Genomic DNA, 91,469 nt, shown 5'->3' with positions numbered 1-91,469 from the left:
GGTCAGCGCGGTCAGCGCGGTCAGCGCGGTCAGCGCGGTCAGCGCGGTCAGCGCGGTCAGCGCGGTCAGCGCGGTCAGCGCGGTCAGCGCGGTCAGCGGCGGGAGTCGTACGTGGCGTCGATGTTCTCCGCCACCGAGACGATCAGCAGCCGGGTCTCCGGGACGGTGGCGCGCCAGCGGTGCCGGACACCGCCGGACAGGAACAGCGTGTCGCCGCGCTCCAGCCGGTACGCCTGTCCCTCGGCCTCCACCTCGGCGGCGCCCTCCACGACGTACATCACCTCGTCGTTGCGGTGCTGGAACTCGCGTCCCAGGTCCTGCTCACCGGTGAACTCCAGCGCGCAGAGCTGGTGGCGGCCGCGCACCACGCGGCGTACCCCGTCCCCCTCGCCCGCGCGCACCACGTCCACCGAGCGCGCCGAGTCGGCGGCGGCCCGCAGCCGGGCGGTCGTGGTCTCCAGCGCCTCGGCGACCCGGTCCAGCGACCTGGCGCTCGGGCGGGCGCGCTCGTTCTCGATCTGGCTCAGGAACGGCACGGACAGACCGCTGCGCGCGGCGACCGAGGCCAGCGTGAGCCCCAGGGTCCTGCGCCGTCGGCGGACCGCGGCACCGACCCGCAGTGCTTCCTTCTCGTCCATGTCCGGGCTCCCTCCCGCCTGGCCATCCTCCCGGTTGCGAGCACACTACGCACTTCGTTCGGGAGATGGAGCACGGGAGAAGAGGCGGGAAACCCGCCAGGGGCGTTCTTCGGCCATGGCGAAGGGGACGGCCCCGGTACTCCACCGGGTCCGTCCCCTTCCTGGTATGCGCCGGAATCAGCTGCCGACAGGCGTCAGCGCGGCGCCCACCTCGGGGTTGGCGTCCATCCAGCGGCGGGCGGATTCCTTCTCCTTGCCACCGCCCCCGTTCTGGATCTCCACTTCCAGCGAGGCCAGCTGCGCCTCGGTGAGCTTGAAGTCCTTCAGCCAGCGGGTGACCTCGGGGAAGTCCTTCGCGAAGTCCTTCTTCGCGACCGTGTGGATCTCCTCGCCCTTGCCCCAGGCACCCTTGGGGTCCTTGAGCTTCTTCAGGTCGTGCTTGCCGTAGGCCCAGTGCGGCGACCACAGGGTCACCACGACCGGCTCCTTCTTCTTGATCGAGCGGTTCAGCTCGGCCAGCATCGAGGACGTGCTGGAGGAGACGACCTTGTACTCACCCTCCAGGCCGTACTCCTTGAGCACCTTCTCGTTGAGCGTGCCCATCATCCCGGCGCTCGACTCGATGCCGATGATCTTGCCGTTGAACTTCTTGCCCTGACCCTTGAGGTCGTCGAGCGAGTCGATGCCCTTCACGTACGAGGGAACCGTCAGCTCCAGCGAGGTCGGCCCGTACCAGGAGCCGAGATCGGTGAGGTTGTCCTTGTACTTGTCCCAGTACGCCTTGTGCGTCGTCGGCAGCCAGGAGTCGAACTGGACGTCCATCTGTCCCTGCGCGAGACCCGTGTAGAGCGGACCGGGGTCGAGCTGCTTGACGGTCGTGCGGTAGCCGCGGTCCTCCAGCAGGTTCTGCCACAGGTAGGTGCTCGCGATGGCCTCGTCCCACGGGAAGTAGCCCATGTTGACCGTCTTGCCCGCGTCCTCGCCCTGCTGACCGCCACCGGCGCCCTCGGGCAGCGGGGCGAGCTGGTCGACGAGGCCCGGGGACTTCTTCAGCCAGGCGCGTACGCCCTCCTGCTCCTTGCCCTCACCGGCGGTCTGGATCTCGTTCTCCAGGCCGGTGAGCTGCTCCTCGGTGAGCTTGAAGTCCTTCAGCCACCCGGAGACCACCGGCGCCTTCTCGGCGAACCCCTTGTGGGCGACGGTGTGCACGTTCTCGCCCTTGCCCCAGGCGCCCCTGGGGTCCTTGAGCTTCTTCAGGTCGTGCTTGCCGTAGGCCCAGTGCGGCGACCACAGGGTCACCACGACCGGCTCCTTCTTCTTGATCGAGGCGTTCAGCTCGGCCAGCATCGAGGACGTGCTGGAGGAGACGACCTTGTACTCACCCTCCAGGCCGTACTCCTTGAGCACCTTCTCGTTGAGCGTGCCCATCATCCCGGCACTGGCCTCGATGCCGATGATCTTGCCGTTGAACTTCTTGCCCTGACCCTTGAGGTCGTCGAGCGAGTCGATGCCCTTCACGTACGAGGGAACCGTCAGCTCCAGCGAGGTCGGCCCGTACCAGGAGCCGAGGTCATCGATCTGGGAGCTGTACTTGTCCCAGTAGTCCTTGTGCGTGGTGGGCAGCCAGGAGTCCGTCTGGAAGTCGATGTCGCCGCGTGCGACGCCGGAGTAGAGCGGACCGGCGTCCAGCTGCTTGATGTCGGTCGTATAGCCGCGCTGCTCCAGGAGCTCCTTCCAGAGGAACGTGGAGGCGATGCCCTCGTCCCACGGGATGTAGCCCAGGTTGATCTTCTGGCCCTTGCCGACGTTCGCGCTGTCCCCGGCGACGCTCTTCCCGCCGTCGTCCGAGCCGGCGATGTTGAGCCCGCCCGCGATCAGCGCGAGGACGACCACACCGACCATCGCGACGGCGGTGCCCGGCTTGTAGTGGGTGATCCTCGGGCCACGCGCGCCGGAGGCGATCTTGGCGGCGGCCCGGCGGCCGAGCGGGGAGACCCGCTCGTTGAGCGCGCCGGTCATCCGGTCCAGGTACATGGCGAGGATGACGACGGCGATGCCGCTCTCGGCGGCGAGGCCGACCTGGAGCTGGGTGATCGCGGCGTAGACCTTCTCGCCGAGACCGCCGGCGCCCGCCATACCGCCGATGACCACCATCGACAGCGCCAGCATGATGACCTGGTTGATACCGGCCATGATCGTCGGCAGGGCGAGCGGCAGCTGCACCCGGGTCAGGGTGTCGCGGGGCGTCGTGCCGAACGCCTCGGCGGCCTCGACCAGCTCGCTGTCCACCTGACGGATGCCCAGCTCGGTCATCCGGACGCCGGGGGGCATCGCGAACACGATGGTGGCGATGACCCCGGGGGTGACACCGACGCCGAAGAACATGACGCCGGGGATCAGGTAGACGAAGGCGGGCATCGTCTGCATGACGTCGAGGACCGGCCGGAGCGCGGCACTGACCTTGTTGTTCCGTGCGGCCCAGATGCCCGTCGGTACCGCGATCACGATGGTGATGACGGCAGCCACGACGACCAGCGACAGCGTGGCCATCGCCTCGTCCCACAGGGCGAGGGAGTCGATCAGGGCGAAGCCCGCGAAGGTGAGCACGGCCGGAACCACGCCGCGCAGCCAGAACGCGATGACGGCGAAGATCGCGGCCATCAGCAGCGGCTCACCGCCGCCGAGGACGGCGTTGACCCCGTCGTACATTCCGCCGAGCACGGCCTTGATGGCGTCGAAGATCCAGGTGAGGTTCGACTGGAGCCAGTCGACCGCGTCCTCGACCCACTCGCCGAAGGTGAACCTAGGCACCGGCGCTCACCTTCCCGGCGTCGGAGGACAGGGCAGGCTGTACGTCGTCGACACGCGGCTCCTCACCGAGTGCGGCGAGCAGACGGCCGCGCGGCACGACACCGATCACACCGCCCCCGGCGTCGGTGACGGCCACGGCGACGCCGCTGGTCGAACAGGGCGTGAACAGCTCGGCGATCGGCGTCCCGGCGGTCACGGTAGCGGGCGCCTCGGCCAGCACGTCCTTGTCGGAGCGGCCCTTCTCGGGCCGCTCCATGATCGAACCGGCGGTGAGCACCCGGGAGCGGTCGACGTCCTGGATGAACGACGCGACATAGTCGTTGGCCGGACGGACGAGAATGTCCTCGGCGGTGCCCTGCTGGACGATCCTGCCGTCGCGCATCACGGCGATCCGGTCGCCGAGGCGCATGGCCTCGTTGAGGTCGTGGGTGATGAAGACGATCGTCTTCTTCAGCCGCTTCTGGAGTTCGAGCAGCTGGTCCTGCATGTCACGGCGGATCAGCGGATCCAGTGCGCTGAAGGACTCGTCCATCAGCAGCAGATCGGCGTCGGTGGCCAGGGCGCGGGCCAGGCCCACGCGCTGCTGCATACCGCCGGAAAGTTCGTCGGGCCAGGACTTCTCCCAGCCTGCCAGGCCGGTCAGTTCCAGCGCCTGGGCGGCGCGCTGCTCACGCTCGGCGCGCGGCACACCCTGCACTTCGAGACCGTACGCGGCGTTCTCCAGCACGCTCCTGTGGGGGAAGAGCGCGAAGTGCTGGAACACCATGCTGATCTTGGAGGACCGGACATGGCGCAGTTCACGGGGGCTCAGGGCGGTCAGGTCCTGGCCGTCGAACAGCACACGTCCGGCAGTGGCGTCGAGCAGTCCGTTGAGCATCCGCAGCAACGTGGACTTGCCGGACCCCGAGAGACCCATCACGACGAAGATCTGGCCCGGTTCCACGGTGAACGATGCGTCGATCACCGCTGCGGTCGTTCCGTCGGCGCGCAGCTCGTCGCGGCCGGTGCCGCTCTTGAGTTTCCGCACGGCTTGATCGGGTCGTCTGCCGAACACTTTGTACAAGTGGTCGGCTTGCAGCCTTGACACATACACCTCACGCGTTGAACCGAAAAACGGTCTGCCACCCCCTCCGGCAGACCGTGGAGCGGTGCGGATTCGGTCCGCACTGCACGCGCATTAGTTGAAAATGCGACGTGGTCCGCTCCGATGGCGCGCCTGCCCGCACTTACGCACACCAAACACAAGTGTGATTCAGCTCACCCGCGGGCCGGTGTCAGTGGCGTGGGGCATCATCGGGGTGTGACGCGACGCCTGATGCTCCTCGACACCGCCTCCCTCTACTACCGCGCCTATTTCGGGGTCCCCGATTCGGTGCGCGCGCCGGACGGCACCCCGGTCAACGCCGTGCGCGGACTGCTCGACTTCATCACCCGCCTGGTGCAGGACCACCGGCCGGACGACCTGGTCGCCTGCTGGGACAACGACTGGCGCCCGCACTGGCGCGTCGAGCTGATCCCCACGTACAAGGCGCACCGGGTGGCGGTGGAGACGGCCGAGGGGCTCGCCGACGAGGAGGACACGCCCGACACCCTGTCCCCCCAGGTCCCGATCATCGAGGACGTGCTGGACGCGCTCGGCATCGCCCGGGTGGGCGTCACGCCGTACGAGGCGGACGACGTGATCGGCACCCTCACCGGCCTGGCGTCCGGCCCCGTCGACATCGTCACGGGCGACCGCGATCTCTATCAGCTGGTCGACGACGCCCGGCGCGTGCGCGTGCTGTACCCGCTCAAGGGGGTCGGAACGCTCCAGGTGACGGACGAGGCGTGGCTGCGCGAGAAGTACGGCGTGGACGGTGCCGGCTATGTCGATCTGGCCCTGCTGCGCGGCGACCCGAGCGACGGTCTGCCCGGCGTTCCCGGCATCGGCGAGAAGACGGCGGCCAAGCTGCTGGACGCCTTCGGCGACCTGGCCGGGATCATGGCCGCCGTGGACGATCCGGGCGCCGGGCTGACACCCTCGCAGCGCAAGCGGCTGGACGAGGCACGGGACTATGTCGCCGTCGCGCCGAAGGTCGTCCGCGTCGCCGGTGACGTCCCGCTGCCCGCCTTCGACCCGGCGCTGCCCCACGAGCCGCGCGATCCGGCCGCCCTCGAAGCGCTGGCGGAGCAGTGGGGCCTGGGCGGAGCCGTGCGGAGACTGCTCTCCACTCTTCGGGCCTGAGATGCTAGGTTAGGTTTACCTAACCTAGCAGGGTCCCGTTCCGGGGCCCCGAACGTCCAGATCAGGGAGAACCTCGTGGCAGAGCGGCCCGCCCGGCAGGCACCCAAGGCTCAGGGCGCGCAGGTCGTGCGCACCGAGCAGATCACCCCGCACATGGTGCGGGTGGTCCTCGGCGGTGACGGGCTGGCCGGCTTCGAGCTCTCCGGCTTCACCGATCACTACGTCAAGCTGTGCTTCGCCCCCGAGGGCGCCGATTACGCGCACCCCTTCGACATGGCCGCGATCCGCGAGTCGCACCCCCGCGAGCTGTGGCCCACCACCCGTACCTACACGGTGCGTTCCTGGGACCCGGCCTCCCGCGAGCTGGCCATCGACTTCGTGGTGCACGGCGACGAGGGTCTCGCCGGACCGTGGGCGGCGAGCGTCCGGCCGGGCGAGCAGGTGACGTTCCTGGGCCCCGGCGGCGGCTACGGACCGCAGGCCTCGGCCGACTGGCATCTGCTGGCCGGCGACGAGAGCGCGCTGCCCGCGATCGCCGCGGCGCTGGAGCAGATGCCCGCGGGTGCGCTGGTGCACGCGTTCATCGAGGTGCCGGACGCCTCGGAGGAGCAGAAGATCGTGACGGCCGACGGGGTGGCGGTGACCTGGCTGCACCGCGGTGACCGCCCGGTCGGCGAGGCCCTGACCGCCGCCGTGAAGGGGCTGGACTTCCCGGCGGGCGAGGTGCAGGCGTTCGTGCACGGCGAGGCGGGCTTCGTGAAGGAGATCCGCAGCTATCTGCGGCTCGACCGGCAGATCCCCCTCCAGCAGTTGTCGATCTCCGGCTACTGGCGGCTCGGGAAGAACGACGACGCCTGGCGCGCCGTCAAGCGCGAGTGGAACGAGCAGGTGGAGCGCGAGCAGGAGGGCGCCGCGTAGCGCGTGGCGCCGCACCCGTAGGCACGCACAGGCGGCACCCGCGCGGCTTCAGAGCTTTTCGCGGCTTCACAGCTTTCGCGCCTTCGCCCGCCCGCCCGCATTCGCGCCCGCGCGCCGGCGCCCTCGCGCGCCGGCGCCCTCGCGCCCGACACGGACCCCGGTCGCCATGGTGACCGGGATCTCCGCACGTCAGACGCGTGCGCCGGGCTCCGGGGCCGCTGACGTCCCCGCTCCACCACCCGACGCGCCTTCAGCGCCGTCCGGTGCATCTTCCCCTGCGTCCGCGCCCTTCACGGTGCCCGGCTCCCCTGCGTCCGCGCCCTTCACGGTGCCCGGCTCCCCTGCGTCCGCGCCCTTCACGGCGCCCGGCTCCCCTGCGTCCGCGCCCTTCACGGTGCCCGGCTCCCCGCCCGCGCCCGACTCCTCGTAGAGACGGGCGGAGGCATCGACATGCGCGAGCCGCCGCAGCGCCCCGAACATCGCCTCTCCGAGCACCGTTCCCACGACCACGCTCTCCACCAGATCCTCGCGCGCCACCCGCCGCGCCACATAGTCGAGGTCTGCGCGGGCGACCGGCTCGGCGGCATCCGCGTACACATCCAGCAGTTCGGTGAATCCGCCGTGCCCGGCCCGCCGCAGGGCGACCAGCACCCCGGCCAGCGACTCACCGGCCGTACTCTCCTCCTCGACGTGCCAGCCCCGCCGCTCCAGCAGCTCGGCCACCTCGTCACGGGCCTCCTCCAGCTCGGGGCCCGTCTCCTCCTCGTCCGTCGGCGTGACACCCTCCGCCGCGGCCCCCAGCACCTTGTGCACCGGCTGCTCGGGGTCGTCGACGGCCTCCAGCACATCCCCGATGGCGGACAGCGAGAGCCCGCCGACATCCAGCAGCGCGCGGATCAGCCGCAGCCTGCGCTCGTGCCCGGCGTCGTAGCTCGCCTGGTTCGGGCTGGTCAGCTGCCCGGCGGGCAGCAGCCCCTCGCGTACGTAGTACTTGATCGTCGGCACCGGGACCCCGGACCTACGACTCAACTCACCGATGCGCACCGCGTGTCCGCCCTTTCATGACTTGCCAAATCCCTCGCACATCATAGATAGTCCCTCTATCGGATAGTAGGGAGTCCCGCTATCCATAATCATCTCGCTCCAGGGGGTTCTCCATGTCGACGTGGCGTTTATGGCACCGGCCGTTGGTCCTGTTCTCCGCCGCGATGGCCGTGATGGCGGTCGTCTCGGCGGTGGGTCTGGTGGTCGACGACCGGATGCTGGCGGGTGCGCCGATCTGGGCCAAGCCGTTCAAGTTCGCCGTCTCGTTCGTGCCCTACTGCCTGGCCCTGGCATGGATGCTGACGCTCCTCACCCACGGCCGGCGAACAGGCCGGTGGGCCGGCAATGTGGTCGTCCTGGCCAGCCTCGCCGAGATGGCGATCATCACCGGGCAGGTCATCCGGGGCAAGCGCAGCCACTTCAATCACGAGACACCGTTCGACACCCGCCTCTACGACGTGATGGCGTACACCGTCATCACCCTCTGGACCGCGACCCTGGTGATCGCCCTGCTGCTGCTGCGCGCACGGATCGCCGACCGGGCCTCGGCCTGGGCGATCCGCTCCGGTGTGGTGCTCGCCCTGGTGGGCGCGGGGATCGGTTTCCTGATGTCCCAGCCGAGCGCGCAACAGCGCGCCGCCGGCGACCTGGACACCGCCGACGTGGTGGGGGCGCACGCCGTGGGCGTACCGGACGGCGGCCCCTCCATGCCGATCACCGGCTGGTCGACAACCGGCGGCGATCTGCGAATACCCCACTTCGTCGGCATGCACGCGCTCCAGCTCATCCCCCTGTTCCTGCTCCTGCTGCTGGCGCTCGCGCCTCGTGTCGCGCGGCTGCGCGACCCGCGCGTCCGCTTCCGCCTGGTGCTCGTCGCCTCCGGCGCGTACGCGGCGCTCGTGGCCCTGATCACCTGGCAGGCCCTGCGCGGCCAGCCGCTGATTCACCCGGACGGGTCGACCCTGGCCGTCGCGGGCATGATCCTCGCCGCCGCCGCACTCGGCGCCTGGGTGGCGCTGCGGCAGACACCCGCGCGGCGGAACACCGATTCCTACGACAAGGAGCTCGTGGCATGACCGGTGCACTTTTCGAGATCACGTTCTATCTGACGGCCCCGTTCTGGCTGCTCATGATCTTCGCTCCCCGCTGGGCCACCACCACCCGGATCGTCTCCTCGCCCCTCACCGTCCTGCCGGTGCTGGCGGTCTATCTCGTGCTGGCCCTGCCCGTCTTCCCCGAACTCTGGACGGCGGTCAGCAACCCCGACATCGACGCCTTCCGCGATCTGGCGGCGCTCGGGAACGGTGCGGGAGCGCTCTGGGCGCAGGTCATCGCGTGGGATCTGCTGCTGGGTCAGTGGATGTTCCTCCAGGCACGGAAACTGGCGGTGTCCCCGCTGGTGATGGGCCCCCTGCTGGTGCTGACGATCCTTCTCTCGCCGTTCGGGCTGCTGATCTTCCTGATCATCCGCGCGGTGCGGCAGGCGAAGGGGACCGGGGCGACGCACGCCCCGTCCGATGACGGGATCCCCGGCCGGGCGGGCGAATCCGCGGTGCTCTGACGGCGGTACGCCCGCGGCGTGGCAGGATCACGCGCGCCCGATGACCGCCCGCGCCGGATTTCCCGCGCACCGGCCAATCCGCGCCGCCACCGGCTCCGAATCACTCCTGGAACCGATGAGCATCCCAGGAGGAACCCCGCGTGAAGGAAGCCGTACACATCAGCGGAGCACCCGTGCCGGGGCCCGATCTCCAGGAGCTCCTGGTCCTGGTCGCCACGGGTGACCAGGACGCCTTCGCCGAGGTGTACGACGCGGTCTGCGGACCGGTCCTCGGGCTGGTGCGCAGCGTGCTCCGTGATCCCGCCCAGTCCGAGGAGGTGGCCCAGGAAGTGCTGGTGGAGGTGTGGCGGACCGCGCCCCGCTTCCGGGCCTCCCGGGGCAGCGCGATGAACTGGGTACTGACCCTCGCCCACCGGCGGGCGGTGGACCGGGTCCGCTCGGCGGAGGCCTCGGCGGCCAGGGAACACCGGGCCGCGCTGCTGGACCGTACGCCCGCCTTCGACGAGGTCACCGAGCAGGTCGAGACACGGCTGGAGCGGGAACAGGTCCGGCGCTGTCTGCGCAACCTCTCCGAACTCCAGCGCCAGTCGGTGAACCTGGCCTACTACCGGGGCCTGACCTACCGTGAGGTCGCGGAACTCCTGCGCGTACCGCTGGGCACCATCAAGACACGGCTGCGGGACGGGCTGATCCGGCTGCGCGACTGCCTGGGGGTGAGCGCGTGAGCGCCGCCGACCTGCACACCCTGACCGGGGCCTATGCCCTGCACGCTCTGCCGGAGTCCGAGCGCCGTGAGTTCGAGCGGCATCTGCACGACTGCGCGGCCTGTGCCCAGGAGGTACGGGAGCTGTCGGCGACCGCCGCCCGGCTCGGTCTCGCCGCGGCACGGACACCGCCGGCCGAACTGCGCGCCCGCGTGCTGCGGGAGATCACGGCCGTCCGGCAGGAGCCGCCCGCCCGCGGCCACGGCGGCCCGGCCCGTACCGGCCGCGCCGATGCCGGTGCCCGCACCCGCCGCCGGCTGACGTTCGCGCTGGCCGCCTGTGCCGCGGCCGCCGCCGCCCTCGGCGGAATCGCCGTGTGGCAGGGCCGGCTGGCACAGGACGCCCGGCAGGAGGCCGACCTCTCGCGGCAGCGGGGCGAGCTGCTGGCCCAGGTGCTTTCCGCACCGGACGCGAGGAGCCGTTCGGGGGAGCTGGCCGGGGGCGCCCGGGGCACGGTCGTCGTCTCGGCGAGCCGCGATCACGCGGTGTTCCTGTCCTCCGGGATGACCCCGCCGCCCGGCGGCAAGGTGTACCAGCTGTGGTTCGACGACAACGGCACCATGCGGTCCGCCGGACTGATGGACCCCTCCGCCACCGACGGGGCGGTCCTGCTGGACGGGCCGGTCGGCCGGGCGTCCGGCATGGGCATCACCGTCGAACCGGCCGGCGGGTCCGAGGAACCGACGTCGGCTCCCCTGGCCGTGATGGCGTTCCCCACCTGAGGCGCTGCGGGTGATCCGCCGGGCCGGGCTGAGCCGTGCCGGGCCGCGCCGTGTTGTGTTGTGTCAGGCCGTGTAGGCCCGGGGCGTGTTGTGCCGTGTTGTGCCGTGCCGGGAGGCTGTGCACCCTGATCGGGTCCGGCCTCCGGGCGCCGCCCCGCACGGACGCGCCCTCGATTCCCCTCCGGGGACCACGCGGACCGGCGGCTCTTCGGCCGCCCCCCGAACGGGTGAATGACCAATCCGCAGCCGGTTCCGTGCCGAATGCATGGTGTGAGACCACATCAGAACGATCCGCCGCCGCGCGGTTCCACCGGATCCCGGAGGTCCCGCTGGACGCGCGCCGCGCTCGCCGCGCTCAGCGGTCTGATCGCCGGGTTCTGCGCCCTGGGCGTCGCCGAACTGGTCGCAGCCGCCGTACGCCCCGAGGCGGGTCCGGTCACGGCGGTGGGCGGAGCGGTCATCGACCGCACTCCCCCGGCGCTGAAGGACTTCGCCGTACGGAACTTCGGCACCGCCGACAAAGTGGTGCTCCAACTGGGCATCCTCACGCTGCTGGCGCTCTTCGCCCTGGCGGTGGGGGTGCTCGCGCTGCGGCACCGGCGGACCGGCTCGGCGGCGGTTCTGGTCTTCGGCGCGGTCGGGGCGGTGGCGGCGGCCGGACGACCGGAGGGCGGGCCCGGCGACGCGCTTCCTTCGGTGGTCGGTGCCGTGGTGGCCGCGGGAGTGCTGTATCTCCTGGTCGGACGGCTCGCCCCGGTACCGGGGCGGTCCCCCGCGGCAGGGGATCCGGACAAGGATGCGCGGGGCACCTTCGACCGTCGCGGTTTCGTGATCGCGGCGACCGCCGCGGCGGCGGCCTCGGCCGGTGCGGGCCTGGTGGGACGTCGGCTCACCGCGTCCGTGCAGGCCGGGGCCGCCGCTTCCCGCCGTGAGGTGGTCCTCCCCGTACCGGACTCGGCGGCGCCCGCCGTGCCGCGCGGCGCGGACCTGGGAATCCGGGGCGTGAGCTCGTTCATCACCCCGAACAAGAGCTTCTACCGGGTGGACACCGCCCTGGTGGTCCCACAGATCGACGCCGGCGGATGGCGGCTGCGGATCCACGGCAGGGGCGTCAGCCGTCCCCTCACCGTCGGATTCCACGATCTGCTGGAGCGGGAGATCGTCGAGCGCGACATCACGCTGGCCTGCGTGTCCAACGAGGTCGGTGGACCGTACATCGGCAATGCCCGCTGGATCGGCGTGCGGCTGGCCGACCTGCTGCGCGAGGCCGGGGTGAAGCCGCCGTCGCAGGGCGGACCCGCCGACCAGATCGTGGCGCGGTCGGTGGACGGCATGACGATCGGTACGCCGGTCGAGGACGTCATGGACGGGCGCGACGCGCTCCTCGCGCTCGGCATGAACGGCGAACCGCTGCCCTTCGCGCACGGCTTCCCCGTCCGGATGCTCGTCCCCGGCCTGTACGGCTATGTGTCCGCCTGCAAGTGGATCCAGGACATCGAGCTGACGACGTTCGACGACTACGACGCCTACTGGGTCAAGCGCAGCTGGTCGCGCCGGGCGCCCGTCAAGACCCAGTCACGCATCGACACCCCACGCCCGTTCGCCTCCCCGGGGCCGGGCACGGTGCCGGTCGCCGGAGTCGCCTGGGCCCAGCACCGGGGCATCGCCCGGGTGGAGGTCCGGGTGGACGGCGGCGCCTGGCACACCGCCCGGCTCGGTGCGCAGGACGGCCTGGACACCTGGCGCCAGTGGGTGTGGGAATGGCCGGCCACCTCCGGCCATCACACCCTTGAGGTCCGCGCGACGGACCGTACCGGCGTCACCCAGACCGGCGAACGGGCCGGCACCGTCCCCGACGGAGCGACCGGCTGGCATTCGGTGGTGGTCGACGTGCCCTGATCCCCCGTCACCCACCGCACAGGACCGGTACCGGTCCCCGAGCGATCACTCATATCCCGATCCAGGAGAACACCATGAACGCCCTGCACTTCCGCCGCGCCGCCCTCGCCGTGTCCGCCGCGGCCATTCTTCCGCTGGCCCTGACGGCCTGCTCCTCCGACGACTCCAAGGACTCCGCGTCCGGGTCCCGGCCGGGCGCCGCGTCGACTCCTGCCGCGCCCGACGGGGACTCCTTGAACAAGGACGAGCCGTTCGGCCCGGGATGCGCCTCGGTGCCGGAGGACGGCGCGGGCTCGTTCGCGGGCATGGCGAAGGACCCGGTCGCCACGGCCGCCTCGAACAACCCGGACCTCGCCACCCTGGTCACCGCCGTCGGGCAGGCGGGCCTGGCCGACACCCTGAACAACGCGCAGAACATCACGGTGTTCGCGCCGACCAACGAAGCCTTCGCCAAGATCCCGAAGGCGGACCTGGACAAGCTGCTGGCGGACAAGGCCGCGCTGACCAAGGTGCTCACCTACCACGTGGTGGGGCAGAAGCTGACGCCGGAGCAGCTGGAGAAGGGGACCTTCGACACGCTGGCGAAGAGCACGCTGACGGCATCCGGCTCGGGTGCGACGTACACCGTGAACGACTCCTCGAAGGTCGTCTGCGGCGGTGTTCCGACGGCCAACGCGACGGTCTACATCGTCGACACGGTCCTGATGCCCCCGAAGTAACCGGCGGGCCGGGACGGCGAGATACGTGGGGCGGGCGGCCGGGCGGTGAGGTGCCCGGCCGCCCAGCCCCCGGCCCGCCCGGCCGCCCAGCCGCGCAGCCCCCCGGCCGCGCAGCCTCCCGGCTCAAGCGTCGAAGCTCGCGAAGTATCCGGCGGCCATGTCCTCGGCTCCGTGGCCCTGTTCGGAGGCCCGGCGGAACCGCTCCGCGCCCGCCCGCACCGTGTCCATGCGGACACCGGCCCGCTCCGCCGCCTCCAGCACCAGCAACGCGTCCTTGCGCGCGTTGTCCACCGTGAAACTGGGGGTGAAGTCGCCGTCGAGGATCGCGGCCGACTTCGACCGGAAGTAGCCGTTGTCCATCGGGCCGCCCAGGACGACATCGCGGAAGTGCGCGGGGTCGACACCGAGCCCCTCGGCCAGCGCCAGGGCCTCACCGACCCCGTGGGTCAGGGCCAGCACCCAGGTGTTGAGGACGAGTTTCAGACGGCTGGCCGCCCCGGACGCACCGTCCTCACCGACCCAGACGGTACGGCTTCCGATGGTGTCGAAGACCGGCTGCACGACGGGGCGTACCGCGGGGTCGCCCGCAGCCAGCACCACCAACTGCCCCTGCTCGGCGGGCAGCCGGGTGCCCTGGACCGGCGCGTCGACAAGGACGAGTCCGCGTTCACGGGCGAGATCCGCCAGATCGTCGACGGCCGCGCCGACGGTGCTGAGCTGGATCCAGACCGTCCCCGGCGCCGGCGCGGCGGCCTCGATCGCCTCCCGGACGGCGGCGCCGTCCCTGAGCACGGTGAGCACGACACCGGCCCCCGCGACGGCCTCGGCCGGTGACGCGGCGACACGCACCCCGTCACCGGCCAGCGCCTCCGCCTTGCCCCGGGTGCGATTCCATACCCGCAGGACGAAGCCCCCACGGGCCAGGTTGCGGGCGATCGGCGCGCCCATGGTGCCGGTGCCCAGTACCGCGACGACGGCCGGTGACGGGGGGAGGGGATCGGTCATGGTGGCGGCTCCTCGGCGCGGAACGGTCGGACGGCGCGCAACACACTCCATCCTGCCCGGCCCGGCGGCCCGCGCATCCCGGAATCCGCGGAGCGGGCGCCGCACCGTCCTGACCGGACACCCCCGGGAAGGAGCCGTCGCACATGTCGCTGCCCGGGTACGGGGGCCGGTGGCGTGGGCCGGGTGCCGTGGGCCGCGGATCTCGTGTCGCCGGTCCGGCGGCCGGACGGGGCGGGGCCGCCGCAGTGCATCCGGAACAGTCATAGCCAAATAAATCTACACATAAGGGCTGGATAAGAGCATCATGGGAGAGCAGGCACATTCCGCGCACTCCATGCACAGCGGTCGGGCCTGCAGGACCGAAGGAGACGAAAACTCATGAGCAACGTCTCGCACACCGGGCATGACCTGGCTGGTCACCCCGATGTCTCCGAAATGCGCGACCGGTACGACCGCATGCTCGGCGGCCGTGATGTGGCGCTGGTGGACGGACCGGCATTCCTCGTCGGTCTGTACTGCGCCGTCTCGCCGTGGGTGCTCCACTTCACGGCGAGCCAGCCCGCACTCGTGACGCACAACCTCGTGATGGGTATCGCCATCGCCGTACTGGCCCTGGGATTCTCCGTCATGCCGGAGCGCATGTACGGCCTGAGCTGGGCCATGTGCGCCATGGGCGCCTGGATCATCGTGTCGACCTGGGTCGTGGGCAGCAGCCCGGACACCGGGGTCATCATCAACAACGTCGTCGTCGGTGGGCTGACCGTCCTGCTGGGACTGATCTGCGCGGGGACGGCGGCGAAGAGCCGCAGGACCTGACCGAGCGGTATCACGGGCGGGGACACATCGTGGCCGCGAGCCCGGCCGACGGGCCGCGGTCACCCCCCGTTCCGTCCCCTGTTCCGCCCCCGTCTTCCCTCCCCGCACCCCCTTTCCACTCTCCGGGTTCCGCCCCCGTCTCCCTCCCCCGCTCCGACCGTTCCGTACGGCAGGAGCTCCCGGCCCATGGTTGACGCGACGCCAACACGCCTGTTCCACTGGGCGGATGCGCCCTCAGCTGCGGCTGGTCACCCGTGACCACATCGACTTCGGTCGAGTGTGGTCCGCCTCGTGTCGTCCCTGACCGCTCCACGTCACGGCATTCCCCGACACGGCAGTTTCCAGCACAGCACGAGATGAGGCCTTGCCATGCCCGTCGAGTTCCTCGGCATCGCGGCGACCAACGAAGGTTCCGAAGTGACTTCCCGCTCCGGGGCGTCCTTCGACAAGGAGTACACCCTCAGACTGGCCCGCGCCCACCAGGACTACGGCTGGGACCGGGTGCTGTTCGCCTACGGCTCCGGCTCCCCCGACCCGTCCCCCGCCGCCGCCTACATCGCGGCCCGTACCGAGACCCTGCAGATCCTGGTGGCCCACCGCCCCAACGTCTCGTACCCCACCTTCGCGGCGAAGACCTTCGCGACCCTGGACCGGATCAGCGACGGACGTCTCGCCGTGCACTTCATCACCGGCGGGAACGACCACGAGCAGCGGCGCGAGGGCGACTTCCTCACGAAGGACGAGCGCTACGCCCGCACCCGCGAGGCCATCCAGATCATCAAGAAGGCATGGACCTCGCACGAACCCTTCGACCACGAAGGCACGCACTACCGGTTCAACGACTTCGTGAGCGACACCTTCCCCGTCCAACAGCCGCACCCGCGCGTCTCGTTCGGCGGATCATCACCCGCGGCCTACGCGGCCGGCGGCGCCGAGGCCGATATCTACTGCCTCTGGGGCGAACCGCTCGCCGAGACCGCCGAACAGATCGAGTCGGTGAAGGCGGCGGCCAGGGCCGCGGGCCGCACCGACACCCCCAGGATCCAGGTCGCGTTCCGCCCGGTCATCGCGCCGACCGAGGAACTGGCCTGGGAGAAGGCGCACCGCACGCTCGACCGCATCAAGGCCCGCAGGGCGGGCGCCCCGCCGGCCCGCCGCCACCCGCTGACGAACCCCGAGAACTCGGGTTCGCAGCGGCTGCTCCGGGTGGCCGCACGGAGCGAGCGCCACGACCGGGCCCTGTGGACCCCCACCGCCGCCGAGACAGGTGGCGCGGGCAACTCGACGGCTCTGGTGGGCACCCCGGAAACGGTGGCGCAGGCGCTGCTCGACTACTACGACCTGGGAGTGGAGATCCTCTCCGCCCGCGGCTACGACCTGCTGGACGACGCCATCGACTTCGGCCGGCAGGTCATCCCGATCGTCCGCGAGGAAGTGGCCAAGCGCGACGCGTCCCGGCAGGCGGACCGGCCCGCCCCGTGACCGCCCCCGAGGCGGCGAACGCGTAAGGGGGCGGGCGAGGAGGAGTCCTCCCCGCCCGCCCCCTTCTCACGCCTCATCCCACGGAGCTGTACGCCACCACGCCGCGCAGCACCGCGTCCACGGCCTTGCGCGCGTTCTTCGCCACCGAGCTCCCGTCCCGGGGAGCCGCTGCCGCCACCTGCCCCAGCACATCGATGACCTGCTTGCACCACCGTACGAAGTCCCCGGCCGGCATCTCCGCCTCGCGCAGCACCTCGTCCAGCGTGCGTCCGGAGGCCCACATGTAGACCGCCCAGGCGAACCCGAGGTCGGGCTCGCGCTGCCCGACCCCCTCGGTCTGGTTGATCTTGAAGTCCTCCTCCACGGCGTCGAGCCGGCCCCAGATACGGACCATCTCACCCATGGCGGTCTTCGCGGGACCGGACGGCAGCTTGGGCGCCACCGCATCGTCCGCCTGCCGCGCCTCGTACACCAACGCCGAGACGCACGCGGCGAGTTCGGCCGGGTTCAGGCCCTCCCAGACGCCCTCGCGCAGACATTCGCTGGCCAGCAGGTCCAGCTCGCCGTAGAGCCGGGCGAGCCGTCTGCCGTTGTCGGTGACCTCGTTGCCCCGGAGGTAGTCCAACTCTGTGAGGAGTGCGACGATCCGGTCGAAGGTCCGGGCGATGGTGTTCGTCCGCCCCTCGATCCGGTGCTCCAGCTGCCGGGTGTCACGCTGCAGGCGGTGATACCGCTCGGCCCACCGCGCGTGGTCCTCGCGCTCGTCGCACCCGTGGCAGGGGTGGGCGCGCAGTTCGGTGCGCAGCCGGGTGATCTCCCGGTCGTCGGCCGCCGCGGCCCGCTGCTTGCGGTGCCGCTCCGGCGCGATGTGCCCGGCCTTCGACCGCAGCGCGGACGCCAGGTCGCGACGCGACTGCGGCGAGCGCGGATTGAACGACTTCGGGACGCGCATCCGCTCCAGCGCCTCCACCGGCACCGGGAAGTCGATCGATGCCAGCCGCTTCACCTGCCGCTCGGCGGTCAGCACCAGCGGGCGCGGACCGTCGTGGTGGTCGAATCCCCGGTGCCCGTTGGCCCGGCCGGCCGGCAGCCCCGGGTCCAGCACCAGGGCGAGGCCCGCGAACTTGCCCGTCGGCACATGGATGACGTCACCGGGCTTCAGCTTCTCCAGGGACGACGCCGCGGCGGCACGCCGCTGCGCGGCCCCCTGCTTGGCCAGTTCCGTCTCCCGGTCCTTGAGGTCGCGCCGCATCCGCGCGTATTCCTCGAAGTCACCGAGGTGGCACGTCATGCCCTCCCGGTAGCCTTCCAGGCCCTCCTCGTTCCGCTGGACCTGCCGGGAGATCCCGACGACGGACCGGTCGGCCTGGAACTGGGCGAAGGAGGTCTCCAGCAACTCGCGCGAACGGTGCCGCCCGAACTGCTGCACCAGGTTCACCGCCATGTTGTACGAGGGGCGGAAGCTGGAGCGCAGCGGATACGTACGCGTGCCGGCCAGGCCCGCCAGCGCGGTCGGGTCCATGCCCCGCTGCCACAGGACCACCGCGTGGCCCTCGACGTCGATGCCCCGGCGCCCGGCGCGGCCGGTGAGCTGGGTGTACTCGCCGGGGGTGATGTCGGCGTGCTGCTCGCCGTTCCACTTGACGAGCTTCTCCAGCACCACCGAGCGCGCGGGCATGTTGATGCCGAGGGCCAGCGTCTCCGTGGCGAAGACCGCCTTGACGAGGCCGCGCACGAACAGCTCCTCGACGACCTCCTTGAAGGTCGGCAGCATGCCGGCGTGGTGCGCGGCGATGCCCCGCTCCAGCCCTTCGAGCCACTCGTAGTACCCGAGGACCTGGAGGTCCTCGCCGGGGATGGACGCGGTCCGCTCCTCGACGATCTCCCTGACCAGGCGGCGCTTGTCCTCGTCGTTGAGCCGGAGTCCGGCGTGCAGACACTGCTGCACGGCGGCCTCGCAGCCGGCCCTGCTGAAGATGAACGTGATCGCGGGCAGGAGCCCTTCGGCGTCCAGCCGGTCGATGACCTCGGGCCGTCCGGGTGTCCAGATCCGGCTGCGCTGGCGCCGCTCGCGCTCGCGGTCGGCCTCGCGCACCATCTTGCCGCGACGGCGCTCGCGCGGGTTGTACCCGCGCTGGTTCTCCATCCGGGCGAGCCGGACGAGGTCGGGGTTGACCTCGCGGCGTCCGGCGCCGCGACCGCCGTGGTCGGTCTCCTCCTCGAAGAGGTCGTACATCCTGCGCCCGGCCATGACGTGCTGCCAGAGCGGCACGGGCCGGTGCTCGGAGACGATCACCGCGGTGTCGCCCCGGACGGTGTCCAGCCAGTCGCCGAACTCCTCCGCGTTGGACACGGTCGCCGACAGGGAGACCAGGGTCACCGACTCCGGCAGGTGAATGATCACTTCCTCCCACACCGCGCCCCGGAAGCGGTCGGAGAGGTAGTGCACCTCGTCCATCACCACATAGCCGAGTCCGGTCAGGGACTGGGAGCCCGCGTACAGCATGTTCCGCAGGACCTCGGTGGTCATGACGACCACGGGTGCCTCGGAGTTGACGCTGTTGTCCCCGGTCAGCAGGCCGACCTTGTCCGCGCCGTAGCGCTTGACCAGGTCGGCGAACTTCTGGTTGGACAGCGCCTTGATGGGCGTGGTGTAGAAGCACTTGCGGCCCTGCTCCAGAGCCAGGTGCACGGCGAACTCGCCGACGATCGTCTTGCCCGACCCGGTGGGGGCCGCGACCAGCACCCCCTTGCCCGCCTCCAGGGCCTGGCAGGCCTCGATCTGGAACGGGTCCAGTCCGAATTCGTACATCTCGCGGAAGGGCCCGAGGGCCGTGGCCTGCTCGGCCGCACGGACCCGAGAAGCCTGGTATCGCTCAGCTGGTGAGAGGTCCTCTGTCATCTTGATACGAGCCTACCCGCCACCTCCGACAGTCGGCCCGATCTTTAATTCACCCCGTATCTCACCCGGTCAGCACCCTGACCGCACCCGGCACGCAGGTGGCCGTGAGCGGCAGCGCTCCCATCGGCTCACCGTCCGCGTACGCGGTGATACCGGCGGCGGCGAGCTCGATCGAGGAGACCCGGTGCACGGTGACCTTCGGGTGGCTGAGATGCGTTCCCCGGTAGACCTGTGGAAACACCTTCAGCAGGGTGGCCCGGCTGCAGTCCCCGACCACGGTCACGTCGAACAGCCCGTCGTCCATCACGGCGTCGGCACAGATCCGCATCCCGCCGCCGTAGGTGGTCCCGTTGCCCACCGCGATCAGCGTCGCCTCGATCTCCCGTACCTCGCCGCCGTCCAGCCGGATCCGGTACGGGATCGGGCGGAAGGCGGCCAGTTCGGCGAGGATCGCGAGGTCGTACTTGAACCGCCCGCCGACCCAGCGCATCCGGTTGCCCCGGTCGTTCACCCGTGAATCGAAGCCGGAGGCGAGCACCGAGCCGAACCACCGCCCGCCGGCCCGTCCGAGGTCCGTCTCGCGCACTCCCCCGGACTTGAGTGCCCCGGCGGCGAGCCGGCCGGCGGCCGCCGGGTCCCTCACCGGCAGGCCCAGTGCGCGGGCGAAGTCGTTGCCGGTGCCGACCGCGACGACACCGAGGGGTGTGGTGGTCCCGGCGACGGCCTGGAGGGCGAGGGACATCAGGCCGTCCCCGCCGACGGCTATCAGCGCCCCGGTCCCGGCGGCCACGGCCTCCCGTGCGCGGCCCAGGGCGTCGTCGGCGTCCTCGCCGAGAACCGTACGGACGGAGAATCCGGCGTCCCGCAACGCGGAAGCGGCCGGCTGCGCGGCGTGCGCGCCCCGGCCGCTTCCCGCGGTGGGATTGACGAAAAGGGTGATCTCGCTGGTCACCCGCCGGACCCTACAAGGTCAGGTGATGTCGTCGTAACCGTTCAGCCGATGTGTGTCCTTGCGGCCGGACTCCCCGGAAGCCTGCTCCGGCAGGGCCCTGCGCGAGGCGGACACGCTCTCCACTCCTCCGACGTCCTCGGGAGTGAGGTCGAGCTCGGAGGCCTCGTCGTCGTCGAGATCGGCGTCGGGGTTGTTGCGCCTTCTGCGCTTGTCGTTCAACAGGGAGAAGCCGACCGCGACGAAGTACAGCAGCGCGAGCGGCCCGGCGAGCAGCAGCATGGACACCGGCTCACCGCCGGGGGTCGCGATGGCGGCGAAGGCGGTGAGCCCCACGATCATGCCGCGCCACCAGGTGAGCATCCGCTTGCCGGAGACGACGCCCGTCATGTTCAGCGCGACGAGCAGCAGCGGCAGCTCGAAGGCCAGGCCGAAGACGACCACCATGCGGGTGATCAGGTCGAGGAAGTCGTCGAGGGGCAGCAGGTTCTTCACGTTGTCCGGTGTGAACCCGAGCATGATCTCGGCGGTCTGCGGAAGAATCGCGTACGCGAGGTAGGCCCCGCCGATGAACAGGGGCACACCTGCCACGACGAAGGCGACGGCGTACCGCTTCTCCTGGCTGTGCAGGCCCGGGGCGACGAAGGCCCACAGCTGGTAGAGCCACACCGGGGTCGCCACCAGCACACCCGCCATCAGCGCCACCTTCAGGGCGATGGTGAAGGGGGACAGCAGACCGTTGGTGGTCATTTCGGCGCATGGCCGGCCGTTGACCATGGTGACGGCGCCGTTCTTGCAGCCGACCGAGTCCAGGATCGGCTCCATCAGGAACTCGAAGATCTCCTTCTGGAAGAACGCTGCCACGATCACCGCGATCACGACGGCCAGTACCGACTTCAGCAGCCGGTTACGCAGCTCACGCAGGTGATCGAGGAGGGGCATCCGCCCCTCGTCGTCCTTCTCCTGCTTGCGGGCAGACTTGAGCAACCCACTTCCCTCGTCTCGTGCAGCGGCTGTCGCCGGAACGCGTCAGCTGTCAGCTCTGGGTGGTGGGCTTGGCCTCGCTGACCGGGCGGGAGCTGGTGACGTCTCCCGGAGCGGCCTGGATGGTGCGCGCGGTGGTGGACTGCGGCGGGGTCTGGTCCGCGACGGTCTCCGTCGTGGGGGCCGCGGGCTCCGCGTCGTCCTTCTTCATCGCCTTGGCCTCGCTCTTGAGGATGCGGGCCGACTTGCCGAGCGAGCGCGCCATGTCGGGAAGCTTCTTGGCACCGAAGAGCAGCAGGATGACAGCGATGATCAGAACGATCTCGAGGGGCTTCAGATTGCCGATCATGGGCGACTTCCTTCTCACTGAGGCGACTGGAGGTGGGCTCGCTACCCGTTCGGCAGGACATACGTCCGACCTGTGCGCTGGCAGCGATCGTAACCCGCAGGGGTAAACGTGAGGCAATGCCTGTGCATACTCCCGATTGCGGCCCGCACCTCCCTGCCTGGGCCGACTCCAGCAGCGTACCCCCCGAAGTGGAGAAACATCAGGCCGCGGCCCTGCTATCGCAGGGCATCCCCGGTGGCGGCGAGGTCGGTCGCCGCTCGTTCGAGGTCCTCGGCCGCTCGGTTGATGCGCTGTGTGGTGGCGGACACCTGACGCCCCAGCCGCTGCGCTTCGACGAAGACCTTGACGGCCAGGACGCCGAGCACGGCGATGCCCAGGAATCCCAGGGCGATGGCGAGCATGGGCCAGAACATGCGGCGGAGCCTCTTCTTCCTACAGGGCGGTGTGCAGGCGCAGCGTGGAAACGCCGCCGCCGGTGAGGAGTTCGATGATGCGTTCCCCGGCGGGCTTGCGGACGGCGGCGCCGCACTCCGGGCAGGTGAACGAATAGAACGTGGTACGGGGACCGGCGCCGATCACCAGGCGCAGGCCGCCCGCGGCCAGTTCGAAGCGCCCCTGGCAGTCCGGGCAGGAGGCACGGAAGCGCACGGCGGCGGGTACGGGTTCGGGGACCGGGCCGGGGACGTGCCCCTGCGCCCGCCCCTGTCCCGGTGTCCGTCCCGGCCCGGGGACCGGGTACGGCAGCACCGTGACGCGGGACATCACAGACATCTGGTCCATCGCTCCTCCGGCCGCCGCTCAGGCCACGCCGTCGTAGGCGGCGAGCGCCTCGCGGGCCGCCCGCCGCGCACTGTCCGCCAGCTCCGGCGGGGCGACGATGCGCCCCTCCCCGCCCAGGCGCAGGGCGAGTCTGCGCAGCGAGGCGGGGTCCGGGGTCCGGAGCGTGATGCGCATCCCGCCGTCGGGAAGTTCCTCCGCGCTGTCGTGCGGGTAGTACTCGGCGACCCACCGGCCGCCGGGGCCCACCTCGATGACGACCTCCGGGTCCTGTGCCGAGGGCTGCACCAGCCCCTCCGACAGATCGCGCAGTTCCAGCTCCGGCGGCGCGGCCGGTGCGTCGAGCAGCCTGATCTCGGCGACCCGGTCCAGCCGGAAGGTGCGCCGGGCCTCGGAGAGCCGGCACCAGCCCTCCATGTAGGTGTGCCCGACCGCGAACAGCCGGATCGGGTCCACCTCGCGCTCGGTCAGTTCGTCGCGGGCGGGCGAGTAGTAGCGCAGCCAGAGCCGGCGCCGCTCGGAGATGGCCCGGTCGACATCGGCGAAGACCCCGCCCTCCGCCTCGAAGGTCACCGAGAGCCGGGAGCTCGCGGCCCCCACCTCACCGGCGGCCGTCTCCAGCTTGGCGGTCGCCCGTACCAGCGCCAGCCGGTCGCTCTCGCGCAGTCCGGGCAGGGTCGCCACGGCGCGCGCCGCGACGAGCAGCGCGGTGGCCTCGTCGGCGGCGAGCCGCAGCGGCGCGGCCACGTCGTCGGGGTTGTGCCACCAGATGCGGTCACCGTCGGTGTCGATGTCCAGCAGGTCACCGCCCCGGAAGCTGGTCCCGCACATCGGGAGCACATCGAGGTCCGAGATCAGCTCGTCCTCGGTGATCCCGAAGGCCCGTGCCACGTCCTGCACGTGCGCGCCGGGGCGCTCGCGCAGATACGTCACCAGGGAGAGCATCCGGCGGGTCTGGTCGATCGCGTTCGTGGCCATCGGTACGGGTCCCCTAGTCCTTGGCCACGGCGCGCAGCCGGTCCACCACATCGGCCCGCAGATCGGCGGGCTCCTCCACGACGACGTCCGGGCCGAACTCGACGAGCCAGGCGTCCAGGCCGTGCCCGTACGGAATCTCCAGCTCGTCCCACCCGCCGCCCAGGTCCCGGACCGATATCGCGCGTGAGCGCAGCGGGTATCCGGAACCGGCGCGCAGCCTGATCCGGGCGGTCCTGGTCGCGGTCTCCCCCGCCCAGCTCTCGACGGTCTCGCGCACCGTCACGACATCGGGCACCTCGGCCGTGAAGGCGCCGGACCTGGAGCGGACCCGGCCGGTGATCCGGGAGAGCCGGAACACCCGCTCGGCCCCCCGGTCCCGGTCCCACCCGGCCAGGTACCAGTGCCCGCGCCAGCACTCCAGGGTCCAGGGCTCGACCTGTCGCTGTCCGGGGCGGGCGGAGTTCGCCTTGCGGTAGTCGAAGGTGACCGGGCGGCGGTCCCGGCAGGCCAGCATCAGCGGCTCGAAGGCCGCCTCATGGACCGGAATGCGGGGTTCGAGGGCGCTGTGCACCTCGTACGCGTCCTCCGCCTCGGGCATGCCCGCGGCCCGCAGCTTCTGCAGCGCGCCGCTCGCGGCCCCGGCGAGCCGGGCCTGCTGCCACACCTTGGCGGCGAGCCCCAGCGCCGCGGCCTCCTCGGCGTCCAGCGTGATGGGCGGGAGCCGGTTGCTGTCGCGGCGCGCGAGATATCCGGTGTCGCCGTCCAGGTTCTCCACGGTCTCGATGATCAGACCGAGTTCCCGCAGATCGTCCTTGTCGCGCTCGAACATCCGGTTGAAGGAGTCGTCGGAGCCGGCTTCCAGGTAGGCCTCGATGGAGCCGCGGAGCTCACGCTTGCTGAGCGGGCGCCTGGTTCCCAGCAGGCACAGCGCCAGGTTCATCAGCCGCTCGGCCTTGGCAATCGCCATCGACGCCCTTTCTCTACGTGCTATGACCGTCGACCGTACCGCCCCCGCGTGTCCGGACAAAAGCGAGGGCCTCCGGCTGGACAGAGCGAGGGCCCATGCCGTACGGCATGGGCCCTGTGCTCACGTCCGGTGGACGGATCAGACTCCGACCAGGTCGCAGACGAAGATCAGCGTCTCGCCGGGGGCGATGCGACCGCCGCCGGCGCCGCTGTTGCCGTAGGCGAGGGCGGCGGGGATGGTCAGCTGGCGACGGCCGCCGACCTTCATGCCCTGGACGCCCTGGTCCCAGCCGGAGATGACCTGTCCGGCGCCGAGCTGGAACCGCAGCGGGGTGCCGCGGTTCCAGGAGGCGTCGAACTCCTCGCCGGTGGAGAAGGCCACACCCACGTAGTGGACGGAGACAGTGTCGCCGGCCTTGGCGACGGCGCCGTCGCCCTCCCAGATGTCCTTGATCTCCAGGTCGACCGGCGGCTCGCCACCCGGGAAGTCGATCTCGGGCTTCTCGATGCTCACTGAACTGCTCCTCTAAATGATGAACTGGGCAACCGGGACAGTCTTACATCTTTGCCAGGAGGTCCACGGCGAAGACCAGCGTGGAGTTGGCGGGGATGCTCTGCTGCGCCTTGTCGCCGAACGCCTGGTCCGGCGGGATGACGAGCAGCACGCGGCTGCCGACCTTCTTGTCGATCAGACCGTCCTTCAGCCCCTTGAGGGTGATCTGGGCCAGCGGGAAGGTCTGGGTCTTGCCCTGGGTGTAGGTGCTGTCGAACTCCTTGCCACCCTTCCACAGGAGACCGACGTAGTTCACGACGACACTGTCGCTCTCCTTGATGACCGCGCCGTCGGACTCCAGGATGTAGTTGGAGACCAGCTTCTTCGGCGGATCGCTCTTGGGGATCGTGACGGTCGGTGCCTTGCCGTCGGTCTTGGTGCCGACCTTCGGCAGGTCGATGTTGTCCTGGGCGACCTCGCTGCCCTTGGCGGAGGCGGGGATCTGCGTCGCCTTCAGGACATCGACGACGAAGACGAGGGTGGCGTTGGGCTTGATGTCGCCCTGGCCCTGCTCGCCGTAACCGAGCTCGGGGGGGATGACCAGCTGGACGCGGCTGCCGACCTTCTGACCGACCAGGCCCTTGTCCCAGCCCTGGATGACCATTCCGGCGCCGAGCGTCAGGTCGAACGGCGTCTTGCGGTCGAAGCTGTTGTCGAACGGCTTGGTGGAGTCCCACGACTGACCGAGATAGTTGACCTGGATCGCGTCGCCGTTCTTGAGCTTCGCGCCGTCACCCTCACTGATGACCTCGGTCTTCAGTTCCTTGGGCGGATCACCCTTCCCCTTGGCGAGGGTGGGCTTCTCGCCGAACTTCGCACCCGCGGTGATCGCGGGCATTCCGTTCTTCGACGAGGCGGAGTCGGAGGCCTTGTCGTCACTGCCGCATGCCGCTGTCGACAGCAGCAGGAGGGGGACGACGAGAAGGCCGGCAAGTCGGCGCACTGGTTCCTCAGATCTCAGGGGGCACGGTAGTTGGGTCCCGGACACTCTAAGGGCTGCTCCGTAATCCCTGGCGGGCGCGCGAGAGATTCCGGGACAGCCTTTGGGCCGTGCGGAGGACCCCGTACGAGAAACGTACGGGGCCCTGGTCACGCGACGGGCCGGGGCGCGTCCTGGCCGTCGGCTCACATACCCGCGATCAGCTTCTCCACTCGGTCGTCCACGGAACGGAACGGGTCCTTGCACAACACCGTGCGCTGTGCCTGGTCGTTGAGCTTGAGGTGTACCCAGTCGACGGTGAAGTCCCGCCGCTGCTCCTGTGCCCTGCGGATGAAGTCACCGCGGAGCCGCGCCCGGGTGGTCTGCGGGGGCACCGATTTGCCCTCGAAGATCTTCAGGTCGTCGCAGATGCGGGCGACCTGCCCCTTGCGCTCCAGGAGGTAGTAGAGCCCGCGGCGCCGGTGGATGTCGTGATACGCGAGGTCTATCTGGGCGACCCGCGGATTCGACATGGTCATGTTGTGCTTGGCGCGGTACCGCTCGATGAGCTTGTACTTCATCACCCAGTCGATCTCGGTACCGATCCGGTCGAGGTCCTCGGCCTCGACGGCGTCGAGCGTACGGCCCCACAGTTCCAGGACCTGGTCGACGGTGCCGGTCCGGATGCCCCGGCGCTCGACGAAGTCGACGGCCTTCTCGTAGTACTCCCGCTGGATCTCGATGGCGGAGGCCTCACGGCCGCTGGCCAGGCGCACCTTGCGCCGCCCCGTGATGTCGTGGCTGACCTCGCGGATCGCCCGGATCGGGTTCTCCAGGGTCAGGTCCCGCATCACGGTGCCCGCCTCGATCATGCGGAGCACCAGGTCGGTCGCGCCGACCTTGAGCAGCATCGTCGTCTCGGACATGTTCGAGTCACCCACGATCACGTGGAGGCGGCGGTACCGCTCCGCGTCCGCGTGGGGTTCGTCCCGGGTGTTGATGATCGGGCGCGAGCGGGTCGTCGCGGAGCTGACGCCCTCCCAGATGTGTTCGGCGCGCTGGCTGACGCAGTAGACCGCTCCGCGCGGCGTCTGGAGCACCTTGCCGGCACCGCAGATCAGCTGCCTCGTGACGAGGAACGGAATGAGGATGTCCGCGAGCCGGGAGAATTCTCCGTGCCGGGCCACGAGGTAGTTCTCATGACATCCGTAGGAGTTTCCCGCCGAGTCGGTGTTGTTCTTGAAGAGATAGACGTCGCCCGCGATTCCCTCCTCGTGCAGGCGGCGTTCGGCGTCGACGAGCAGACCTTCCAGAATGCGCTCGCCGGCCTTGTCGTGCGTGACCAGTTCGGTCACATTGTCGCATTCGGGGGTTGCATATTCCGGATGCGATCCCACGTCGAGGTAGAGGCGGGCGCCGTTCCGCAGAAAGACATTGCTGCTGCGGCCCCATGACACAACACGGCGGAAGAGGTAGCGCGCCACTTCGTCAGGTGACAGTCGGCGCTGTCCCCTGAACGTGCACGTGACGCCGTACTCGTTCTCCAGCCCGAAAATGCGGCGGTCCATGACTGAACATTACGCCTTATGGCCTGAGCTGAAACCGGGTTCGACGGCACCGTTTCGATCATTTTCCGATCCCGCCACGACAGCGGGCGTACGCCCGGGAACTGCGAGGACCCTCCCGGTGGCCAGGAGCACCAGCAGCGCGGCCACCCCGCCGGCCCCCGCCACCGCGAAGCTCCACGCCGTTCCGCCGAGCTCGACGGCCGGGCCCGCCGCGGCGGTTCCGGCGGCGGCACCTACGCCGAACGTGGTGACGAGCCAGGAGAACGCCTCGGTCACCGTGCCGCGCGGCGCGTGCCGGTCCACGACGATGAACGAGCAGGCGATCGCCGGGGCCAGGAACACCCCGGCGAGGGCGGCCAGCGCCGTCATCACGGGCACCGAGGGGGTCAGCGTCAACGGCAGGTAGCCCAGCGCCAGCAGGGCGAGTATCACCCGCAGCCGCCGCTCCGGCGCGCCGGCCCACTGCCGCGCCCCGTACGCCGCGCCGCCGATCAGCGCGCCGAGGCCGAGGGCGGCCATCAGCCAGCCGTACACGGATTCGCTGCCGTGGTCGTCGGCGTAGGCCACTCCCGCCACGGTGATCGAGCCCATCGCCAGACCGACGAAGAAGAAGGAGCCGAGCAGCGCGAGCAGTCCGGGCGAGCGCAGGGCGCCCAGCCAGTGCGCCTCGCGCGGCGCCGAGCGCCAGGCCCGGGAGGGCTCCGAGAGGACCACGGACAGGGCCCCGACGACTCCTATCGCGTTGATGACGAGGAGCGCGGCGGCGGGCGACCACAGGGAGACGAGCACGGTCACCAGGAGCGGGCCCACGGTGAACATCACCTCCTGGGCCACGGCGTCCATGGCGTACGCCCGGTGCACCCGGTCCTCACGCCCCAGGACGGTGGGCCACAGGGCCCGCAGTCCGCCCTCCAGCGGCGGCGTGAAGACCCCGGCGACGACCACGGCGAGGTAGGCCAGCGGCAGTGTGCCGAGGCCGGTCAGCGCGAGCAGGGCCATGCCGAGCGCGGAGAGCACCGAGGCGGGGAACTGGATGCGCGGCTGCCCGTAGAGGTCGACGGCCCGGCCCAGCAGCGGCTGCCCGACGGCCGTCGCGAGACCGTACACGGCGGCGAGGACACCCGCCTGGGTGTAGCTGCCGCCCTCGGCGCGGGTGAACATGACGATCGCGATGTGGGCGGTGGCGTTCGGCAGCCGCCCCACCAGAGTGCCCGTCAGCAGCCGGGCGGCGTGCCGCGCCCGGAGGATTTCCAGATATCCCGCGGCCATGTCCGTCCCTCTCCCCCGGCCCGGCTTCCGCCGCGCGGGAGTTTTACGTATAACGTCGAGGCCCATACGTACCATGTCGGCAGTCGGCGGGTCCACCTCTCGGCACCCCGGGATCTCGCGGCACACCACCCCGATCACCCCCGCACCACCCCGCACGGAGGCCCCGAGTGACCAGCGCACAGCAGCCCGTCCCGCCACGGCCCACCAGCCGCGACGTGGCACGGGCCGCAGGGGTCTCCCAGGCCACCGTCTCCCTCGTCCTCGGCGACAAGTGGCGCGGCCGGGTGTCGCAGGCCACGGCCCAGCGCGTACGGGAGTGCGCCGGGGAGCTGGGCTACCGGCCCAACCTCGCCGCCCGCAGCCTCCGTCTCGGCCGCACCCGGACCGCCCTGCTCGTGGTCCCCGCGCTCACCAACGAGTTCTTCGCCCGCGTCTACACCGGCGCCGCCGCCGTGGCCGCCGAGCACGGCTTCGGCGTCGTGCTCTATCCCTCTCCCGACGGGACCGGCCCGGCGCGGGACCCCTTCGCCTCCGCGCAGGCGGCGCTCGACGGAGTGATCGCCTCCTCCATGGCGTCCGATGCCCTCGGTGCGCTGCACGGCGCGGAGCTGCCGCTGGTGATGCTGGACAGCGATCCGGCCGGCCCGGAGGCCGCCGCGCATGTGAACCTCGACATCGCCGACGGGATGCGCCAGGTGACGGAGCATCTGCTGGCCCTCGGACACCGCCGGTTCGTCCATGTCGCGTCCGCCGTCGACACCTGGACCTTCGCGGTCCGGGCCCGGGCGCTGCACGACGCGCTGCGGGACGTTCCGGACGCCGCCGTCCGCACCGTCCGGGCCTCCCTGGACGTACGGGCGGGGCACGAGGCCACCGCGCGGGCACTGGCCGCTCCGGGGCCCCGGCCCACCGCGGTCGTCTGCGACGACGACGTGCTGGCCGCCGGTGCCTGCAAGGCGGTCCGCCGGATCGGGCTGCGGGTACCGGACGACATCTCGGTCACCGGCTTCGACGACCTGGCACTGGCCACCGCCGTGGAACCGGAGCTCACCACCGTCCAGCTGCCCGCCGAGCAGGTCGGCGAGCGGGGCATGGCGGCACTGCTCGCCGTCCTGGACGGCCGCCCGGCCGAGCGGGGCAGCCTGCCCGTCCGGCTGGTGGAACGCGGCTCCACCGCACCGCCGTCCGCCGTCGCCGCCCTGTCATGACGGTGTCCCGGCCCACCGCGAGGACGGCGGACCGGGACACGGAGACGCACGGTGACGGAAGGGGCTATCCCTCCGAGGACCCCGACGCGTCCGAGGACCCCGAGGAATCCGGAGCGTCCGTGTCCGCGGCCGAACCGCCGGACTTCCCCGCGCCGGACTCCGTGGACCCCGACTCCGCGGAACCGGCCGACTCCGCCGGGGCGTCGGGGGAATCGGCGTCCTCGGTGTCGGACGGGGCGTCCGTCGGGGTGCTCCCCGCCGCGTCGTCCGCGCCCAGCAGACGCGTCAGCTGCCGCCCGACGATGCGCTTGAACTTGCGCTGCTGCGGCCTCGTACGGTCCAGGACCGCGACCTCCAGCCGCTCCGCGGGAATCTCCCGCTCGCCGCCGTTCGGCTCCCGGGACAGTGCCTGGACGGCCAGCTTCAGAGCCTCCGCGAGCGTCATGCCGTCACGGTGGCGCTGGTCCAGGAAGCCGCCGATCTGCTCCGCGTTGCCGCCGACCGCGACCGAGCCGTGCTCGTCCACGATCGAGCCGTCGTGCGGCAGCCGGTAGATCTGGTCGCCGTCGGGCGCGGAACCGACCTCGGCGACCACCAGCTCCACCTCGTACGGCTTCTCGGCCGCACTGGAGAAGATGGTGCCCAGCGTCTGCGCGTAGACGTTGGCCAGCCCACGGGCCGTCACATCGTCGCGGTCGTAGGTGTATCCGCGCAGATCGGCGTAGCGCACGCCGCCGATGCGGAGGTTCTCGTACTCGTTGTACTTGCCGGCCGCGGCGAAGCCGATCCGGTCGTAGATCTCGCTGAACTTGTGCAGCGCACGGGACGGGTTCTCGCCGACGAACACAATGCCGTCGGCGTACTGCAGCACAACCAGGCTGCGACCGCGTGCGATGCCCTTCCGGGCGTATTCCGCCCGGTCGGCCATGGCCTGCTGGGGTGAGACATAGAACGGCGTCGACACCGGCTATCCGTCCCTTTCTGTCAGTGACGAGTGCATCGGAGAGGTCTCAGGACCCGGTCAGAGCAGCGCGGCGCGCGGGCCGTCGGGCTGTTCCAGACGCCGCTCCAGGATCGAGCGCGCGATCTCGGCGGACTCCTGGTCCGTCAGCCTCCGGAAGCCTTCGTCGGTGATGACGGTGACGATCGGGTAGATCCGGCGGGCCACGTCCGGGCCTCCGGTCGCCGAGTCGTCGTCGGCGGCGTCGTACAGCGCCTGTACGACCAGGGTGAGAGCCTGCTCCTCCGTCAGGTCCTCGCGGTAGAGCTTCTTCATCGAGCCGCGGGCGAAGATCGAGCCGGAACCGGTCGCCGCGTAGCCGTGCTCCTCGGAGCGTCCGCCGGTGACGTCGTACGAGAAGATCCGGCCCCGCTCGCGGTCGACGTCGAAGCCGGCGAAGAGCGGCACGACGGCGAGGCCCTGCATGGCCATGGCCAGATTGCTGCGGATCATGGTGGAGAGCCGGTTGGCCTTGCCCTCCAGGGAGAGCTGGGCGCCCTCGACCTTCTCGAAGTGCTCCAGCTCCAGCTGGAAGAGCTTGACCATCTCCACGGCCAGGCCGGCCGTGCCGGCGATACCGACCGCCGAGTACTCGTCGGCGGGGAAGACCTTCTCGATGTCGCGCTGCGCGATCATGTTGCCCATGGTGGCGCGCCGGTCACCGGCCAGTACGACTCCGCCGGGGAACGACGCCGCGACGATGGTCGTGCCGTGCGGCGCCTCGATGGCTCCCTGCAGAGGCGGCAGATTCCGGTTGCCCGGGAGCATCTGGGGCGACTGGTCGGACAGGAAGTCCATGAACGAGGACGAACCCGGCGTCAGGAAGGCAGCTGGTAGACGCCCGGTGCTACGAGTGTTGGCTTCCACGCGTTTCCCTCCAGGTATGCGATGGCCCTGCGCAAGGTGTCAGGATCATCCCCCAACTTGCCGATGGCCGAATTGCAGTTGCAGCACATTACGCCACGGACCCTACCCGCCCCGTGACGGTGATCCACCTGTTCGGCGGGAGTAGCGGGATGTGACCGTGCGGCCGTGCACGGGGGAAAGGCCGGCCTTCGCGGCACGGGCGGCCGCCCCGTTCCCCCGGGCCGTTGCGCCGGACCGTGCCCCGGACCGTTTCCGGCCCGGGGCGCCCGGCTCACATCCGAGCGTTCACATCCGTGAACTACTGTCCGCCCTTTTGCACGAAGGACCTGACGAAGTCCTCGGCGTTCTCCTCCAGGACGTCGTCGATCTCGTCCAGTACCGAGTCGACGTCGTCGCTCAGCTTCTCCTGGCGCTCCTTGAGGTCCTCGGACGCCTGCGCGTCCTGCGCCTGCTCCTCGGCCTCCTCGGTGGAACGTGTCGCCTTCTGCTGTCCGCCGCCGGTGTCCTTGGTCGCCATGTAGCTCACCCCGCTCGGTTCGAAGCACTTGATCAGACCCTACCCATGGGGTCCGACATTGGCCCGGTACTTGTCTCAACGTCCGGAGGTCATCTGAATGATTCCCAGCCGGGAGAGCTTTCAGCCGCCCGACAGCACCCGGACCAGCTCTTCCGCCGTGCGGCAGCGGTCCAGGAGCTCCTTGACGTGCTCGCGCGTCCCGCGCAGCGGCTCCATCGTGGGAACCCGTTGCAGCGAGTCACGGTCCGGCAGATCGAAGATGACCGAGTCCCAGGAGGCTGCGGCGACGTCGTCCGCGTACTGCTCCAGGCACCGGCCGCGGAAATAGGCCCTGGTGTCCTCGGGGGGCTTCGTGCGCGCCCTGGCGACCTCGTTCTCGTCCAGCAGCCGCTTCATCCTGCCGCGGGCCACCAGACGGTTGTACAGCCCCTTCTCCGCCCGTACGTCGGCGTACTGGAGGTCCACCAGATGCAGACGGGGAGCGTCCCACTCCAGGCTGTCGCGGCGGCGGTAGCCCTCCATCAGCTCCCGCTTCGCGACCCAGTCCAGCTCCCCGGCCAGGCTCATCGGGTCGTTCTCCAGCCGGTTGAGGGTGTCCTCCCAGCGGAGCAGGATGTCCTTGGTCTGTTCGTCGGCGTCGGCGCCGTAGCGCTCCTCGACGTACTTGCGGCCCAGCTCGAAGTACTCCATCTGCAGCTGGACAGCGGTGAGTGTCCGGCCGCTGCGGAGCGTGATCAGCTGCTTCAGGGACGGGTCGTGCGAGACCTGGTGCAGGGTGCGTACGGGCTGGTCGACGGCGAGGTCGACGTTGATGAAGCCGTCCTCGATCATGGAGAGGACCAGGGCCGTGGTGCCGAGCTTCAGATAGGTCGAGATCTCCGAGAGGTTCGCGTCACCGATGATCACATGGAGGCGGCGGTACTTCTCCGCGTCCGAGTGCGGCTCGTCCCGGGTGTTGATGATGGGGCGCTTGAGTGTGGTCTCCAGCCCCACCTCGACCTCGAAGTAGTCCGACCGCTGGCTGATCTGGAAGCCGTGCTCATGGCCGTCCTGGCCGATGCCGACCCGGCCCGCGCCGGTGACGACCTGCCGGGAGACGAAGAACGGGGTCAGATGGCGCACGATGTCCGAGAACGGGGTCTCCCGGTGCATCAGGTAGTTCTCGTGCGTGCCGTAGGAGGCACCCTTGTTGTCGGTGTTGTTCTTGTAGAGGTGGATCGGCTGGGCACCGGGAATCGCCGCGGCCCGTTCGGCGGCCTCGGCCATGATGCGCTCGCCGGCCTTGTCCCACAGGACCGCGTCGCGGGGATTGGTGATCTCGGGTGAGCTGTATTCGGGGTGCGCGTGGTCGACGTACAGCCGGGCACCGTTGGTGAGGATCACATTGGCGAGGCCGATGTCCTCGTCGGTGAGCTGGCTGGAGTCGGCGGTTTCCCGGGCGAGGTCGAAGCCTCGCGCGTCGCGCAGCGGATTCTCCTCCTCGAAGTCCCAGCGGGCGCGCCGCGCCCGGTGCATCGCCGCCGCGTAGGCGTTGACGATCTGGGACGAGGTGAGCATGGCATTGGCGTTGGGATGGCCGGGGACGGAGATTCCGTACTCCGTCTCGATGCCCATTACTCGCCGTACGGTCATGCGGCCCTCCTTGCCCGGCGCCGTTCCCCTCCGGGACGACGCTCAAGTACCGCTGCTTGTCCGGTGTGCGTATGCGGTGCCCGTCCCCGCACTGCGCGTCTCGGCGGTACCGCAGAGCCTAGAGTGCCTCTGCGCCGGTGGGGAGATCAATTACGTCATTGTTCCGGCCGGGCCGACGTGTCGGAAAGCAACCGGCTGCGGACGCCCCGTTCGGGCATCCGCAGCCGGACCGCTTTTTACAGGTACTGCCCGGTGTTCGCCACCGTGTCGATGGAACGGCCGGTGTCCGCGCCCTGCTTTCCGGTGACGAGTGTGCGGATGAAGACGATCCGCTCACCCTTCTTGCCGGAAATCCTGGCCCAGTCGTCCGGGTTGGTGGTGTTCGGAAGGTCCTCGTTCTCCTTGAACTCATCCACGCATGCCTGGAGGAGATGGGAGACGCGAAGGCCCTTCTGCCGCTGTTCGAGGAATGCCTTGATGGCCATCTTCTTTGCCCGGTCGACGATGTTCTGAATCATCGCGCCGGAGTTGAAGTCCTTGAAGTACAGGACTTCCTTGTCGCCGTTGGCGTAAGTGACCTCGAGGAAGCGGTTCTCCTCGGACTCCGTGTACATCCGTTCCACGACGGACTGGATCATGGCGTGGGCGGCGGCCGGCTTGGAGCCGGAGTGCTCGGCCAGATCGTCGGCGTGCAGCGGGAGGGACGGGGTCAGGTACTTCGCGAAGATGTCCTTCGCGGCCTCGGCGTCCGGACGCTCGATCTTGATCTTCACATCGAGACGGCCCGGCCGCAGGATGGCGGGGTCGATCATGTCCTCGCGGTTGGAGGCGCCGATGACGATGACGTTCTCCAGGCCCTCCACCCCGTCGATCTCGGCGAGCAGCTGGGGGACGATGGTGTTCTCCACGTCCGAGCTGACGCCGCTGCCGCGGGTGCGGAAGAGGGATTCCATCTCGTCGAAGAAGACGATGACGGGCGTGCCCTCGCTCGCCTTCTCCCGGGCACGCTGGAAGACGAGGCGGATGTGCCGTTCGGTCTCACCGACGTACTTGTTGAGGAGCTCGGGGCCCTTGATATTGAGGAAGTAGCTCTTCCCCGCGGGCTGTCCGGTGACCTCGGCGACCTTCTTGGCCAGTGAGTTGGCGACCGCCTTGGCAATGAGTGTCTTGCCGCAGCCGGGCGGGCCGTAGAGCAGGATGCCCTTCGGTGGCCGCAGTTCGTGCTCCCGGAAGAGGTCGGGATGGAGGTACGGAAGCTCGACCGCGTCGCGGATCAGCTCGATCTGGTCGCCCAGTCCGCCGATCTTGTCGTAGTCGATGTCCGGGACCTCTTCGAGAACGAGCTCCTCGACCTCGCTCTTGGGCACCACCTCGTAGACGTAGCCGGACCTCGGCTCCAGCAGCAGGGCGTCGCCGGGGCGGATGGTGATGTCCAGCAACGGCTCGGCGAGCCGCACCACCCGCTCCTCGTCGGTGTGCCCGACCACCAGGGCCCGTTCGCCGTCCTCAAGGATCTCCTTGAGGGTGACGATGTCCCCCGCGCTCTCGTACGCCATGGCCTCGACCACGTTGAGCGCTTCGTTGAGCATGACCTCCTGGCCGCGCCGGAGGTCCTCCAGCTCGACGCTGGGGCTGACGTTCACCCGGAGCTTGCGGCCCCCGGTGAAGATGTCGGACGTACCGTCCTCGTTCGCTTGCAGGAAGACTCCGAAGCCCGCCGGCGGCTGTGCGAGCCGGTCGACCTCCTCCTTGAGGGCCACGATCTGGTCGCGGGCCTCGCGGAGCGTATTGGCGAGCCGCTCGTTCTGTGCGGAAACGCCTGCCAGGTTCGTCTGCAACTCGACGATCCGCTCTTCGAGAATCCTCGTATGACGCGGAGAGTCGGCGAGCTTACGTCGCAGGACGGCGATTTCCTGCTCGAGATAGGCAACCTGGCCGGCTGGGTCATCAGACCCCCGCCCGGGCCGGATGCCGCGGTTGATGTCGTCGTCGTGGGCTGCCACGGTCCTCACCTCCTCCATGGGGAGCTGGACGCTTCCTGACCCTACCTGGGTGGGTGATGATTGAAACCCCTAGATCACAAAGACTCCGGGACGTGTCCGATCTTCACCCTTGCGCTCTCCCTCACGACAAGGGAATACCCACCCTTCAACATCGGAAAGCGGCCGGTTGTATCGTCGAAGCGTTCAACACCCGTCAGGGCTGGCTCCAATTGGTTCAGATACGCAGGGAACGGCAGGACACATGACCGTGCAGCAGGACGCGTCGGACGACAGTGGCACGCAGAACCTGGAGGTCTGGATCGACCAGGACCTCTGCACGGGCGACGGCATCTGTGTGCAGTACGCGCCGGAGGTCTTCGAGCTGGACATCGACGGCCTGGCGTACGTGAAGAGCGGCGACGACGAGCTGTTGCAGGACAAGGGCGCCACAACGCCGGTGCCGCTGCCGCTTCTCCAGGACGTCGTGGACTCGGCCAAGGAGTGCCCCGGCGACTGCATTCACGTCCGTCGGGTTTCGGACAGCGTCGAGGTGTACGGACCGGACGCGGCGTAACCGCTCAGGCACTGCGGGTGAGGTCGCCGTCGGAGCGGACGAAGGCGCCGCCCTTCCACTGCCAGGTGGCCTTCTCCTGCCGGTCCGGGCAGCAACGCGGGACATCGGCCGAGGAGTAGCCGAGCAGGGTCGCCGAGACGACGCCTCCACGCACGGCGAGATCACCGACCGTCATCTTCTGAGCGGGGTCCACCAGGGTCGCCACGACCCGGGGTGCGGCCCCGTTCCCCTGTGTCAGGACGTAGACACCGCTGGGCGGGGTGCCGGAGCCCGCGGCGCAGTGGACGACCGCCACTGTCTCCGGCCTGCCGTCTCCGTCGAGGTCCCCGGGCGCCTGCCGGGCCACGACGCTCCCCACGGTGCCGCAGTCGAGCGGGAAGGTCACCGCCGCCGGATCGGGGGCCTCGGCGGGCGCGGTGCCGTGCCGCGCCGCGGTGCGGTGCTCGGAGGCCGAGGCGGTCGCGGTGGCGGAGTCCGGCTGGAGCAGACCCGCTCCGGCGACGACGGCGGCCATGGCCGCGGCCGTGGCGAGCCAGTGCACCGGCTTGGTGTCGGTGTGCGCGAGGTCCGGGAGCGCGGAGGTCTGCACGCGGTATGTCTCCTGTGATTCCTGTGGAGCCGGAAGGCGGTGCCGGACGGTGGGGGGGTGAGGGGTGGCCAGCATCGTGCCACACCTCACACCGCGGGGGAACGGCGGGGTGGGCGCCGGCTGCCCCCGGGGGACGGCCGTCCACCGGGACAACGAAAAGGCACCGCCGCGCAGTTCCCGGTTCGTCCCGGGGAACTGCGCGGCGGCGCCGGTGCGTTGTGCGGGGTCAGCCGCGGGCGGCCGAACCGCTCTGGCTGCCGGGTCCGTCGTAGTCGTCGCCGTAGGCGCCCTTGGACGGGCGGCGGCGGCGCAGCGGCGCCTCGACGCCGTCCGCGAGACGGCGTGCGGTGACCAGGAAGCCGGTGTGGCCGATCATCCGGTGGTCGGGCCGGACGGCCAGGCCCTCGACGTGCCAGTTGCGGATCATCGACTCCCAGGGCTGCGGCTCGGCGAAGCAGCCGATCTCGCGGATGGACTCGACGGTCCGCGAGAGCTGGGTGGTGGTCGCGACGTACGCGCAGAGGATGCCGCCGGGCACGAGTGCCTTGGACACGGCCTCCAGGCACTCCCAGGGCGCGAGCATGTCCAGGACGACGCGGTCGACCTCGGTGTCGGAGAGGTTGTCCTGGAGGTCGCCCACGGTGAGCTGCCAGGCGGGGTGCGGGGAGCCGAAGTAGCGCTCCACGTTCTGCTGGGCGATCTCGGCGAAGTCCTCGCGGCGCTCGTAGGAGTGCAGCATGCCCTGCTCGCCGATGGCGCGCAGCAGGAAGGTGCTCAGCGCGCCGGAGCCGACGCCTGCCTCCACGACGCGGGCGCCGGGGAAGATGTCGGCGAAGGCCAGGATCTGGCCCGCGTCCTTGGGGTAGACCACGGCGGCGCCGCGGGGCATGGACAGGACGAAGTCGGGGAGCAGGGGGCGCAGCGCGAGATAGGCGACGTTTCCCGTGGTTCGGACAACACTGCCCTCGGGAGCACCGATCAGCTCGTCGTGCGGGAAAGAACCCTTGTGGGTGTGGAAATTCTTTCCGGCTTCGAGCGTGAAGGTGTAGTGGCGTCCCTTGGGGTCGGTGAGCTGGACCTGGTCCCCGACCTTGAAGGGCCCACGTCGGCGGGCGGCACCGGTCGGTTCAGACATGTGACCAGCGTACCGGTGATTCCGGGGGTGCCGACCGCCTGCCGGGGCGGCTGGCGGCTGCCACGCCGGCGGACCGGGCGCCGGATCAGGCGCCGGGGCGGGCCATGGCTGCCACGAATGCCCGTTCGACGTCGGCGGTGGAGAGGACTCCGTAGATCTCGCCGGTCTCCTCGACCACCAGGTATTCGGTGGCCGGGGTCGCCTTGAGCCGGTCGAGGAGGGCTTCGCCGGCCAGTTCGGCGGGGACCTTCATACCGTCGGTGAGGTCCTGGGCGAGACCGCTGACGGGGACCCAGGGGCGGCGGTGCTCGGGGACACCCACGATGGCCGCCTCCCGGACGACGCCCTTGGGGTTGCCCTGTCCGTCGACGACGACGAGGGCGCGGGCGCCCGCCTCGTTGGCGCGGCGCAGGGCCTCGGAGAGCGGGGTGGCCGATTCCACCGGGACGGCGCGCCGGGTGAGGCTGCGGGCGCGGAGATCGGGGAGGTGTTCGCGCAGACGGGCCATGCGCAGGCTGTTGCCGGCGCCGGTCCAGATGATCCCGGCGAGGATCGCGGCGAGCAGGGCGTCCGTGACGGTCTCCACCCCGCCGATCTCGTCGGTGGCGTTGCCCAGGGCCCCGGTGTGGGTGAGGAGCGGCAGTCCGATGAGGACGGTGACGGCGAGGCCCCTGCCGACCCAGGCGGCGGCGATGGTGCCGCTCATGGGCTTGCCGGTGATCTTCCAGACGACGGCGCGCAGCATCCGGCCGCCGTCGAGCGGGAGGCCGGGGAGCAGGTTGAAGGCGGCCACGATGAGGTTGGAGATCATCAGTCCGGCGAGCAGGACGCCGGGTACGGTGCCGGGCTCGACGAACTGCATCGCGAGGTAGAAGACCCCGCCGAGGACGAGGGAGAGCAGCGGGCCGACGAAGGCGAGGACGAATTCGCGGCCGGGCGTCTCGGACTCCTTCTCGATCTCGGAGACACCGCCGAAGAACTGCAGCTGGATGCGGCGGACCGGCAGCTTGTAGCGCAGTGCGGCGACGGTGTGGGCGAGTTCGTGGACGAGCACGGAGGCGTAGAACGCGATCGCGAAGAAGAGGGCGACCAGGTAGCGGGCACCGCCGAGCTCGGGCAGGACCCGGTCGAGCTGGCCGCCGAAGACCCAGGTGATGAGGGCGGCCACGACGAACCAGCTGGGGGCGACGTACACGGGCACCCCGAAGGGGCGGCCCATGAGCAGGCCGCCGCCGGGTTCTTCGGGGCGTCGCGGTTTGCCGTTCTCGGGTGCGGCGCCGGGGTCCGTTCCCCCTGCGCCGGGCTGCGGCCGCCCGCTGTCGCCGCTCTCGTCCACGGGGTCCCTCCGGTCGGTGGCGTTTGCCACGATCATGCAGTGTGCGAGGCTCTGTGGTCGATGGTATGCCGCTCGCTGTCAGTGGCGGGCCGTAGGGTCTGAGTCATGACCTCCGTACCGCGGCCGCCCCAGCCGCCTTCGTCACTGTCGCCGTCGCGGGCGAGCGATTTCATGCAGTGTCCCTTGCTGTACCGCTTCCGGGTCATCGACAAGCTGCCGGAGAAGCCCAGTGAGGCGGCTACCCGGGGCACGCTGGTGCATGCGGTGCTGGAGCGGCTCTTCGACGCGCCTGCCGCGGACCGTACGGCACCGCGGGCGCGGGCGTTGGTCCCCGGGCAGTGGGACCGGCTGCTGGAGTCGAAGCCGGAGCTCTCCGAGCTGTTCGCGCAGGACGCGGAGGGCGAGCGGCTGGCCCGCTGGCTGGGCGAGGCGGAACAGCTGGTGGAGCGCTGGTTCTCGCTGGAGGACCCGACGCGTCTGGAGCCGGCCGAGCGGGAGCTGTTCGTCGAGACGGAGCTGGAGTCGGGGCTGCGGCTGCGCGGGGTGATCGACCGGATCGATGTGGCGCCGACCGGCGAGGTCCGGATCGTGGACTACAAGACGGGCAAGGCCCCGCGCCCGGAGTACGCGGAGGGCGCCCTCTTCCAGATGAAGTTCTACGCCCTGGTCATCTGGCGGCTGAAGGGTGTGGTGCCGCGGCGGCTGCAGCTGGTCTATCTGGGCAGCGGCGACGTGCTGACGTACGACCCGGTGATGGCGGACCTGGAGCGGGTGGAGCGCAAGCTGCTGGCCCTGTGGGACGCGATCTCGCTGGCGACGGAGACCGGCGAGTGGCGACCCCGCCCGACGAAGCTCTGCGGCTGGTGCGACCACCGCGCGGTCTGCCCCGAATTCGGCGGGACTCCCCCGGTCTATCCCCTGTCGGTACGCCCGGCGGAGTCGGACGAGGATGGCCAGGGCAGAATGGGACCGGTCCGGGCCGAGGCCGGCCAACCGGTGGCCCTTGAGGGCCCTTAAGGAGTTTTCGTGGCGATCCGCGTCCTACTGGTCGATGACCAGCCACTGCTGCGCACCGGCTTCCGGATGATCCTGGAGGCGGAGGGCGATCTGGCGGTGGTCGGGGAGGCCGGCGACGGTCTGCAGGCCATCGACCAGGTACGGGCGCTCCAGCCCGATGTGGTGCTGATGGACATCCGTATGCCCCGCATGGACGGTGTGGAGGCCACGCGTCAGATCACCGGTCCGGGCCGGGACGGTCCGGCCAAGGTGCTCGTCCTGACGACGTTCGACCTCGACGAGTACGTGGTGGAGGCGCTGCGCGCGGGCGCGAGCGGCTTCCTGCTGAAGGACGCTCCGGCCAATGAGCTGGTTCAGGCCATCCGGGTGGTCGCGGCGGGTGAGGCGATGCTGGCGCCGAGCATCACGCGCCGGCTGCTCGACAAGTACGCGGACCACCTGCCCTCGGGCGAGGACCCGGTCCCGGACGCCCTGCACACGCTGACGGAGCGCGAGGTGGAGGTCCTGAAGCTGGTGGCGCGCGGCCTGTCCAACGCGGAGATCGCCGCGGATCTGTTCGTCAGCGAGACGACGGTCAAGACGCATGTGGGCCATGTGCTGACGAAGCTGAGCCTGCGGGACCGGGTGCAGGCCGCCGTCTACGCGTACGAGAGCGGTCTGGTGCGCCCCGGCGCCCAGTGACGGTGCCGCCCCTCGCGGTGCCCCGGCTGTGCGGCGATCCGGTCCGGAGCCCTGCGGTTCCCGGACCGGATCCGTCCGTCCGGGCCCCGGCGGGGAATCCGGGTGCGGCTCAGCGCTGCCCCGTGACCAGCTCCCGGAGGAACGCGAGATCGACGTCCTCCAGGGAATTGACGACCACGCGTCCGGCCGCCGGAGCGATCGGCGCCACGGACGGTACGGCGACCACCCGGCACCCCGCGGCCTCGGCGGCGGCGACTCCCGTGGCGGTGTCCTCGATGACCGCGCAGCGCCAGGGATCCGCGCCGAAGCCCGCCGCCGCGGTGAGGTAGGGCTCGGGGTGGGGCTTCGTGCGGGTGACCTCGTCGCCCGCCACGGTCAGGGCGAAGTGGTGGTGGCCGACGGAGTCCAGGACCCGGTCGATGATCCGGCGGTGCGAGGCGGAGACCAGCGCGGTCGGCATGTCGCACGCGGCCAGCTCCGCCAGCAGGCGCCCGGCCCCCGGCATCAGCGGGACACCGCGGCCGATGCGCTTCTCGAACCGGTCGTTGAGCAGCACGGTGAGTTCGTCGAGCGTGATGTCGGCACCGGTGGAGTCGATGAGGTAACCGGCACTTCGGGTCATCGGCCCGCCGACGACCACGTCCCGCCATGTCTCGTCGAGCCGGTGACCCAGATCGGCGAAGACCTCCACCTCCACATCCCACCAGAAGCCCTCGGTGTCGACGAGGGTTCCGTCCATGTCGAGAAGGACCGCCTGCAGGGCGGCGCCTTCGGCCGTGCGGGTCAGGGACGCGGGAACCGTACTGGTCATCCGGGCACACCTTCCGTAGGGACGAGAAGGCCGGCCGCCGTCCCGGTGGGGAGGGCGACCGGCCTGCACTGGACCGACAAGTCTACGACTCGTCCGGCCACCGCGCGGGGAACCGCGGACGGCCGTACGGGGAACAGCGCCTCATCGGGCGTTGAAGTACTTCGCCTCCGGGTGGTGGATGATGATCGCGTCGGTCGACTGCTCGGGGTGCAGCTGGAACTCCTCGGAGAGCTTGACCCCGATCCGCTCCGGCTCCAGCAGTTCCGCGATCTTCGCCCGGTCCTCCAGGTCGGGGCAGGCGCCGTAGCCCAGGGAGAAGCGCGCGCCGCGGTACTTCAGCGCGAACATGTCCTCGACCTCGGCCGGGTCCTCCCCGGCGAAGCCCAGCTCGCTGCGGACCCGGGCGTGCCAGTACTCCGCCAGGGCCTCGGCGAGCTGTACGGACAGGCCGTGCAGCTCCAGGTAGTCGCGGTAGGAGTTGGCCTCGAAGAGCTCGGCGGTGGCCTCGCCGATCTTCGACCCGACGGTGACGACCTGGAGGCCGACGACGTCCACCTCGCCGGACTCCTCGGGCCGGAAGAAGTCCGCGAGGCACAGGCGCCGGCCGCGGCGCTGGCGCGGGAAGGTGAACCGGGTGCGCTCGGAGCCGTCCTCGTGGAGCAGGATCAGGTCGTCGCCCTTGGACACACAGGGGAAGTAGCCGTAGACCACGGCGGCTTCCAGCATGTTCTCGGTGTGGAGCTTGTCGAGCCAGCCGCGCAGGTGCGGGCGGCCCTCGGTCTCCACCAGCTCCTCGTACGTCGGTCCGTCGCCGGTACGGGCCTGCTTGAGGCCCCACTGGCCCTTGAAGAGCGCGCCCTCGTCCAGCCAGGAGGCGTACTCCTTGAGCTGGATGCCCTTGACGACCCGGGTGCCCCGGAAGGGCGGCTCCGGGATGGGGTTGTCGGTCGCGACGTCGGAGCGGACACCCTCCTCCGGCTCCGTGACCTCGACGGCGGCGGCCTCACGCTTGGGCACCCGGCGCTGCTTCAGCTCGGGCAGTACGGCGCCCGGCACTCCGCGCTTGACGGCGACGAGGGCGTCCATCAGCCGCAGGCCCTCGAAGGCGTCGCGGGCGTAGCGGACCTCGCCCTCGTAGATCTCGTGGAGGTCCTGCTCGACGTAGGCCCGGGTGAGGGCGGCGCCGCCGAGGATCACCGGATAGTCGGCGGCCAGCTTGCGCTGGTTCAGCTCCTGGAGGTTCTCCTTCATGATCACGGTGGACTTCACCAGGAGACCGGACATGCCGATGACGTCGGCGCGGTGCTCCTCGGCGGCTTCCAGGATCGCGGAGACGGGCTGCTTGATGCCCAGGTTGACGACGTTGTAGCCGTTGTTGGACAGGATGATGTCGACGAGGTTCTTGCCGATGTCGTGGACGTCGCCGCGGACGGTGGCCAGCACGATGGTGCCCTTGCCGTCGGCGTCCGTCTTCTCCATGTGCGGTTCCAGGTGGGCCACCGCGGTCTTCATGACCTCGGCGGACTGGAGCACGAACGGCAGCTGCATCTGGCCGGAGCCGAAGAGTTCGCCGACGACCTTCATGCCTTCGAGCAGGGTGTTGTTGACGATGTCGAGGGCGGGCGTGTCCTGGAGGGCCTCGTCGAGGTCCGCCTCCAGGCCGTTCTTCTCACCGTCGATGATGCGCCGCTGGAGGCGCTCGTCCAGCGGCAGGGAGAGGAGCTCCTCGGCCTTGCCCGCCTTCATCGACTTCATGTTGACGCCCTCGAAGAGCTCCATGAGCTTCTGCAGGGGGTCGTACCCCTCGGCGCGGCGGTCGTAGATCAGGTCGAGGGCGACCTTGACCTGCTCCTCCTCCAGGCGCGCGATCGGGAGGATCTTGGAGGCGTGCACGATCGCGGAGTCGAGGCCCGCCTTGACGCACTCGTCGAGGAAGACGGAGTTCAGCACGACGCGGGCGGCCGGGTTGAGGCCGAAGGAGATGTTCGACAGGCCGAGCGTGGTCTGGACGTCGGGGTGGCGCTCCTTCAGCTCGCGGATGGCGCCGATGGTGGCGATCCCGTCGCCCCGGGACTCCTCCTGACCGGTGCAGATGGTGAAGGTCAGGGTGTCGATGAGGATGTCCGACTCATGGATGCCCCAGTTGGTGGTGAGGTCCTCGATGAGCCGCTCGGCGATGGCGACCTTGTGCTCGACGGTACGGGCCTGGCCCTCCTCGTCGATGGTCAGGGCGATCAGCGCGGCACCGTGCTCGGAGGCCAGCGCGCTGACCTTCGCGAAGCGGGACTCGGGGCCGTCGCCGTCCTCGTAGTTGACGGAGTTCAGCACGGCACGCCCGCCGAGCTTCTCCAGTCCGGCGCGCAGGACGGGCAGCTCGGTGGAGTCGAGCACGATCGGAAGGGTGGAGGCGGTCGCGAAGCGGCCGGCCAGCTCCCGCATGTCGGCGACACCGTCACGGCCCACGTAGTCGACGCAGAGGTCGAGCATGTGCGCGCCCTCGCGGATCTGGTCGCGGGCCATCTCCACGCAGTCGTCCCAGCGGGCTTCCAGCATCGCCTCGCGGAACTTCTTCGAGCCGTTGGCGTTCGTGCGCTCACCGATGGCGAGGTACGAGGTGTCCTGGCGGAACGGGACGCTCTGGTAGAGCGAGGCGGCACCGGGCTCCGGGCGCGGTTCGCGGACGGTGGGGACCGTGCCCCGGACCCGCTCGACCACCTGGCGCAGGTGCTCCGGCGTCGTACCGCAGCAGCCGCCGACCAGGGAGAGGCCGTATTCGCGTACGAAGGTCTCCTGGGCGTCCGCGAGCTCGGAGGGGCCCAGCGGATAGTGCGCGCCGTCCTTGCCGAGCACCGGCAGGCCCGCGTTCGGCATGCAGGAGAGCGGGATCCGGGAGTGCCGGGCGAGGTAGCGCAGGTGCTCGCTCATCTCGGCGGGGCCGGTGGCGCAGTTCAGGCCGATCATGTCGATGCCGAGCGGCTCCAGCGCGGTGAGCGCGGCGCCGATCTCGGAGCCGAGCAGCATGGTGCCGGTGGTCTCGACGGTGACGGAGCAGATCAGCGGAAGGCTGCTGCCGGTGGCCTCCAGGGCGCGCCGGGCGCCGATGATGGAGGCCTTGGTCTGGAGCAGGTCCTGGGTGGTCTCCACCAGGAGGGCGTCGGCGCCGCCGGCGATCATGCCTTCGGCATTCCGCTGGTAGGCGTCGCGGAGCTTGTCGTACGGGGCGTGGCCCAGGGTCGGCAGCTTGGTGCCCGGCCCCATGGAGCCCAGCACCCAGCGCTGCTGTCCCGTGGACGCGGTGAACTCGTCGGCGACCTCGCGGGCGATGCGGGCGCCGGACTCGGAGAGTTCGTACACCCGCTCGGGGATGTCGTACTCGCCGAGGGCCGCGAGATTCGCGCCGAAGGTGTTCGTCTCGACGCAGTCCACCCCGACCGCGAAGTACTCCTCGTGCACCGACCGGACGATGTCGGGGCGGGTGACGTTCAGGATCTCGTTGCAGCCTTCGAGGTTCTCGAAGTCCTCAAGGGTGGGGTCCTGCGCCTGGAGCATGGTGCCCATGGCGCCGTCGGCCACCACCACTCGGGTGGCGAGCGCCTCGCGAAGGGCGTCGGCTCGGGTCCGGCTGTCGGCGGCGGATGTCGGCAACGAGGCCATGGATGATCTCCCAGGGATGCGACGGCTGTCGGCTTTGCGACCTTCTGTCGGAAGGCGCACCACGCCAGCCTAGCGGGGTGGCGCCCCGCCCCGTCAGTCCGTCCATGGGACGGACTGCATGCTGTGCGAGGGACAGCACGTGACAAGTGGTGGAACGGACTTTCCCGGGCGCCGAGCACAGGTCGGCATCGACCGATAGTGTTCAGCATTGTCGAACCGAGGTGGAGGAGTACGGCGCGATGGCCAAGAACATCCAGTCGCTGGAGCGGGCGGCCGCGATGCTGCGTCTGCTGGCGGGCGGTGAGCGTCGGCTCGGACTCTCCGACATCGCCTCCTCCCTGGGGCTGGCCAAGGGCACCGCGCACGGCATTCTGCGCACGCTCCAGCTGGAGGGCTTCGTCGAGCAGGACGCGGCGTCCGGGCGCTATCAGCTCGGCGCCGAACTGCTGCGCCTGGGCAACAGCTATCTGGACGTCCACGAGCTGCGGGCGCGCGCCCTGGTCTGGACCGACGACCTGGCCCGCTCCAGCGGCGAGAGCGTGCACCTGGGCGTCCTGCACCAGCACGGCGTCCTCATCGTCCACCATGTCTTCCGCCCCGACGACAGCCGCCAGGTGCTGGAGGTCGGGGCCATGCAGCCGCTGCACTCCACCGCGCTCGGCAAGGTGCTCGCCGCGTTCGACCCGGTGGCGCACAGCGAGGCCATGGAGGCGGAACGGCGGCCCTTCACCGCGCGCACCGTGACCGCGGCGGACGAGTTCGAGTCGCTGCTCGACCTGGTACGGGCGCGGGGCTACGGCACCGACGCGGAGGAGACCTGGGAGGGGGTGGCCGCCGTGGCCGCGCCCATCCACGACCGGCGGCGGATGCCGGTGGGCGCCGTGGCCGTCACCGGCGCCGTGGAGCGGGTGCGCCCGGACGGCGAGCTGCGCCCCGAGCTGGTCGCGGCGGTACGGGACTGCGCCCGCGCGGTCTCCCGGGACCTGGGCGCCGGCCGCTTCTGAGCCGTACGGCCGCGGCGCGCACCGGCCCCGCGGGCCCGTACGACCCCGCACCCTCACCGCGCCGCACCGCCCGCACCACCCGCGCCTTCACCGCGCCGCGCCGCAGAAGCGCATCGCACTTTCCCCGGCCCCCGCCCCGCGCCGGGGCCCCTCCGCGCACGGGGTCCCGTCGCGCGGGCTCCGCGCGCGCCGTCGGTAACGATCGGGTTCCGCACCGAGTCGTACGCCACACACCCTTGACGCGTCATTCGTTCGGGGGAAACACTGCCGTTCACCGGTCGGCATTGTCGAACACTTAACGGAATTACACGTTAGGGTGTGACGGTGCCGAGGGCCGGTCAAGCCCTTACAGGTGGCGTGACCACACCACGTGGATACCCATCTGGGGCGCGAATCACCGGAGGGACCCGGTGATTCGCCCTCCCCTGGACGAAGGACAAAGGAGTCACGGGTGTCCAGCTCCGACATCTTCACCGGCGAGACCATCGGTACCGCCGTGCTCATCCTGCTGGGCGGTGGCGTCTGTGCCGCTGTCACGCTGAAGCGCTCGAAGGCGTTCAACGCCGGCTGGGTCGCCATCACCTTCGGGTGGGGCTTCGCCGTGCTGACCGGCGCGTACATCTCCGCCGGCATGTCCGGCGCCCACCTCAACCCGGCGGTGACCGTCGGCCTCGCGATCAAGGGCGTCACCGAGTGGAGCGACCTCCCGGTCTACTTCGCCGGACAGCTCCTCGGCGCGATGATCGGCGCGGTGCTGGTCTGGGCCGCGTACTTCGGTCACTTCAAGCTGCACCTGAACGACCCCGAGGTCGCCGAGCGCGGGGCGGAGAACCCGGGCCCGGTGCACGGCATCTTCTTCACCTCGCCGGAGATCCGCAACGTCGGCCAGAACATGGCGACCGAGATCATCGCGACCACCGTCCTGGTCCTCGCGATCCTCACCCAGAGCACCATCCCCGGCCTCACCCCCGAGGACCCCAAGGGTCCGGGCGTCCTCGGCGCGATGATCACCGCGTTCGTCGTCGTCGGGCTCGGTCTCTCGCTCGGCGGCCCGACCGGATACGCGATCAACCCGGTCCGTGACCTCGGCCCCCGGATCGTGCACGCTCTGCTTCCACTGCCCAACAAGGGCGGCTCGGACTGGAGCTACGCCCTGATCCCCGTGGCGGGTCCGCTGATCGGCGGCGCCCTCGCGGGCGGGATCTACCAGCTCGCCTTCGCCTGAGCCCTCAGAGCCGTACTACACAGACTTCCGGGAGCACACCGTGACCGACGCACACACCACCGGCACCCACGGCACCGGGCCGTTCATCGCGGCCATCGACCAGGGCACCACCTCCAGCCGCTGCATCGTCTTCGACAAGGACGGCCGGATCGTCTCCGTCGACCAGAAGGAGCACGAGCAGATCTTCCCGAAACCGGGATGGGTCGAGCACGACGCGACCGAGATCTGGGAGAACGTCCAGGAGGTCGTCGCCGGAGCCATCGTCAAGGCGGGCATCACCTCCGCCGACGTCAAGGCGATCGGCATCACCAACCAGCGCGAGACCACGCTGCTCTGGGACAAGAACACCGGCGAGCCCGTCCACAACGCCCTCGTCTGGCAGGACACCCGCACCGACGCGCTCTGCAAGGAGCTCGGCCGCAACGTCGGCCAGGACCGCTTCCGGCGCGAGACCGGGCTGCCGCTCGCCTCGTACTTCGCCGGGCCCAAGGTCCGCTGGCTGCTCGACAACGTCGAGGGGCTGCGCGAGCGCGCCGAGCGCGGCGACATCCTCTTCGGCACCATGGACTCCTGGGTCATCTGGAACCTGACCGGCGGCACCGACGGCGGCGTCCACGTCACCGATGTCACCAACGCCTCACGGACCCTCCTGATGAACCTGCACACCATGGCGTGGGACGAGAAGATCCTCCACTCCATCGGCATCCCCGCCGCCGTGCTCCCCGAGATCCGCTCCTCCGCCGAGGTGTACGGCTCCGCCAGGGGCGGAGTGCTCGACGGGGTCCCGGTGGCCTCCGCGCTCGGCGACCAGCAGGCCGCGCTGTTCGGCCAGACGTGCTTCGCCGAGGGCGAGGCCAAGTCCACGTACGGCACCGGCACCTTCATGCTGCTGAACACCGGCCACACCCCGGTGAACTCGTACAACGGCCTGCTGACGACCGTGGGTTACCAGATCGGCGACCAGCGCCCGGTGTACGCCCTGGAGGGCTCCATCGCGGTCACCGGTTCGCTGGTGCAGTGGATGCGCGACCAGATGGGCCTGATCAAGTCCGCGGCGGAGATCGAGACGCTCGCCTCCTCGGTCGAGGACAACGGCGGCGCCTACTTCGTGCCCGCGTTCTCCGGGCTGTTCGCCCCGTACTGGCGCCCCGACGCCCGCGGTGTCATCGCCGGTCTCACCCGGTACGTCACCAAGGCGCACATCGCCCGTGCCGTGCTCGAAGCCACCGCCTGGCAGACCCGCGAGATCAGCGACGCCATGACCAAGGACTCCGGCGTCGAACTGACCGCGCTCAAGGTCGACGGCGGCATGACTTCCAACAACCTGCTGATGCAGACGCTCGCCGACTTCCTGGACGCGCCCGTGGTGCGTCCGATGGTCGCCGAGACCACCTGCCTCGGCGCGGCCTACGCCGCCGGTCTGGCCGTCGGTTTCTGGCCGGACACCGATGCCCTGCGTGCCAACTGGCGCCGGGCCGCGGAGTGGACCCCCCGCATGGACGCGGACGTCCGCGACCGCGAGTACAAGAGCTGGCTCAAGGCCGTGCAGCGGACCATGGGCTGGCTCGACGACACAGTCGAGGAGTAATCACCATGACCACCCTGCGATGCGTCCCGGCTCTCGGGACGCACCCGGCCTCCGGCTCCCTCCCGAGCCGCGCCGAGACTCGGGAGCAGCTCTCCAGGGCGACGTACGACCTCCTGGTCATCGGCGGCGGCATCCTGGGCATCTCCACCGCCTGGCACGCCGCGCAGTCCGGACTGCGGGTGGCGCTGGTGGACGCCGGCGACTTCGCCGGCGCCACCTCCTCCGCCTCCTCCAAGCTGCTCCACGGCGGTCTGCGCTATCTGCAGACCGGCGCGGTGAAGCTGGTCGCGGAGAACCATTTCGAACGGCGGGCGGTCTCCCGTGAGGTCGCCCCGCACCTGGCCAACCCGCTCACCTTCTACCTGCCGGTGTACAAGGGCGGGCCGCACGGCGCCGCCAAGCTCGGGGCCGGCGTGTTCGCGTACTCGGCGCTGTCCGCGTTCGGTGACGGCGTCGGCCATGTGATCAGCCCCGCGAAGGCGCGGCGCGACGTCCCCGAGCTGCGTACGGACAATCTGAAGGCCGTCGCGGTCTACGGCGACGACCAGATGAACGACGCCCGCATGGCGCTGATGACGGTCCGCGCGGCCGTCCAGGCGGGTGCGGTCGTGCTCAACCACGCGGAGGTGACCGGCCTCCGGTTCACCCGCGGCCGGGTCACGGGCGCCGATCTGAAGGACCGCACGGACGGTACGGAGTTCGGGGTCGGCGCCCGGCTCGTGCTGAACGCGACCGGGCCGTGGGTGGACCACCTGCGGAAGATGGAGAACCCGGACGCGGCGCCCTCCATCCGGCTGTCCAAGGGCGCGCACCTGGTGCTCAAGCGCACCCGCCCCTGGAAGGCCGCGCTCGCCACCCCGATCGACAAGTACCGCATCACGTTCGCCCTGCCGTGGGAGGACATGCTGCTGCTCGGTACGACCGACGAGGAGTACGAGGGCGACCCGGGCGAGGTCGCGGTGACCGAGGCGGACACGGCGCAGATCCTGGACGAGGCCGCGTTCTCGATCCGGGACCAGCAGCTGTCGCGCGACCTGATCACGTACTCCTTCGCGGGTCTGCGGGTGCTGCCCGGCGGCCCCGGGGACACGTCCAAGGCCAAGCGGGAGACGGTCGTGACGGAGGGCCGCGGCGGCATGCTGTCGGTGGCCGGCGGCAAGTGGACGACCTTCCGCCACATCGGCCGCACCGTGATGAACAAGCTCGCCGCGCTGCCGGGGCACCCGCTGGCGGAGGACATGGAGCCGATGGCCCGGCTGCCGAGGAAACTGCCGCTGCCCGGCATAGCCAACCCCGACGCGGTCGCGCACCGGCTGCTGGTCGACGGCGGCACGCCCGGTCCGCGGATGGCGGCCGACACCGCCCGGCATCTGGCCACCCACTACGGTTCGCTGGCCTTCGACATCGCGCGGCTGGCGAACGAGGACCCGGCGCTGGCCGAGCGCGTCCACCCGGACGCACCGGAGATCTGGGCGCAGGTGGCCTACGCCCGGGACTACGAGTGGGCCGAGACCGCGGACGACGTGCTGCGCCGGCGGACGACGCTGACGATCCGGGGCCTGGCGACGGACGGGATCCGCGGCAGGGTCGACGGCATGCTGGCCGACCGGGGCTGAACCGGGCGGGTGCGACGGGGGCGCTTCCCGGGTACGGGCGGGCGCCCCCGTCCGCGTGTCCGTGACGAGGCTCGGCAGGCGGTGTGCGGACCGTGCCGGCGGGGCCGGCGGATACCCCCGGCAGGTGCCACACCGCCGCCATACGCGCGCAATACGACGCGGGGAGAGTGGATGTCATGAAATTCTCCGTGCTTTCCCTGATCGGTCACGCCCCGCACCCGCTGACCGGCGAACTCCCCTCCGCCGCGGACCGGTTCGAGGAGGTGATCGAAACCGGAGTGGCGGCGGAACGGCTCGGTTTCGACGCCTACTCGATCGGGGAACGGCACGCCGGCCCCTTCCTCTCGTCGAGCCCGAGCGTGGTGCTGGGCGCGATGGCAGCCCGCACCCGCACCATCAGGCTGCTGACCGGAGTCACGGTCGTCGCGATCCTCGACCCGGTGCGGGTGGCCGAGGACTTCGCGACGCTGGACCAGCTGTCCCGGGGACGGATCGAACTGGTCGTCGGCAAGGGCGCGGAGGCCGGGCACTTCGACCTCTTCGGGCTCGACGAGGACCGGCAGTGGGACCTCCAGAAGGAGAAGTACGAGCTGCTGCGGCGGCTGTGGACGGAGGAAGGGGTCGACTGGGAGGGCGAGTTCCGGCCGCCCCTGAAGAACGTGACGACGGTCCCCCGCCCGTACGCCGGGCCGCCCCGCGTCTGGCACGGCTCGGCGACCAGCCTCAACTCCCCCGAGCTGGCGGCCAAGCACGGCGATCCGCTGTTCACGGCCAATGCCGTCCAGCCGCGCGAGGCCTACGCCCGGCTGATCGAGCACTACCGGGAGCGGTTCGAGGCGTACGGACACGATCCGGCCGACGCCCATGTGGCGGCGGGCTCGGGCGGGCTGCTGATCGCCGGCACCCAGCGGGCGGCCGTCGCGCGCTACAAGGACCTGTACGAGGCGCGGGTGCGGCAGAGCTTCAAACCCCATCTCGCCGGCCGGGCCGGTTACAACACGCCGTTCCGGACGATCGAGGACGCGATCGAGAACGGGCCCCAGCTGATCGGCAGCCCGCAGCAGATCATCGACAAGATCCTCGGCTACCACGCGGTGTACCGTCACGATCTCCAGTCGATCACGGTGGACGGCTTCGGGCTGGAGCGCGCGGAGCAGTTGGAGACCCTGCAGCGGTTCGCCGAGGTGATCGCCCCCGTCGTACGCCGCGAGGCGCCGTCCTCCCTCTGGGAGTGACCGGGCACCACGGGTCGGCAGCGCGGGCCGGCACCACGGCCTGGCGGCGCGGATGCTCCGGGGCTGCTCTTCCGGGTGAACGGACCCGCATAATGGAGACAGACATCGGATGTCTGAATCCAGTCCGAATCCAGGAGGACCGTCATGGCTGTCACCGACGAGGCGATCGAGAAGATCAAGGGAATGATCGTCTCGGGTGCGCTACGTCCCGGCGACCGGCTGCCCAAGGAGAGTGAACTCGCCGCGGAGCTGGGGCTGTCGCGCAACTCCCTGCGGGAGGCGGTGCGCGCGCTGTCGCTGATCCGGATCCTCGATGTGCGGCAGGGCGACGGCACCTATGTCACCAGCCTGGACCCCCAGTTGCTCCTGGAGGCGCTGAGCTTCGTGGTGGACTTCCACCGCGACGACACGGTGCTGGAGTTCCTCGCGGTGCGCCGGATCCTGGAACCGGCCGCCACGGCGATGGCGGCGGGCCGGATCAGCGATACCCAACTGGACCTTCTCGGCTCCCAGTTGGACGCCCTGGGCGGGCAGCCCTCGGTGGAGGAACTGGTCGCCGCGGACCTGGACTTCCACCGCGGGATCGTCCAGTCCTCCGGCAACTCGGTGCTCTGTTCCCTGCTCGACGGCCTGTCCGGGCCCACCACACGGGCGCGGGTCTGGCGCGGTCTGACGCAGGAGGACGCCGTCAGCCGCACCCTGCACGAGCACCGGGCGATCCTCGCCGCGCTGCGGGACCGGGACGCGGAGGCCGCACGGGCCTGGGCGACGGTGCATGTGGCGAGCGTGGAGCAGTGGCTCAGGTCCACGCTCTGAGGCGGACGGCGCCGGCGGTGCGGGGCCATCACACGCGTACGGGCCGGCGGGGGTGCTTCCCCTCCGGCCCGTACGGCGTCGTTCCTGCGGCCCGTACCGCGCGCTCCGCCCGCGGTGCGGGGCAGCCGCTCTCCCCGGTCCTCCTCAGTCCTGCTTCTCACCGCTCGCGAAGCGCGAGATGACCAGCGCGACGATGATGATCGCGCCATTGAGGAACTGGTTCCACAGCGCGGGCACACCTCCGAGGGTCATCACATTGACCACGAGCTGGAGCGTCAGTACGCCGGTGAGGGCGCCGAACAGCGTCCCGCGCCCGCCCTTGAGGCTGATGCCGCCGATCACCGCCGCGGCGAACACCTGGAAGATCCAGCCGTTGCCCTGGGTGGCCGCCACCGATCCGTAGTGGCCCGTGTAGAGGATGCCCGCGAAGGCAGCCAGCAGACCGCCGACGGCGAGCACGATCCAGGTGATCCGGTCCACCCGGATACCGGCGGCCCGCGCCGCCTCCGGGTTGCCGCCGATGGCGTACAGCGCGCGTCCGTGGCGCAGCCAGGCCAGCGCGGCGCCGCCGATCGCGAACAGGGCCAGGCAGATCCAGACCGCGGCCGGGGCGCCGAACCACTCGCTCTTGCCGAGGTAGCGGAAGGACTCCGGGACATCGGTGATCGACTTGCCCTCGGTGATGCCGATGTGGAGGCCGCGCAGCATGGTGAGCATGCCGAGCGTGGCGATGAAGCCGTTGACCCGGAGCCTGAGGATCAAGAAGCCGTTGACCACGCCCACGACGAGGCCGACGAGCAGACAGAGCGGGATCGCGGACCAGGCCGGGAAGAGTTCCAGACCGGCGAAACGGCCGCCGTCCTCGGGCAGCACCAGCCACATGGCGACGACGGGCGCGATGCCGATCGTCGACTCCAGCGACAGGTCCATCCGGCCGCAGATCAGGATCAGCGCCTGGCCGAGCACCAGCAGGCTCAGCTCGGAGGACTGCTGGACGACGCTGATCAGGTTGTTGGAGGTGAGGAAGACCGGCGAGACGATGAACCCGATCACCATCAGCACCAGGATCACCGGCACCAGGGAGAAGTCGCTCCACCGGATCAGCGCCAGCCGGCCGGTGTTCCTCGCCCCGCTCATGATGCCGTCGTCGGCGACGGACGGCTGTGTCGTCCCGGTCATTCCCTCTCCCCCACACCTTCCATGGCGGCGACGAGTTCCCCGTCGCTCCACCCGCTTGCGAACGTTGCGACGACCCGCCCGTGGAACAGGGCGAGCACCCGGTCGCACACCCGGAGGTCGTCCAGCTCGTCCGAGATGATCACTGCGGCGTTTCCCTCGTCGGCGACCCGCCGGACCACGCCCAGCAGCGAGTCCTTGGACTTGATGTCCACTCCCGCGGTGGGCCTGACCGCGACCAGCACGCTCGGTTTCCGGGCGAGCGCGCGGGCGACCACCACCTTCTGCTGGTTGCCGCCGGAGAGTCCGGAGACGGGCTGCTCGGGCCCCTGGGTCTTGATGTCCAGGGAGTCGATCATCGACCGGGCGAACCGCCGGGTGCGGGAGGGCAGTACGGTCCCCCACGGGCCCAGCTGGTCGGTGACCGTGAGCGTGGCGTTCTCGGCGACGCTCCGGTCCGGCACGAGCCCCTGGTCATGACGGTCCTCGGGGATGTACCCGATCCCGGCGTCCAGGGCGTGCGGCACGCTGCCCGGCCGTACGGCGCCGCCGTGCACGGAGACCGTGCCGCCGGAAGCCTTGCGCATCCCGGCCAGCGTCTCGCCGAGCGCGGTGTTGCCGCTGGCCGTCGAACCGGCGAGGCCGAGCACCTCACCGGGCCGTACCTGAAGGTCGATCGCCTCGAACTCGCCCGCCAGTGAGAGCCGTTCGGTACGCAGCACCGGGGCGGCCGACTCGTCGGCGGCGCCACCCGCGGGGGCGTGCCAGGCACCCGCGCCGCCGCCCTGCTCCCCCGTCATGGCCGCCACCAGATCGGCCTTGCCGATGTCGGCGACCCGGGTGGTCAGCACATGGCGGGCGTCCCGGTAGACGGTGACGGCGGTGCACAGTTCGTACACCTCCTGGAGGTGGTGGGAGATGAACAGGAACGCCACTCCCCGGCCCTGGAGTTCCCGCAGTTTGTCGAAGAGCCGCCCGATGCCCCGGGCGTCGAGCTGCGCGGTCGGCTCGTCCAGGACGATCAGCCGGGCGCCGAACGACAGCGCCCGCGCGATCTCCACGAACTGCCGCTGTTCCACGGCGAGATCCCGGGCCCGCGCGTTGGGGTCGACCCGCACCCCGTACTCGGCCAGCAGCGTCTCCGCGCGTCTGCGGAGCCTGCCCCAGCTGATCCAGCGGGCCTTGTCGTCGAACCGGTTGAGGAAGAGGTTCTCGGCGACGGTCAGATCCGGGACGACCATGGACTTCTGGTAGACGCAGGCGATCCTGGACTGCCAGGCCGCGGTGTCCCCGAAGGCGGGCGACGGCTCCCCGTCGAAGGTCACCGCTCCCTCGTCCGCCCGGTGGAGTCCGGTGAGAACGCTGACCAGGGTGGACTTGCCCGCGCCGTTGCGGCCGACGAGCGCGTGGGACTCGCCGGGCCGGACGGTGAGTCCCACGCCGTCCAGCGCCACGGTGGGCCCGAAGCGTTTGACGATGCCCGTCGCCCGTACCGCCGGTGGTGGTGCCTGGTTCATGGCCGGCTCACTTCTCCAGCTGGTTGGCCCACAGCTTCGGGTCGTCGACGTTCTCCTTGGTCACCAGGGGTGCCGGGAGCTGGTCCTCGTAACCGCCCGGGATCTTGATGATGTGGGAGCCGTGGTCGGTCGGGCCCTCCTCGAAGGTCCTGCCGTCCAGGGCCGCCCCGGCGTAGTACAGGGCGTACTTCGCGTACAGGTCGGCGGGCTGGGAGATCGTCGCGTCGATCTTCCCGGCCTTGATGGCGTCGAACTCCTCCGGGATGCCGTCGTTGGAGATGATCGTGATGTGACCCGGCGTACCGGCCGGCTTCAGCAGCTTCTTCTGTTCCAGCAGAGCGAGCGTGGGCTGGAGGAAGACCCCGCCGGCCTGCATGTAGATGCCGTTGATGTCGGGGTGCGCGGCCAGCGTCGACTGGAGCTTGGCGGAGGCGACGTCGCCCTTCCAGTCGGTGGCCAGCTCGAAGACCTCGATACCGGGGAAGTCCTTGTCCATGCAGGCCTTGAAGGCCTGGGAGCGGTCGCGCCCGTTGATCGAGGACAGGTCGCCCTGGAATTCGACGACCTTGCCCTTGCCTCCCAGCTGTTCGCCGAGGTACTTGCAGGCGTTGGCGCCGTACGCCTTGTTGTCGGCGCGCACCACCATGTAGACGCTGCCCTTGTCGGGGCGGGTGTCGACGCTGATGACGGGGATCTTCTTCTCGTTCAGCGTGTTGAGCGTCTCGGCTATCGCACCGGTGTCCTGCGGGGCCATCACGACGGCCTTCGCACCCTGGTCGGTGAACGTCCGTACATTGGCGACGAGCTTGCCGATGTCGTTCTGCGAGTTGGTCAGCGGCAGCGCCCTCACCCCGCCGCCCTTGACGCCCTTCTCCACGTACTGCTGGTAGGAGTTCCAGAAGTCGCTGTCGCTGCGCGGCAGGTCGATCCCCACCTTGCCGCCCCCGTCCCCGCTGTCGGCGGAGTCGCGGTTGCAGCCGGCAAGGGCCGTGACGGCCAGCAGTACGGCGCAGGCCGCCGCACTCGTCGTACGCACTCTCATGGGTCCCGTCCTTCGTGGAGTACTGGCTCGAAGCATTTCGGCGGTGCGGGATGGAGCGGCTCGTGCGGTGGTTCCGGGGCGTTGCGGTGGTCACTTCCGTACGGCGGGTCGCGGGGGGGCGTGCGGGGGGGGTGGTGCGGGTCCGTGCGGGACCCGCCGGTGTCAGGCGTCGGCGGGGCGCAGCCTCAGGCCCTGCATCCCCCCGTCGACGGCGAGTGCGGTGCCCGTGACGGAGGCGGCGGCCGGGCTCGCCAGATAGACGACGGCGGCGGCGACCTCGTCGGCCGAGACCAGCCTGCCGAGCGGCTGGCGGGCGTTGAGCGCGGCGCGTTCGGCGTCCGGGTCATCGGCCTGACCCAGCAGCCGGCCGATCCACGGGGTGTCCGCGGTGCCGGGGTTGACGCAGTTGACGCGGACTCCTTCGCGCACGTGGTCGGCCGCCATGGCGAGGGTCAGCGAGAGCACCGCGCCCTTGCTCGCGCTGTACAGGGCGCGTTGCGGCAGTCCGGCGGTGGCGGCGATCGAGCAGGTCTGGGTGATCGAGACGGAGCCCGGCCGGGCGGCTGCCGCGCGGCGCAGATGGGGCAGCGCGTGACGGGCGGTGCGGACCATGCCGAGGACGTTGATGTCCAGCACCCGGGTCCACTCGTCGTCGGCGTTGTCCTCGACGGTGCCGACGGAGCCGATCCCGGCGTTGGAGACGAGGGTGTGCAGGGCGCCGAGTTCGGCGGCGGCCCGGTCCACGGCGTCGCGCACGGCCGCGTCGTCCCTCACATCGGCCTTGAGCGCGAGCGCTCCGGCGGGCGCGCCCGCGGTCTCCCGGTCGAGGACGGCGACCCGTGCGCCGCGCTCCAGGAGCATGGTCGCCACGGCGGCCCCGATCCCGGAGGCACCGCCTGTCACCAGGGCGGACATCCCGTCGAAGTCCTGTGTGCCGGTCATCGGTCGGCCTCCTGAGGCGTAAGGCGGGCCTGCCAGACGGGGCCCTGCGGGTAGCGGTGTTCAGCGATCGACCGGGGGAGCATCCGGGCGGAGAAGCCCGGTGCGCGCGGTGCGACGTAGCGGCCGTCCTTGAGGACGGTGGGGTCGGCGAAGTGCTCGTGGAGATGGTCGACGTACTCGATCACGCGGTCCTCCCAGGTTCCGGAGACCGCCACATAGTCGAACATCGAGAGGTGCTGGACCAGTTCGCACAGTCCGACACCCCCGGCGTGCGGGCAGACGGGCACCTGGTACTTGGCGGCGAGCAGCAGGATCGCCAGGTTCTCGTTGACGCCCGCGACGCGGGCCGCGTCGATCTGGACGAAGTCGACGGCGCCGGCCTGGAGGAGCTGCTTGAACACGACGCGGTTGGCGACGTGTTCGCCGGTGGCGACCTTGACGGACTGTCCGGCGCGCACGGCGGCGTGGCCGAGAATGTCGTCGGGACTGGTCGGCTCCTCGATCCAGTGCGGGTCGTAGGGCGCGAGCGCGCTCATCCAGGCCACCGCGTCCGCGACGTCCCAGCGCTGGTTGGCGTCGACGGCGATCCGGACGCCGGGGCCGACGGCCTCGCGGGCGATGGCGAGTCTGCGGATGTCGTCGTCCAGGTCGCCGCCGACCTTCAGCTTGATCTGGCCGAAGCCGTCGGCGACGGCCTCCCTGGCGAGGGTGGCGAGCTTCTCGTCGGAGTAGCCCAGCCAGCCCGGCGAGGTCGTGTACGCCGGGTAGCCCCGGTCGAGGAGCCGCTCGGTGCGCTCGGCGCGGCCCGGTTCGGCGGCCCGCAGGATCGCGAGGGCCTCCTGGGGGGTGAGCGCGTCCGTGAGGTAGCGGAAGTCGACGAGGGAGACCAGTTCCTCGGGCGTCATCCCGGCGAGGAACTGCCAGACGGGCAGACCGGCCGCGGTGGCCGCCAGGTCCCACGCCGCGTTGACGACCGCGCCGGCCGCCATGTGCATCACGCCCTTCTCCGGGCCCAGCCAGCGCAGTTGCGAGTCGTGCGTGAGGTCGCGGTACAGCGCGGCGAGGTCGGCGGCGGTACGGGGGGCGGGACGCCCCACCACGTAGGGGCGCAGCGCCTCGATGGCGGCGGCCATGACCTCGTTGCCGCGTCCGATGGTGAAGCAGAAGCCATGTCCCTCGATACCCGCGCCGCCCCGGCCGGGCAGGTCCGTGCGCAGGACGACGTAGGCGGCGGAGTAGTCCGGGTCGGGGTTCATGGCGTCCGAGCCGTCCAACTGTTCCGAGGTGGGAAAACGGATGTCGTGGACCTCGAAATCCGTGACGGTCTGACTCATGTGCGCCCCCCAGGGCAAATAACATCGGATCTCTGGTGTGGTCATCCGATGTATAGCGCCGTACAGGGGCGGACGTCCAGGGTTGAGGGCAAATTCCGTCATACAGCTCGGATGAATCCAGGGGCTGATGCCCTGATTCGACCGTTGATGCACCCCTCAGTGGCAAGGTTCACCCACCCGTGCAAAGAGGCTGCTGCGGGAGGGGGCCCAACCCGTAAGGTTGCTCCGTACACAAGAAGACTTCGGAAGGAGGCCTGGGTGATCGAGCTCGAGGGGGTACCCGAGCTGATCGACCCGGTCATGGTGGCCGCGTTCGAGGGCTGGAACGACGCCGGTGACGCCGCCTCCACAGCGGTCGGACATCTGGACCGGGAATGGAAGGGCGAGGTGTTCGCGGCGCTCGACGCCGAGGACTACTACGACTTCCAGGTCAACCGGCCCACGGTGTGGCTGGACGGCGGGGTGCGCAAGATCACCTGGCCCACCACCCGGCTCTCCGTGGTCCGCGTCGGCGGGGAGAAACCCCGCGACCTGGTCCTGGTCCGCGGCATCGAACCGTCGATGCGCTGGCGCTCGTTCTGCAACGAGATCCTGGGATACGCCCATGAGCTGGGCGTCGAGATGGTCGTCATCCTCGGGGCACTGCTGGGCGACACCCCGCACACCAGGCCGGTACCGGTCAGCGGCGTCACCTCGGACCCGGATCTGGCCAGGACCATGGACCTGGAGGAGACCCGGTACGAAGGCCCGACAGGCATCGTCGGCATCCTCCAGGAGGCCTGCACCCATGCGGGCGTGCCCGCGGTGAGCCTGTGGGCGGCGGTGCCGCACTATGTCTCGCAGCCGCCCAACCCCAAGGCGACGCTGGCGCTGCTGAACCGCCTCGAAGACCTGATCGGCCTGCGGATCCCGCTGGGCGAACTGCCCGAGGACGCCCGCGCCTGGCAGCTCGGCGTCGATCAGCTGGCCGCCGAGGACAGCGAGGTCGCGGAGTACGTCCAGACGCTGGAGGAGGCCCGGGACACCGCGGAGCTGCCCGAGGCGTCCGGCGAGGCCATCGCCCGGGAGTTCGAGCGCTACCTGCGGCGCCGGGACGGCGGCCCGGGACAGGCTCCCGGCGGCCATGCCACGGAGTCCGGGGATGCCTCGTACCTGCGGGACACCTCCTCCGGCCGCGCCAGACCCCCCAGACCACCGCGGCCGGAAACAGGCCCCGAGAACACCCCCGGCGCCCCGCCGCGGGACGGTTCCGCGCCCTCGCCCTCCGACAAGGACGGCGGACCGGACGAAACCCCGGACGATACATCCGAGGATTCGTCCGAGGACTGAGCGAGGACTGAGCGGCGGCAGCGGGCCCGGCACCGTCCGGGGACGGGGCGGGCGCGCGGCGCGCGGCGCGCGACGGGCGGAAACGGGGACCGGCCCCGGACTTCGGGAAGAAGTCCGGGGCCGGCCGTCGTGAACGGATCGAGCGGTGGTGACGGCACCGAGGCCTAGAGCGCGACGCCCAGCAGCGCGTCGACGGTGCGCGAGACGAGCCCCGGCGCGCTCTCGTCCGTACCGCCCTCGGCAACGGCCAGCGCGGCCCAGCGGTCCACCGCGGCCAGCGCCGCGGGGGCGTCCAGGTCATCGGCGAGGGCCTCGCGGACCTCCTCGACCAGTGCGTCCGCGGACGGCCCGTCGGGGCGGGAGACGGCGGCACGCCACCGGCCCACGCGCTCCACGGCGTCGGTGAGCACCTGGCCGGTCCACTCCCAGTCGCTCCGGTAGTGGTGCGCGAGCAGGGCCAGGCGGATGGCGGCCGGGTCCACGCCCTCGCGGCGCAGCGCGGAGACGAACACCAGGTTGCCCCGGGACTTGGACATCTTCTCGCCGTCCAGCGCGACCATGCCGGCGTGGACGTAGGCCTGGGCGAACGGGTGCTCGCCGGTCAGTACCTGGGCGTGCGAGGCGCCCATCTCGTGGTGCGGGAATGCCAGGTCGGAACCGCCGCCCTGAACGTCGAAGCCCATTCCCAGATGGTCCAGCGCGATGGCCACGCACTCGATGTGCCAGCCGGGCCGGCCGCGGCCGAGCGAGGCCCCGTCCCAGCTCGGCTCGCCCGCGCGGGCGGCCATCCAGAGCATCGGGTCCAGGGGGTTCTTCTTGCCGGGGCGCTCCGGGTCGCCGCCGCGTTCGGCGGAGAGCAGGCGCATCGCCTCGGCGTCGAGGTTCGAGACCTCGCCGAAGTGCGGGTCGGCCTCGACGGAGAAGTACACATCGCCTTCGAGTTCGTAGGCGGCGCCCGCGTCCCGGAGGCGTTCGACGAGCGGGACGATGCCGGGTATCGCCTCCACCGCGCCGATGTAGTGCTTCGGCGGGAGCATGCGCAGGGCGGTCATGTCCTCCCGGAAGAGTGCCGTCTCGCGCTCCGCGAGCTCGGTCCAGTCCTGACCGTCGCGCACGGCCCGCTCCAGCAGCGGATCATCCACGTCGGTCACGTTCTGGACGTAGTGAACCTGCCGCTTGGTGTCGAGCCACACGCGCTGAACGAGGTCGAACGCGTTGTAGGTCGCCGCATGACCCATATGGGTCGCGTCGTACGGCGTGATGCCGCAGACGTAGATGCGGGCGACGGGACCGGGGTCAAGGGTGATCCGTCCGCCGGTCGCGGTGTCGTGGATCCGAAGGTCGCGGCCCTTGCCAGGCAGGGCGGGGACCTCAGAAGCGGGCCAGGCATGCATGTCATGAGCGTAACCGGACGATGCTTCCGGATACGAACCGGATAGGGGAACGTGGCCGAAGAGGCGGTCTTGCGCGGATGGGACGGTTCGTCTACAGGGCCCTGGAGGGTCCGTTCACGGCTGTCACACCGGCGGCCACGGAATCGCCGGCCACGCCCCGCTGGGCTCCGGATGCCGCCCCGCCGTACGCAGCCCCGCGACCCGCCCCCGCAGCGCCTCCAGCTCGGCCCCCGTGACGAGTTCGGCCAGACGGGTGGCCAGCGCCGCCCCCGGCGCGAGCTCCGCGGCCAGCAGACCGAGCACCTCCACCGCCTCGGACGTCAGGGGCTCCCCGGCCCAGCCCCACAGCAGCGTCCGCAGCTTGTCGTCCGCGTTGAACGTGACGCCGTGGTCGATGCCGTACAGCCGACCGCCGGGCGCGGGCAGCAGATGCCCGCCCTTCCGGTCACCGTTGTTGATCACCGCGTCGAGGACCGCCAGCCGCCGCAGCCGCGGGTCGTCCGCGTGCACCAGCAGCGCCGTCCGGCCCTCCCCCACCTCGGCGAAGCCCACGGCCTTCCAGCCCTCCCCGGGCTCCTCGGACTCGACGAGCGCGAGCAGCGACGGCTCCGCCCCGCCCCCGGGGGGTTCGATCCACAGCTGGCACATGCCCCGGCCGTAGGGTCCGTCGCGCAGCACCGTGGGCGGCACGAGTCCCCACCCGGTCGCCTCGGAGACCTCGTAGGCGGCCACCTCGCGCTGGGCGAGCGTCCCGTCGGGGAAGTCCCAGAGCGGCTGCTCCCCGGCGACGGGCTTGTAGACGCAGGTACGCTCCTCGCCCTCGTACGCGACCGTGCAGTGGAGCACCGCGTTGGACGCGCCGCGGACCTGTCCCAGGACCGTGAGCCGCCCCTCGGTGAGCAGGGTGAGCAGCTCGGTGTCCGTCAGGCCCCGCGACGGTATCCGTTCTGGCGCGGGCATACGTGTCCTTCCGGATCGAGCGGCAGACTGCACAGCGGGCACGGCGGGCGGCCGGCGTTCACGACGTCCAGCGCCCGCTTGGCGAAGGCGCGCGCCTGGGCGCCGCTGAGCCGGACGCGCAGCATCGGCGGTCCGTTCTCCTCGTCCTGCAGAAGCCGTTCCTCGGCCTCCGCGAGGTCGTCCTCGGAGTCGGCGTCCAGTTCGACGAGGGCCTGCGCCTCGACGATCATGCGCTGCTCCTCACCGTCCCAGGCCAGCGCCATCGTGCCGACCCGGAACTCCTCCTCGACGGGTGCGTCCAGGGGTGCGGTGTCGGCGACGTCCGTGGGGGCCACGGCGGGCACCGGCGAGTTGCCGCCGGTCCGCCGTACGACCTCGTCGAGCAGTTCGTCGATCCGCTCGGCCAGGGCGGCTACCTGGGTCTTCTCCAGCGCCACGCTGGTGACCCGGCCGCTCGACGACGCCTGGAGGAAAAACGTACGGCGGCCAGGCAGCCCGACCGTACCGGCCACGAACCGGTCCGGCGGGTCGTAGAGGAACACCTGACGGGACACGTCCTGTCTCCCTTGAGAATTGACGGCGGATGAGGGGCGCCTATGGCGCGTCCACCCTACTGTGCGGAGCGATCACGGCGCCCCCGCGCCGCCCCCGACCGCCGCGTCCGCCGGACCGTCTCCGGCGGGGGACGCCGAGGCGTCGGCCCCGGCGGTCCGTTCGCGCGGTGCCAGCGGGGCCAGGTCGCCGGTGTCACCGAGCCTGAGGAGGAAGGGGCGCAGCCGTGTGTAGCGGATCGCCGTGACCGAGCAGGGGTCGGCGTGGATGCGCTGGAACAGGTCCAGATGCATGCCGAGCGCGTCGGCGACGAGTGCCTTGATGATGTCGCCGTGCGAGCACATCACATACGTCGCGTCATCGCCGTGCTCCGCCTCGATGCGGGCGTTCCAGTCCCGTACGGCATCCACGGCGCGGGCCTGCATGGCCCGCATGGACTCACCGCCGGGGAACGCCGCCGCGGAGGGGTGCTGCTGCACGACGGTCATCAGCGGCTCGTCGGAGAGCTCCGCGAGCTTGCGCCCCGACCAGTCCCCGTAGTCGCACTCGCTGATCCGCTCCTCGGTGTGCAGGGGAAGGCCGGGGCGGGCGTCGAGCAGCGGCTGGAGCGTCTGGCGGCAGCGCTCCAGGGGACTGCAGACGGCGGCGGCGAGCGTGAGCGCGGACATCCGTCCGGGGAGTGCGGCGGCCTGCTCGGCACCGCGTTCGTCGAGGGAGACACCGGGGGTGCGGCCCGCGAGCACTCCGGCTGTGTTGGCGGTGGAGCGTCCGTGGCGTACGAGGATCAGCGTGGGCATACGGGCCAGGGTAGATGGCCGGTCAAAGGTGCGCAGCGGGCGGCGGCAGGGAAGAATGCCCGCCGTGATCGTGGACGGTGCCAACTACGTTGTGGCCCATAACCAGGAAGTATGTCCCGAATGATCGTGGACTGTGCCATCTATCGAGATGGGCGCCGTACCGACGGCCCCGCCGACTTCTCCGACGCGCTCGACGAGGCGCGGGCCACCGGGGACGCCTTCCTCTGGATCGGGCTGCACGAGCCGACCGAGAAGGAGTTCGACCTGGTCAGGCACGAGTTCGGGCTGCACCCGCTGGCGGTGGAGGACGCGCTGAGCGCGCACCAGCGGCCCAAGCTGGAGGTGTACGACGACTCGCTGTTCGCGGTCATCAAGCCGATCGTCTACGAACCCGAGAGCGACACGGTCAGCGCCGATGAGCTGATGGTCTTCATGGGCGACTCGTTCGTGGTGACGGTCCGGCACGGCGAGGGCGCTCCGCTGGCGGCCGTCCGCCGCCGTCTGGAGGCCGAGCCCGAGGTGCTCAAGCACGGCCCCACGGCGGTGCTGTACGCGGTCAGCGACGCGGTCGTGGACCACTACATCGATGTCGCGGCCGAACTCCAGGTCGACCTGGAGGAGCTGGAGACCCAGGTGTTCGCACCGAGCGGAACCGGCAACTCCAAGAACACCGCGGCCGAGATCTACACGTTCAAGCGCCAGGTGCTGGAGTTCCGCCGGGCGAGCGGCCCCCTGGCGGTGCCGATGTCTCGGCTGGCCGGCGCGGGGGTGCCGTTCGTCCACGAACACTCCCAGCCGTTCTTCCGCGATGTCGCCGACCACCTGACGCGCGCCAACGAGCAGGTGGAGGGCCTGGACCGGCTCCTCTCGGACATCCTGTCGGCGCACCTGGCGCAGATGGGCGTGCGGCAGAACGACGACATGCGCAAGATCTCCGCCTGGGCCGCCATGGCCGCCGTCCCGACGATGGTGGCGGGCATCTACGGCATGAACTTCGACCACATGCCGGAGCTGCACTGGGCGTGGACCTATCCGGTGGTGGTCGGCCTGATGGCCTGCGCGGTGATCGGCCTGTACCGCCAGTTCAAGCGGCGCGGCTGGCTCTGAGCGGCGCGGTCGGGCGGCCGGCCCTCGGCGGCCGGCTGCGGTCCGGGAGCCGGATCGGAGGGGGCGGGGCCCGCCGGGCTCACGCGTACTCGGCCTCGGCGACCGCCGGGCCGCCCAGCGCGTCACGCCGCTCGGGCGGTGCCAGGCTCACCATGCGCCGCCAGCCGACGAGACGCTCGTACGCGTACATCGCGTGGATGCCCGCCGCCAGCACGGCGGCCTTGGCACGGGGCCAGCGCAGCACCTCGCCCATGTGCGCCATCACCGCGAGGCTGACGTCGCGGTAGACGCGGATCTCGGCCAGCGCGCACTCCCGCAGGGTGCGCTGGATCGTACGGCCGTGTCCGGCGCGGGCGAAGCGGAGCAGTTCCTCGTGGCAGTACGCGAGGTGGTTGTCCTCGTCGTTGGAGATCATCCTCACCGCGCGTCCGATGTCGGGGTGGTCGGCGAAGTATCTGCACAGCAGCCGCATCTGCTCCGAGGCCCGCTGCTCGGTGACCCTGCTGTGGGCCAGATAGGTGATGATGTCGCGCTCGGAGAGCGGCTCCTCCCGCTTGAGCCGGCCGTGCGCGAGGCCGATGCCGTTGCTCTCCAGCAGCATCGTGTAGTCGGTCTCCCCCGGGACCTCCACGGGCCGCAGCCCGCGCTTCTTCAGCAGCGCGTTGAAGATCCGGCCGTGCTTGTCCTCGTCGGCGCCGTGCCGGACGATCCTGGGAGCCAGTTCCCGCTGGCTCTCGGGGACGAGAGCGGCGATCCGGCCGTTCTCCCAGCCGCCCTGGGACTCCCCGCTGGCGGCGATGGAACAGAAGAGCCGGAAGGACTCGTCGTCGTCGAGGATCTCCTGGAACAGGCTTTTTGCCGAGAGCATCAATGCCACCTCCGTACGGGTGTCCGCAGAGGCAAAGTCAAGTGCGGTACGCGACGCTCGGCAACCGGAGAAGGGCGCGGCAGGGAGGCGACGCGCCGCGTAACCGCCGGCCGCGCGGCGCGTTGTTCCGTGTGACGGCCGTGGCGGGGTCGACCCCGAGCCCCCACCACGGCCGTAGCGCTGCCCGGGGCTCCCGGGCCGCCTCCCGGGCGCCCCCGCGGTGCTCAGGCGAGGCCGGAGCGCTCCAGGGCGTCCGTGCCGGCGCGCAGGGCGGAGATCCGCTCGTCGAGGGTGAAGCCGGCCGGGGCGAGGGTGAGGGTGGTGACCCCGGCGGCGGCGTACGCCTGCATCCGCTCGGCGATCCGCTCCACCGGCCCGAGCAGCGTGGTCTGGTCGATGAGCCGGTGCGGTACGGCGGCGGCGGCGCCGCTCTTGTCGCCGGACAGGTACCTGTCCTGGATCTCGGCGGCTTCCTTCTCGTACCCCATGCGCCGGGCGAGCTTGTTGTAGAAGTTCTGCTCGCGGCTGCCCATGCCGCCGACGTAGAGCGCGGTGTAGGGGCGGAACATGTCGGCCAGGCCGTTGATGTCGTCGCCGACGGCCAGCGGCAGGGTGGGGCACACGTCGAAGCCGTCCATGGTCTTCCCGGCCTTCTCGCGGCCCGCCCGCAGATGCCGCACCGCGGTGTCCTCCAGGTGGTCGGCGGACGGGAAGATCAGCAGGGCGCCGTCGGCGATCTCGCCGGTCTGCTCCAGGTTCTTCGGTCCGATGGCCGCGATGTAGAGCGGGATGTGCTCGCGCTGCGGGTGGACGGTGAGCTTGAGCGGCTTGCCCGGACCGTCCGGCAGCGGCAGCGTCCAGTGCCGGCCCTCGTGGCTGAGACGCTCGCGGGACATCGCCTTGCGGACGATCTCGACGTACTCACGGGTGCGGGCCAGCGGCTTGTCGAACTTGACGCCGTACCAGCCCTCGGAGACCTGCGGGCCCGACACCCCGAGGCCGAGCCGGAAGCGTCCGCCGGAGAGGGAGTCGAGGGTGGCCGCGGTCATCGCCGTCATGGCGGGCTGACGGGCCGGGATCTGCAGGATCGCGGAGCCGACGTCGATGGACTCCGTCTGCGCGGCGACCCAGGCCAGGACGGTGGGTGCGTCGGAGCCGTAGGCCTCGGCGGCCCAGCACACGTCGTAACCGAGCCGGTCGGCCTCCTGGGCGACGGCGAGGTTGTCGCCGTCCATGCCCGCGCCCCAGTAACCGAGATTGATGCCGAGCCGCATAGCCGCTCCCCTTACTGATCAGTAACGTCCCTGTGGTCCGGACTCTAGCGCGCGTCACGGCGTTCCGGCAGGCTCGGTGGCCCATCGGTTGTCCACAGGCCTCCACTCCGTGGGGCCATGGCCAGTAATCTCAGCGCCCATGGAGCAGAGGCAACTCGGCCGTACCGGCCTACGCGTGTCCCGGATCGGGCTCGGCACCCTCACCTGGGGCCGGGACACCGACGAGCACGACGCCGCCGACCAGCTGAAGGCCTTCTGGGACGCGGGCGGCACCCTGGTCGACACCGCCGATGTGTACGGGGGCGGGGAGGCCGAGTATCTGCTCGGGCAGCTCGTGGACACCCTCGTGCCCCGGCAGGATCTGGTCATAGCGACGAAGGCGGGCAGCGTCCCCGATCCCTACCGCCGCTTCGACGGATCGCGCGGCCATCTGCTGGCAGCGCTGGACGCCTCGCTGGAGCGGCTCGGCACGGACTACGTGGACCTGTGGCAGGTCCACGCCTTCGATCCGGCGACCCCGCTGGAGGAGACCCTGCAGGCGGTGGACCTGGCGGTGTCGTCCGGCCGCGTCCGGTACGCGGGAGTGTCGAACTTCTGCGGCTGGCAGCTGGCCAAGGCGGCCACCTGGCAGCTCGCCTCACCCGGCGTGCGCACCCGGCTGGCCAGCACGCAGATGGAGTACTCACTGCTCCAGCGCGGCATCGAGCGGGAGGTGCTGCCGGCCGCGCTGGACCTCGGGGTGGGCCTGCTGCCCTCGTCCCCGCTGGGCCGCGGCGTGCTGACCGGGAAATACCGGCTGGGCACCCCGTCCGGCTCCCGGGGCGCCTCCGATCAGCTGGCCCCCTTCGTCGAGCCCTATCTCGACGACGCGGCGAGCCGGATCGTCGACGCGGTGGCGACGGCGGCGGACGGCCTGGCCACGACGGCGCTCCAGGTGGCGCTGGCCTGGGTCCGGGACCGGCCCGGGGTGGCGGCCCCGATCATCGGCGCGCGCAACGCGCAGCAGCTCAGAGAGGCTTTGTCAGTGGAGGCGCTTAGTCTTCCTGACGAGATCTGCCAGGCGCTCGACGATGTGTCGGCGCCCGTGCACCGCTATCCCGACCAGGACTGGAGCACTCTGTGACTGCGCTTCCCCGGGGGGAAACCCCAGGCCCCTCGGCCGAGGACGGCCCGCCGGAGCCGGACGCCCCCGACACGCCGGACGGGGCGACGGGCGACGGTCCGGAAGCCGCCGCGGACGGAAGTGCTGAGGGCGACGGCGACGACGGGACCGCCTCCGAAGCCGTGCCGGAGTCCGGCGGACCCGAGGCACAGGCCCCGGACGGCCTGACGGCCGAGGGGACCGCCGACAAGACGGCCGACGGGACGGCCGGGGAGACGGCCGGCGCGGCGGAAGCCGCCGCGCGCTCCGAGGCGGAGGCCGAGCTCGCCGCCCAGCGCGAACTGCGGGAGCGGATCGAGAAGCGCAAGGCCGACAAGGCCGGACCCATCCCGGCCGGTACGAAGCTCAGCGGCACCGCCGCCGATCTCCTCGCGGCCGTCCGGGCCGTCGAGAGCGGCGACAAGGCCGGCACCGCGTTCTTCGACTCCCCCGCGAGCGCCCCCGCCCCCCGCCGCGCCGCCCCCGCCACCACGCAGCCCGACGCGCCGCGCCCCCGGCCGTCCGGGCCGGCCCCCGCGGCACCCGGCGCCTCGCCCGGGGCGGCCACCTCGGTGCGGGCGCTGCTGGCCGAGGGCGGGGCTCCCGAGGCGCTGGCCCGTCCGGCCGCCGAAGCGCTGGGCGAGCAGGCCGCCGAGGCCCTGCGCGAGGACCCGTGGCGGCTGCTCGCCGTCCCCGGGGTGGGCCCGGAGCAGGCGGACGGGTTCGCGCGGGCGCTGCTGGGCGCCGGATGCGGCCCGGACGACGAACGCAGGACGGCGGCACTGGTCGGCTGGCTGCTGGAGCGGGCGGCCCGCCAGGGCCACACGGCGCTGGATGCCTCGGACGTCCGGGCGGCGCTCGCCGAGCGCGCGGTGAGCGACCCCGAAGCGGCCGTGGAGCACGCCGTCGCCGAGGGCGTCGTGCTGGTCTTCCAGGACGGACTGGACGCGGCGGAGGCCGCGGACGAGCCCGGCCCCGAGGACGGGGAGGACACGGAGGGCGACGGCGAGAGCCTCGCGGACCGGCAGGACGGCGCCGGTCAGGCTCCGGAGCCGGTCCAGGTGCTGCTGGGCCTCGACCGGTACGCACTGGCCGAGGAGAGCCTCGCCGACGGTCTGGCGCGGCTGGTCAACGCCTGCGAGAAGACCGCCGACTGGTCCGCCGCCGCGGCTGCCGCCCCGTCCCCGTCGGCGGCCGAGCTGATCCGTACGGCCGCCACCGGCGGACTGGTCACCCACAGCGGTGGCGAGGCGGCCCGCGCCGAACCGGCCGCCCTGATCGCGGCGGCCCGGGGCCTGGGGCTGCGCGCCCTCGGCGCCACCCACAGCGAGGACGGCCGCGACAGGCTGGCCCGGTCGGTGGGCGACCCGCGGTCGGCGGTCACCGTCGCCGGGCTGCTCACCGGCGCCGAGGGCCCCGGGCGGGACGAGGACGGCGCGCTGGCCCTGGATCTGCTGGTCGTGCTGGACGCCCCGCAGCTGGACGTGGAGGCGGCGGCGATCCTGGTGGAGTCCCTCGCGGACGGCACCCGGCTGGTGCTGAGCGGCGACCCCGGTGTGCTGGGTTCGGCGGGCGCGGGCCGGGTGTTCGCGGATGTGCTGGCCGCGCGGGCGTGCCCGCAGGTCGTGTCCCGTACACCGGACCCGGGCCCGGTCGGCGAGCTGGTCTCCGGCATCGGCATCGGTGAGCTGAACCAGGTCGAGGCACCGGGCAAGGAGGTGGTGATCGTCCCCGTGCGCGATGCGGGCGAGGCGGTCCACCGCACCGTTCAGCTGGTCGCCGACTCGGTTCCGCGAGCCTTCGGCATCGCCTCCGCCGAGACGCAGGTGATCACCGTCGGGCATGGCGGCTCGGCGGGCACCCGGACGCTGAACGCCGCGCTTAAGCAGCGGCTGAACCCCGGCCCCGGCCGGTTCGGCGGCTTCGATCCCGGCGACCGCGTCGTCCATGTCCCCGCACCCGGCCGGACCGTGCCCGGGGTGGTGCTCTCGGCCGACGCCGAGGGACTGCGCCTGGACTGCGCGGGCGTCCCCGTCGTCGTACCCCAGGACCGGGTGGAGTCGGCCGTGCGGCACGGCTGGGCTCTCAGCGCCCACCAGGCGGCCGGGATGCGCTGGCCCGCAGCGGTCGTCGTGCTGCCCGGCGACGCCGCGCAGGGGCTCAGCCGCCCCTGGGTGTACACCGCCTTCAGCCGCGGGGAGCGGCATCTGTCCGTCGTGCACGGCGTGGACCAGGCGCTCGCGCACGCGGTCGCCCGGATCCCCGCCCAGGAGCGGACAACGCGGCTGCGCCCCCTGCTGGAGGCTCTGCCGACCCCTGGCGCCGAGTCCTGAGGACTGTCCCGGCAGCACTGTGGCCCCCGGCGCACCGGGGGCCACGGCCGGCGGGCACTCACCGGGTGTTCAGGAGGTGCCTGCCGTCAGGTCGTCCAGGTCCTCGTCCAGCTCCTCCTCGTCGAAGACCGAGCTCACGTCGAACCGGCACACCACGAGCTGGGGATCGGCGTGGTCGAACGGTGCCCCGAGCCATTCGCCCGGCTCGGGCGGCACGTCGGCGGCCGTGACCCAGAGCGTGGAGTCGCCTTCCTCCAGGCCGAACTCCTTGTGCCGGGAGGCGATCTCGTCCGGTTCGTACTCACCGAAGAGCACGCCGAGCGCGGCATGGACGCTGGTGCCGACGACAGGGCCGTTCCCCGTGCCCAGGTCGTCCGATTCCAGATCTGCGAGGCGCTGTGCCTGAGCGAGCAGTCGCGGGGGTTCCACGACTGTGTAGTCACGCCGGATCAGCACGCTCAGCGCGCCGGGCTCCCCGGGACCGGCGTAGGGCGGCAGGGAGTCGTCCGCCCCGGGGATCTCGAAGGGGGTGACCTCGTCGTAGCGGTGGTAGAGGAGTTCGTCGTAGACCTCGGCCGCGGCGGCCAGTTCATTGAACGCGTCATAGACGGCGGGGTCGTCGTCCCCAGTACGGCGTTCGACCGCGTCGAGGTGATGGTCGAGCGCGGCTTTGACCGCTTCGGCGGCGGCACGTACCTCGGCAGCGGTGGGCTGCACAGCATCAGACATAGAGCAGACGCTATCCGTACCGGGGCTGTGCCCGCACAATAGATGCGATGCCGGAATACGAATTTATCGACGTGTACGTGCCGCGCGGGGTGTCCCGCAACGATGCGGCCCGACTGCTGACCGACCACGCCGAGTACGGGCACTGGGAGTTGGACCGCCTGACCCTGCGCCTCGACGGCAGCCGCAGAGTGCGGCTGCGCAGACGGATCATCCGTCAGATACGGGCCACTTGGTGACACGGAGCGGGCCCCGCGGATAGGGGGCCCGCTCCGTGTCACCGTACGGTCCGCGACCGTCACCGAGCCGCTACGCCGCGCTCCGGGAGCGGCGGTACAGCACGGATCCGACACCGGCCAGAAGCAGACCCGCGCCCGCCGGGATCAGCAGGTCGAGCCCGCCGCCACCGGTCTGTGCGAGCTGCTCGCCGGGGTGGTTCTGCGCCTGCGGAGCGTTGGGCTCGGGCGGGCTGTTCACCGGCGGGGTGAGGGGCGTCTCCGGTGTGACGGGCACCTCCGGCCGCGGCGGGGTGATCCCGGCGCCGTTGCCACAGCTGTTGCCGAAGGTGGGGTTGAGGAGCCCGCCGATGGTGACGCTGTTGCCGCAGGCGTTCACGGGGATGTCGATCGGCACCGCGACGTTGTTGCCGGACAGGAGTCCGGGGGACCCCTGCGCCGTGCCCTCCGCCGAGGCGCCGGGGGCACGGTGCTTCCCACCGCCGGTCCCGCTACCCGCCGTCCCGGCGTCACCGCCCGGCGCCTGCGCGGTGGTACCGCCCGCCGCCGCGTGGTTGCCCGAGCCGCCGCTGTCGGCCGCACCGGCGTGCGACGCGGTCCCCGACGTCCCGTTCTCGCAGTCGTTGCCGAACGTCGGGTTCAGCAGTCCGCCCACGTTCACGGAGTTCCCGCACAGATTGACCGGCACCTCGACCGGAATCTGGACCGAATTCCCGGACAGTACCCCCGGGGAATTGATCGCCGCGCCGTTCGCCCCGGCGTCGGCGTGTGCGTAGCCACCACTGAGCGCGAGCACTCCGCCCGCTGCCGCGATGGTGATCAGGCCTTTACGAGTGACCTGTCGCATAGGTTCGTTTCCTGCCTTCTGCCTTTCGAAATACCCCCGGACACGACCGTGCGAGGGCCGAATGCCGAGCGGCCCCGGAGTGCATGGCACGCACTCCGGGACCGGCCGGGCTCAAACCCTTACGGGTTGACGCACAACGTCACGCGTTGACGCAGGTGTTGCCGAAGGCGGGGTTCAGCAGGCCGATCACGGAGATCGTGTTGCCGCACACGTTGATCGGCACGTGGACCGGAACCTGGACGACGTTGCCCGAGAGCACGCCGGGGCTGCCGACAGCGGCACCCTGGGCACCGGCGTCGGCGGCAGCCATGCCCGCACCCGCGAGCACCAGACCACCGGTAGCAGCCGCGATTGCGACGACCTTCTTGATCATTATTCCTCCTCGTTGGAAATGCGGTCCCAGCCGCGGACCGCATCCCTTGTAACGAGGAGTGGTTAACGGGGCTACGAGTGGGCAACCCGTTTCACTCTTTCCGGTCACATACGCACAGACAGGCGAATACGTACCGGGGCTTCAGCAGTTGTCGATGAACCGGTCGAGCACCCGCACGCCGAACTGCAGACCGTCGACCGGCACCCGCTCGTCCACTCCGTGGAACATCCCGGCGAAGTCGAGCTCCGGCGGCAGCTTCAGCGGGGCGAAACCGAACCCCCGGATACCCAGGTCGTCGAAGGACTTGGCGTCGGTGCCTGCCGAGAGCATGTAGGGAACGGCCCGCGCGATCGGGTCCTCGGCGACCAGCGCCGTCTGCATCGCGTCGACGAGGGCACCGTCGAACGTGGTCTCCAGGGCCTTGTCCGCGTGCACGTCCTCGCGCTTCACGTTCGGGCCGAGAATCCGGTCCAGGTCGGCCAGGAACTCCTCCTCGTACCCCGGCAGGAACCGGCCGTCCACATGGGCGGTCGCCTGTCCCGGAATGACGTTGACCTTGTAGCCCGCGCCGAGCTGGGTCGGGTTCGCGGTGTTCTGCAGCGAGGCGCCGATGAGCTTGGAGATACCGCCCAGCTTGGCGAGCGTCTCCTCCATGTTCTCGGGGTCCAGCTCCGTGCCCAGGGCGTCCGAGAGCTCGTCGAGGAAGTGCCGCAGCGTCTTGGTCACCCGCACCGGGAACTTGTGCCGGCCCAGCCGCCCGACGGCCTCGGACAGCTCGGTGATGGCGTTGTCCTTGTGGATCATCGAGCCGTGGCCGGCGGTGCCGTCCACGGTCAGCTTCATCCAGTGCATGCCCTTCTGGGCGGTCTCGACGAGGTAGAGCCGCAGCTTCTCGTTGACGGTGAAGGAGAACCCGCCGACCTCGCTGATCGCCTCGTTGACCCCCTCGAACAGCCCGGGGTGGTTGTCGACCAGGTAACGGGCGCCGTAGGTGCCGCCCGCCTCCTCGTCCGCGACGAAGGCCAGCACGATGTCGCGCGGGGGCTTGCGGCCGCTGCGCATGCGGTCACGGACGACCGCGAGGGTCATGGCGTCCATGTCCTTCATGTCGACGGCACCCCGGCCCCACACACAGCCGTCCGCGATCTCCCCCGAGAACGGGTCATGGGTCCAGTCGGCCGCGTTGGCCGGGACGACATCGGTGTGCCCGTGGATGAGCAGCGCGGGCCTCGACGGGTCCTCGCCCTCGATCCGGGCCACGGTGGAGGCACGGCCCTTGTGGGACTCGAAGATCTGCGGTTCGAGCCCGACCTCGGCGAGCTTCTCCGCGACGTACTCGGCGGCGAGCCGCTCACCGGGGCCCGAGTGGTCGCCGTAGTTGCTGGTGTCGATCCGGATCAGCTCACGGCAGAGGTCCACGACCTCGTCCTCGCCGGATACGGTCCGGGCCACGTTGGTCTCGCTCACACTGCTTCCTTCCGCTGTCGCTGTGGTGCTCCCTCTCATCCTCCCGCGCCCGCCCCGCGCACCCAAGGGCACCCACCCCCCGTCATGCGCCGTTCACGCCTGCCGGTGCGTGATCGAGCACCCCCGATTGTTTGCTATGGTTTTCCACGTCGGAACGGGCCGGGCCCGCGAGACAGACACCTTGTCCGGGTGGCGGAATGGCAGACGCGCTAGCTTGAGGTGCTAGTGCCCTTTATCGGGCGTGGGGGTTCAAGTCCCCCCTCGGACACCACGCAGTACACCGTAGTGGCCTTCATCGTGAACGCGATGGAGGCCATTTCGCGCTGTGCGTCCGGGCGCACGGCGACGCCTCGCGCACCGCCGCCCGCAGGGAGGACGCCCGTATGCCCCGTACGACCGCCGACAGCCGGTACCGCGCTCCCGCTGCCGCCCCGTCCGGCGTCCGCCGGTGAGGGGGCGCGGGAGGCCGCCCGCCGCACCGCTGCCGCAGCGGAACGGGGTCGATGCCGTGCGGGTGCGGCTGCCGGAGGACGCCGATGGCTCCTGGGCCACCGTCCGGGACCATCTGCTGGAGCGGTTCGCGGGGGCGATCGGGGCGGGGAGGGTGGCCGCGATGCTCGACGAGGGCAGGTTCGTGGGCGCGGACGGCGGTGCGGTGGGCGGCGACGAGCCGTACACCGCCGGGCGCCTGATCTGGTTCCACCGGGACTTCGCGCCGGAGGAGCCGGTGCCCTTCCCCGTCGGTGTCGTGTACCGCGACGAACACCTCGTCATCGCCGACAAGCCGCACTTCCTGGCCACCACTCCCCGCGGCCGGCACATCACCGAGACCGCGGTGGCCCGGCTGCGCCGCGAGCTGGACCTGCCCGCGCTGCAGCCCGCCCACCGGCTGGACCGGCTGACCGCGGGGCTGGTGCTCCTGGTCGTGCGGCCCGGGGAGCGGGGCGCGTACCAGACGCTGTTCCGGGACCGGCTCGTGCGCAAGGAGTACGAGGCGGTGGCCCCCTACGATCCGTCGCTCGGCCTCCCCCGCACCGTACGGAGCCGGATCGTCAAGGAGCGGGGGGTGCTCGCCGCCCGGGAGGAACCGGGCCCGGCGAACAGCGAGAGCCGGATCGAGCTGCTGGGGCACCGGGGCGGGCTGGGCCGCTACCGGCTGCTGCCCGCCACCGGACGGACCCATCAGCTGCGGGTCCATATGAACGGCCTGGGTCTCCCGCTCGTGCACGATCCGCTCTACCCGGTGGTGGTGCCGGAGCGCACACCGGAGGACTGGGCGCGTCCGCTCCAGCTGCTCGCCAGGACGCTGGAGTTCACCGACCCGGTCACGGGAGAACCGCGCCGCTTCGAGAGCGGGCTGCGGCTCTCCGCGTGGCCGGAGCAGTGAACGAGGCGGTGAACGGAGCGGTGCACTGCCCGGTGCACGGCGGGGTCAGTGGCCGCGGGCGATCCACTCGTCCAGGTGCGGGGACTCCGCGCCGATGGTGGTGGAGCCGCCGTGTCCGGTACGGACGGTGGTCTCCGCGGGCAGGGCGAACAGCCGGTCCCTGATCGAGTCCACGATCGTCGGGAAGTGGGAGAACGAACGGCCGGTGGCGCCGGGCCCGCCCTGGAAGAGGGTGTCACCGGTGAAGACGGTGGCGAGCCCGGGGGCGTACAGACAGACCGCGCCCGGGGCGTGGCCCGGGGTGTGCAGGACCTTCAGGACCGTACCGGCGATCTCCAGCTCCTGGCCGTCGGCCAGTTCGCCGTCGGGTGCGCGGTCCGGGTGGGTCTGCTTCCACAGGGGCAGGTCGTCCGGGTGCAGCAGGACCGGTGCGCCGGTGGCGGCGGCGAGGGCCGGGGCCGCGTCGATGTGGTCGTTGTGCGCGTGTGTGCAGATGACCGCGCGCAGCGTACGGCCGCCGAGCGCGGACAGGATGGCGTCGGCGTCGTGGGCGGCGTCGATGACGACCGCCTCGGTGTCGTCGCCGACGATCCAGACGTTGTTGTCGACGTCCCACTCGCCGCCGTCGAGGGCGAAGGTGCCGGAGGTGACGAGGTGGTCGATGCGGGCGGTCATCAGAAGACCACCACCGAGCGCAGGACGTCCCCGTCGTGCATGCGGGCGAAGGCCTGCTCGATGTCGCCGAGCCCGATGGTCTCGGTGACGAACGCGCCGAGGTCGATGCGGCCCTGCTGGTGCAGGTCGATCAGCATGGGGAAGTCGCGCGAGGGCAGGCAGTCGCCGTACCAGGAGGACTTCAGGGAGCCTCCGCGTCCGAAGACGTCGATGAGCGGCAGTTCGAGCTGCATCTCCGGGGTCGGAACGCCGACCAGGACGACCGTGCCGGCCAGGTCGCGGGCGTAGAAGGCCTGCTTGTACGTCTCCGGGCGGCCGACCGCCTCGATGACGACGTCGGCGCCGTTGCCGCCGGTCAGCGCGCGGATCGCCTCGACCGGGTCGGTGGCACGGGAGTTGACGGTGTGCGTGGCACCCATCTTCTTCGCCGTCTCCAGCTTGCGGTCGTCGATGTCCACGGCGATGATCCTCGCCGCGCCCGCCAGCCGGGCACCGGCGATGGCCGCGTCCCCGACGCCGCCGCAGCCGATGACGGCGACCGAGTCGCCGCGGCCGACCTCGCCGGTGTTGATGGCGGCGCCGATGCCCGCCATGACACCGCAGCCGAGCAGTCCGGCGACGGCCGGGGACACCTCGGGGTCGACCTTGGTGCACTGGCCCGCGGCGACCAGGGTCTTCTCGGCGAACGCGCCGATGCCGAGGGCGGGCGACAGCTCGGTGCCGTCCAGCAGGGTCATCCTCTGCTTCGCGTTGTGGGTGTCGAAGCAGTACCAGGGCCGGCCGCGCAGACAGGCACGGCACTGTCCGCACACCGCGCGCCAGTTCAGGATGACGAAGTCGCCCGGCTCGACGTCCGTGACCCCGTCGCCGACGGACTCCACGACGCCCGCGGCCTCGTGCCCCAGCAGGAACGGGAAGTCGTCGTTGATGCCGCCCTGCTTGTAGTGCAGGTCGGTGTGGCAGACACCGCACGCCTGGATCTTCACCACGGCCTCACCGGGACCGGGGTCCGGGATCACGATCGTCTCGACCCGCACCGGCTCGTTCCTGCCCGGTGCGATGACCCCTTGCACCTGCTGCGCCATACCGTGGACTCCCTGTTTCCGAATGAGGCTCTTGTGAGGATTGATCACGGACAACCGTACGCCTCATGAAGTGCGGCGGCGGCCCCGCGGAGCATCACGTCCGCGGGGCCGCCCGGTCACGCCGTCGAAGGTCCGTCCTCCGCGTCGTGGACCTTCCGGCCGCCCACATAGGTGTGCAGTACACGGGTCGCGCCGATCTCGTCGGCCGGGCCGGCGTACGGGTCGCGGTCCAGGACGACCAGGTCGGCGAGGGCCCCGGCGCGGAGCGATCCGGTGTCGTCGAGGTGGTTCACATGGGCGGATCCCGCCGTGTACGCCGCGATGGCGGAGGTGAGCGTGATGCGCTGGCCGGGGAGGAAGGCGGGGCCTTCGCCACCCGGTGTGATCCGGTTGACGGCCGTGTGGATGCCGTGGAGCGGATCGGCGCTGCTGACCGGCCAGTCGCTGCCCGCCGCGACGGTGGCGCCCGCGCTCAGGAGCGCGCCGAACGGATATTGCAGGGCGGCCCTCTCGGGGCCGAGGAAGGGGATGGTCAGCTCGTCCATCTGCGGTTCGTGCGCGGCCCAGAGGGGCTGGATGTTGGCCGTGGCGCCGAGTTCCCGGAAGCGGGGGATGTCGTCCGGGTGGACGACCTGGAGGTGGGCGAGGTGGGGGCGGGTGTCGCGGCGTCCGTTGGCGGCGCGGGCGGCCTCGACCGCGTCCAGGGCCTCGCGTACGGCGCGGTCGCCGAGCGCGTGGAAGTGGGCCTGGAAGCCGAGGGCGTCGAGTTCGGTGACGTATCCGCGCAGTGCCACGGGGTCGATGAAGCTGGTGCCGCTGTTCGCGGTGGCGCAGCCGCAGGCGTCGAGGTACGGGGTGAGGAGCGCGGCCGTCCCGGTCTCGGCGACCCCGTCCTGCATGATCTTCACGGAGCCGGCCCGGAACCGGCCGGCGCTCAGCTCCGCGCGTCTGGCGACCAGTTCGGGGATCTGCTCGGCGCCCCGCTCGCGGTCCCACCACAGGGCGCCGGCGACCCGGGCGGTGAGCGACCCGTCCCGCGCGGCGGTGAGATAGGCGTCGGCGGCGTCGTCCATCGAGCCGTAGGAGCCGATGATGGCGTCCTGCCAGGCGGTGATGCCGTATCCGTGGAGGATCCGCTGGGCCCGCAGCAGCGCGGCGAGCCGGTCGGCGGGGGTGGAGCGCGGGGTGAGACGGGCGACCAGGTCCATGGCGCCCTCCTGGAGCAGCCCGGTGGGCTCGCCCCGACCGTCGCGCTCGATGCGTCCGTCGGCCGGTTCGGGGCTGTCCCGGGTGATGCCGGCGAGTTCCAGGGCGCGGGAGTTGACCCAGGCGCCGTGGTGGTCGCGGTTGACCAGGTGGACGGGGCGGTCGGGTACGACCGCGTCGAGCAGGTCCCTGGTCGGTGCCCCTCCCTCGAAGGCGTCCATGGACCAGCCTCCGCCGGTGATCCATTCCTGTTCGGGCAGCCGGTCGGCGTAGGCGCGTACCGCGGCGATGGTGTCCGCCGCCGTACGGGTGTCCGTGAGATCGCACTGCGCGAGTTCCAGTCCGGCGGTGACCGGGTGGATGTGGGCGTCCTGGAAGCCGGGGACGAGCAGGCGTCCGGCGAGATCGACGACCTCGGTCCGGGGGCCGATGAGCTCACGGACCTCGTCGTGGCCGACCGCGGTGATCCGGTCGCCGGTGACGGCGAGGGTGGTGGCGCGGGTGCGGGCCGGGTCCATCGTGAGGACGGGGCCGCCGGTGAGGACGAGATCGGCGGGTGTGTGGCGCATGGGTGGTTCCGTTTCGGTCCGTCGGGGTGCGGGGTGGGGTGCGCGGTGGGGTGCGGTGCGGCGTCAGGCAGCTTCCACGACGGCCGGAGGGACGGAGCGGCCGGTGACGAAGTACGGGGACTTCCTTACCCACTTGGCCCAGGCCGCCGCGATCACGCCGGTCAGCACCATGACCGCCGGGCACAGGAGCATGAACCAGCCGTTGTCCGGGCTGACCTCGAAGTGATCGGCGGAGGTGTAGAAGGTCCAGCTCAGATAGCCGCCGAGACCGAGCAGCACGGCGGCGCTCAGGACGGGGAGAACGACCGCCCGCAGCGCCTCCGGCCGGCTCTCGCGCAGGGTGCCGCGGAAGCGGGCGGCTGCCGCCAGGGCGGTCAGCGCGTAGTAGAGGGAGACGACGACGCCGATCGCGTTGACCGAGGCCAGGATGCTGTCGCCGACCTTCGGGATGACCAGGGAGAGCACGGCCACGGCGGCGGCGACGCAGCCGATGGCGACGGTCCCGGCCGCCGGGGTTCCGTAGCGGGGGCTGACCTTGCTCCACAGCGGGCCGAGCGTACGGTCGCGTCCCATGGCGAACATGCCGCGGACGGTGGGGATCACACCCGACTGGAGAGATGCCACGGCGGAGAAGGTGAGGGCGACGAGCGGGAGCGCGGCGAGCGGCTGCCCGGCCAGACGGTCGCCGAAGTAGGTAAGGCCCTGGGCTCCGTTGGCGGTCAGTTCGTCGAGCGACAGCACCCGCTGGAAGGCGAAGGAGCCGAGGAGGAAGAGGCCGAGCATGGTGAAGAGGGTGATGGTCCCGGCCCGTGAGGCGTCCTCGGGATCACGGACCTCCTCGGTGACGCTGAAGGAGGACTCGAAGCCCCAGTAGCAGAACACCGAGAGCAGGAGCCCCTGGGCGAACTGCTGTCCCGACGGGATGGTGAACGGGTTGATCCAGTCCAGGCTGAACGGGTGGGGGCCGACGACGAGCCCGTATCCGCAGAAGCCGAGCAGGACGGCGTACTCGAAGACGAGCAGGTACTTCTGGAAGGTGGCGGCGGCCCGGAGGCCGGTGATCGCGGTGAAGGTGACGGCCACCAGCACGGCTATCCCGAGGGCGGTCGCCTGGGCGGTGGAGTCGGGATCGAGGCGGAGGCCGGCGAGCTCGCGCAGCCCTGCCTCGCCCGCGAGCTGGATGAGGGCGGAGCCGGTGACGGTCGTGGTGTACGAGAGGAAGACGACCGTGGCGGCGATGGCGATCCAGCCGACGAGGAAGCCCAGCCAGGGGCTGAGGGAGCGGCCGACCCAGACGTAGCCGCTGCCCATGTTCGGCTCGACCCTGTTGAGCCGTGAGTAGGCGCTCGCGATGCCCAGGATCGGCAGGAAGGCGAGCAGCATGATGATCGGCAGATGCAGGCCGACGGCGCCCGCGGTGACGCCGAGGCCGATGCCGATGCTGGTGGTCGCCGCCGTGGAGGAGGCGGCGATGGCCACGCCGTCGATGACGCCGAGGCTCTTGCGCAGGGCCTGCGGGGGCTCGGGGGCCGGTGGGTCGCTGCTGTACGGGGTCGTTGAGGCCGTCACCGTCGCTCCTTCGCCGAGGGGCACCGTTCGGCCCCGATGGCGGCACATCGAACTCCTCACCGGGTTCACACGTCAACGCCGTTGTCATAAGGTGCGCCCCATGGGTGCGAGCGAGCGGGTGGTGCCGGAGAGCGCGCGTCGGCGCAGACGTCCCACCAAGGGCGGCACGGTTCTGTCCGAGCAGCTGATCGTGGAGACGACGCTGAGACTGATCGGCGAGCACGGGGCGGCGGCGCTGACGGTGCGCCGGCTCGGCGCGGCGCTGGGGTGCGATCCGAGCGCCGTCTACCGGTACTTCAGGGACACGGACGAGCTGCTGCTGGCGGTGGCCGACGAGTTGATCGGCCGTACGCTGAACAGCTGGCGCCCCACGGGTGACTGGCGGGCCGATCTGCGGGCGCTGGGGCTGAGGATGCACGCGGACTACATGGCGCATCCGCAGGCCGCCGTGCTGGCCTGCGCCCGGGTGACGGGGCGCAGGCACGAGATCCGGTCGGTCGACGCGATCCTCGGGGTGCTGCGCGGGGCGGGGTTCCCGGACGCGGAGGCCGTCCGGATCTACCACGTGTTCGTCGACCAGACGCTGTCGTTCGCCGCGCTCGACGCGTCGACGCTGGCACTTCCGGACCGGGCCCGGGATCTGGAGGACCGGACCTGGCGGGAGACGTACGCGCGGCTGCCGGCCCGGACGCATCCGCATATCGCGGCGACGGCCGGGGTGCTGGTCGCGGAGATGGAGCGCAGCGGGTATCCCGCGGCGCTGGAGATGGTGCTCGCGGCTGCCGCGGGGCGGTTGGCGCATGTGCGGGGCGGGACGGCGTAGGGCCTGTCCGGCACGTCCCGCGCGGCCCCCCGGTCAGGGCGCGAGGACGTCCAGTTCGTGGAGGGCACCCACCGCGATCTCCTTGGTGAGGCGCTCCGCCCCGTCCGCGTCCCGTTCGCGTACGGCCTCGGCGAGGCGGACGTGGAGCGTGACCGCGGCCGGGTCGGGGTCCTCGAACATCACCTGGTGGTGCGTGCGGCCCGCCAGGACCTCGGCGACCACGTCACCGAGACGGGCGAACATCTCGTTGCCGGAGGCGTTGAGGACGATCCGGTGGAAGGCGATGTCGTGTTCCAGATATCCCTCCAGCTGCTGGCCGCGCGAGGTGGCGACCATGCCGAGGGCGCGTTCGGTGAGCTCCGCGCACTGCTGGGGCGTGGCGTTGCGGGCGGCGAGGCGGGCGGCGACGGGTTCGATGGCCGAGCGCAGGACGGTCAGCGAGCGCAGCTGCCGCGGCCGGTCACGGCCGGCCAGCCGCCAGCGGATGACCTGGGGGTCGTAGACGTTCCAGGCCTCGGCCGCCCGCACGGTCACCCCGACCCGGCGCCGGGACTCGACCAGGTGCATGGACTCCAGGACGCGGACCACTTCGCGCACGACCGTACGGGAGACGTCGAAGCGCTGTGCCAGCTCGTCGGTACGCAGCACCGTGCCCGGCGGGCACTGGCCGGAGGCGATCTCCAGACCCAGGGTGTCCAGCACATGTGTATGCAGCCCCTGGCCCTGTGTGGTCATGGGGCAAGCCTACGGGGCACATCCAGGGAACAAAAAGTACGACGTTTGCGTCACACCCACTTGAATAAGTCGTACCTAATGGGTTTCAGTAGCGCGACGGACCGATGTCGAAGAAGACAGCGAGGCACCCATGAGCACCCCCCACGTCGTCGTGGTGATGGGCGTGGCAGGAACCGGCAAGACCACGATCGGTCCCCTGCTCGCCACCGCACTCGGCGTTCCGTACGCCGAGGGCGACGACTTCCACCCCGCGGCGAACATCGCCAAGATGTCGGCCGGCACCCCTCTGGACGACGCTGACCGCCTGCCCTGGCTGGACGCGATCGGCCGGTGGGCACACGGCCGGGCCGGACTCGGCGGTGTCGTCAGCAGTTCGGCGCTCAAGCGTGTCTACCGCGACCGGCTGCGGGCCGAGGCCCCCGATGCCGTCTTCCTCCATCTGACCGGCGACCGGGCCCTGATCGAGGGGCGGATGGCGGACCGCAGAGGTCACTTCATGCCGGCCGCGCTGCTCGATTCGCAGTTCGCCACCCTGGAACCGCTCGGTCGGGACGAGGCCGGCGTCGCGGTCGATGTGTCCGGCACGCCCGAGGAAATCACTCAGCGAGCCGTCGCCGCGTTGCGCCGGCTCGACAGTTAAGGATCATCACCGTGACCAGTCTCAGCGTCGAGACGCTGGCAGCGGACGCCGTCGAACCGATCACTTCGGCCGGCAACGCGCAATTGGGCATCGCCGTCCTGGCGGGCATCGCCGTCATCGTTGTGCTCATCACCAAGTTCAAGATGCACGCGTTCCTCGCGCTGACCATCGGTTCGCTGGCGCTCGGCTCGTTCGCGGGCGCCGCTCCGGCCAAGACCATCGCCAGCTTCACCGCGGGGCTCGGTTCGACGGTCGCGGGTGTGGGTGTCCTCATCGCACTCGGCGCCATTCTGGGCAAGCTGCTCGCCGACTCCGGCGGCGCGGACCAGATCGTCGACACCATCCTCGCCAGGGCGAGCGGACGGGCCATGCCGTGGGCGATGGTCCTGATCGCCTCGATCATCGGTCTGCCGCTGTTCTTCGAGGTCGGGATCGTGCTGATGATCCCGGTGGTGCTGCTGGTCGCCAAGCGCGGCAACTACTCGCTGATGCGGATCGGCATCCCCGCGCTGGCCGGGCTCTCCGTGATGCACGGACTGATCCCGCCGCACCCCGGCCCGCTGGTGGCGATCGACGCGCTGGGCGCCAACCTCGGAGTGACGCTGGCCCTCGGCGTACTGGTCGCCATCCCCACGGTGATCATCGCGGGCCCGGTCTTCTCCCGTTACGCGGCACGCTGGGTGGACATCAAGGCGCCGGAGAAGATGATCCCGCAGCGCCCCTCGGAGGAACTGGACCGCCGGCCCGGCTTCGGCGCCACCCTGGCGACGATTCTCCTGCCCGTGGTCCTGATGCTGGTCAAGGCCCTGGTCGACATCGTCGTGGACGATCCGGAGAACGGTGTCCAGCGGGTCACCGATGTGATCGGCTCGCCGCTGATCGCCCTGCTCGCGGCCGTTGTCGTCGGGATGTTCACTCTGGGCCGGGCCGCCGGATTCACCAAGGGCCGGCTCTCCACCACGGTCGAGAAGTCGCTGGCCCCGATCGCCGGTGTGCTGCTGATCGTGGGCGCGGGAGGCGGCTTCAAGCAGACGCTGATCGACGCCGGTGTCGGCCAGATGATCCTGGACTTCTCCGAGAACTGGTCGATCCCCGCGCTGCTGCTCGGCTGGCTGATCGCCGTCGCCATCCGGCTCGCGACGGGTTCGGCGACCGTGGCCACCATCTCGGCGGCCGGTCTGGTCGCCCCGCTGGCCGCCGACATGTCGACCTCGCACGCGGCGCTGCTGGTCCTCGCCGTCGGCGCGGGCTCGCTCTTCTTCAGCCACGTCAACGACGCCGGGTTCTGGCTGGTGAAGGAGTACTTCGGGATGGACGTCGGCCAGACCGTCAAGACCTGGTCGGTGATGGAGACGATCATCTCCGTCGTCTCGCTGGCCTTCATCCTGCTGCTCTCGCTGGTGCTCTAGGGACCTTTCCGTCCGATGGAAAGGCCCCCGGCACCGGCTGCCCGCACGGCCCTCCCCCCACGTCCGTACGGGGGCCGTGCACGATGGCGCCCGCCGGTCCGGTACGCGTGCACGGCATGCGTACCGGCCGACGGGCGCCATCGCCCTGTGCGGGCCGCGGGATTCCGGGAGCGCCCGCGCGGATCAGTACGTCCGGCGCGGGGCGGCGGTGTCCTCGGCGGCCTTCTCCAGCTGGAACGCCTCGTTGCCCAGGCCGATCCTGGCGTGCACCTCCGGCTTGGTGGAGCGCAGCACCGCCCCGTACACCAGCCCGCCGGCGAGCGCGGCGAGGATCACGCCGGGCAGCACCCAGTTGAGCACCGAGCCGGGGCCCGAGCCGACGAGGACGCCGAAGTCCCGGACGGTGAAGACCGCGATGGCCAGCAGGGCGATTCCGGCCAGCCCGGAGGCGACGAGCCGGGGGGCCTGGGCCCGGCCCGCGCCGCGGCGTACGAAGAAGGCGATGACGGCGAACGAGGCGGCGGCCATCAGCACGATGATGCCGAGCGCCCCGACGTTGCCCATCCAGGTGAACAGGTGCAGGACGGGCGCGGTGGGGTCGCCCACCGGGTTGTCGTCGGTCAGCGCGAAGGCCAGCACGATCACGGCGGAGACGAGGGACTGGAGCAGCGATCCGGTGGCGGGGGCGCCGCTCGCCCTGTTGGTGCGGCCGAATGCTGCGGGCAGCAGGCCCTCGCGTCCCATCGCGAACGCGTAGCGGGCCACGACGTTGTGGAAGCTCAGGAGCGCGGCGAACATACCGGTGACGAACAGGACGTGCAGTACGTCGGTGAAGGTGGTGCCGAGCCGTTCCTCGGTGAGCCCGAAGAGCATTCCGGGGCCCTCCTTGAGGGAGGTGTCCGCGATGAAGCCGGGCCCGGTGGCGACGGTCAGGGCCCAGGAGCTGATGGCGAGGAACAGCGCCGCGTAGCCGACGGCCAGGAACATCACCCGGGAGACGACGATCTGCGGGCGGCTGGTCTCCTCCGCGTACACCGGGGCCTGTTCGAAGCCCACGAACGCGGCGATGCAGAAGCACAGGGCGGTGCCGAGCCCCGCGCCGGTGAGGGTCTCCGGGTCGAAGGCGTGCAGCGACAGCCCCTCGGGGCCGGGCTTGCCGACGGCCGCGATGTCGAAGATCACGACAAGGGCGCACTCCACGACCAGCAGCACGCCCAGCACCCTGGCGTTGAGGTCGATCTTCAGCCAGCCGAGGTAGCCGACGACCGCCACGGCGACGAGGGCCGGTATCCACCAGTCCAGGTCGATGTCGAGATAGACGGCGAACAGTCCGGAGACCTCGAAGCCGAGAATGCCGTAGATGCCGACCTGCATCGCGCTGTAGGCGACCAGCGCGACGAGCGAGGCGCCCGCCCCGGCCGTCGGGCCGAGCCCGCGGGCGATGTAGGCGTAGAAGGCGCCGGCGTTGTGGACGTGCCGGCTCATCTCCGCGTACCCGACGCTGAACAGCATCAGGACGATGCCGAGGATGACGTACAGCAGGGGCTGGCCGACGATGCCCATCACGCCGAAGACCGTGGGCATGACCCCGGCGACGACCATCAGCGGGGCGCTGGCGGCGAGCACCGAGAGCAGCAGGCCCGGGGTGCCGAGCCGGTTCGCCCGCAGGGCGCGTTCCTCTCCCTTGTACGTGTTGATCCCGCCGGTATCGCCGGTCACCTTCGTGGTGCCGGTATCGCTCGGAAATGAACTGCCCGTCGACATCGCGGGGTTGTTCCCTTCTTCGGTGGCGTCTGTGCCGTGCGTCCGTGCTGTGCGTGTCCGTGCTGGGTGTCCGCGTACTGGGTGTCCGCGTACTGGCTGTCCGGGTGCGGTGTCCTTCAGGGGGTGCCGAGCGCGAAGCGGCGCGCGGCCAGGAAGGCGGGGTACGGGTCGCCGCCGGAGTAGGACCAGGGCGCGGGGGTGGCGTGCGGGCCGATGCGGTGGAAGAGCGCCGCCGCCTCGGCGGGACGGCCCTCGCAGAACTTGGCGTGGGCCAGGAAGTTGAGGTCGGTGCGGTGGCGGGGGTGGTCCTCGCGCTCCCACTCCAGCCACCAGTCGAAGGCGGTCCTCATGACCTGGCGGGCGCGCCGCCCCGACCAGTGCCCGGAGGCCACGGGGTCCTCGGACTCCGTGCCGGCGGCGACCAGGACGCGGTACCGCTCGGCGTGGGCGATGACCGGGAGCACCGCGAGCGGGGAGTCCGCGGGGGCCTGTTCGGCGGCCCAGGCGGCGAAGTCGTAGACCTCGTGGAGCGGGTCCTGGCCGGCTTCCGGGCGGCTCTCGGCGAGATGGGCGGCCATCAGGTGGTGCGCGTGGTGGTGTTCGGGGTGCCGGGAACGTACCTCTTCGAAGAGCTTGCCGGTGTCCGCTCCGTCGCCGCCGAGCGTGCGGTCCAGCAGGAGGAGTCCGAGCCAGGGGGTCGGGTCGGCGGGGTCGAGCCCGGCGGCTGCCAGACAGGCTTCGCGGGCCCGGGAGGCCTCGTCGGCGGCGGCCCGCCGGTGCCGGACGCGGGCGACGGAGGCGCAGCCGAGCAGGGTGGTGGCATCGGCGCTGTCGGGTTCGGCGATCAGCCAGTCACGGGCCCAGTCGACGGCGGAGGGGATCCCGGCGAGGGCGAGCACCCGGTGGCCGCGGCGGTCCCAGTCGCCGCCGGTACCGACGAGCAGGGCGCGGGCCCTGGTCCATCTGCCCTGGGCGAACTGGTTGCGGGCGTCGATGAGGTCGCTGTCGTCCAGGGCCGGGTCGAAGGAGTGGTCCGAGCGACCGCCCCGTCTGCGGGAGCGGCCCAGGGGCGGCGGAGGCGGAGACATCCGCAGGCTTCTTTCGACGCGGTGTACGAGCAAAATGATCGCGCACAGCCAAGCCGCACAGAAGCCTCCCGGTCAAGGGCTTCCCTCCGCCAACTCCGCGCGAATTCCACATAGTTGGCTGGAATGACACGCTGCCCGCAGGCTGTCCGCCCACGACGGCCCCGGTGGCCCGCGTGGTCCGCCGCCGGCATCCGGGAGCCGGCGACGCGTGCCGGACCGCCGCTCCCGCTAACCGACCGCCTGCGCCGCCGCCCGGCCCGCCGCACGGCCCGAGAAGATGCAGCCGCCGAGGAACGTGCCCTCCAGCGACCGGTAGCCATGGACCCCGCCGCCGCCGAACCCGGCCGCCTCGCCCGCCGCGTACATCCCGGGCAGCGGCTCGCCGTCGGCGGCGAGCACCCGCGAGGACAGGTCCGTCTCCAGGCCGCCCAGGGACTTACGGGTGAGGATGTTGAGGCGCACCGCGATCAGCGGGCCCGCCGCCGGGTCGAGGATGCGGTGCGGCTTCGCCGTACGGATCAGCCGGTCGCCCAGATAGGCGCGGGCCCCGCGGATGGCCGTGACCTGGAGGTCCTTGGTGAAGGGGTTGGCGATCTCGCGGTCGCGAGCGGTGATCTCGCGGCGCAGGCCGTCCTCGTCGATCAGGGTGTCGCCGGTGAGCGCGTTCATGCCGCGGACGAGGGCGCCGAGGTCGTTCTCGACCACGAAGTCCACACCCTTGTCCATGAACGCCTTGACCGGCGCGGGCACGTCGGCGCGGGCCCGCCCGATCACGTCGCGGACCGACTTGCCCGTCAGGTCGGGGTTCTGCTCGGAGCCGGAGAGCGCGAACTCCTTGCCGATGATCCGCTGGTCCAGGACGAACCAGGTGTATCCGTAGCCCGAGCGCATGATGTGTTCGAGGGTGCCGAGCGTGTCGAAGCCGGGGAAGAGCGGGACCGGCAGCCGCTTGCCGCGGGCGTCCAGCCAGAGGGACGAGGGGCCGGGCAGGATCCGGATGCCGTGCCTGGCCCAGATCGGGTTCCAGTTCTCGATGCCCTCGGTGTAGTGCCACATCCGGTCGCGGTTGATGTGGTGGGCGCCCGCTTCCTCGGCGATGCCCAGCATCAGCCCGTCGACGTGGGCGGGGACTCCCGAGAGCATCTTCGCGGGCGGGGTGCCGAGCCGCTCGGGCCACTGGGCCCGTACGAGGTCGTGGTTGCCGCCGATACCCCCCGAGGTGACGATCACCGCCTGGGCCCTCAGCTCGAAGGCACCGCCGACCTCGCGGGTGCTCGCGGTGCCGCGCGCGGCTCCGCTCGGCTCCAGGATCTCGCCCGTGACCGTGTCGAGGGTCCCCGCCGAGCGGCCGAGTCCGGTGACCCGGTGGCGGAACCTCAGCTTCACCAGGCCCCTGGCGACACCCTCGCGCACCCGGCGCTCGAAGGGGGCGACGATCCCGGGGCCGGTGCCCCAGGTGATGTGGAAGCGGGGGACGGAGTTGCCGTGGCCGTTGGCATCGTAGCCGCCGCGTTCGGCCCAGCCGACGACCGGGAAGATCCGCAGCCCCTGCGCGTGGAGCCAGGACCGCTTCTCACCGGCGGCGAAGTCGACGTACGCCTCGGCCCACTTCCGGGGCCAGTGGTCCTCCTCGCGGTCGAAGCCCGCCGTGCCGAACCAGTCCTGGAGGGCCAGCTCCCGGCTGTCCTTGATCCGCAGCCGGCGCTGTTCGGGCGAGTCGACGAAGAACAGGCCGCCGAAGGACCAGTGCGCCTGGCCGCCGATGGACTGCTCGGGCTCCTGGTCGAGCAGGATCACCGAGCGGCCCGCGTCGACCAGTTCGGCGGTGGCCACGAGCCCCGCGAGGCCGGCCCCGATCACGATGACATCAGCGTCGTACGCCATGGGGTTCCATCCTTGTCGGGGGCGGTGCCGGGCTGAGCGGTGGGCGAAGTTACTCGTGCGTTAGATCTTCGGCACCCTCCGCCGCGCCGTCAACCGCCCGGTCGGCGGCATTCTCACCGCCCCCGTCCGGCGCAGGGCTTATCGTCGAACCACATCACTCCCTCCCGGTCCGACCTGAGGAAGAGATCGTGTCGGTGCTGGTCCTGGTTCTCTCCGTGGGTGCCGCCTGCTGTCTGGGCTTCGGCTTCGTCCTGCAGCAGGACGCCGCCCGGCGTGCCCCGATGAGCGACTTCCTCTCCCCCAGGCTGCTGCTCGACCTGATGCGGGTGAGGAGCTGGCTGGCCGGGATCGGACTGATGGTCTGCGGCATGGTGCTGGGCGCGCTGGCCCTCGGCCGGGGCGAGGTGTCGGTCGTGGAGCCGCTGCTGGCGACCAATCTGCTCTTCGCCATGGCCCTGTCGCGCCGCCGCACCGGGCAGCCGCTGGGACGCCAGGGCTGGGCCGGGCTCTGGCTGCTGGCCGGGGGCGTCGCGGCGTTCCTGCTGGCCGGCGAGCCGCGCGGCGGGGATCCGGTGACCGGCTCGCTGCGGCACTGGGTGGTGATCGGCGTGGTGGTGGGGCTCGCCCTGCTGCTGACGGCCGCCGCCAGGCACTCGCGGATCGGGGCGGCCCCGGCTCTTCTGGCGGTGGCGGCCGGACTGCTGTACGGGCTCCAGGACGCGCTGACCCGGGCGAGCGGTGAGCGGCTGACCGAGGGCGGCTGGGACGCGCTGGTGACGGCCTGGCAGCCGTACGGCGTGCTCGTCCTGGGGGTGACGGGGCTGATCCTGGTCCAGAGCGCCTTCGAGACGGGACCGCTGCGGATGTCGCTGCCCGCGCTGACCGCCGCCCAGCCGCTGGCCGGGATCGCCTGCGGGATCGGCTTCCTCGGGGACCGGGTGCGCACGGACACGGGGGCGCTGGCCTGGGAGGCGGCGGGGCTGGCGGCGATCGTCACCGGGATCGTGCTGCTCGGGCTGCATCCCGCGATGCCGGCGGGGCCGGTGGGCGGGCGGCGGACGAAGGATCTCCAGCCGCGCTGACGCGGGCCGCGCCCGGGTGACCGGCAGCGGGCCGGGTGACCGGCAGCGGGCCCGGACTCTCCCCACTGGTTATTAATAATGGCCAGCATTACAGTGGTCCCATGGCGAGAACGTCAGGGCCCGACACCAGGGACAAGCTCATCCGCGCCGCCGAGGAGGTCTTCGCCTCGCAGGGTGTCGTGGGTGGCCAGATACGCGATGTCGTGCGGCTCGCCGGGCAGAGCAATCCGTCCGCCGTGCAGTACCACTTCGGCTCCCGGGCCGGACTGCTCGACGCGGTGATGTCCGGGAGGCAGTCCCGCGCCGAGCGGCTGATGGCCCCGCTCCTGGACGGGCTGGGCGCGGACGCGGACGTACGGGAGCTGGTCGGCGCGCTGGTGACGGCCGAGGCCGGTCTGCTGGCCGACGACCGCGGCCGGCGCTGTCTGCGCATCTCCGCGCAGCTCAGCCATGAGACCGGGCTGCGCACGGGCGAACTGCACCCCGCGGTCGACGCCACCGCGTACGGACGGCTGATCGCCCGCGTCTCGGACCGCCTGGGCGCACTGCCCACGCCGGTGCGCCTGGAGCGGCTCGATCTGGCGCTCACCCTGATCGGCGCGGCGATGGCCGACCGCGCCCGCCAGTACCTCGACGGCACCGAACCACTGACCGGCGAGGAGCTCTTCCTCGCCGATCTCGTCGAGACCACCACCGCGTTTCTGCGCGCCCCCGTGCCGGGCCGCACCGGAACCACCCGCAGATGAACCACCCGCAGATGAAGGACAGCACCATGAGCGACAAGACCAGTCTCACCGGCAGGACCGTCATCATCACCGGCGGCGCCCGCGGCCT

The 91,469-nt window shown here is 71.0% G+C and carries 82 protein-coding genes, 1 tRNA gene and 1 pseudogene (1 of these 84 cut by a window edge); 33 read left to right on the top strand and 51 right to left on the bottom strand.

The window, feature by feature from the left end:
* Positions 1–92: 92 nt before the first annotated feature.
* The 3 genes from ABT170_RS12855 to ABT170_RS12845 all read right to left on the bottom strand — a co-directional run bounded on the left by ABT170_RS12855 (position 93) and on the right by ABT170_RS12845 (position 4,536).
* On the bottom strand, positions 93–638 hold the full coding sequence (locus tag ABT170_RS12855) for a helix-turn-helix domain-containing protein (RefSeq protein WP_329945448.1): 546 nt from the start codon (positions 636–638) through the stop codon (positions 93–95).
* A gap of 177 nt (positions 639–815) precedes the next feature.
* The gene (locus ABT170_RS12850; protein ID WP_351866500.1) at positions 816–3,449 is read right to left on the bottom strand and encodes an ABC transporter permease/substrate binding protein; all 2,634 of its coding nucleotides are present in this window, start codon (positions 3,447–3,449) and stop codon (positions 816–818) included.
* On the bottom strand, positions 3,442–4,536 hold the full coding sequence (locus tag ABT170_RS12845) for a quaternary amine ABC transporter ATP-binding protein (protein ID WP_351866497.1): 1,095 nt from the start codon (positions 4,534–4,536) through the stop codon (positions 3,442–3,444). Before ABT170_RS12845 ends, ABT170_RS12850 begins: the two co-directional genes overlap by 8 nt.
* Positions 4,537–4,764: 228 nt before the next feature.
* On the opposite strand from ABT170_RS12845, the gene ABT170_RS12840 reads away from it, so the two are divergent.
* Both ABT170_RS12840 and ABT170_RS12835 read left to right on the top strand, forming a co-directional pair.
* Entirely contained in the window at positions 4,765–5,673 is a 909-nt protein-coding gene (locus ABT170_RS12840) for a 5'-3' exonuclease (protein ID WP_351866649.1), read from the top strand.
* Between the two features lie 75 nt (positions 5,674–5,748).
* The gene (locus tag ABT170_RS12835) at positions 5,749–6,591 is read left to right on the top strand and encodes a siderophore-interacting protein (RefSeq protein WP_329945451.1); all 843 of its coding nucleotides are present in this window, start codon (positions 5,749–5,751) and stop codon (positions 6,589–6,591) included.
* Positions 6,592–6,921: 330 nt separating this feature from the next.
* Here ABT170_RS12835 and ABT170_RS12830 read toward each other — a convergent pair.
* A pseudogene (locus ABT170_RS12830) lies at positions 6,922–7,635 on the bottom strand (MerR family transcriptional regulator); the annotation flags it as partial.
* Positions 7,636–7,748: 113 nt separating this feature from the next.
* On the opposite strand from ABT170_RS12830, the gene ABT170_RS12825 reads away from it, so the two are divergent.
* From ABT170_RS12825 to ABT170_RS12800, 6 genes are all read left to right on the top strand, one after another.
* Positions 7,749–8,711 carry a hypothetical protein gene (locus ABT170_RS12825; RefSeq protein ID WP_351866494.1) on the top strand — a complete coding sequence of 321 codons (963 nt, stop codon included), beginning with the start codon at positions 7,749–7,751 and terminating at the stop codon, positions 8,709–8,711.
* Positions 8,708–9,196 (top strand): ABA4-like family protein, encoded by a 489-nt coding sequence (locus ABT170_RS12820; RefSeq protein ID WP_329945454.1) that lies wholly within the window; start codon positions 8,708–8,710, stop codon positions 9,194–9,196. The genes ABT170_RS12825 and ABT170_RS12820 overlap by 4 nt, the downstream gene beginning before the upstream one ends.
* A 140-nt stretch (positions 9,197–9,336) precedes the next feature.
* A complete protein-coding gene (locus tag ABT170_RS12815) occupies positions 9,337–9,921 on the top strand; it encodes a sigma-70 family RNA polymerase sigma factor (protein WP_329945455.1) in 585 nt (194 codons plus the stop codon).
* On the top strand, positions 9,918–10,682 hold the full coding sequence (locus tag ABT170_RS12810) for an anti-sigma factor (protein WP_351866489.1): 765 nt from the start codon (positions 9,918–9,920) through the stop codon (positions 10,680–10,682). Before ABT170_RS12815 ends, ABT170_RS12810 begins: the two co-directional genes overlap by 4 nt.
* A 261-nt stretch (positions 10,683–10,943) precedes the next feature.
* On the top strand, positions 10,944–12,581 hold the full coding sequence (locus ABT170_RS12805; RefSeq protein ID WP_502970509.1) for a molybdopterin-dependent oxidoreductase: 1,638 nt from the start codon (positions 10,944–10,946) through the stop codon (positions 12,579–12,581).
* Between the two features lie 74 nt (positions 12,582–12,655).
* Positions 12,656–13,300: a fasciclin domain-containing protein gene (locus ABT170_RS12800; RefSeq protein WP_329945457.1), complete on the top strand. Its 645-nt coding sequence runs from the start codon at positions 12,656–12,658 to the stop codon at positions 13,298–13,300.
* Between the two features lie 123 nt (positions 13,301–13,423).
* Here ABT170_RS12800 and ABT170_RS12795 read toward each other — a convergent pair whose 3' ends face one another.
* A complete protein-coding gene (locus ABT170_RS12795) occupies positions 13,424–14,305 on the bottom strand; it encodes an NAD(P)-dependent oxidoreductase (RefSeq protein WP_351866485.1) in 882 nt (293 codons plus the stop codon).
* A gap of 378 nt (positions 14,306–14,683) precedes the next feature.
* On the opposite strand from ABT170_RS12795, the gene ABT170_RS12790 reads away from it, so the two are divergent.
* Together ABT170_RS12790 and ABT170_RS12785 are read left to right on the top strand one after the other, a co-directional pair.
* On the top strand, positions 14,684–15,121 hold the full coding sequence (locus ABT170_RS12790) for an SPW repeat protein (RefSeq protein ID WP_329945459.1): 438 nt from the start codon (positions 14,684–14,686) through the stop codon (positions 15,119–15,121).
* Positions 15,122–15,490: 369 nt separating this feature from the next.
* On the top strand, positions 15,491–16,603 hold the full coding sequence (locus ABT170_RS12785) for an LLM class flavin-dependent oxidoreductase (RefSeq protein WP_351866482.1): 1,113 nt from the start codon (positions 15,491–15,493) through the stop codon (positions 16,601–16,603).
* A gap of 73 nt (positions 16,604–16,676) precedes the next feature.
* Here the strand turns inward: ABT170_RS12785 and ABT170_RS12780 are convergent, their stop codons facing one another.
* The 12 genes from ABT170_RS12780 to ABT170_RS12725 form a co-directional block, all read right to left on the bottom strand.
* Positions 16,677–19,505 (bottom strand): DEAD/DEAH box helicase, encoded by a 2,829-nt coding sequence (locus ABT170_RS12780; RefSeq protein ID WP_329945461.1) that lies wholly within the window; start codon positions 19,503–19,505, stop codon positions 16,677–16,679.
* A gap of 61 nt (positions 19,506–19,566) precedes the next feature.
* Positions 19,567–20,457: a diacylglycerol kinase gene (locus ABT170_RS12775; RefSeq protein ID WP_329945462.1), complete on the bottom strand. Its 891-nt coding sequence runs from the start codon at positions 20,455–20,457 to the stop codon at positions 19,567–19,569.
* An 18-nt stretch (positions 20,458–20,475) separates the two neighbouring features.
* Positions 20,476–21,441 carry a twin-arginine translocase subunit TatC gene (gene tatC / locus ABT170_RS12770; protein WP_329945463.1) on the bottom strand — a complete coding sequence of 322 codons (966 nt, stop codon included), beginning with the start codon at positions 21,439–21,441 and terminating at the stop codon, positions 20,476–20,478.
* Between the two features lie 49 nt (positions 21,442–21,490).
* On the bottom strand, positions 21,491–21,787 hold the full coding sequence (gene tatA, locus ABT170_RS12765) for a Sec-independent protein translocase subunit TatA (protein WP_266929331.1): 297 nt from the start codon (positions 21,785–21,787) through the stop codon (positions 21,491–21,493).
* A gap of 215 nt (positions 21,788–22,002) precedes the next feature.
* Positions 22,003–22,200 carry a hypothetical protein gene (locus ABT170_RS12760; RefSeq protein ID WP_329945464.1) on the bottom strand — a complete coding sequence of 66 codons (198 nt, stop codon included), beginning with the start codon at positions 22,198–22,200 and terminating at the stop codon, positions 22,003–22,005.
* 19 nt (positions 22,201–22,219) lie between these two features.
* Positions 22,220–22,549, bottom strand: a complete 330-nt coding sequence (locus ABT170_RS12755; protein ID WP_502970512.1) for a hypothetical protein — start codon at positions 22,547–22,549, stop codon at positions 22,220–22,222.
* Between the two features lie 36 nt (positions 22,550–22,585).
* Positions 22,586–23,542, bottom strand: coding sequence for a helix-turn-helix transcriptional regulator (locus tag ABT170_RS12750; RefSeq protein WP_329945465.1), 957 nt, complete (start codon positions 23,540–23,542; stop codon positions 22,586–22,588).
* Between the two features lie 13 nt (positions 23,543–23,555).
* On the bottom strand, positions 23,556–24,509 hold the full coding sequence (locus ABT170_RS12745) for a helix-turn-helix transcriptional regulator (protein WP_266929334.1): 954 nt from the start codon (positions 24,507–24,509) through the stop codon (positions 23,556–23,558).
* A gap of 138 nt (positions 24,510–24,647) precedes the next feature.
* Positions 24,648–25,022 (bottom strand): FKBP-type peptidyl-prolyl cis-trans isomerase, encoded by a 375-nt coding sequence (locus ABT170_RS12740; protein ID WP_329945466.1) that lies wholly within the window; start codon positions 25,020–25,022, stop codon positions 24,648–24,650.
* A gap of 43 nt (positions 25,023–25,065) precedes the next feature.
* Positions 25,066–26,004, bottom strand: coding sequence for an FKBP-type peptidyl-prolyl cis-trans isomerase (locus ABT170_RS12735; protein ID WP_329945467.1), 939 nt, complete (start codon positions 26,002–26,004; stop codon positions 25,066–25,068).
* Positions 26,005–26,186: 182 nt separating this feature from the next.
* Positions 26,187–27,548 (bottom strand): Pup--protein ligase, encoded by a 1,362-nt coding sequence (gene pafA / locus ABT170_RS12730; RefSeq protein ID WP_266929337.1) that lies wholly within the window; start codon positions 27,546–27,548, stop codon positions 26,187–26,189.
* A gap of 9 nt (positions 27,549–27,557) precedes the next feature.
* Entirely contained in the window at positions 27,558–28,817 is a 1,260-nt protein-coding gene (locus tag ABT170_RS12725) for an MFS transporter (RefSeq protein WP_329945468.1), read from the bottom strand.
* 167 nt (positions 28,818–28,984) lie between these two features.
* On the opposite strand from ABT170_RS12725, the gene ABT170_RS12720 reads away from it, so the two are divergent.
* A complete protein-coding gene (locus ABT170_RS12720) occupies positions 28,985–30,025 on the top strand; it encodes a LacI family DNA-binding transcriptional regulator (RefSeq protein WP_351866474.1) in 1,041 nt (346 codons plus the stop codon).
* 64 nt (positions 30,026–30,089) lie between these two features.
* On the opposite strand, the gene prcA is transcribed toward ABT170_RS12720, so the two are convergent.
* From prcA to arc, 6 genes are all read right to left on the bottom strand, one after another.
* Complete coding sequence (prcA, locus tag ABT170_RS12715; protein ID WP_351866471.1) at positions 30,090–30,989, bottom strand: proteasome subunit alpha; 900 nt, start codon at positions 30,987–30,989, stop codon at positions 30,090–30,092.
* 57 nt (positions 30,990–31,046) lie between these two features.
* The gene (gene prcB / locus ABT170_RS12710) at positions 31,047–31,892 is read right to left on the bottom strand and encodes a proteasome subunit beta (RefSeq protein WP_266929341.1); all 846 of its coding nucleotides are present in this window, start codon (positions 31,890–31,892) and stop codon (positions 31,047–31,049) included.
* Entirely contained in the window at positions 31,844–32,089 is a 246-nt protein-coding gene (locus tag ABT170_RS12705) for an endonuclease domain-containing protein (protein WP_329945471.1), read from the bottom strand. Before ABT170_RS12705 ends, prcB begins: the two co-directional genes overlap by 49 nt.
* A gap of 101 nt (positions 32,090–32,190) precedes the next feature.
* A complete protein-coding gene (locus ABT170_RS12700) occupies positions 32,191–32,409 on the bottom strand; it encodes a ubiquitin-like protein Pup (protein WP_073729588.1) in 219 nt (72 codons plus the stop codon).
* A 120-nt stretch (positions 32,410–32,529) separates the two neighbouring features.
* Positions 32,530–34,041 carry a depupylase/deamidase Dop gene (gene dop / locus ABT170_RS12695; RefSeq protein ID WP_329945472.1) on the bottom strand — a complete coding sequence of 504 codons (1,512 nt, stop codon included), beginning with the start codon at positions 34,039–34,041 and terminating at the stop codon, positions 32,530–32,532.
* A 236-nt stretch (positions 34,042–34,277) separates the two neighbouring features.
* Entirely contained in the window at positions 34,278–36,044 is a 1,767-nt protein-coding gene (gene arc / locus ABT170_RS12690; protein ID WP_329945473.1) for a proteasome ATPase, read from the bottom strand.
* A gap of 241 nt (positions 36,045–36,285) precedes the next feature.
* Between arc and ABT170_RS12685 the strand changes: the two genes are divergently transcribed.
* Positions 36,286–36,597, top strand: coding sequence for a ferredoxin (locus ABT170_RS12685; RefSeq protein ID WP_266929344.1), 312 nt, complete (start codon positions 36,286–36,288; stop codon positions 36,595–36,597).
* A 4-nt stretch (positions 36,598–36,601) separates the two neighbouring features.
* On the opposite strand, the gene ABT170_RS12680 is transcribed toward ABT170_RS12685, so the two are convergent.
* The 3 genes from ABT170_RS12680 to ABT170_RS12670 form a co-directional block, all read right to left on the bottom strand.
* A complete protein-coding gene (locus ABT170_RS12680; RefSeq protein ID WP_329945474.1) occupies positions 36,602–37,186 on the bottom strand; it encodes a hypothetical protein in 585 nt (194 codons plus the stop codon).
* 226 nt (positions 37,187–37,412) lie between these two features.
* A complete protein-coding gene (locus tag ABT170_RS12675) occupies positions 37,413–38,321 on the bottom strand; it encodes a tRNA (adenine-N1)-methyltransferase (RefSeq protein WP_266929346.1) in 909 nt (302 codons plus the stop codon).
* Between the two features lie 85 nt (positions 38,322–38,406).
* Positions 38,407–39,657 (bottom strand): site-2 protease family protein, encoded by a 1,251-nt coding sequence (locus ABT170_RS12670; RefSeq protein WP_329945602.1) that lies wholly within the window; start codon positions 39,655–39,657, stop codon positions 38,407–38,409.
* Between the two features lie 171 nt (positions 39,658–39,828).
* Here ABT170_RS12670 and ABT170_RS12665 point away from each other — a divergent pair, with 171 nt between their 5' ends.
* Positions 39,829–40,674, top strand: coding sequence for a RecB family exonuclease (locus ABT170_RS12665; RefSeq protein ID WP_351866464.1), 846 nt, complete (start codon positions 39,829–39,831; stop codon positions 40,672–40,674).
* Between the two features lie 9 nt (positions 40,675–40,683).
* Entirely contained in the window at positions 40,684–41,355 is a 672-nt protein-coding gene (locus ABT170_RS12660; protein ID WP_073729189.1) for a response regulator, read from the top strand.
* Positions 41,356–41,464: 109 nt separating this feature from the next.
* Here ABT170_RS12660 and ABT170_RS12655 read toward each other — a convergent pair whose 3' ends face one another.
* Positions 41,465–42,166 (bottom strand): HAD family hydrolase, encoded by a 702-nt coding sequence (locus ABT170_RS12655; RefSeq protein WP_329945476.1) that lies wholly within the window; start codon positions 42,164–42,166, stop codon positions 41,465–41,467.
* A 141-nt stretch (positions 42,167–42,307) separates the two neighbouring features.
* Entirely contained in the window at positions 42,308–45,820 is a 3,513-nt protein-coding gene (gene metH / locus ABT170_RS12650) for a methionine synthase (RefSeq protein WP_351866460.1), read from the bottom strand.
* 239 nt (positions 45,821–46,059) lie between these two features.
* On the opposite strand from metH, the gene ABT170_RS12645 reads away from it, so the two are divergent.
* The 6 genes from ABT170_RS12645 (at position 46,060) to ABT170_RS12620 (ending at position 53,304) form a co-directional block, all read left to right on the top strand.
* Positions 46,060–46,824, top strand: a complete 765-nt coding sequence (locus tag ABT170_RS12645) for an IclR family transcriptional regulator (protein WP_329945478.1) — start codon at positions 46,060–46,062, stop codon at positions 46,822–46,824.
* Between the two features lie 451 nt (positions 46,825–47,275).
* On the top strand, positions 47,276–48,049 hold the full coding sequence (locus tag ABT170_RS12640) for an MIP/aquaporin family protein (RefSeq protein ID WP_329945479.1): 774 nt from the start codon (positions 47,276–47,278) through the stop codon (positions 48,047–48,049).
* 40 nt (positions 48,050–48,089) lie between these two features.
* Positions 48,090–49,637 (top strand): glycerol kinase GlpK, encoded by a 1,548-nt coding sequence (gene glpK, locus ABT170_RS12635; protein ID WP_351866455.1) that lies wholly within the window; start codon positions 48,090–48,092, stop codon positions 49,635–49,637.
* A 5-nt stretch (positions 49,638–49,642) separates the two neighbouring features.
* Positions 49,643–51,253: a glycerol-3-phosphate dehydrogenase/oxidase gene (locus ABT170_RS12630; RefSeq protein WP_329945481.1), complete on the top strand. Its 1,611-nt coding sequence runs from the start codon at positions 49,643–49,645 to the stop codon at positions 51,251–51,253.
* A gap of 176 nt (positions 51,254–51,429) precedes the next feature.
* Positions 51,430–52,488 (top strand): LLM class flavin-dependent oxidoreductase, encoded by a 1,059-nt coding sequence (locus ABT170_RS12625; RefSeq protein ID WP_351866451.1) that lies wholly within the window; start codon positions 51,430–51,432, stop codon positions 52,486–52,488.
* 144 nt (positions 52,489–52,632) lie between these two features.
* Complete coding sequence (locus ABT170_RS12620; protein ID WP_351866449.1) at positions 52,633–53,304, top strand: FadR/GntR family transcriptional regulator; 672 nt, start codon at positions 52,633–52,635, stop codon at positions 53,302–53,304.
* A 144-nt stretch (positions 53,305–53,448) separates the two neighbouring features.
* Here the strand turns inward: ABT170_RS12620 and ABT170_RS12615 are convergent, their stop codons facing one another.
* The 5 genes from ABT170_RS12615 to ABT170_RS12595 all read right to left on the bottom strand — a co-directional run bounded on the left by ABT170_RS12615 (position 53,449) and on the right by ABT170_RS12595 (position 59,315).
* Complete coding sequence (locus ABT170_RS12615; protein ID WP_443034355.1) at positions 53,449–54,483, bottom strand: ABC transporter permease; 1,035 nt, start codon at positions 54,481–54,483, stop codon at positions 53,449–53,451.
* The gene (locus ABT170_RS12610; protein ID WP_351866446.1) at positions 54,480–55,997 is read right to left on the bottom strand and encodes a sugar ABC transporter ATP-binding protein; all 1,518 of its coding nucleotides are present in this window, start codon (positions 55,995–55,997) and stop codon (positions 54,480–54,482) included. Before ABT170_RS12610 ends, ABT170_RS12615 begins: the two co-directional genes overlap by 4 nt.
* Before the next feature lie 7 nt (positions 55,998–56,004).
* The gene (locus tag ABT170_RS12605) at positions 56,005–57,039 is read right to left on the bottom strand and encodes a sugar ABC transporter substrate-binding protein (protein ID WP_329945484.1); all 1,035 of its coding nucleotides are present in this window, start codon (positions 57,037–57,039) and stop codon (positions 56,005–56,007) included.
* A 162-nt stretch (positions 57,040–57,201) separates the two neighbouring features.
* On the bottom strand, positions 57,202–57,981 hold the full coding sequence (locus ABT170_RS12600; protein WP_329945485.1) for an SDR family NAD(P)-dependent oxidoreductase: 780 nt from the start codon (positions 57,979–57,981) through the stop codon (positions 57,202–57,204).
* On the bottom strand, positions 57,978–59,315 hold the full coding sequence (locus ABT170_RS12595; protein WP_351866441.1) for an enolase C-terminal domain-like protein: 1,338 nt from the start codon (positions 59,313–59,315) through the stop codon (positions 57,978–57,980). The genes ABT170_RS12600 and ABT170_RS12595 overlap by 4 nt, the downstream gene beginning before the upstream one ends.
* Positions 59,316–59,573: 258 nt before the next feature.
* Between ABT170_RS12595 and ABT170_RS12590 the strand changes: the two genes are divergently transcribed.
* Positions 59,574–60,644: a PAC2 family protein gene (locus tag ABT170_RS12590; RefSeq protein ID WP_329945487.1), complete on the top strand. Its 1,071-nt coding sequence runs from the start codon at positions 59,574–59,576 to the stop codon at positions 60,642–60,644.
* 164 nt (positions 60,645–60,808) lie between these two features.
* Here the strand turns inward: ABT170_RS12590 and mshC are convergent, their stop codons facing one another.
* The 4 genes from mshC to ABT170_RS12570 form a co-directional block, all read right to left on the bottom strand.
* Positions 60,809–62,038: a cysteine--1-D-myo-inosityl 2-amino-2-deoxy-alpha-D-glucopyranoside ligase gene (mshC, locus tag ABT170_RS12585; RefSeq protein ID WP_351866438.1), complete on the bottom strand. Its 1,230-nt coding sequence runs from the start codon at positions 62,036–62,038 to the stop codon at positions 60,809–60,811.
* 123 nt (positions 62,039–62,161) lie between these two features.
* Entirely contained in the window at positions 62,162–62,998 is an 837-nt protein-coding gene (locus tag ABT170_RS12580; RefSeq protein ID WP_329945489.1) for an SCO1664 family protein, read from the bottom strand.
* Positions 62,962–63,552 (bottom strand): DUF3090 domain-containing protein, encoded by a 591-nt coding sequence (locus tag ABT170_RS12575; RefSeq protein WP_329945490.1) that lies wholly within the window; start codon positions 63,550–63,552, stop codon positions 62,962–62,964. The genes ABT170_RS12580 and ABT170_RS12575 overlap by 37 nt, the downstream gene beginning before the upstream one ends.
* 72 nt (positions 63,553–63,624) lie before the next feature.
* On the bottom strand, positions 63,625–64,347 hold the full coding sequence (locus tag ABT170_RS12570; RefSeq protein WP_329945491.1) for a histidine phosphatase family protein: 723 nt from the start codon (positions 64,345–64,347) through the stop codon (positions 63,625–63,627).
* A gap of 111 nt (positions 64,348–64,458) precedes the next feature.
* On the opposite strand from ABT170_RS12570, the gene corA reads away from it, so the two are divergent.
* On the top strand, positions 64,459–65,454 hold the full coding sequence (gene corA, locus ABT170_RS12565; protein WP_329945492.1) for a magnesium/cobalt transporter CorA: 996 nt from the start codon (positions 64,459–64,461) through the stop codon (positions 65,452–65,454).
* A gap of 79 nt (positions 65,455–65,533) precedes the next feature.
* Here corA and ABT170_RS12560 read toward each other — a convergent pair whose 3' ends face one another.
* Complete coding sequence (locus ABT170_RS12560; protein WP_351866433.1) at positions 65,534–66,322, bottom strand: ferritin-like domain-containing protein; 789 nt, start codon at positions 66,320–66,322, stop codon at positions 65,534–65,536.
* A gap of 224 nt (positions 66,323–66,546) precedes the next feature.
* Entirely contained in the window at positions 66,547–67,596 is a 1,050-nt protein-coding gene (locus ABT170_RS12555; RefSeq protein ID WP_329945494.1) for an LLM class F420-dependent oxidoreductase, read from the bottom strand.
* 139 nt (positions 67,597–67,735) lie between these two features.
* Between ABT170_RS12555 and ABT170_RS12550 the strand changes: the two genes are divergently transcribed.
* Both ABT170_RS12550 and ABT170_RS12545 read left to right on the top strand, forming a co-directional pair.
* Positions 67,736–68,719, top strand: a complete 984-nt coding sequence (locus ABT170_RS12550) for an aldo/keto reductase (RefSeq protein WP_329945495.1) — start codon at positions 67,736–67,738, stop codon at positions 68,717–68,719.
* On the top strand, positions 68,716–71,070 hold the full coding sequence (locus ABT170_RS12545) for a helix-hairpin-helix domain-containing protein (RefSeq protein WP_351866429.1): 2,355 nt from the start codon (positions 68,716–68,718) through the stop codon (positions 71,068–71,070). Before ABT170_RS12550 ends, ABT170_RS12545 begins: the two co-directional genes overlap by 4 nt.
* A gap of 69 nt (positions 71,071–71,139) precedes the next feature.
* Here ABT170_RS12545 and ABT170_RS12540 read toward each other — a convergent pair whose 3' ends face one another.
* Positions 71,140–71,799, bottom strand: a complete 660-nt coding sequence (locus ABT170_RS12540; protein WP_351866426.1) for a hypothetical protein — start codon at positions 71,797–71,799, stop codon at positions 71,140–71,142.
* A 47-nt stretch (positions 71,800–71,846) separates the two neighbouring features.
* Between ABT170_RS12540 and ABT170_RS12535 the strand changes: the two genes are divergently transcribed.
* Positions 71,847–72,035, top strand: a complete 189-nt coding sequence (locus tag ABT170_RS12535; protein WP_266929371.1) for a DUF5703 family protein — start codon at positions 71,847–71,849, stop codon at positions 72,033–72,035.
* 70 nt (positions 72,036–72,105) lie between these two features.
* Here the strand turns inward: ABT170_RS12535 and ABT170_RS12530 are convergent, their stop codons facing one another.
* The 3 genes from ABT170_RS12530 to ABT170_RS12520 form a co-directional block, all read right to left on the bottom strand.
* Positions 72,106–72,879, bottom strand: a complete 774-nt coding sequence (locus ABT170_RS12530; RefSeq protein ID WP_329945498.1) for a chaplin family protein — start codon at positions 72,877–72,879, stop codon at positions 72,106–72,108.
* Positions 72,880–73,018: 139 nt separating this feature from the next.
* On the bottom strand, positions 73,019–73,252 hold the full coding sequence (gene chpH, locus ABT170_RS12525) for a chaplin ChpH (protein WP_329945499.1): 234 nt from the start codon (positions 73,250–73,252) through the stop codon (positions 73,019–73,021).
* A gap of 141 nt (positions 73,253–73,393) precedes the next feature.
* Complete coding sequence (locus tag ABT170_RS12520; RefSeq protein WP_502970508.1) at positions 73,394–74,758, bottom strand: M20/M25/M40 family metallo-hydrolase; 1,365 nt, start codon at positions 74,756–74,758, stop codon at positions 73,394–73,396.
* A 144-nt stretch (positions 74,759–74,902) separates the two neighbouring features.
* Here ABT170_RS12520 and ABT170_RS12515 point away from each other — a divergent pair.
* A tRNA-Leu gene (locus ABT170_RS12515) sits at positions 74,903–74,990 on the top strand.
* 177 nt (positions 74,991–75,167) lie between these two features.
* Entirely contained in the window at positions 75,168–76,106 is a 939-nt protein-coding gene (locus tag ABT170_RS12510; protein WP_351866420.1) for a pseudouridine synthase, read from the top strand.
* Between the two features lie 45 nt (positions 76,107–76,151).
* On the opposite strand, the gene ABT170_RS12505 is transcribed toward ABT170_RS12510, so the two are convergent.
* The 4 genes from ABT170_RS12505 to ABT170_RS12490 form a co-directional block, all read right to left on the bottom strand.
* Positions 76,152–76,781, bottom strand: a complete 630-nt coding sequence (locus ABT170_RS12505) for an MBL fold metallo-hydrolase (protein ID WP_329945502.1) — start codon at positions 76,779–76,781, stop codon at positions 76,152–76,154.
* Entirely contained in the window at positions 76,781–77,866 is a 1,086-nt protein-coding gene (locus ABT170_RS12500) for an S-(hydroxymethyl)mycothiol dehydrogenase (RefSeq protein ID WP_329945503.1), read from the bottom strand. The genes ABT170_RS12505 and ABT170_RS12500 overlap by 1 nt, the downstream gene beginning before the upstream one ends.
* A 116-nt stretch (positions 77,867–77,982) precedes the next feature.
* Positions 77,983–79,641 (bottom strand): amidohydrolase, encoded by a 1,659-nt coding sequence (locus ABT170_RS12495; RefSeq protein WP_351866416.1) that lies wholly within the window; start codon positions 79,639–79,641, stop codon positions 77,983–77,985.
* 63 nt (positions 79,642–79,704) lie between these two features.
* Positions 79,705–81,258 (bottom strand): APC family permease, encoded by a 1,554-nt coding sequence (locus tag ABT170_RS12490; RefSeq protein ID WP_443034357.1) that lies wholly within the window; start codon positions 81,256–81,258, stop codon positions 79,705–79,707.
* Between the two features lie 52 nt (positions 81,259–81,310).
* Between ABT170_RS12490 and ABT170_RS12485 the strand changes: the two genes are divergently transcribed.
* Positions 81,311–82,033: a TetR/AcrR family transcriptional regulator gene (locus ABT170_RS12485; protein ID WP_329945506.1), complete on the top strand. Its 723-nt coding sequence runs from the start codon at positions 81,311–81,313 to the stop codon at positions 82,031–82,033.
* Positions 82,034–82,066: 33 nt separating this feature from the next.
* Here ABT170_RS12485 and ABT170_RS12480 read toward each other — a convergent pair whose 3' ends face one another.
* The gene (locus ABT170_RS12480; RefSeq protein ID WP_329945507.1) at positions 82,067–82,768 is read right to left on the bottom strand and encodes a FadR/GntR family transcriptional regulator; all 702 of its coding nucleotides are present in this window, start codon (positions 82,766–82,768) and stop codon (positions 82,067–82,069) included.
* A 130-nt stretch (positions 82,769–82,898) separates the two neighbouring features.
* On the opposite strand from ABT170_RS12480, the gene ABT170_RS12475 reads away from it, so the two are divergent.
* The gene (locus ABT170_RS12475) at positions 82,899–83,408 is read left to right on the top strand and encodes a gluconokinase (protein ID WP_329945508.1); all 510 of its coding nucleotides are present in this window, start codon (positions 82,899–82,901) and stop codon (positions 83,406–83,408) included.
* Positions 83,409–83,419: 11 nt separating this feature from the next.
* Positions 83,420–84,817, top strand: a complete 1,398-nt coding sequence (locus tag ABT170_RS12470) for a GntP family permease (RefSeq protein ID WP_351866411.1) — start codon at positions 83,420–83,422, stop codon at positions 84,815–84,817.
* 183 nt (positions 84,818–85,000) lie between these two features.
* Here ABT170_RS12470 and ABT170_RS12465 read toward each other — a convergent pair whose 3' ends face one another.
* The 3 genes from ABT170_RS12465 to ABT170_RS12455 form a co-directional block, all read right to left on the bottom strand.
* Positions 85,001–86,581, bottom strand: coding sequence for an APC family permease (locus tag ABT170_RS12465; RefSeq protein WP_329945510.1), 1,581 nt, complete (start codon positions 86,579–86,581; stop codon positions 85,001–85,003).
* A 116-nt stretch (positions 86,582–86,697) separates the two neighbouring features.
* Entirely contained in the window at positions 86,698–87,669 is a 972-nt protein-coding gene (locus tag ABT170_RS12460) for a hypothetical protein (RefSeq protein ID WP_329945511.1), read from the bottom strand.
* Positions 87,670–87,897: 228 nt separating this feature from the next.
* On the bottom strand, positions 87,898–89,553 hold the full coding sequence (locus ABT170_RS12455) for an FAD-binding dehydrogenase (protein ID WP_329945512.1): 1,656 nt from the start codon (positions 89,551–89,553) through the stop codon (positions 87,898–87,900).
* A 188-nt stretch (positions 89,554–89,741) separates the two neighbouring features.
* Here ABT170_RS12455 and ABT170_RS12450 point away from each other — a divergent pair, with 188 nt between their 5' ends.
* The 3 genes from ABT170_RS12450 to ABT170_RS12435 all read left to right on the top strand — a co-directional run.
* A complete protein-coding gene (locus ABT170_RS12450) occupies positions 89,742–90,635 on the top strand; it encodes a DMT family transporter (RefSeq protein WP_329945513.1) in 894 nt (297 codons plus the stop codon).
* A gap of 101 nt (positions 90,636–90,736) precedes the next feature.
* Complete coding sequence (locus ABT170_RS12440; protein ID WP_502970507.1) at positions 90,737–91,381, top strand: TetR/AcrR family transcriptional regulator; 645 nt, start codon at positions 90,737–90,739, stop codon at positions 91,379–91,381.
* A gap of 26 nt (positions 91,382–91,407) precedes the next feature.
* Positions 91,408–91,469 carry the start of a glucose 1-dehydrogenase gene (locus ABT170_RS12435; protein ID WP_351866407.1) on the top strand. 712 nt of this gene lie beyond the right edge of the window, so only the first 62 of its 774 coding nucleotides appear in the window; it begins with the start codon at positions 91,408–91,410; its stop codon lies off the right edge, out of view.

It is taken from the genome of Streptomyces sp. NPDC001787 (genome assembly GCF_040297465.1).
GTDB lineage: Bacteria > Actinomycetota > Actinomycetes > Streptomycetales > Streptomycetaceae > Streptomyces.
This window is presented reverse-complemented; position numbering and strand designations above follow the sequence as displayed.

Bases quoted from the DNA above. Each gene is read 5' to 3' on its own strand.
- dop (WP_329945472.1), bottom strand. From the start codon at position 34,041: ATGACCGTACGGCGAGTAATGGGCATCGAGACGGAGTACGGAATCTCC.
- ABT170_RS12700 (WP_073729588.1), bottom strand. From the start codon at position 32,409: ATGGCGACCAAGGACACCGGCGGCGGACAGCAGAAGGCGACACGTTCC.
- ABT170_RS12610 (WP_351866446.1), bottom strand. From the start codon at position 55,997: ATGAACCAGGCACCACCACCGGCGGTACGGGCGACGGGCATCGTCAAA.
- ABT170_RS12675 (WP_266929346.1), bottom strand. From the start codon at position 38,321: ATGTCTGAACCGACCGGTGCCGCCCGCCGACGTGGGCCCTTCAAGGTC.
- metH (WP_351866460.1), bottom strand. From the start codon at position 45,820: ATGGCCTCGTTGCCGACATCCGCCGCCGACAGCCGGACCCGAGCCGAC.
- ABT170_RS12725 (WP_329945468.1), bottom strand. From the start codon at position 28,817: ATGGCCGCGGGATATCTGGAAATCCTCCGGGCGCGGCACGCCGCCCGG.
- ABT170_RS12855 (WP_329945448.1), bottom strand. From the start codon at position 638: ATGGACGAGAAGGAAGCACTGCGGGTCGGTGCCGCGGTCCGCCGACGG.
- ABT170_RS12500 (WP_329945503.1), bottom strand. From the start codon at position 77,866: ATGGCGCAGCAGGTGCAAGGGGTCATCGCACCGGGCAGGAACGAGCCG.
- ABT170_RS12645 (WP_329945478.1), top strand. From the start codon at position 46,060: ATGGCCAAGAACATCCAGTCGCTGGAGCGGGCGGCCGCGATGCTGCGT.
- ABT170_RS12485 (WP_329945506.1), top strand. From the start codon at position 81,311: ATGGGTGCGAGCGAGCGGGTGGTGCCGGAGAGCGCGCGTCGGCGCAGA.
- ABT170_RS12760 (WP_329945464.1), bottom strand. From the start codon at position 22,200: ATGTTCTGGCCCATGCTCGCCATCGCCCTGGGATTCCTGGGCATCGCC.
- ABT170_RS12620 (WP_351866449.1), top strand. From the start codon at position 52,633: ATGGCTGTCACCGACGAGGCGATCGAGAAGATCAAGGGAATGATCGTC.
- ABT170_RS12780 (WP_329945461.1), bottom strand. From the start codon at position 19,505: ATGACAGAGGACCTCTCACCAGCTGAGCGATACCAGGCTTCTCGGGTC.
- ABT170_RS12460 (WP_329945511.1), bottom strand. From the start codon at position 87,669: ATGTCTCCGCCTCCGCCGCCCCTGGGCCGCTCCCGCAGACGGGGCGGT.
- ABT170_RS12465 (WP_329945510.1), bottom strand. From the start codon at position 86,581: ATGTCGACGGGCAGTTCATTTCCGAGCGATACCGGCACCACGAAGGTG.
- ABT170_RS12475 (WP_329945508.1), top strand. From the start codon at position 82,899: ATGAGCACCCCCCACGTCGTCGTGGTGATGGGCGTGGCAGGAACCGGC.
- ABT170_RS12480 (WP_329945507.1), bottom strand. From the start codon at position 82,768: ATGACCACACAGGGCCAGGGGCTGCATACACATGTGCTGGACACCCTG.
- ABT170_RS12560 (WP_351866433.1), bottom strand. From the start codon at position 66,322: ATGCTCTCGGCAAAAAGCCTGTTCCAGGAGATCCTCGACGACGACGAG.
- ABT170_RS12785 (WP_351866482.1), top strand. From the start codon at position 15,491: ATGCCCGTCGAGTTCCTCGGCATCGCGGCGACCAACGAAGGTTCCGAA.
- ABT170_RS12685 (WP_266929344.1), top strand. From the start codon at position 36,286: ATGACCGTGCAGCAGGACGCGTCGGACGACAGTGGCACGCAGAACCTG.
- ABT170_RS12840 (WP_351866649.1), top strand. From the start codon at position 4,765: ATGCTCCTCGACACCGCCTCCCTCTACTACCGCGCCTATTTCGGGGTC.
- ABT170_RS12530 (WP_329945498.1), bottom strand. From the start codon at position 72,879: ATGCGACAGGTCACTCGTAAAGGCCTGATCACCATCGCGGCAGCGGGC.
- ABT170_RS12755 (WP_502970512.1), bottom strand. From the start codon at position 22,549: ATGTCCCGCGTCACGGTGCTGCCGTACCCGGTCCCCGGGCCGGGACGG.
- ABT170_RS12605 (WP_329945484.1), bottom strand. From the start codon at position 57,039: ATGAGAGTGCGTACGACGAGTGCGGCGGCCTGCGCCGTACTGCTGGCC.
- ABT170_RS12655 (WP_329945476.1), bottom strand. From the start codon at position 42,166: ATGACCAGTACGGTTCCCGCGTCCCTGACCCGCACGGCCGAAGGCGCC.
- pafA (WP_266929337.1), bottom strand. From the start codon at position 27,548: ATGGACCGCCGCATTTTCGGGCTGGAGAACGAGTACGGCGTCACGTGC.
- ABT170_RS12745 (WP_266929334.1), bottom strand. From the start codon at position 24,509: ATGGCGATTGCCAAGGCCGAGCGGCTGATGAACCTGGCGCTGTGCCTG.
- ABT170_RS12550 (WP_329945495.1), top strand. From the start codon at position 67,736: ATGGAGCAGAGGCAACTCGGCCGTACCGGCCTACGCGTGTCCCGGATC.
- tatA (WP_266929331.1), bottom strand. From the start codon at position 21,787: ATGATCGGCAATCTGAAGCCCCTCGAGATCGTTCTGATCATCGCTGTC.
- ABT170_RS12490 (WP_443034357.1), bottom strand. From the start codon at position 81,258: ATGTGCCGCCATCGGGGCCGAACGGTGCCCCTCGGCGAAGGAGCGACG.
- ABT170_RS12625 (WP_351866451.1), top strand. From the start codon at position 51,430: ATGAAATTCTCCGTGCTTTCCCTGATCGGTCACGCCCCGCACCCGCTG.
- ABT170_RS12665 (WP_351866464.1), top strand. From the start codon at position 39,829: ATGCAGTGTCCCTTGCTGTACCGCTTCCGGGTCATCGACAAGCTGCCG.
- ABT170_RS12495 (WP_351866416.1), bottom strand. From the start codon at position 79,641: ATGCGCCACACACCCGCCGATCTCGTCCTCACCGGCGGCCCCGTCCTC.
- ABT170_RS12570 (WP_329945491.1), bottom strand. From the start codon at position 64,347: ATGCCCACGCTGATCCTCGTACGCCACGGACGCTCCACCGCCAACACA.
- corA (WP_329945492.1), top strand. From the start codon at position 64,459: ATGTCCCGAATGATCGTGGACTGTGCCATCTATCGAGATGGGCGCCGT.
- ABT170_RS12555 (WP_329945494.1), bottom strand. From the start codon at position 67,596: ATGCGGCTCGGCATCAATCTCGGTTACTGGGGCGCGGGCATGGACGGC.
- ABT170_RS12795 (WP_351866485.1), bottom strand. From the start codon at position 14,305: ATGACCGATCCCCTCCCCCCGTCACCGGCCGTCGTCGCGGTACTGGGC.
- ABT170_RS12820 (WP_329945454.1), top strand. From the start codon at position 8,708: ATGACCGGTGCACTTTTCGAGATCACGTTCTATCTGACGGCCCCGTTC.
- ABT170_RS12825 (WP_351866494.1), top strand. From the start codon at position 7,749: ATGTCGACGTGGCGTTTATGGCACCGGCCGTTGGTCCTGTTCTCCGCC.
- ABT170_RS12600 (WP_329945485.1), bottom strand. From the start codon at position 57,981: ATGACCGGCACACAGGACTTCGACGGGATGTCCGCCCTGGTGACAGGC.
- ABT170_RS12750 (WP_329945465.1), bottom strand. From the start codon at position 23,542: ATGGCCACGAACGCGATCGACCAGACCCGCCGGATGCTCTCCCTGGTG.
- chpH (WP_329945499.1), bottom strand. From the start codon at position 73,252: ATGATCAAGAAGGTCGTCGCAATCGCGGCTGCTACCGGTGGTCTGGTG.
- ABT170_RS12505 (WP_329945502.1), bottom strand. From the start codon at position 76,781: ATGACCGCCCGCATCGACCACCTCGTCACCTCCGGCACCTTCGCCCTC.
- ABT170_RS12440 (WP_502970507.1), top strand. From the start codon at position 90,737: ATGGCGAGAACGTCAGGGCCCGACACCAGGGACAAGCTCATCCGCGCC.
- ABT170_RS12520 (WP_502970508.1), bottom strand. From the start codon at position 74,758: ATGAGAGGGAGCACCACAGCGACAGCGGAAGGAAGCAGTGTGAGCGAG.
- ABT170_RS12540 (WP_351866426.1), bottom strand. From the start codon at position 71,799: ATGTCTGATGCTGTGCAGCCCACCGCTGCCGAGGTACGTGCCGCCGCC.
- ABT170_RS12595 (WP_351866441.1), bottom strand. From the start codon at position 59,315: ATGAGTCAGACCGTCACGGATTTCGAGGTCCACGACATCCGTTTTCCC.
- ABT170_RS12580 (WP_329945489.1), bottom strand. From the start codon at position 62,998: ATGCCCGCGCCAGAACGGATACCGTCGCGGGGCCTGACGGACACCGAG.
- ABT170_RS12615 (WP_443034355.1), bottom strand. From the start codon at position 54,483: ATGACCGGGACGACACAGCCGTCCGTCGCCGACGACGGCATCATGAGC.
- ABT170_RS12630 (WP_329945481.1), top strand. From the start codon at position 49,643: ATGACCACCCTGCGATGCGTCCCGGCTCTCGGGACGCACCCGGCCTCC.
- ABT170_RS12535 (WP_266929371.1), top strand. From the start codon at position 71,847: ATGCCGGAATACGAATTTATCGACGTGTACGTGCCGCGCGGGGTGTCC.
- ABT170_RS12455 (WP_329945512.1), bottom strand. From the start codon at position 89,553: ATGGCGTACGACGCTGATGTCATCGTGATCGGGGCCGGCCTCGCGGGG.
- ABT170_RS12805 (WP_502970509.1), top strand. From the start codon at position 10,944: ATGCATGGTGTGAGACCACATCAGAACGATCCGCCGCCGCGCGGTTCC.
- ABT170_RS12790 (WP_329945459.1), top strand. From the start codon at position 14,684: ATGAGCAACGTCTCGCACACCGGGCATGACCTGGCTGGTCACCCCGAT.
- mshC (WP_351866438.1), bottom strand. From the start codon at position 62,038: ATGCATGCCTGGCCCGCTTCTGAGGTCCCCGCCCTGCCTGGCAAGGGC.
- ABT170_RS12800 (WP_329945457.1), top strand. From the start codon at position 12,656: ATGAACGCCCTGCACTTCCGCCGCGCCGCCCTCGCCGTGTCCGCCGCG.